112 protein-coding genes, 2 tRNA genes, 4 pseudogenes and 1 riboswitch (2 of these 119 cut by a window edge) are annotated in these 111,637 nt (G+C 69.8%); of the genes and pseudogenes, 62 read left to right on the top strand and 56 right to left on the bottom strand.

All coding sequences use genetic code 11. The features are described 5' to 3' along the window. Positions 1–249 carry the end of a hypothetical protein gene (locus tag MUY22_RS06660; protein ID WP_247058168.1) on the top strand. 381 nt of this gene lie to the left of the window's left edge, so the window shows 249 of its 630 coding nt (coding positions 382–630); its start codon lies beyond the left edge, outside the window; it ends in the stop codon at positions 247–249. Positions 250–253: 4 nt separating this feature from the next. Further along, positions 254–1,393, top strand: coding sequence for an RES domain-containing protein (locus tag MUY22_RS06655; RefSeq protein ID WP_247058166.1), 1,140 nt, complete (start codon positions 254–256; stop codon positions 1,391–1,393). 21 nt (positions 1,394–1,414) lie between these two features. Here the strand turns inward: MUY22_RS06655 and MUY22_RS06650 are convergent, their stop codons facing one another. Together MUY22_RS06650 and MUY22_RS06645 are read right to left on the bottom strand one after the other, a co-directional pair. Continuing rightward, complete coding sequence (locus MUY22_RS06650) at positions 1,415–1,621, bottom strand: hypothetical protein (protein ID WP_247058164.1); 207 nt, start codon at positions 1,619–1,621, stop codon at positions 1,415–1,417. After that, positions 1,618–2,976, bottom strand: coding sequence for a glycoside hydrolase family 3 N-terminal domain-containing protein (locus MUY22_RS06645; RefSeq protein ID WP_247058162.1), 1,359 nt, complete (start codon positions 2,974–2,976; stop codon positions 1,618–1,620). Before MUY22_RS06645 ends, MUY22_RS06650 begins: the two co-directional genes overlap by 4 nt. Before the next feature lie 92 nt (positions 2,977–3,068). On the opposite strand from MUY22_RS06645, the gene MUY22_RS06640 reads away from it, so the two are divergent. Genes MUY22_RS06640 through MUY22_RS06605 form a run of 8 tightly spaced genes read left to right on the top strand, consistent with a single transcriptional unit; the run spans position 3,069 to position 12,046 of the window. Then, complete coding sequence (locus tag MUY22_RS06640; RefSeq protein WP_371827586.1) at positions 3,069–5,996, top strand: zinc ribbon domain-containing protein; 2,928 nt, start codon at positions 3,069–3,071, stop codon at positions 5,994–5,996. Between the two features lie 8 nt (positions 5,997–6,004). Next, complete coding sequence (locus tag MUY22_RS06635; RefSeq protein WP_247058158.1) at positions 6,005–6,415, top strand: hypothetical protein; 411 nt, start codon at positions 6,005–6,007, stop codon at positions 6,413–6,415. Then, on the top strand, positions 6,412–6,885 hold the full coding sequence (locus MUY22_RS06630; RefSeq protein WP_247058156.1) for a hypothetical protein: 474 nt from the start codon (positions 6,412–6,414) through the stop codon (positions 6,883–6,885). The genes MUY22_RS06635 and MUY22_RS06630 overlap by 4 nt, the downstream gene beginning before the upstream one ends. Then, positions 6,882–8,615 carry an Hsp70 family protein gene (locus tag MUY22_RS06625; protein WP_247058154.1) on the top strand — a complete coding sequence of 578 codons (1,734 nt, stop codon included), beginning with the start codon at positions 6,882–6,884 and terminating at the stop codon, positions 8,613–8,615. The genes MUY22_RS06630 and MUY22_RS06625 overlap by 4 nt, the downstream gene beginning before the upstream one ends. A gap of 20 nt (positions 8,616–8,635) precedes the next feature. Continuing rightward, positions 8,636–9,373, top strand: coding sequence for a VWA domain-containing protein (locus tag MUY22_RS06620; RefSeq protein WP_247058151.1), 738 nt, complete (start codon positions 8,636–8,638; stop codon positions 9,371–9,373). Then, positions 9,370–10,344 carry a protein phosphatase 2C domain-containing protein gene (locus MUY22_RS06615; RefSeq protein ID WP_247058149.1) on the top strand — a complete coding sequence of 325 codons (975 nt, stop codon included), beginning with the start codon at positions 9,370–9,372 and terminating at the stop codon, positions 10,342–10,344. Before MUY22_RS06620 ends, MUY22_RS06615 begins: the two co-directional genes overlap by 4 nt. Then, on the top strand, positions 10,341–11,312 hold the full coding sequence (locus tag MUY22_RS06610) for a hypothetical protein (RefSeq protein WP_247058147.1): 972 nt from the start codon (positions 10,341–10,343) through the stop codon (positions 11,310–11,312). The genes MUY22_RS06615 and MUY22_RS06610 overlap by 4 nt, the downstream gene beginning before the upstream one ends. 35 nt (positions 11,313–11,347) lie before the next feature. Then, on the top strand, positions 11,348–12,046 hold the full coding sequence (locus MUY22_RS06605; RefSeq protein WP_247058145.1) for a protein DA1: 699 nt from the start codon (positions 11,348–11,350) through the stop codon (positions 12,044–12,046). On the opposite strand, the gene MUY22_RS06600 is transcribed toward MUY22_RS06605, so the two are convergent. Together MUY22_RS06600 and MUY22_RS49715 are read right to left on the bottom strand one after the other, a co-directional pair. Beyond that, entirely contained in the window at positions 12,035–12,604 is a 570-nt protein-coding gene (locus MUY22_RS06600) for a hypothetical protein (protein WP_247058143.1), read from the bottom strand. The two genes, MUY22_RS06605 and MUY22_RS06600, sit on opposite strands and share 12 nt — an antisense overlap. A gap of 168 nt (positions 12,605–12,772) precedes the next feature. Further along, positions 12,773–12,844: pseudogene (locus MUY22_RS49715) on the bottom strand (zinc-ribbon domain-containing protein); the annotation flags it as partial. Between the two features lie 171 nt (positions 12,845–13,015). Here MUY22_RS49715 and MUY22_RS06595 point away from each other — a divergent pair. Beyond that, a complete protein-coding gene (locus MUY22_RS06595; protein WP_247058141.1) occupies positions 13,016–13,396 on the top strand; it encodes a hypothetical protein in 381 nt (126 codons plus the stop codon). A gap of 67 nt (positions 13,397–13,463) precedes the next feature. Here MUY22_RS06595 and MUY22_RS06590 read toward each other — a convergent pair whose 3' ends face one another. Next, the gene (locus MUY22_RS06590) at positions 13,464–14,909 is read right to left on the bottom strand and encodes a toll/interleukin-1 receptor domain-containing protein (RefSeq protein ID WP_247058139.1); all 1,446 of its coding nucleotides are present in this window, start codon (positions 14,907–14,909) and stop codon (positions 13,464–13,466) included. After that, complete coding sequence (locus MUY22_RS06585) at positions 14,906–16,297, bottom strand: TIR domain-containing protein (RefSeq protein ID WP_247058137.1); 1,392 nt, start codon at positions 16,295–16,297, stop codon at positions 14,906–14,908. The genes MUY22_RS06590 and MUY22_RS06585 overlap by 4 nt, the downstream gene beginning before the upstream one ends. Positions 16,298–16,345: 48 nt before the next feature. Between MUY22_RS06585 and MUY22_RS06580 the strand changes: the two genes are divergently transcribed. Further along, entirely contained in the window at positions 16,346–16,840 is a 495-nt protein-coding gene (locus MUY22_RS06580; protein WP_247058135.1) for a nucleotide exchange factor GrpE, read from the top strand. Here the strand turns inward: MUY22_RS06580 and MUY22_RS49445 are convergent. From MUY22_RS49445 to MUY22_RS06545, 8 genes are all read right to left on the bottom strand, one after another. Further along, on the bottom strand, positions 16,837–16,971 hold the full coding sequence (locus MUY22_RS49445; protein ID WP_256475619.1) for a hypothetical protein: 135 nt from the start codon (positions 16,969–16,971) through the stop codon (positions 16,837–16,839). The genes MUY22_RS06580 and MUY22_RS49445 overlap by 4 nt on opposite strands. Further along, the gene (locus tag MUY22_RS06575) at positions 16,968–18,614 is read right to left on the bottom strand and encodes a hypothetical protein (protein WP_247058133.1); all 1,647 of its coding nucleotides are present in this window, start codon (positions 18,612–18,614) and stop codon (positions 16,968–16,970) included. Before MUY22_RS06575 ends, MUY22_RS49445 begins: the two co-directional genes overlap by 4 nt. Then, complete coding sequence (locus MUY22_RS06570; protein WP_247058131.1) at positions 18,614–20,872, bottom strand: hypothetical protein; 2,259 nt, start codon at positions 20,870–20,872, stop codon at positions 18,614–18,616. The genes MUY22_RS06575 and MUY22_RS06570 overlap by 1 nt, the downstream gene beginning before the upstream one ends. A 2-nt stretch (positions 20,873–20,874) precedes the next feature. Then, a complete protein-coding gene (locus MUY22_RS06565) occupies positions 20,875–21,984 on the bottom strand; it encodes a hypothetical protein (RefSeq protein ID WP_247058129.1) in 1,110 nt (369 codons plus the stop codon). A gap of 27 nt (positions 21,985–22,011) precedes the next feature. Beyond that, positions 22,012–24,570, bottom strand: coding sequence for a hypothetical protein (locus MUY22_RS06560; RefSeq protein WP_247058126.1), 2,559 nt, complete (start codon positions 24,568–24,570; stop codon positions 22,012–22,014). Next, a complete protein-coding gene (locus MUY22_RS06555) occupies positions 24,567–26,141 on the bottom strand; it encodes an Hsp70 family protein (protein ID WP_247058124.1) in 1,575 nt (524 codons plus the stop codon). The genes MUY22_RS06560 and MUY22_RS06555 overlap by 4 nt, the downstream gene beginning before the upstream one ends. After that, positions 26,138–27,103: a vWA domain-containing protein gene (locus MUY22_RS06550; RefSeq protein ID WP_247058122.1), complete on the bottom strand. Its 966-nt coding sequence runs from the start codon at positions 27,101–27,103 to the stop codon at positions 26,138–26,140. Before MUY22_RS06550 ends, MUY22_RS06555 begins: the two co-directional genes overlap by 4 nt. 485 nt (positions 27,104–27,588) lie before the next feature. After that, a tRNA-Arg gene (locus tag MUY22_RS06545) sits at positions 27,589–27,661 on the bottom strand. A 262-nt stretch (positions 27,662–27,923) separates the two neighbouring features. On the opposite strand from MUY22_RS06545, the gene MUY22_RS06540 reads away from it, so the two are divergent. From MUY22_RS06540 to MUY22_RS06505, 8 genes are all read left to right on the top strand, one after another. Beyond that, positions 27,924–28,577: a response regulator transcription factor gene (locus tag MUY22_RS06540; RefSeq protein ID WP_247058120.1), complete on the top strand. Its 654-nt coding sequence runs from the start codon at positions 27,924–27,926 to the stop codon at positions 28,575–28,577. After that, entirely contained in the window at positions 28,578–29,186 is a 609-nt protein-coding gene (locus tag MUY22_RS06535) for a trimeric intracellular cation channel family protein (RefSeq protein ID WP_247058118.1), read from the top strand. It begins immediately after the preceding gene. A gap of 68 nt (positions 29,187–29,254) precedes the next feature. Beyond that, positions 29,255–29,947 (top strand): response regulator transcription factor, encoded by a 693-nt coding sequence (locus MUY22_RS06530; RefSeq protein WP_247058116.1) that lies wholly within the window; start codon positions 29,255–29,257, stop codon positions 29,945–29,947. Continuing rightward, positions 29,944–31,362 (top strand): ATP-binding protein, encoded by a 1,419-nt coding sequence (locus MUY22_RS06525; RefSeq protein ID WP_371827585.1) that lies wholly within the window; start codon positions 29,944–29,946, stop codon positions 31,360–31,362. The genes MUY22_RS06530 and MUY22_RS06525 overlap by 4 nt, the downstream gene beginning before the upstream one ends. A 286-nt stretch (positions 31,363–31,648) precedes the next feature. Further along, positions 31,649–31,849, top strand: coding sequence for a hypothetical protein (locus tag MUY22_RS06520; RefSeq protein WP_247058114.1), 201 nt, complete (start codon positions 31,649–31,651; stop codon positions 31,847–31,849). Positions 31,850–31,949: 100 nt separating this feature from the next. Then, a complete protein-coding gene (locus tag MUY22_RS06515) occupies positions 31,950–32,750 on the top strand; it encodes a DeoR/GlpR family DNA-binding transcription regulator (RefSeq protein WP_247058112.1) in 801 nt (266 codons plus the stop codon). Further along, positions 32,747–33,829 carry a galactose-1-phosphate uridylyltransferase gene (gene galT / locus MUY22_RS06510; protein WP_247058110.1) on the top strand — a complete coding sequence of 361 codons (1,083 nt, stop codon included), beginning with the start codon at positions 32,747–32,749 and terminating at the stop codon, positions 33,827–33,829. The genes MUY22_RS06515 and galT overlap by 4 nt, the downstream gene beginning before the upstream one ends. 72 nt (positions 33,830–33,901) lie before the next feature. Further along, entirely contained in the window at positions 33,902–35,422 is a 1,521-nt protein-coding gene (locus MUY22_RS06505) for a S1C family serine protease (protein WP_247058108.1), read from the top strand. Between the two features lie 258 nt (positions 35,423–35,680). Here MUY22_RS06505 and MUY22_RS06500 read toward each other — a convergent pair whose 3' ends face one another. From MUY22_RS06500 to MUY22_RS06480, 5 genes are all read right to left on the bottom strand, one after another. After that, positions 35,681–36,130 carry a hypothetical protein gene (locus tag MUY22_RS06500; RefSeq protein ID WP_247058106.1) on the bottom strand — a complete coding sequence of 150 codons (450 nt, stop codon included), beginning with the start codon at positions 36,128–36,130 and terminating at the stop codon, positions 35,681–35,683. After that, the gene (locus tag MUY22_RS06495) at positions 36,127–37,251 is read right to left on the bottom strand and encodes a molybdopterin-dependent oxidoreductase (RefSeq protein ID WP_247063686.1); all 1,125 of its coding nucleotides are present in this window, start codon (positions 37,249–37,251) and stop codon (positions 36,127–36,129) included. Before MUY22_RS06495 ends, MUY22_RS06500 begins: the two co-directional genes overlap by 4 nt. Before the next feature lie 71 nt (positions 37,252–37,322). After that, complete coding sequence (locus MUY22_RS06490) at positions 37,323–37,955, bottom strand: bifunctional 2-polyprenyl-6-hydroxyphenol methylase/3-demethylubiquinol 3-O-methyltransferase UbiG (RefSeq protein ID WP_247058105.1); 633 nt, start codon at positions 37,953–37,955, stop codon at positions 37,323–37,325. Beyond that, complete coding sequence (locus MUY22_RS06485) at positions 37,955–38,635, bottom strand: DUF2064 domain-containing protein (protein ID WP_247058102.1); 681 nt, start codon at positions 38,633–38,635, stop codon at positions 37,955–37,957. Before MUY22_RS06485 ends, MUY22_RS06490 begins: the two co-directional genes overlap by 1 nt. Next, the gene (locus MUY22_RS06480; protein ID WP_247063684.1) at positions 38,632–39,276 is read right to left on the bottom strand and encodes a glycosyltransferase family 2 protein; all 645 of its coding nucleotides are present in this window, start codon (positions 39,274–39,276) and stop codon (positions 38,632–38,634) included. Before MUY22_RS06480 ends, MUY22_RS06485 begins: the two co-directional genes overlap by 4 nt. 170 nt (positions 39,277–39,446) lie before the next feature. Here MUY22_RS06480 and MUY22_RS06475 point away from each other — a divergent pair, with 170 nt between their 5' ends. From MUY22_RS06475 to MUY22_RS06465, 3 genes are read left to right on the top strand one after another with little or no spacing between them, the layout of a single operon-like run. After that, positions 39,447–40,874: a hypothetical protein gene (locus MUY22_RS06475; protein ID WP_247058100.1), complete on the top strand. Its 1,428-nt coding sequence runs from the start codon at positions 39,447–39,449 to the stop codon at positions 40,872–40,874. Positions 40,875–40,878: 4 nt separating this feature from the next. Continuing rightward, complete coding sequence (locus MUY22_RS06470; protein ID WP_247058098.1) at positions 40,879–41,583, top strand: response regulator transcription factor; 705 nt, start codon at positions 40,879–40,881, stop codon at positions 41,581–41,583. Then, positions 41,580–42,629 carry a HAMP domain-containing sensor histidine kinase gene (locus MUY22_RS06465; RefSeq protein WP_247058096.1) on the top strand — a complete coding sequence of 350 codons (1,050 nt, stop codon included), beginning with the start codon at positions 41,580–41,582 and terminating at the stop codon, positions 42,627–42,629. Before MUY22_RS06470 ends, MUY22_RS06465 begins: the two co-directional genes overlap by 4 nt. Positions 42,630–42,952: 323 nt before the next feature. Here the strand turns inward: MUY22_RS06465 and MUY22_RS06460 are convergent, their stop codons facing one another. Continuing rightward, positions 42,953–43,738, bottom strand: a complete 786-nt coding sequence (locus MUY22_RS06460; RefSeq protein WP_247058093.1) for an MBL fold metallo-hydrolase — start codon at positions 43,736–43,738, stop codon at positions 42,953–42,955. A gap of 37 nt (positions 43,739–43,775) precedes the next feature. After that, positions 43,776–44,837 carry an NAD-dependent epimerase/dehydratase family protein gene (locus tag MUY22_RS06455; RefSeq protein ID WP_247058091.1) on the bottom strand — a complete coding sequence of 354 codons (1,062 nt, stop codon included), beginning with the start codon at positions 44,835–44,837 and terminating at the stop codon, positions 43,776–43,778. A 123-nt stretch (positions 44,838–44,960) separates the two neighbouring features. Here MUY22_RS06455 and MUY22_RS06450 point away from each other — a divergent pair, with 123 nt between their 5' ends. Beyond that, on the top strand, positions 44,961–45,461 hold the full coding sequence (locus tag MUY22_RS06450) for a molybdenum cofactor biosynthesis protein B (RefSeq protein WP_247058089.1): 501 nt from the start codon (positions 44,961–44,963) through the stop codon (positions 45,459–45,461). A gap of 107 nt (positions 45,462–45,568) precedes the next feature. Then, positions 45,569–45,742: a hypothetical protein gene (locus tag MUY22_RS06445; protein WP_247058087.1), complete on the top strand. Its 174-nt coding sequence runs from the start codon at positions 45,569–45,571 to the stop codon at positions 45,740–45,742. A gap of 2 nt (positions 45,743–45,744) precedes the next feature. Here MUY22_RS06445 and mscL read toward each other — a convergent pair whose 3' ends face one another. The 4 genes from mscL to MUY22_RS06425 form a co-directional block, all read right to left on the bottom strand. Continuing rightward, positions 45,745–46,158 (bottom strand): large-conductance mechanosensitive channel protein MscL, encoded by a 414-nt coding sequence (mscL, locus tag MUY22_RS06440; RefSeq protein ID WP_247058085.1) that lies wholly within the window; start codon positions 46,156–46,158, stop codon positions 45,745–45,747. 84 nt (positions 46,159–46,242) lie between these two features. Next, positions 46,243–46,887 (bottom strand): SAF domain-containing protein, encoded by a 645-nt coding sequence (locus tag MUY22_RS06435; RefSeq protein WP_247058083.1) that lies wholly within the window; start codon positions 46,885–46,887, stop codon positions 46,243–46,245. Between the two features lie 130 nt (positions 46,888–47,017). Next, on the bottom strand, positions 47,018–47,359 hold the full coding sequence (locus MUY22_RS06430) for an FmdB family zinc ribbon protein (protein WP_247058081.1): 342 nt from the start codon (positions 47,357–47,359) through the stop codon (positions 47,018–47,020). An 86-nt stretch (positions 47,360–47,445) separates the two neighbouring features. Beyond that, positions 47,446–48,036 carry a 5-formyltetrahydrofolate cyclo-ligase gene (locus MUY22_RS06425; RefSeq protein ID WP_247058079.1) on the bottom strand — a complete coding sequence of 197 codons (591 nt, stop codon included), beginning with the start codon at positions 48,034–48,036 and terminating at the stop codon, positions 47,446–47,448. A gap of 24 nt (positions 48,037–48,060) precedes the next feature. Between MUY22_RS06425 and MUY22_RS06420 the strand changes: the two genes are divergently transcribed. The 5 genes from MUY22_RS06420 (at position 48,061) to MUY22_RS06400 (ending at position 52,079) form a co-directional block, all read left to right on the top strand. Next, on the top strand, positions 48,061–48,966 hold the full coding sequence (locus tag MUY22_RS06420; RefSeq protein WP_247058077.1) for a UTP--glucose-1-phosphate uridylyltransferase: 906 nt from the start codon (positions 48,061–48,063) through the stop codon (positions 48,964–48,966). Further along, a complete protein-coding gene (gene glp, locus MUY22_RS06415; RefSeq protein WP_247058075.1) occupies positions 48,963–50,243 on the top strand; it encodes a gephyrin-like molybdotransferase Glp in 1,281 nt (426 codons plus the stop codon). Before MUY22_RS06420 ends, glp begins: the two co-directional genes overlap by 4 nt. Further along, on the top strand, positions 50,243–50,911 hold the full coding sequence (locus MUY22_RS06410; RefSeq protein ID WP_247058073.1) for a GNAT family N-acetyltransferase: 669 nt from the start codon (positions 50,243–50,245) through the stop codon (positions 50,909–50,911). The genes glp and MUY22_RS06410 overlap by 1 nt, the downstream gene beginning before the upstream one ends. Positions 50,912–51,074: 163 nt before the next feature. Next, a complete protein-coding gene (glpR, locus tag MUY22_RS06405) occupies positions 51,075–51,953 on the top strand; it encodes a gephyrin-like molybdotransferase receptor GlpR (protein ID WP_247058071.1) in 879 nt (292 codons plus the stop codon). Positions 51,954–52,006: 53 nt separating this feature from the next. Then, positions 52,007–52,079 (top strand) — tRNA-Ala (locus tag MUY22_RS06400). Between the two features lie 689 nt (positions 52,080–52,768). Here the strand turns inward: MUY22_RS06400 and MUY22_RS49710 are convergent. Then, positions 52,769–53,104, bottom strand: a pseudogene (locus MUY22_RS49710) (recombinase family protein); the annotation flags it as partial. A gap of 296 nt (positions 53,105–53,400) precedes the next feature. On the opposite strand from MUY22_RS49710, the gene MUY22_RS06395 reads away from it, so the two are divergent. Further along, the gene (locus MUY22_RS06395; RefSeq protein WP_247058068.1) at positions 53,401–53,577 is read left to right on the top strand and encodes a hypothetical protein; all 177 of its coding nucleotides are present in this window, start codon (positions 53,401–53,403) and stop codon (positions 53,575–53,577) included. Positions 53,578–53,641: 64 nt separating this feature from the next. On the opposite strand, the gene MUY22_RS06390 is transcribed toward MUY22_RS06395, so the two are convergent. Beyond that, a complete protein-coding gene (locus MUY22_RS06390) occupies positions 53,642–54,127 on the bottom strand; it encodes a hypothetical protein (RefSeq protein WP_247058066.1) in 486 nt (161 codons plus the stop codon). 116 nt (positions 54,128–54,243) lie between these two features. Then, positions 54,244–55,008 (bottom strand): hypothetical protein, encoded by a 765-nt coding sequence (locus MUY22_RS06385; protein WP_247058064.1) that lies wholly within the window; start codon positions 55,006–55,008, stop codon positions 54,244–54,246. 356 nt (positions 55,009–55,364) lie between these two features. Here MUY22_RS06385 and MUY22_RS06380 point away from each other — a divergent pair, with 356 nt between their 5' ends. After that, a complete protein-coding gene (locus MUY22_RS06380) occupies positions 55,365–55,742 on the top strand; it encodes a hypothetical protein (RefSeq protein ID WP_247058062.1) in 378 nt (125 codons plus the stop codon). 4 nt (positions 55,743–55,746) lie between these two features. On the opposite strand, the gene MUY22_RS06375 is transcribed toward MUY22_RS06380, so the two are convergent. Continuing rightward, positions 55,747–56,586, bottom strand: a complete 840-nt coding sequence (locus MUY22_RS06375) for a hypothetical protein (RefSeq protein WP_247058060.1) — start codon at positions 56,584–56,586, stop codon at positions 55,747–55,749. A gap of 79 nt (positions 56,587–56,665) precedes the next feature. On the opposite strand from MUY22_RS06375, the gene MUY22_RS06370 reads away from it, so the two are divergent. The 6 genes from MUY22_RS06370 (at position 56,666) to MUY22_RS06345 (ending at position 59,661) form a co-directional block, all read left to right on the top strand. After that, positions 56,666–56,851, top strand: coding sequence for a hypothetical protein (locus tag MUY22_RS06370; RefSeq protein WP_247058058.1), 186 nt, complete (start codon positions 56,666–56,668; stop codon positions 56,849–56,851). Positions 56,852–57,234: 383 nt separating this feature from the next. Further along, positions 57,235–57,540, top strand: a complete 306-nt coding sequence (locus MUY22_RS06365; protein ID WP_247058056.1) for a ParB N-terminal domain-containing protein — start codon at positions 57,235–57,237, stop codon at positions 57,538–57,540. 54 nt (positions 57,541–57,594) lie between these two features. Next, on the top strand, positions 57,595–58,389 hold the full coding sequence (locus tag MUY22_RS06360; RefSeq protein WP_247058054.1) for a hypothetical protein: 795 nt from the start codon (positions 57,595–57,597) through the stop codon (positions 58,387–58,389). A 98-nt stretch (positions 58,390–58,487) separates the two neighbouring features. Beyond that, entirely contained in the window at positions 58,488–58,766 is a 279-nt protein-coding gene (locus tag MUY22_RS06355) for a hypothetical protein (RefSeq protein ID WP_247058051.1), read from the top strand. Continuing rightward, the gene (locus tag MUY22_RS06350; RefSeq protein ID WP_247058049.1) at positions 58,763–59,035 is read left to right on the top strand and encodes a DNA adenine methylase; all 273 of its coding nucleotides are present in this window, start codon (positions 58,763–58,765) and stop codon (positions 59,033–59,035) included. Before MUY22_RS06355 ends, MUY22_RS06350 begins: the two co-directional genes overlap by 4 nt. A 68-nt stretch (positions 59,036–59,103) precedes the next feature. Continuing rightward, positions 59,104–59,661: a DNA adenine methylase gene (locus MUY22_RS06345; protein ID WP_247058048.1), complete on the top strand. Its 558-nt coding sequence runs from the start codon at positions 59,104–59,106 to the stop codon at positions 59,659–59,661. A 599-nt stretch (positions 59,662–60,260) separates the two neighbouring features. On the opposite strand, the gene MUY22_RS06340 is transcribed toward MUY22_RS06345, so the two are convergent. The 5 genes from MUY22_RS06340 to MUY22_RS06320 form a co-directional block, all read right to left on the bottom strand. Continuing rightward, the gene (locus MUY22_RS06340; protein WP_247058045.1) at positions 60,261–61,649 is read right to left on the bottom strand and encodes a CBS domain-containing protein; all 1,389 of its coding nucleotides are present in this window, start codon (positions 61,647–61,649) and stop codon (positions 60,261–60,263) included. A gap of 5 nt (positions 61,650–61,654) precedes the next feature. Further along, positions 61,655–62,338 (bottom strand): hypothetical protein, encoded by a 684-nt coding sequence (locus MUY22_RS06335; protein WP_247058044.1) that lies wholly within the window; start codon positions 62,336–62,338, stop codon positions 61,655–61,657. After that, on the bottom strand, positions 62,335–63,282 hold the full coding sequence (locus MUY22_RS06330) for a ParA family protein (protein ID WP_247058042.1): 948 nt from the start codon (positions 63,280–63,282) through the stop codon (positions 62,335–62,337). Before MUY22_RS06330 ends, MUY22_RS06335 begins: the two co-directional genes overlap by 4 nt. A gap of 103 nt (positions 63,283–63,385) precedes the next feature. Then, positions 63,386–64,339: an alpha/beta fold hydrolase gene (locus MUY22_RS06325; RefSeq protein ID WP_247058040.1), complete on the bottom strand. Its 954-nt coding sequence runs from the start codon at positions 64,337–64,339 to the stop codon at positions 63,386–63,388. A gap of 55 nt (positions 64,340–64,394) precedes the next feature. Continuing rightward, positions 64,395–65,693, bottom strand: coding sequence for a cytochrome P450 (locus MUY22_RS06320; protein ID WP_247058038.1), 1,299 nt, complete (start codon positions 65,691–65,693; stop codon positions 64,395–64,397). Between the two features lie 237 nt (positions 65,694–65,930). Between MUY22_RS06320 and MUY22_RS06315 the strand changes: the two genes are divergently transcribed. Both MUY22_RS06315 and MUY22_RS06310 read left to right on the top strand, forming a co-directional pair. Next, complete coding sequence (locus tag MUY22_RS06315; RefSeq protein WP_247058035.1) at positions 65,931–66,737, top strand: SAM-dependent methyltransferase; 807 nt, start codon at positions 65,931–65,933, stop codon at positions 66,735–66,737. 4 nt (positions 66,738–66,741) lie between these two features. Next, on the top strand, positions 66,742–68,856 hold the full coding sequence (locus MUY22_RS06310; protein ID WP_247058033.1) for a bifunctional diguanylate cyclase/phosphodiesterase: 2,115 nt from the start codon (positions 66,742–66,744) through the stop codon (positions 68,854–68,856). A 355-nt stretch (positions 68,857–69,211) separates the two neighbouring features. On the opposite strand, the gene MUY22_RS06300 is transcribed toward MUY22_RS06310, so the two are convergent. The 5 genes from MUY22_RS06300 to MUY22_RS06280 form a co-directional block, all read right to left on the bottom strand. Next, positions 69,212–71,320 (bottom strand): MMPL family transporter, encoded by a 2,109-nt coding sequence (locus MUY22_RS06300; RefSeq protein ID WP_247058031.1) that lies wholly within the window; start codon positions 71,318–71,320, stop codon positions 69,212–69,214. 112 nt (positions 71,321–71,432) lie between these two features. Continuing rightward, positions 71,433–71,681, bottom strand: coding sequence for a hypothetical protein (locus tag MUY22_RS06295; protein ID WP_247058029.1), 249 nt, complete (start codon positions 71,679–71,681; stop codon positions 71,433–71,435). After that, positions 71,678–72,022, bottom strand: a complete 345-nt coding sequence (locus tag MUY22_RS06290) for an ArsR family transcriptional regulator (RefSeq protein ID WP_247058027.1) — start codon at positions 72,020–72,022, stop codon at positions 71,678–71,680. Before MUY22_RS06290 ends, MUY22_RS06295 begins: the two co-directional genes overlap by 4 nt. A gap of 70 nt (positions 72,023–72,092) precedes the next feature. Further along, positions 72,093–72,830: a Long-chain-fatty-acid--CoA ligase gene (locus MUY22_RS06285; protein ID WP_247058025.1), complete on the bottom strand. Its 738-nt coding sequence runs from the start codon at positions 72,828–72,830 to the stop codon at positions 72,093–72,095. 54 nt (positions 72,831–72,884) lie between these two features. Then, the gene (locus tag MUY22_RS06280; protein WP_247058023.1) at positions 72,885–73,610 is read right to left on the bottom strand and encodes a DUF2786 domain-containing protein; all 726 of its coding nucleotides are present in this window, start codon (positions 73,608–73,610) and stop codon (positions 72,885–72,887) included. Positions 73,611–74,028: 418 nt separating this feature from the next. Between MUY22_RS06280 and MUY22_RS06275 the strand changes: the two genes are divergently transcribed. After that, positions 74,029–74,442 carry a hypothetical protein gene (locus tag MUY22_RS06275; protein ID WP_247058021.1) on the top strand — a complete coding sequence of 138 codons (414 nt, stop codon included), beginning with the start codon at positions 74,029–74,031 and terminating at the stop codon, positions 74,440–74,442. Here the strand turns inward: MUY22_RS06275 and MUY22_RS06270 are convergent. From MUY22_RS06270 to MUY22_RS06250, 5 genes are all read right to left on the bottom strand, one after another. Continuing rightward, the gene (locus tag MUY22_RS06270) at positions 74,409–75,071 is read right to left on the bottom strand and encodes a response regulator transcription factor (RefSeq protein ID WP_247058019.1); all 663 of its coding nucleotides are present in this window, start codon (positions 75,069–75,071) and stop codon (positions 74,409–74,411) included. The genes MUY22_RS06275 and MUY22_RS06270 overlap by 34 nt on opposite strands. Then, entirely contained in the window at positions 75,068–76,213 is a 1,146-nt protein-coding gene (locus tag MUY22_RS06265; RefSeq protein ID WP_247058017.1) for a sensor histidine kinase, read from the bottom strand. Before MUY22_RS06265 ends, MUY22_RS06270 begins: the two co-directional genes overlap by 4 nt. Positions 76,214–76,372: 159 nt before the next feature. Then, complete coding sequence (locus tag MUY22_RS06260; RefSeq protein ID WP_247058014.1) at positions 76,373–76,930, bottom strand: TetR/AcrR family transcriptional regulator; 558 nt, start codon at positions 76,928–76,930, stop codon at positions 76,373–76,375. After that, a complete protein-coding gene (locus tag MUY22_RS06255) occupies positions 76,909–77,718 on the bottom strand; it encodes an SGNH/GDSL hydrolase family protein (RefSeq protein ID WP_247058012.1) in 810 nt (269 codons plus the stop codon). The genes MUY22_RS06260 and MUY22_RS06255 overlap by 22 nt, the downstream gene beginning before the upstream one ends. Before the next feature lie 117 nt (positions 77,719–77,835). After that, positions 77,836–79,320 carry a helix-turn-helix domain-containing protein gene (locus tag MUY22_RS06250; RefSeq protein ID WP_247058010.1) on the bottom strand — a complete coding sequence of 495 codons (1,485 nt, stop codon included), beginning with the start codon at positions 79,318–79,320 and terminating at the stop codon, positions 77,836–77,838. Positions 79,321–79,435: 115 nt separating this feature from the next. On the opposite strand from MUY22_RS06250, the gene adh reads away from it, so the two are divergent. Further along, positions 79,436–80,959 (top strand): aldehyde dehydrogenase, encoded by a 1,524-nt coding sequence (adh, locus tag MUY22_RS06245; protein ID WP_247058008.1) that lies wholly within the window; start codon positions 79,436–79,438, stop codon positions 80,957–80,959. Then, positions 80,959–81,327 (top strand): DUF779 domain-containing protein, encoded by a 369-nt coding sequence (locus tag MUY22_RS06240; protein ID WP_247058005.1) that lies wholly within the window; start codon positions 80,959–80,961, stop codon positions 81,325–81,327. The genes adh and MUY22_RS06240 overlap by 1 nt, the downstream gene beginning before the upstream one ends. Here MUY22_RS06240 and MUY22_RS06235 read toward each other — a convergent pair. Then, complete coding sequence (locus MUY22_RS06235; protein ID WP_247058003.1) at positions 81,296–82,654, bottom strand: M20 family metallopeptidase; 1,359 nt, start codon at positions 82,652–82,654, stop codon at positions 81,296–81,298. The two genes, MUY22_RS06240 and MUY22_RS06235, sit on opposite strands and share 32 nt — an antisense overlap. 54 nt (positions 82,655–82,708) lie before the next feature. On the opposite strand from MUY22_RS06235, the gene MUY22_RS06230 reads away from it, so the two are divergent. Continuing rightward, positions 82,709–83,392, top strand: a complete 684-nt coding sequence (locus MUY22_RS06230; RefSeq protein ID WP_247058001.1) for an MOSC domain-containing protein — start codon at positions 82,709–82,711, stop codon at positions 83,390–83,392. After that, positions 83,382–83,981, top strand: coding sequence for a TetR/AcrR family transcriptional regulator (locus MUY22_RS06225; RefSeq protein ID WP_247057998.1), 600 nt, complete (start codon positions 83,382–83,384; stop codon positions 83,979–83,981). The genes MUY22_RS06230 and MUY22_RS06225 overlap by 11 nt, the downstream gene beginning before the upstream one ends. Positions 83,982–84,033: 52 nt before the next feature. Here the strand turns inward: MUY22_RS06225 and MUY22_RS06220 are convergent, their stop codons facing one another. Further along, positions 84,034–85,602 (bottom strand): beta-N-acetylhexosaminidase, encoded by a 1,569-nt coding sequence (locus MUY22_RS06220; RefSeq protein WP_247057996.1) that lies wholly within the window; start codon positions 85,600–85,602, stop codon positions 84,034–84,036. A gap of 67 nt (positions 85,603–85,669) precedes the next feature. Further along, positions 85,670–87,547, bottom strand: coding sequence for a propionyl-CoA synthetase (locus MUY22_RS06215; protein WP_247057994.1), 1,878 nt, complete (start codon positions 87,545–87,547; stop codon positions 85,670–85,672). Positions 87,548–87,753: 206 nt separating this feature from the next. On the opposite strand from MUY22_RS06215, the gene MUY22_RS06210 reads away from it, so the two are divergent. Both MUY22_RS06210 and MUY22_RS06205 read left to right on the top strand, forming a co-directional pair. Continuing rightward, positions 87,754–89,511: a serine/threonine-protein kinase gene (locus MUY22_RS06210; RefSeq protein WP_247057992.1), complete on the top strand. Its 1,758-nt coding sequence runs from the start codon at positions 87,754–87,756 to the stop codon at positions 89,509–89,511. Further along, positions 89,508–89,852, top strand: a complete 345-nt coding sequence (locus MUY22_RS06205; RefSeq protein ID WP_247057990.1) for a hypothetical protein — start codon at positions 89,508–89,510, stop codon at positions 89,850–89,852. Before MUY22_RS06210 ends, MUY22_RS06205 begins: the two co-directional genes overlap by 4 nt. On the opposite strand, the gene MUY22_RS06200 is transcribed toward MUY22_RS06205, so the two are convergent. Further along, on the bottom strand, positions 89,849–90,418 hold the full coding sequence (locus MUY22_RS06200) for a class I SAM-dependent methyltransferase (RefSeq protein ID WP_247057988.1): 570 nt from the start codon (positions 90,416–90,418) through the stop codon (positions 89,849–89,851). The two genes, MUY22_RS06205 and MUY22_RS06200, sit on opposite strands and share 4 nt — an antisense overlap. Before the next feature lie 82 nt (positions 90,419–90,500). Between MUY22_RS06200 and MUY22_RS06195 the strand changes: the two genes are divergently transcribed. Next, positions 90,501–91,214 carry a helix-turn-helix transcriptional regulator gene (locus MUY22_RS06195; protein WP_247063682.1) on the top strand — a complete coding sequence of 238 codons (714 nt, stop codon included), beginning with the start codon at positions 90,501–90,503 and terminating at the stop codon, positions 91,212–91,214. A 1-nt stretch (position 91,215) separates the two neighbouring features. Here MUY22_RS06195 and MUY22_RS06190 read toward each other — a convergent pair whose 3' ends face one another. Continuing rightward, positions 91,216–92,784 (bottom strand): dolichyl-phosphate-mannose--protein mannosyltransferase, encoded by a 1,569-nt coding sequence (locus MUY22_RS06190; RefSeq protein WP_247057986.1) that lies wholly within the window; start codon positions 92,782–92,784, stop codon positions 91,216–91,218. Positions 92,785–92,863: 79 nt separating this feature from the next. Between MUY22_RS06190 and rsmI the strand changes: the two genes are divergently transcribed. From rsmI to MUY22_RS06175, 3 genes are read left to right on the top strand one after another with little or no spacing between them, the layout of a single operon-like run. Then, entirely contained in the window at positions 92,864–93,700 is an 837-nt protein-coding gene (gene rsmI, locus MUY22_RS06185; RefSeq protein ID WP_247063680.1) for a 16S rRNA (cytidine(1402)-2'-O)-methyltransferase, read from the top strand. Between the two features lie 4 nt (positions 93,701–93,704). After that, a complete protein-coding gene (locus tag MUY22_RS06180) occupies positions 93,705–93,932 on the top strand; it encodes a hypothetical protein (RefSeq protein WP_247057984.1) in 228 nt (75 codons plus the stop codon). Continuing rightward, positions 93,929–94,363, top strand: a complete 435-nt coding sequence (locus MUY22_RS06175; protein ID WP_247057982.1) for a hypothetical protein — start codon at positions 93,929–93,931, stop codon at positions 94,361–94,363. Before MUY22_RS06180 ends, MUY22_RS06175 begins: the two co-directional genes overlap by 4 nt. 10 nt (positions 94,364–94,373) lie before the next feature. On the opposite strand, the gene MUY22_RS06170 is transcribed toward MUY22_RS06175, so the two are convergent. Beyond that, positions 94,374–94,850, bottom strand: a complete 477-nt coding sequence (locus tag MUY22_RS06170; protein WP_326951666.1) for a QsdR family transcriptional regulator — start codon at positions 94,848–94,850, stop codon at positions 94,374–94,376. Positions 94,851–94,981: 131 nt separating this feature from the next. Here MUY22_RS06170 and MUY22_RS06165 point away from each other — a divergent pair, with 131 nt between their 5' ends. Then, entirely contained in the window at positions 94,982–95,941 is a 960-nt protein-coding gene (locus MUY22_RS06165; RefSeq protein WP_247057977.1) for an NADPH:quinone oxidoreductase family protein, read from the top strand. Positions 95,942–95,988: 47 nt separating this feature from the next. On the opposite strand, the gene MUY22_RS06160 is transcribed toward MUY22_RS06165, so the two are convergent. The 4 genes and pseudogenes from MUY22_RS06160 to MUY22_RS06150 form a co-directional block, all read right to left on the bottom strand. Then, positions 95,989–97,233 (bottom strand): aminodeoxychorismate synthase component I, encoded by a 1,245-nt coding sequence (locus tag MUY22_RS06160; protein WP_247057975.1) that lies wholly within the window; start codon positions 97,231–97,233, stop codon positions 95,989–95,991. Between the two features lie 19 nt (positions 97,234–97,252). Then, positions 97,253–97,867: a glycoside hydrolase family 25 protein gene (locus MUY22_RS06155; RefSeq protein WP_247057973.1), complete on the bottom strand. Its 615-nt coding sequence runs from the start codon at positions 97,865–97,867 to the stop codon at positions 97,253–97,255. Positions 97,868–97,959: 92 nt separating this feature from the next. Further along, positions 97,960–98,040 (bottom strand): annotated as a pseudogene (locus MUY22_RS49705) (ABC transporter permease); the annotation flags it as partial. Further along, positions 98,038–98,181, bottom strand: a pseudogene (locus tag MUY22_RS06150) (PadR family transcriptional regulator); the annotation flags it as partial. The pseudogenes MUY22_RS49705 and MUY22_RS06150, both read right to left, overlap by 3 nt. Before the next feature lie 72 nt (positions 98,182–98,253). Here MUY22_RS06150 and metG point away from each other — a divergent pair. From metG to MUY22_RS06125, 5 genes are all read left to right on the top strand, one after another. Further along, complete coding sequence (gene metG, locus MUY22_RS06145; protein ID WP_247057971.1) at positions 98,254–100,047, top strand: methionine--tRNA ligase; 1,794 nt, start codon at positions 98,254–98,256, stop codon at positions 100,045–100,047. 12 nt (positions 100,048–100,059) lie between these two features. Next, a complete protein-coding gene (locus tag MUY22_RS06140; protein ID WP_247057969.1) occupies positions 100,060–100,896 on the top strand; it encodes a TatD family hydrolase in 837 nt (278 codons plus the stop codon). Between the two features lie 286 nt (positions 100,897–101,182). Further along, positions 101,183–102,613 (top strand): resuscitation-promoting factor, encoded by a 1,431-nt coding sequence (locus MUY22_RS06135; RefSeq protein ID WP_247057967.1) that lies wholly within the window; start codon positions 101,183–101,185, stop codon positions 102,611–102,613. A 387-nt stretch (positions 102,614–103,000) separates the two neighbouring features. Then, positions 103,001–103,840 (top strand): 16S rRNA (adenine(1518)-N(6)/adenine(1519)-N(6))-dimethyltransferase RsmA, encoded by an 840-nt coding sequence (gene rsmA, locus MUY22_RS06130; protein WP_247057964.1) that lies wholly within the window; start codon positions 103,001–103,003, stop codon positions 103,838–103,840. A 161-nt stretch (positions 103,841–104,001) separates the two neighbouring features. Continuing rightward, positions 104,002–104,092: riboswitch (SAM riboswitch) on the top strand. 207 nt (positions 104,093–104,299) lie between these two features. Then, complete coding sequence (locus MUY22_RS06125; RefSeq protein ID WP_247057962.1) at positions 104,300–105,313, top strand: methionine ABC transporter ATP-binding protein; 1,014 nt, start codon at positions 104,300–104,302, stop codon at positions 105,311–105,313. Between the two features lie 64 nt (positions 105,314–105,377). On the opposite strand, the gene MUY22_RS06120 is transcribed toward MUY22_RS06125, so the two are convergent. After that, positions 105,378–105,746: a hypothetical protein gene (locus MUY22_RS06120; RefSeq protein ID WP_247057960.1), complete on the bottom strand. Its 369-nt coding sequence runs from the start codon at positions 105,744–105,746 to the stop codon at positions 105,378–105,380. Between the two features lie 199 nt (positions 105,747–105,945). Between MUY22_RS06120 and MUY22_RS06115 the strand changes: the two genes are divergently transcribed. From MUY22_RS06115 to MUY22_RS06095, 5 genes are all read left to right on the top strand, one after another. Then, a complete protein-coding gene (locus MUY22_RS06115; RefSeq protein ID WP_247057958.1) occupies positions 105,946–106,488 on the top strand; it encodes a TetR/AcrR family transcriptional regulator in 543 nt (180 codons plus the stop codon). 9 nt (positions 106,489–106,497) lie between these two features. Continuing rightward, positions 106,498–107,460, top strand: coding sequence for a 4-(cytidine 5'-diphospho)-2-C-methyl-D-erythritol kinase (locus MUY22_RS06110; RefSeq protein ID WP_247057956.1), 963 nt, complete (start codon positions 106,498–106,500; stop codon positions 107,458–107,460). Then, a complete protein-coding gene (locus tag MUY22_RS06105) occupies positions 107,457–107,864 on the top strand; it encodes an ASCH domain-containing protein (protein WP_247057954.1) in 408 nt (135 codons plus the stop codon). Before MUY22_RS06110 ends, MUY22_RS06105 begins: the two co-directional genes overlap by 4 nt. Positions 107,865–107,868: 4 nt before the next feature. Further along, the gene (locus MUY22_RS06100) at positions 107,869–109,635 is read left to right on the top strand and encodes an ABC-F family ATP-binding cassette domain-containing protein (protein ID WP_247057952.1); all 1,767 of its coding nucleotides are present in this window, start codon (positions 107,869–107,871) and stop codon (positions 109,633–109,635) included. 147 nt (positions 109,636–109,782) lie between these two features. Continuing rightward, positions 109,783–111,471, top strand: coding sequence for a fatty acyl-AMP ligase (locus MUY22_RS06095; protein ID WP_247057950.1), 1,689 nt, complete (start codon positions 109,783–109,785; stop codon positions 111,469–111,471). A 61-nt stretch (positions 111,472–111,532) separates the two neighbouring features. Here MUY22_RS06095 and MUY22_RS06090 read toward each other — a convergent pair whose 3' ends face one another. Beyond that, positions 111,533–111,637 carry the 3' portion of a DivIVA domain-containing protein gene (locus MUY22_RS06090; RefSeq protein ID WP_247057948.1) on the bottom strand. Its footprint extends 252 nt past the window's final position, so only the last 105 of its 357 coding nucleotides appear in the window; the start codon falls outside the window, past its right edge — the gene reads right to left on this strand; the stop codon is at positions 111,533–111,535.

Below are 111,637 nucleotides of genomic sequence, written 5' to 3'. Positions count from 1 at the left end.
CTGATCCGGCTGCCACGGCCCGACGGTTCGGTGTCCGTGCCGGACTTCCAGTTCGACGCCGATCTCCGGCCCCGTTCCGTGGTCCTCGAGGTCAACCGCGTGCTCGGCGCGGATGACGATCCGTGGGCGGTCGCGGACTGGTGGGTCAGCGGGAACATCTGGCTCGACGCGGTACCCGTCACGTTGCTGTCCGACAACGTCGTCGAACCCGGCCTCGTCGCGGCCGCGACCGCCGCAGTGGACGGGTGATCCCGTGCCGTCGCGCCGGCCGCCGGCCGCGCTTCCCCGAGAGCCCGCACGTCACCGCCTCGCCGCCGGGACGGTGCTCTGGCGCGTCCACTCGAATCACACCGAGGCCGTGGCGGCCGACCCGCCGGTGCGGTCGGTCTTCGGGGGCGGCCGGTTCGACGCCGTGGCACCAGCGGAACGTGGTCAGATGTACGTCTCGCCCGCCGACCGGACCGCGGTGCTGGAGCGTTTCCTGCCGGACCTGGTCTTCGACTCCGACGGTCGACGGTTCCTCCTGCGGCGGGCGGTCGAGCGGAAGCGGCTGTCGGCACTGCGGGTCACACGGGACCTGTCACTCGTTCGCCTGGTTTCCGGCGAAGACCTGGCCGCGATCGGGCAGGACCGCTGGCTGTTGACCGAAACGCAGTACGGTCCGACCCGGGAGTGGGCCCGGTGGCTGCGAGAGCAGGCGCCCTGGGCCGACGGGATCGTCTGGCAGTCCACCGTGGACCTGCCGGCGGAGACGATGGTGCTCTTCGAACGGGACGACCCTCCGGTCGAGGTCGTGGACTGGCAGTCCGGCGAACTCGGCGGGGTGGAGCGGGCGGCCTGGCTCGGCGCCGTGCTCGGTGCTCACGGTGTGCAGACGGACTCACCGAGACGGTCCCGCGTCAAGGTCTTCATCAACTACCGCAAAGGCGAGTGCGGCGAAGCGGCGTTTCTGTTGCACAACCAGCTCGCGCTCCGCTGGGGAGACCAGAAGGTCTTCCGGGACCACCGGTCGATCCCGCCCGGGCAGGTCTTCCCGGGTGAGTTGATCGACAAGGTGCGCACGTGCCGTGCGCTCCTCGTGCTGTTCGGCCTCGGCTGGGAAGACCACCGGGGAGCGAGTGGCCGCGCGCTCGATGATCCCCAGGACTGGGTCCGGCGGGAGATCGAGGAAGCGACGGCCGCGGGCGCCGAGGTCGTTCCGGTGCTCGTGGGCGCCCGTCGGCAGCTCACCGACCGGAATCTGCCCCACGCACTGGCGCACCTGGCTCAGCGGCAAGCTCTGCACCTTCCGCACGGGTTCGGGGAGGCGGAAGTGAAGTGCCTCGTGGACCGGCTGATCGAGCGGATGCCGTGGCTGGACGAGGATGACGACGAGGACGAGAAGACAGCCTGACGGGCGAGCCCGGCGTGAGGTTCAAAGCCAGCCTCGCTTGGCGACCGCGACCCCGGCGGCGAACCGGTTGTCCACGCCCAGCAACGCGTAGACCGCTTTGATGCGCCGCCGGACGGTGGTGACGCTGATTCCCAGGCGGCGTGCGATGACGTGGTCGTCGTAGCGCGCCATGAGCACCAGAACACATCGTTGCTCTTCGGGCAAGCCGTTCGCCGTCGATTCGGTCATGGTGTGCATCCGGTCTTGAGGTGGACCACCCGGCTGAGGGCTTCGCCCAACCGGCTCTGGGGCAGTTCGCCGGCGGCGACGGCGTGCTCCAGCCGGTCGAGCACCGGTGAAACGGGCTCGGGCGACGACCAGAGAACGAGGTCCGCGCCCGCGACGAGTGCGCGGGTCGCGGCCTCGGCCAGACCGAACCGGTCGGTTATCGCCCGCATCGCGCCGAGGTCGTCGGTCATGGCGACTCCGTCGAACCGGTATTTGCCACGAAGCAACTCGTACGCCGCCGCGCTGAGCGACGCCGGCAGTCCGCCGGTCAGGCCGGGGACGTCGAGGTGCCCCATCATCACGACCGGTGCGCCGGCCGGCAGGAGCATCTCGTAGGGCTTCAGGTCGCGGCTTTCCAGTACGGTTAGGGGCGGTGTGCGCGGAAGCAGACGGTGTGAGTCGCCGGATGCGTTGCCGTGTCCTGGAAAGTGCTTGAGCACGGGGGTGACGCCGGCCGCGCGCAGCCCGTCGGCGAACGCACCGGCGTAGCGGGTCACGACAGCCGGATCAACGCTGAACGAGCGGTCACCGATCACGCTCTTCGCGGGCGCGTCGCTGACGTCGGCGACAGGGGCGAGGTCCATGGTCACCCCGCGATCCAGGAGCTGACGGCCTCGGCTGTAGCCGAGTGCGCGGGCATGCTCCGGGCTGCCGGTGGCGGCCAGGGTGCGCGCGCTCGGTGTCGCGCCGTCGAGGTCGTCGATCCGCTGGACCCGGCCGCCTTCCTCGTCCACGGCGGTCAGCAGCGGGATCCCGGCCATCGCGCTGATCGCGGCGAGGCGGCCTCCGGTCAGCAGCCTCGTCGAAGTGCCCCCGATGAAGATCGCTCCGACGTGCTCATCCCGGACGAGACCGGCGGTCGCCCGCTCCTGTCCCGGGTCCGCCCCGGCCATGATCAGCTGGGCGACTCGCTCCCGTGTGGTCAGGCCCGAGAGGAGATCGGCGCAGTCGCCGGACGGCCGGCTCGGCACCGCGAGCGCACCGGCGGTGGCGGATTCCACCGGCTGCGTCGGCGATCCGGCTCCCATCAGGCAGGCGACGGCGCCGCCGGAGAAAGCCAGCAGGAGCGCGCAAGTCCGAGTGCGATACCCGGGAGTCTTCACCATGCCTCCGCCTCGGTGCCCGGTGGGCGAGTGGAACCGGAAAGAATGTTCGTGTCCACGTTCGATTCCCGGTTGCGAAACGTTACAAGATTTTCTGGAACCGCGACCGAGCCGCCCTGTCCACTTTCTGTCCAGATCCTGACCGTCTTGTTTAGAGTGGGAGCAGGCCGGACCGCTGGAGATCATGATGATGACAACGAGCCGGTAACGCATTGCCTGTCGCTCTCTCCAGTGTCGTAACGCGGAAAGCAAGCAGACCGACATCGCTGGCGTCCCGGCCACGGAAATCCGCGTCGCCGGATTTTGTGTCCTTTCTGAATGGAGTCGAGGTGCCTGTTCTCAATTCGAGGCCGCCGGTCGAGGCCCCGGCACCGGCCGATTCCGGCTGTCCGGGATGCGGAACGCGCGGGCCTGCGAGTGATCGTTTCTGCGCCGCCTGCGGGCAGCCTCTGGGGCGAACCGTGTCTGTCGCCGCAGCCCCGAGGGAGGAGACCCGGCCGGCAGCGGGGGCGCGTGGCGACGTGCTGCTGGAACTGCTCGAGCGCCGTGGTGAGCTCGGGCCGCAGCGGGTCGCCGTGGCCGTCGGCGGGGAGGCGATGTGCCTGGCGTGCGGGACCGACGCGACCAGAGGGCAAGCAGCTTGCGCGGAGTGCGGTGCGCCCATGCCGCTCGGCGTCGCCGTGGACCGGCCGGCTGTCCTCGGCAGGTTCCATAAGCACGGGCGCCGGCTCGTCCGGGCGAAGTTCGCGCTGTGCGTGGGTTTCGCAGGCGGGGGCGCAAGACTGCTCAAGGGGAACGGCGAATTCGACGTCGTCGCCCTCGACGAGCTTTCGGCCGCGGAGGTCCCGCTCAACAGCGAGGTGGACCTGCGCGGGCTGCGCGGTCCGGCGGCAGCTCTGCTCTGGTGGGCAGCTCGGCCCACTGCCCCACCCGGCGTGGCGTGGTCACCTGCGGCTCTGCCGGCTCACGTCCGTTCCGCTTACGCGGCGGATCTCGGCGCGACGAGGTTGCACGCGCTCGACCTGCTCCGCCTCGACCGCCCGGATCTGCTCGGCGAGATCGGTCTCGGCGAGCCCGAGGCGACCTGGCTGAGTGTTGTGCACGCGGCCAGGAGGTCTCGGTTCGAGGCCCTCGTCGATGCCGCGGCGAGACTGCCTGCCGGCCGCTACCGGAGGGTTGTCGCCGTTCTGTCCGCCTGCGCGGACGGAATCGTGGGTGTGCCGGGTGCGGCCCAGCGGCTCGCCGGGTGCCTGGTCGCCTTCTCCGCGGACGAACCGCTCGCCGCCGCGCTGGAAAGGAAACTGGGGATCCGGAAGGCCGCTCACGGCGACGTCATGGCCGACGAGTGGCTCCGCGCGCAGAGACACGGTTTGCCCGGCACCGTTTTCGCGATGCTCGACGGGCGACCCGACGAGGAGACGGCCGGCCTGCTGGGGCCCGCCGGAAGATTGGCTGCGGCCCACGGTGGCTCGCTCGCGGTTGTCGGAGCACCGGAGATCACGGTCGCGTCGATGACCGTTCTCGACGACATCATCGAGCGCGGCGCGGTCGACGCCGAAGCTGTGCGAAGCGCACAAAGGCCGGTTGACGAGCTCACCTACCTCGTCGGACGCACGCAGCCGGAGAAGTTGACGGAAACCGAACTGGAAACACTGGGGCACCAGGACGAACTGGACCGGCGTGCTTTTGCTCGCACCGGCGAGGTCCCCGCAGAACGGCGTGAAACCCGGCTGGGCAAGCACTTCGCCGCGGTCGAGGCATTCGAGCGCAGCCGACCGCAGGACGTCACGATCGGCGACGTCCTCGCGGAGTACCGCTCGGTCGCGGAACACCTGGTCGGCTTGCTCGAGGAGTCCGCCGAAGCTCCGGCCGGACTTCCGGAACCGATCGTGGCGGACGTGTCGGTGTGGAGCTACCTCGTCCGGACCTACGGCGCCGACCGCCTGCGGGCCGTTCCCGGGCTGGCGGCACGCCACCCGAGGTTCTTCGAGTGGGTTTCGCTGTACGCCGCGAGGGAGCACCTGTTCCTCGCCCAGTGGCAGGCCGGAGCGGACGCCGCACGGGAATGTCTTCGCGTCGCCGTCGACGAGTCCGTCCGCGACGAGGCCCAGAACCTGCTCGCCTGCGCCCTGCACAACCTGGGCGACCACGCGGGAGCGGTCCGGGAGCTGGAGAGCGCGCTCGAAGGCGAACATTCGCCGGCGTTGCTGGCCAACATCGGCGTGGTCGCCCCCCACCTGGACACCGAACTCGCCGCGCGGCACCTCGCCCGGTTGGTCCGCGAGGCGCCGACGGCTGCGATGCGGACGGCGGCGGCGGTGCGGGCACTGGCGATCTGGCGGGGCGAGGGCGAGCGTGTCTGGGAGGGTGAAGAAGCCGGTCGTGAGCTGCCGACCGTGCTGCGTGAGCCGTTGCGGTCGATCGTGGCCGAAGACATCCCGCTGGCTGACTTCCGGGAAATCAGCCTGGTCCTGTCGAGATTCGACAAAGCGTGGATCAGGCGGCCGGAGAGCCTCGCGCGGTCCCCTCACGCGAAGAGCCTGGAAGCCCGGTACGCCCGGGCACGAGCCGAAGACGACCTGTCCGCGGTCATCGACTTCTTCGCGTCGATCCGGAACTGGGACCAGGGCCCGGACTGGGTGCGGCCCGCTCGCGACCAGCTGATCGACGACGTGCGCGCCGTCATGGTCGAAGACCTCGACGGAGCGGCCGTCGCCGGGTCCACGGCGTTCGCCCTCGCCACCCGCCTGAGCGGGCTCAGCCCGTACGACCGCGTATCGCTGAGCGTGCTCTCGGCCTGCACCGTCAGCTACGTCCTGCTGCTCGACGACAAGGAGATCTCCGACGCGATCGTCGACATGCACAAGTCCGCGCTCGAGCTGCTCCCGGGACTGAGCGACGAAGACCGATCCCGCATCGAGCCGTTCGTCGAACTCGCCACCCGGCGAGTGGCCATCAACATCCAGCAGGCGCGGGTACGCGAGATCGGGAAGATCGTCGATCCGTACAACCAGGCCGTGGACATCCTGGACGTGGTCCAGCGTGGGACGACGGCCTGGTTCACCGCCCGCGGGGTGGTCGCCGAGACCGTCGAGCTCTGCCGAGCGACTCGCACGCAGCTGCTGCCCTGGTCTCGCGCCGTCGAGCACGCGGAGACCCGGACGGACATCCTCGATTTCCTCGATCAAGTCCGTGACCTCGAATTCAAGGCCCAACGCGCCCTCGGCGGCTGAGGAGAGTCATGCGCAACCCCTACCTGTTGCTCGGGATCGACTACGGAACCCCGCCCGACCTCGCGCGCCGGCACTTCGCACGCGCCGCGCGGCGTGTGCGCCGTGCCGCGGGCGGTCCGGTCGGCATCGAAGACCTGAACTGGGCCCTTCACGAGGTGCAGAACCGGGCAGGCACGGCCGAGGACGACGTCAGCGTCTACCGGGTGCCCGCCAACCCGGCTGTGTTCACCCCGCTCGCCCGCGGCCTGTTCGCGCTGCCACCGATCCGCCTCCCGAGGCGCACGGACACCTCGGACGACGACCGCGCGGTGCTCGCCGACGAGCTCGCCAAGGACGTCGGCGAGCTGGTCACCACGGTCATTCGGGCGACGGCCACCTTCGACTACGGCTACCTCACTCCTGAAGGGAACGAGTTATGACCCGACGCACCGACGCGCTTCTCGCGCGGCTGTCCGAAGTCGAGCGATCACTGGACCGGATCAGCCGCTCGATCGAACGCATCGAGGTGGCGACCATCGTCCGCGAGCCTTCGTCGGCGTTGTCCGTCGACGCGTACGACGGGCTGCGGCGCCAGATCGTCGCGGCTGCCCAGGAGCGGACGGCGCACCTGAGGCAGCTCGCGGTCTTCGCGGAGGCCGCGCACGCCCAGGCTCCGCAGCTCCGGCAGGTGGTCGAGGAATGGCTCAGCCAGGCGGGGGTGGTCCGCTGGGCCGACCCCGCCGACTCGCGGTACTACGACGACCTGGGAGGTGACGGCGACGAGCTGCGTGTCCTTCGGCACGCCTTCGTCGACGAGGCAACCGGCCGACCCGTCGTGATGGGGCAGACCGAACGCGTGCCACGCCTTCCCGCCGCTCGGCATGCAGGAGAGCGCGAGGTGCGGTCGTGAACCCCTACGGCATCGACTTCGGCACGACGAACTCGGTCCTGGCCCAGTGGAACGGCCACGAGGTCGAGGTACTCTCCATCGACTCGCCGCCGGGGGAGTGGGAGCAGCTCGGGTTCGACAAGGTGATGCCCTCGGTGGTCGGCGTGTCCCAGGACGGGCGCCGGACGACGTTCGGCTGGGCCGCGAAGCGACAGCAAGAAGGCAAGCTCGAAACCGTCAAGAGGCTGTTCGCCACGGAGGAGTTCGTCGACATCGGCGGTTCGCGGGTGTCAGTCGAGGAGGCCGCAGCGCTGCTCTTCGGTCACCTGCGCAGCGCCTCGGCCGGGGTCGAGGTCGACCGAGCGGTAGTGACCATCCCGGCCAACAGCCGCGGTTTGGCCCGCTACCGCACGAAGCTCTGTGCCGGGCTCGCCGGCATCGACGTCCAGGCGCTCGTCAACGAGCCCACGGCGGCCGCGATGGCCTATGCCGTCGACGCCCGCCGCGACCAGAACATCCTGGTGTTCGACTGGGGCGGTGGAACTCTTGACGTCACCGTTCTCGAGACGATCGAAGGTGTCTTCATCGAACGGGCGTCAAAGGGAATTCCCCGGTCGGGCGGGATCGATCTGGACGAGGCGTTCGCACTGGCGATCCGCAACCGGCTTCCGCGGCGGCCGTCGTGGTCGCCGGGGCAGGAAGCGCAGTTCCGGCTGGAGGTCGAGCGGGCGAAGATCCTGCTGTCCTCCCAGGAGGAGACGAACCTGCGGCTTCCGGACGGCGAATACGTCCAGGTCGACCGGGTGCTCTTCGAGAAATCGATCGGCAAACTCCTCGAGGAGGCGCGGCAGCCCATCCTGCAGTGCCTGCGCGACCTCCAGATCGGTCCGGGCGGAATCGACCAGCTGGTCATGGTCGGTGGCAGCAGCAAGATCCCGGCCGCGCGCAAGCTGGTGTCGGAAACGGTCGGCCGCGAACCGGCCACCGGCTGCGATCCCATGACCGCGGTGGCGGAGGGGGCAGCCATCGCGTCCGCGATCCTGCTCGGCCAGCTGGACAAGGACTTCTTCGTGTCCACCGAACACGCGCTGGGCACGATCGTGCACAACGACAACCAGCGTCCGGAGTTCAGCGTGCTGATCCCGCGGAACCGGCAGCTGCCGGCGAGGGAGAGCGACAACTACATCCCGGCCGTCCAGGGACAGCGATCCGTGCTGGTCCGGGTCATCGAAGGCGATCCGGCCAAGGAGGTCTCCGATCCGGACAACGTGGTGCTCAAGGAGTGGAGCATCGACGTCGACCCGGATCTGACCCAGCAGGAGAACGCGTTCGACATCAGCTACGAGTACAACGTGGACGGCATCCTGCACATCACCGTCACCAACACCAGGACTGGCCGGGTGATGTTGCGCGACGACGTCTCGTTCGGCGTGACCAAGGACAAGTCGCAGCTGATCAACCTCGCGACCCGGGTCCGGACGACCATCGAGTCGGGTGGCGGACCGGCCGGTTCGGCGACACCGGCGCCTGTGGCGACCGCGACTGCGCCCGCGCCCGCGCCCGCCCTGGACAGCGCGACGGTCCACCTGCTCGAGCGTGCGCGGAACAAGGTGGTGCCGTTCGTCGGCGAGGACGAGGGGCAGCGCCTCGAAGCGTTGTGCTCGGACCTCGAGCGATCGGTCGGCGCGGCTTCCGACGAGTGCCGTGAAGCGCTGGAACGCAAGCTCCGCCAGTACGCCTACCTGTTCTGATCCGATCGAGAGAAGGAACCATGCCCGACGAACTCGCCAAAATCCTGCCGTTCTACGTCGTGATCGATGTTTCGTGGTCGATGGACGGGGAGCAGCTCCAGAACGCCAATGACATCATGCCGAGGCTCTCGGACGCGCTGGCGACCGATCCGATCCTGACCGACAAGATCCGGCTCGCGCTCGTCGACTTCGCCGGTGACGCGCAGGTTCGGCTGCCGCTGTGCGACCTCCTTGACCCCGACGTCGTCCTGCCGGGGTTGTCGTGCCGGGGATCGACGTCCTACGCGGCCGCGTTCCGGTTGCTGCGCAAGGAGATCGAGGCGAACGTGACGCAGTTGAAGGCCGACGGTTTCAGCGTGCACCGGCCGGCGGTGTTCTTCCTGACCGATGGAGCACCCACCGACACCGAAGACGAGTGGACAAGCGCGTTCCGGGAGCTCACCGAGTACGACCGGCAGTCCAACGTCGGCTTCGCGATGTATCCGAACGTGATCCCGTTCGGGGTCAAGGAGGCCGATCCGCAGGTCCTGCGACGGTTGATCCACCCCGCGACGGGGACGAAGCAGAGCCGGATGTACCTGATGGACGAGGGGAACGACGCCGCGCAGGCGATCGCCGGCATGGCCGAGATCATGATTTCGAGCGTCCTCAGCTCCGGGACCAACCTGGCCGGCGGCGACTCCGGCCTGATCCACCCGGATCCCGCGGACCTGCCGAGCGGGGTCGCGGCCGCGAATGCGGACGGGGACTTCCTGTGACCCACCACCTGGACGAAAGCGCTGCGCAGCCCGCTCCGCGGTTCGATCCGGTCGAACCCGTCCGGATCGGCGACCCGGGCCGGGCCGCCGTGGCCGTGAAACCGAAGCTCGACTCCCGGTTCCCGGACGTGCCCGCCTACATCATCGACGCGGACCAGGTGCGGGACGACCGCGGTGGCGCGAGCCTGGAGCTGCGAGCCGCCAGCATTCGAGGGCTGTCGCACCGCTTCTACGGCTCGGCGCGGCAGGACGCTTACGCCCGGATGTTGAGTGAGGACGGCCGTTACCTCGTCGCTTGTGTCGCCGACGGTGTCGCCGCCGGCGAGTATTCGCACCTCGCTGCGGAGATCGTCACGCGCGACGGCTGCCGGAACCTGGTGGAACAGCTCTCGGCCGTCACTCCGGAGAAGCTCGACTGGCTGATGATGCTGGGGAAACTCGTCTCCCGGACGGTATCGGCCGCCCACGACATCGCTCGCCGGAACGGCGGCGATCCGCCGGGCACCGATCCACGCGAGGCGGGCCGCTACCTGGCCTCCACCGCGTTGTTCGCGGTGATCGACTTGGAGCCCGGCGCGAACGGCGAGCACACCGCCCACGTCGTGGCTCTGGGTGACACGTCGGCTTGGCTGCTCAACCCCGGTGAGGCCGTCCCGTGGACCCCTCTTCAGCACGTCAAGAACTCCGACAGCGAAGTCGCGTCGAGCACGACCGCTGCCATTCCCGTGGTGCCCGCGGTGGCTCCGGAGACCGTCGTCGTCCGTTTCGGGCCTGGAACCGCCTTGGTGCTGATGACCGACGGCGTCGGTGACGCGCTCGGAAGCGGCGGCGGAGAGGTCGGGGCCTTCCTCGCGCGGGCTTGGGCCACTGCGCCCACTTCACTCAACTTCGCGGCACAGGTGGACTTCGCCCGTCGCTCTTACGACGACGACCGCACCGCGTTGGCGCTCTGGCCGGTCCCCAGCCCATGAGCGACGACGAGATCGACCGTGCGGAGCTGGGTGAGCTCGGTGAGCGGCTGGGCAAGGGCGGCCAGGCGACGGTCCACCTGCTGCCCTCGCTACGGCTTCCGGATGTCGCCGGCGAGGTCGTCTACAAGCACTACCACGCCGGCCACCAGCCGCCGCACGGTCTCCGTGCGATCGTCCGCGCCCGCAGCAAGCTGGCCGCGCCGGTGCGCGCCCGGCTCGACGGGATCGCATCGTGGCCCGCTCGGGTCGTCATCGAGCAGGGGGTCGTCTGCGGTGTGGTGATGCCGCTGATCCCGAGCTCGTACTTCGACCGGCGACGCCTGCCGAGCGGGAAGGTGAGCACGCTGCCGCGGGAGGTGCAGGGCCTGTTCGTCGGGCCCGAGGTCGCGTCCCGGGCCGGGCTCGCGTACCCGGACATGACCGACCGGCTCGCGGTCTGCCGCGACCTGGCAGGCGCGCTGGCGCTGCTTCACGAAAACGGCCTCGTCTTCGGCGATGTCAACGCCAAGAACGCGTTGTTCAGGACCGGCGCCACGCCGTCGGTGATGCTGGTCGACTGCGACGCGGTCCGCATCCGGGGATCGGCGCCGGTGGTCCGGCAGCTCAACGCGCCGGACTGGGCGCCCCCGGAAGGAGCGGTCCTCACTCAGGCAACGGACCTGTACAAACTGGGGCTGTTCGTCCTGCGGACGCTCTCACCGGGCCCGCAGGCCAGCACGTCCCGCAGCCCTCAGCGTGTGCGGTCGGTGCTGGACGCCGAAGGACGCCGGTTGCTCGGCGCCGCGTTGGCCGACCTGGGCAGGTTTCGGCCCGAAGCCGCCGAGTGGGAGTCCTACTTCGCCACCAGAACCGGGCTGAGCTCGGTGCCCGATCAGGTGACAGCCGGCTCGGGACGACAGCCGGCGCCGACGACGACCTCGGGTTGGCGCCGGGACCCCGGGACCGGGCGCTGGGTCCCCGCACTGTGACGCGGGAGGCGCCGGTTCGCTGCACCGTCTGCGGTGTGCCGGTCAACGGCGCGGCGCTGCTCGCCTTGCGTGGAGATCTGAGCTGCGCCGGTCACCGCGAGAGTGCCACATGTGCCTTCTGCGAACACCGTGTGCGAGTCAGACCGGCGACCTGGCGCGACCTCGGGAGTGGCGTGCTCCGTTGTGAACTGTGCGCGCATGATGCCGTCGACCTCCAGCGTCAGGTCGCCCCGGTGCTCGGCCGCGTCCGGCAATCCCTCGCGCTCAGGGGCCTCACGCTGCGGGAGCCCGCCAAGGTCCGGCTGGTGCCACCGCACGAATTGCTCGAGTTCGGCCGCGGACAGGGCCACGCCCTCGGCGCCACCACCATCCGCTACCGGCGAGACGAACCCGGGAAGGTTACCGACATCCGTATTGTCGCGGGCCTTCCCGTCGAGTTGTTCTACGGCGTCGCCGCCCACGAGTTCGGCCACGCTTGGTTGGCACAGCGGCGGCATGGGCGCCTGCGACCGGAAATCGCGGAAGGACTGTCCGAGGCGTTGGCCTACGGCGTTCTGCGTGACCTGGAAGCGCCGCTGGCGGCGCAAATCCGGGAGCGGATGAGGATCAATCCGGATCCCGTCTACGGCGCCGGGTTCCGGCTGGTTCGTGACGCAATTCTCCGGTTCGGGTTGAGCGGTGTTCTCGATTCCTTGGTGCGGGCCGGCGAACTTCCGGGCCGGTTACTTGCGTAGCAGGGTGTTGCCGGTGTAGCCGCCCGTGTGCATCAGCCGTTTCGCGTAGCAGTCGTCCTTGTTGATCCCGTACGAATCGCACCACGTGTTGGCCGAGGCGCCGTCGCCGAACGACTGGGCCTCCACGGTGATCCAGAAGTCCGGGTACTTGAAGCTGGAGTAGTCCCCGGACCACAGCAGCAGTGCTTGCGGGTGCTGTTGCCGGTTGGTGACGAAGTCCGCCCAGATCGCGTCGTAGTCGTAAGTGACGCCGTTGGCGACCATGTCCGGCTTCTTCGCGGAAAGCTGCGGGAGCCAGGAGCCGACGAGCTGCTCGACCTGGGCCCGGTCCTGGTCGACCTGCTGCTGCAGCAGGCTTCGCGCATCCGTGGGTGCCGCGCTCGTGGTTTCTGTCGTGGGCGCGGCAATCGTCTCCGTGATCCGCGATTGTGATTGCGTTTCACCGTCTGCGAAGGAGCCACTGCCCCCGGAGCCGCCCGGGGCGGGCGAGTTGTTGCCCGCGGTTGTCGAAACCAGTACGACGGCGCCGATGACCAGCGCACAGATTCCTGCGGCCACAGCGGCTTTCGCGCCCTGGGTCAGGCCCGGTCCGGTCGTGGTGTGGTTCTGGACCGAGACCGGTGGGAGCGGAGGAGGCGGCGACGGATATCGGGGACTCGCAGGCGGTGGCGGTGGCGAGGCCGACGGCCGCTGGTCGTCCGGGGCCGCGGCCCGGCGCGGGACGGCGGCCCCGCAGCCGACGCAGAACCTGGCGTCGTCGCGCAAGTTTTCGCCGCATTGCCGGCATTCTGCTGTCATGCCCGACGCACCTCTGCCATAGATCCTGGTGGTTTCCCTGTTCAAGTCGTTCCGCGTGTCATAACGTTACGAGCTCCGAGGAGAATTCCGGTCATTTGCCTGCAACGATCCGGCGACTGCGGACGACTATGCCGCAAGAACGTCGAAGTCGTCAGCGAAAGGTGACAAAAAATGGAAGTTTTCTGGGTGCTCGTCGTCATCGCTCTGCTGTGCTGGGCGATCTTTGTCCAAGTGGACGCACGCCGGCACGTCGCGGTCGAGGTCGCGATGTCCGAACAGGCCGCGGCAGAAATCGTCGCCGCCTGTTTCAATGTCACCTGGACCAAGGTTTCCGGGAAAGGTGATCTCAACTACCGGCAGAAGCTGCGGGTCGGCGCTCCCGTCGTCTCGATCGCGTTCTCGCCGGACGGGATGAGCAGGTGCGGCGTCGAGATCTGGACGTCGGAGTTCAGCACGCGCTACGGCATGATGAACCACGCGCAGCTGGCCTGGCGGAAGAAGCGCAAGCTGGCTTCCGAGCTGGCCAAGAGCCTTGACGCCGCGGCCAGCTGACACCTGTGGACCGATCGCTGGGGAGCGCGGGGTGTGGTCCTCGGCCACACCCGCGCCCGTCGGCGCGTCAGGTTCTTCCGTTCGAGCGCAGCCGGTGTGCGGCGATGAGCCCGGGCCGGCTGAGCACGGCGAGTTGCTTCTCCAAGGACGCCAGCCGCTCCTGGATCGTCGTGGTGATCGTGGTGATCTGGCCGCGGTCTCCCCCGCGCTCGAAGGCGATCGCCCCGGCGAAGGAGCCGACGATCACGACGATCGCGCCCAGCCAGCACAGGGCGCTCAGGACGTCCGGTCCGTCCGCGACCCAGTCGAGCACCAGCGCGACGGTGGCCAGCACGACGGCCGCCGCCATGAGCGCCGCGTGGGTGAGGGTGACCCACGGGCTCCGCTTGCGCCACCATACGATCAGCCGAGCCGACTCGGGTGTGCTCATAGCGGCTACAGCCCCCCGGATGTTGGCGAGGGCCAGCTGGGCGTCCCGCTGCTGGGCGAGCGTCAGCGGCGCGGTCCACGACTTGAGCCGGGTTTCCAGCTCCACGCACGCGTGCCGCACCCAGAAGGGCGTGGCTAGGGCGGGACGCCGGGGCCAGTCCGGCGTGTGTGCCTGGTTGCGCAGCCACGCGACAGCCATGGCCACCACGGCGACCAGGCCGATGGCCACCACGAGGAGCAGCGTGCCGGCATCGAGCCCGGCGGTGGCGACCAGCATCAGCGCCACCATGCACAGGCCCAGGAAGAACACGCCCGTTCCGAACACCACGAACGCACGGCTCGATGTCCGGACGAGCCGCTCGTCCAGCCAGTCGATCGGGCGGCGGAGGGCGAACTTGCACCCGCTGACGAGTACGATGAGCACCAGGTAGAACGTCAGCAGCCCGGCGAACAGCGCCGCGTTCCACGCGGCGGAAAACTCGGGGAACGGCACGAAGCGCACCGCGATGTTCGCGCAGCCCAGGAGAATGGACAGCAGGAACACGCCGATGGCCGCGCCGATCCTGCTCCGGTCGGGCAATGGCTCGACCGCCACCACCAGTTCCGGCGCCTGGGGGGACACCACGAGCTCGGTCTCGGCGACGATGGACTGCATCCCGGCCGCCAGCGACCCGAATCGCAGTTCGACGCACTGTGCGTGCGCCAGTTCGCGGATGTCCGGAGGCAGGTCCTGAGGCAACGGCATGCCGGCTCCGGTGAGCACTACCGGCACCAGCCGGGTACTGCTCGCGAGCGCGATGGCGATCTCGTAGCGCACCCAGTCTCGCGGCCGGCCCGACCGGTCGGCCAGGTCCGAAAGCCAGGTGGAGTGGATGACCACCACCAGCACATCCGTCTCCAGCAGGCGCGCTCGCAGCGCCGCGGGGTAGGGCTCACCGATCCGCAGCGTCGTGTCGAAGTAGACCGCCTCGTGTCCGAAGTAGACGGATAGCTGCTCCGCGAGCGCCTCGACCACCAGCGCGTGGGGCAGCAGGTTGCCCGCCGCGTCCCGCTGCCGGTAGTTGACGAACACTTTCCCGCTCATCCGCGCCCCCGCCCCGGCGTTGCCCCGTGCTCGTGAACCATGGTTGCGAGCTTTTGCTGCCACTCCATGATCTCCGAGCTCCAACGCCGCGAGTTCCGCCTGTCCAGCAGGCAGTTCACGGACAGGCCCGCCATGGTGAAGATCGCGGCGATCGCGATCGTCAGGCCCGCCGCGAGGAGCGAACGCCTGGGTGCCGGCTCGCCGAACACGCTCACCCCGGTCGCCACGACCTCCAGTGCGACGATGCTGGCGAACCAGCTGAGATAGGCGACCGCCTCGCTCCGGTATCCACTCTTGACCCACGCCGGCATCGATGCACGGGCTCGGTGATCCAGTTCCTTGCGAGCACCGTCGAGCTTCGAAAGGATCAGCTCCGCGTCCTGCCGATCGGCCTTCGTGTAGTCCTTTCGCGACTTCTTGCCGTCGACCAGCCGCTGCTCCAGCCGGTGGGCCGCGCGGCGGAAGACGGCGTGCTCGGTCGTAACCGGAGGTGGCCATTCTTCGTCGCGGTCCGCTGTGCGTTGGAACCAGAAAGAAAGAACCCAGAACGCGATCAGGAGGAACGCGGCGAAGGCGGAGATCTTCCACAGGTTGAGGTTGTCGTCCTCGGTGAGGGCGTGAATGCTCATGGAGAGGCTCGCGAGAACGATGAGCGCGGGCGCTATCCAGTACAAGGCGAACATCTTCCGCACGCCTTGTATTCCCGCGCTCTTTTCCCACCGGTCGGTCAGGGGTTTGAGCGCGACCACGAGGGTGGTGGCGAGTGTTGAAGCCAGGGCCAGCATGACAGCTGAGATGGCGGCGGGACGCGCGAACAGTTCCCAGAGGGTTTCTCCGCCGGTGAAGAAGAGGATCGGTGTCAGCGCGAACAGTGAGATGGTGCTGATCAGGAGGCGCAGCCAGAGTCGCTTCCTGCGTGGCGCGGGATCCTCGGACGCCGCGGTGGCGGGAGCGACGTACTTCTCGAGCTGGCGGATGAGATTGTTCAGGTCGGTGGTGTAGGTGGCCGGGCCGACGGGTGCCGCTTGCCGGTGCGCCAGCTCGCTGATCTCGGCGGGCAGTTCGGTCCACTCCGGCATCGAAGCGTTCCCGATGGGTACGGGGATCACGTGGATCCGCCGTTCCAGCGCGGTCCTGATCTCGTGCAGCACCCAATCCTTGTGGCGGCGTTCTTTGAAAGAGTCTCCCCAGCCCTCGTGGATCACCGCGATGAGCACCGTGCACGTTTGGAGCCTGCTCTCGAGGGCATCCGGGTATTGATCGCCGGGAACTATGCCGTTGTCGATGAACACCTCCTCGGTTCCGAAATAGCGCTGCAGTCCGTCGGCTATGGCGGCGACGGCTGTCCCTTGCGGGTTTCGGCGGTAGCTCATGAATATGCTGGACATGCTTCTCTCGTCTTGATTTCCTGGTCTTTTGTCAGTATTTTTCTTCTGGTGGATAACAACACCGAAGCGGCTGTCGGCATCGACGAAGCGCTCAGCGCCATCCGAACCGAACTCGCGGGCTTGCACGCGCAGAGCAAGTTCCTGAACGAGGTTGTCGACCGGCTGCACGCCGAGAACGAGCAACTCAGGCGGGCCGGGTCCAAGGCTACCGTGCAACCCGCCCTGCGCGAGCTGATCAAGCTGGCCGATGACTGGCGGAGCAGAGCGGCCGCGATCCGGGAGGGCGCCGATTCGGCCCGGCTGTGCGCCGACGTCGTCGAAGACGTGACCCTGGTCCTGGAACGGCAGGGGGTCGAAGCGTTCTCGGCTGATGCGGGCGCCGAGTTCGACCGGCACGAACACCGTGCCGTCGGCACCCAGGTGACCGAAGACGAGACCCTCGACGGCCGGGTCGCCGAGGCGCGCAGGCCCGGGTATCGCAGCGATGAGCGCGTGGTGCGGTTCGCCGAGGTCGTGGTGTACAAGGTGGCCACCGGCGGCTAGACGGTGACCGGCTGGCTCGCCACGACACCGATCACCACGATCACCCCGAGCGCTACCAGTGCCACGGCGATCACCAGCATCACCATGGCCACGCGCCTGCCGTTCGCCACCGCTTTCGGCACACCGCTCATTGCACGGCCTTCCTGTTGATCAGCCACCGCACCGGCGCCGCGGGGTCGTCGTTGGCGACACCGCCGGCCGCCGAAGGGTGCGAGGTCACGTCGCGGGCGTCCTCGTAGCTCACGACGAAGTACGCGATCGTGGCGAACTGGTTGTCGATCGAGGCCAGCAGATCGCGCTGGCCCACGTTGTTCAGCCACTCGCGGACCGCGGCGTCCCGCTCGGCGCGGCCGGCCTGCTGCAGTCCCGCGTAGGGGTGGTCCGTGCCGGTCGATTCGATGAGCGCGTCAGCCTTCGTCAGCACGATGGCGACAGGCATCTTCAGCAGGCCGCCGGCTTTGACGCCGAGGTGCTCGCGCTGAGCCTCCACAAAGCGCTCCAGCGACGTCTTCGGCAGAGCGTTGGACGCGTGCACCCGGCCGAGGATCGCCCGGTCCGTCTCGGAACGCACCTGACGCAGCGAGAACGGGTCGATCACGAAGACGATACCGCTGGTGTGCTTGAGGAACTGCGACTCGGCGAGCTGATCGGGGCTTTCGGGGATTTCGCCGGCCGGGTCGTAGAGGTACAGCAGCCGTCGTGCCCGGCTGCCTTCCGCGCCGATGTACACGTTGTAGGCCCTCGGCCGCGTGATCGTGGTCTTGAGGGCGCGGTTCGGGTCGTCGAGCACGCCACGCTGCAGGTTGCGCTCGAACTCCTGCTTCGCCCGTTCGTCGGCGAACTCGAACCCGTCGTCCAGCAGCATCAACCGGCTGACCGCGGAGAACATGTACACGGACTTGCCGGCCGTCGGTCCGGCGATCACAGGAATGTGCACGGTCGGTGCGGTCAGCCCCCCGATCGGCAACTGCGCCCGGCACTCGGCGCACTGCGCCGGGAGTTTCGCCTTGCCGTTCGCGAGCAGGGTCGGCAGCACCGTCTCGCAGCGGCACGTGCGGTGCAGCACACCCGACATGCCGGGCAGTAACCTCTTGTGCTCGGCCTGGCAGTCCGGACAGCGGTAGATCGGACGAGTGGCGCGCACGTGGCAGGTGCCGCACTCGATCGTGATGCCGCGCACCCAGAGCGCCCCGACCTCGAGCACCTGCGACGCGCCGGCGGTCGCCGTGGCGAGGAGCACGAGAAGACCCAGCAGGACCGCGAACACCGCAGACACCACGAGGAGGAAGGCACTGGCGGCTGCGGCACCCATGACCAGCCCGACGACGACCATCGCGGCGAGTGGGTAGGTCACAGCGTGGTTCAGGGAGGAGAACCTCGCCCGGTTCCACGTCCGGCCAGCGAGCGACCGGGAAAACCTCGGATCGGGTCGTGACTTCGGGTCGTCGACGACGACCCTGGCCCACATCCGTCCCACCGCCTGGATGAGCACCTTCTGGTAGTCGAGCAGGATCGGTCCGGCGTAGTAGCTGCGATAAGCGGGATCGGAGCCGGGCTTCCTCGATGCCGGATCGATGTGCAGGTGCGCCGTCGGACCGTACGGCGTGAAGCCGGCGAACGCCGCTGTCACGAATTCGATGAGCCCGATGGTGAACGCGATCAGCCCGCTCACCGCGAAGAACAACGCGCCGATGTACAGGAAGGCGGTGAAGAGCACAGGGACCACGGCGATCACCAGGCAGAAGGCGATCGCGATCCCGATGACGTATCCCATCAGCGCTGCCTCCGCAGACCGAGCAGGTTCAGCAGCCCCCGGTTCGCCTCGTGTGCCGACCGCCACTCGCGCCACCACTTGGACCAGCTGCCCTTGGGCGCGGCGACGTCGAGCCGGGATCGCACCGCCGTCGACTTGAGCAGCTCGCCGATCCGGTCGAGGTGTTTCGGCTTGCGCCTGGCGACCGCGGCCACCAGCGTCTCGTTGACGAGCCGGCGGCGGACCCGCTGGTCGGAGACGCTCCACCAGACCACGATCACGGACGCGACGTAGTTCGGATCGGCCTTGACCAGACGCGCGCTCGCGCGCTCGCCGTACGTCTCGAGGAACCGGCCGCCCGTCTCTCGCAGAGTCGTCTCGAGCAGGTTGTGGTGCGTTCGCGTGTCGGCGCGCAGCACGTACTCGGCGAGGGCGCCGAGCAGGTTCTGCGCGGACGCCGCCGGCAGGGAGGGCAGCAGCCGCAGCCCTTCGCTCACGGGAAGTTCGGCGTCGTCCTTCGGGGAGGCGTGCTGGAGAAGGCTGAGGAACTTGGCCGTCTCGAGCATCGTGGCCTCTTCCGCGCGCATTGACCCGACCAGGTCCGGGGCGAGCAGCTCGTCGACCAGCCCGGCGTCGCCGGGTCCCAGTTGGCCCCGAGCCGCCTGGTCCAGCGTTCGTGCCACGATGCGGCTCAGCAGACCGGTGCCGACCAGTACGTCGGGGTGCAGTGAGCTGAGGGCGCGTTCAGCTTCCGCCTGCGACACCTCGGCCGGCCACAGCACGGCGCCGAGCCGTCGCCAGTCGACCTCGTGGTCGTCGAGTGCCTTGTCCAGCACCGAGACCCGGTCCTCCTTGCCTTCCCGGGCGAGGACCACGTCCGCGAGGAGCGCGACCCGGCCACGACCGCCGATCCTGCGGAGGAGCTGACCGGCATGCGGCGTCAGGGACGTGCACAGCGGGATGATCTGCCGCGGGTCGGTGAGCCGGGCCGACAGGACGCGCAGCGTCGCCGCACGGAACTCGTCCTGCCCGGCCATGCGGTCGAGAACGGTCTTCGACTTCGGATCGGTCATCGCCGGGAGGACGGCTTCGGCCACGACCTGGTCGAGCTGCGCCGGGTCCAGCCGGGGTAGCCAGAGCTGCTCAGGCGCCGTGAGGGCGGCGAGGTAGTACGTGCCGAGCAGGTCGGCGGAGACCGGTTCCCGGCGGCGGTCCGCGGCGTCGAGGTGATTCGCCCACCGGCGCAGGTCGGCCGGCCCGCCGACGGCCCGCAGCCGCCCGGCGAGCCGTTGCCAGCCGTCGGCAGGGAGCGTTCCCGGCATGCGTTCGACCGCGAGGGCGACGGCGTCGAGCAGCAGGGCTTCCGGCACGTCGCGGCCGGGCGGAATGTCCTCGGCGCACTCGATCAGCACGGCAAAGGCTTCCAGTTCGCCCGCCGACAGCGGTGAGGTCAAGCGGTCCGCCGCCATGATCGCGCTCTGGACATCACTCCTGCTCCACAGCGCGGCCATCATCGTCGCGTAACGGGTGGTTTCCTCGGCCCCGGTCTCGAGCGGATCGACGACGGTGAAGTCGCCGTAGCTCGGGAGCAGCACGTCCGGCGTGGTGCAGCTGACGAGCACGCCGGCATCTTCCGGCCGCGACGTGTAGGTCACGAACGAGATCGCGACCCCGAGCGCGCGGGGGAAGGACCGGCAGAGCGCGGCCAGCCACAGCGCCGCCGTCCGGTCGTCCGGGACGACGAGCACGACCCGGCCCCGCCCGTCGGTGAGCACCCGCTGCACCGCGCTGATCACCCGCGCCAGACCTCCGGCCCCGCCCGGCGCGGACAGGAACCGGCGGATGTCGGCCGGACTCGTTGCGCTGCCGGGCGTGAGCGCGTCGACCGGTGGAAGGTCGGTGCCGCGTTGTCGCGAGTGGACCCAGACGGAACCGCGCCACATGTCGATCGGCAGCGCACGACCGAGTTCCCGGTCGGCCTCGCCGAGCAGGAGCGCGTGAGCGAAGTAATTGCCGGTCCGGCCGGTGAAGTCCGCGCCCGTGTACCGGGTCTGGAACAGCACGGCGGATCCGCCGGTGCGGGCGTACCCGAAGGCCACGGGGAAGGCGCCGAGATCGGATTCGTCGGCGTTGGCGAGCTGCGGTCCCACTTCGTAGGCGCTGGCCCGCACCGCGAGGTCCACCAGCTGCTTGGGTGCGCCCGGAGTCAGTGCGCTGATCTGGAAGCCCTGGATGCCCTCGAGGCCGTCCTCGCACGACGTGTAGTGAAGCTGGTGCATGCTCATCGCTTGCCTTTCATCATCCTGATCGCACCGAACCGGGCCAGCAGCCACAACATGGGGTCCTCCAGGCGGTACGGGTGCACGCCTTCCGGCGCGAGGTGCTTGCCGTCGATCGGCGGTGCCCCCAGCGCGGAGAGCCCGAAGTACCGGTAGGTCTCGAACGTGTTGGCGATGCTGCGGTCGAAGGCCGGGTCGTACCACTGGTCGAGCCAGGCCCGGACCTCCTCGTGCACGTCGAGCCCGTCCGCCTCGTCGTAGACGCCGATGTGTCCCGACGGCTGCCGCAGCGGGGACTCGGGCGCCAGGGAATCCGGCAGCAGGTCCAGCTTGGTGAGCGCGACCGCCAGCGGGGTGCGCAGGCGCCGCTCGACCCGGCCGGAGCTGCGCTCCCGGAGCAGCTCGCCGAGCCGGTTCAGCACGTGAAGCTGATCGGTGTAGCGGGACTTCGAGCCGTTCACGCCGACCAGATCACGGACCTTGGGCATCTGCAGGGGATCGAGCAGCAGGATGATGCCCTCGGCGGCGTCGAGGTAGCTGATCAGCTGGTCCATTGCTTCGGCGCGGGCGACGTCCTCGCCCGCGGTGTCGTAGAACACCGTGACCACCGGCGCGATGCGCGCCGATCCGAACATGCCCTGCCGCCGGAAGCGGAGGCTGAACATCAACGGTTCCGGGCTGGTGACCCGGGCCGAAGCCGTCTGCCTGAGCGGACGGCCTTCTTCGAACAGCGGTGTGTCGAAGTCGCGCCGGTAGCGCACACGGGACTCCTCGCCGAGCAGGTCGAGCGACATCCCGGTGAACCGCTCGTTCACCTGGCCACGCTGGAACTCGTGGATCAGCACGCCGACCCAGGTGCTCTTACCGGAGTCGGACGAGCCGATCACCGCGATGTTGCGGCCGGCGCCGTCGAGGTACTCACGCAGGAGTTCCCGCCCGCAGCTCGGGCAGACGCGCCGGCTCTGGGGGAGCTTCCCGTGCGGGCAGCGGCCGTTCTTCAACTGCCTTTCTGCGAAGGTCTCACCCTTGTGGTCGCACTGCTCCCCGCACCGCATGTGCAGCTCGTTGCGCCGGGAGCTCGTCCAGCAGTACGGGCACTTCGTTTTGGTCACACCGGTTCCCAGCACGCGAAGGGATGGTCAGGTCAGTACGAGCTGGCCGGGGCTGGCGGCCACCATGTGCACGCGTTCGTCACGGGAGAACGCGCGGATGTGCAAGGGCCGCCGCAGGTCCGGCGGCACGGTGAACTCGACGCGCATCGGCGCGACACCGGCTTCGGTGGTGACCAGTTCGTGGCCGTCGCTCGCTTCGAGCGGGCGGAGTCCCGACTTGGCCACCACGACGATCGGCGGCACCCCGCTGCCTGGTTCACCGTCCACCACGAGGATCCGGCGCGTCCGCCGCAACGACCGCACCCGTTCGATCGAGTAGCGGATCGCCACCGGCGTCGACCCCTGGCCGAACAGGATCGGTCCGAAGCTGCGCGTCTCGCCGTCGACGAGGGACGTGCACACACCGAACCAGTGATCACCCGCGGGCGCGGGGACCGAGACACCACGGCTGTCGTAGGTCACCCGGGTCACGTCGAGTTTGGACGCGGCGGGATCGGCCGGACCGGTGGGCTTCGTCCCTGTGCGCCACACCACCCGCGCCGAGGTCGCGCCGGGCGGCCACTCCCACGTCAGACGGACGGTCGGGCCGAGCCGATCGACGCGCAGCGACCGGACGGTGCCATGCCGGACGTCAACCGCGCACGGGGCGCCGATCGCCGCGAGGTCGCCCAGCACGGTCACGGGCAGAAGCTTCTGACGCCTCGCCGATGCCGCGAGCTCGACCCGGAGCCAGTTCCGCCCGGCGCCGGGCGCACTGCGAACCGGCACGCCGTAGGCGCGAGCCTTCGACACCGGCACGACCTCTTGCGCCGGCGCGTCCACGTTTTGGCGCAGCTCCAGGATTTCGACGTCGCCCTGGGCCGGAGCCGTCCACCGCACCAGCAGCCCGTCGCCGTCCGCCTCAGCGGTCAGATCGGTGACGGCGTCGGGAATTTCCTGGCATCGAGCGGAAGCGTGCACGCCATCGCTCTCGGCGATCGTTCCGTCCGCTAGCCGGTAGGTCGCCGTCACGACGTAGTCGTAGGCGCGCCCGGCGCGTACGCCGGTGTCCTCGAACGTCGAGGACTGCACGTCGCGCACCGCACTTCCGTTGCGCCGCACGACGGCGCCGGAAGCGCCGGCAGGGAGGCGCCAGCGTCCGGCGATCCGGTGGGGCTCGCCCCGCAGCACCAGGTCGAGCACATCGCGCAGCACCGTCACCGCGGCCGTGCGTGCCGGTCGTGTCGACGAAGTGCCGTCGCGGGTCGTGCGGACCTCGTAGCTCAACGGGGTGCCGCCCGGCGGGTCGTCGTCGGCCACCTCGAGGTCACGCGTGTCGGCGCAGATCAGCGTGCTGCCACGGGTGACGCGGTAGCCGATGCGGCCGGCGCGCGCACGGCTCGGTCGCCACGACACGACGACCTGGCCGGCCTGCACGACCGCGGTCGCCGACGGTGGCGCTGCCGGCGCACACCGTTCGATGGCGACGTCCAGGTCGTGGTCGGAGAGCTGCTCACGGATCCGGTAGTAGCCCGTTGCGGCCGCCTCCACGTCGTGGCGTTCGAGCTGCCTGCACCGCGCGATTTCGGTGTCGAGCGTGGTCAGCTGGGCAGCGAGCTCGGAGCGCCGTTCCCGCCACTCGTCCGGCAACCCGGGCTGTCCGTCCAGCACGGCGAGCGCGGTCCGCAACCGCAGGTCGCGGACCGCGGAACGGTAGTCGTCCTGCCAGGCCGGGGCGGTACTCGCCGGGTCGGTGAAGTGGCACCAGGCCGCGTAGGCGGTGGTGCCCGTGTCCGCGGGCAGCTCCAACGCAACCAGCCGCTCCGCGACCGCCTCGGCCGCCGCGGCGACTTCCGAATAGCCGTAGGGCACCTGTGCCGCGAGGCCGGACAGCAGTTCGTGGCGCAGCACAGCGATCAAGGACGCGTCGCCGAGCCATTGCTGAATCCTCTTCAGCAGAGTCTGTTCCGCGGTGGTCTCAGCATCCCGGGACACCCGCAGTTTGCTTCGCCGCGCTTCGAGATCGCGCTCGGAAGTTCGCGTCCCGTTGAGCGTGCCGGCCAGGTAGTCCCACAGCGAGGCGTGCTGGAGCTGAACGAGCAGGTGGTGTGTGTCGGACCACTGGCGCGGCTCGGGCGTGGCCGGCAACTCGACGGGTTCGAGCTGCCGGGCGCCGATCTCCGCGAGCGCCGCCAGGACCGTGGTCCGGGTCAGCGCGCCTCCCGATTCGCGGACGAGTGACTCGACGCGTTGCCCGGACAAGCCAGGTGCGCCGCGAAGGCGCTGCTGCAGGCCGCCCCCCAGCTTGCGGGTCCGCGCGGACACCGCGGCCCGGTGCGCCGCCGACTTCGCCGGGTCCGTGAGAGTCGCCACCGCCGTCTCGTGCAGCGCTCGCAGCTGGTCGCACGCCCGCTTGAACCCGCCGTACTGCCGGTTGTTGAGCTGGCTTTTGATCTTGGCGAGCGCGGTGCGCACCACGTCGGCGCCGGTGACATCCGGCGGCAAGAGGTACACGCGGAAGAAGTCCTCGTCAGGCCGCCAGCCGTCTTGCACCGGCTTGAGCACTTCTTCGACGAAGCGGGCGCTGTCGAAATGCCACTCGCTCACCGCTGGAGCGCGGGCAGCGGGGCCCGCTTCACCTCCTCCGGCACCAGACCACTGATCTTGGCCTCGAGCCGGAGTTCCTTGCCGTTGCTCGCGACCGCGGAGACCCGCAGGATCCCGTCCGCTTGGAGGTTGAACGAGACTTCGAGCGGCTGACCGGCGGGCTGGTCCGGCGGCAGCCCGACCAGGTCACCCTTCACGAGCTCGAGGTTGTCCGGCAGCTCGATGCTCAACACGTCGGTTTTCGACTCGTAGACCACGATCTCCACCATTTCCTGGCCGTGGGCGACGGTGCGGAACGTGCCCCGCGGCGATGCGGGGATCTCGTCATTGGGCCGGATCAGCCACGAGACGATCCGTTCGCCGTCCTGGTTCCGGGGGTCGCGCACAATGGCGATCCCATAGCCCTTGGACGTGACGTCGACGATCTTCGGGATCGGCTTGCCACCCGGCAGGCTGCCCATCGAGGACGGCGAGCCGTCCGTCTCGGCCACGCTGCTCGCGGCGAAGAGGGCCGCGCCCTTCGCGACGATCTGATCCGGATCGGCGAGCTTCGGCGCCGGCAGGTCGGGGAAGTCCTCTGCGAGCCGCTGCTTGACCGCGGGAGAGTGCGACATACCACCGACGAGCAGCACCTCGTGGATCTGGTCCACGCTCTTTTCCCGGGCGTGGCCGAGCACGTCGCGCGTGAAGTCGAGCGTCCGGCCGAGCAGGTCGGCAGTGCACTCCTCGAGTTCCTTGCGGGTGATCTCGATCTTGGCGCGTTCGCCGTGCGCGACGATCGAGCTGCTGTAGGTGTCCCGTCGGGACAGTGCCTTCTTGGCGTCCTCGGCGAGCAGCGCGATGGCGCCCGCCGCGTCGAGGTCGGCTCTCGGGTCGGAGTCCGGGTGCTGCTCCTGGAACTTCTCGCTGATCAGGTCCATGAGGCGGTCGTCCCAGTCCGCGCCGCCGAGCCGGTGGTCGCCACCCGTCGCGACCACGCGGATTTCGCTCTGCGACACGTTGATGATCGTGACGTCGAACGTGCCGCCACCGAGGTCGTACACCAGCACGGTGCGGTCCTCGCCGGGGTTGATCAGCCCGTACGCGATGGCGGCCGCGGTCGGCTCGTTGATGATGTTCACGACGTTCAGGCGGGCCATCTCACCGGCGTCTCGCGTGGCTTGGCGCTCGGCCGCGCCGAAGTAGGCGGGCACCGTGATGACGACGTCCGCGAGCGGGCCGTCCGCCGGCACGTCGACACCGAGGACGCTGAGCGCATCCTCGACGACCTGCTTGAGGATCACCGCGGAGATCGACTGGGGGTAGCGTTCCTCGCCATCGATCTCGACGGTGTAGCCGTCCTCGCCCATGTGCCGCTTGATGAGGTCGACCACGCGACCCGCCTGGTTCTTCAGCTCGTTCTTGGCGAACTTGCCGACGGTGACGCTGCCTGTCTCCTCGAAGAACACGACGGACGGTGTCGTGAGTTCGCTCTCCTGGTTGGGCAACACGGTGGCTCGACCGTTCTCGTCGAGGTGCGCGACGCACGTGTAGGTGGTGCCGAGGTCGATGCCGAGTACGGGTCGGGTCATGGTTGGTCCTTGTGAAGGTTGGTGTTCTGCTCGTCGGGCCGGATGCCACGAACCCGCTTCGTGAGGTCGGAATGGTCGATGCGGCCGCCCTTGGCGCTCCCGCCGCCCCCAGTGGCCGGTGCGGGTCTGACGCTCGTACCGCGCCTCCGGTGCAGCGCGTACGCGACAAGAGCGAGGAGCACGAGCCCGCCGAGCGTGCCGAGGAGGACCTTGCCCCAGGGAAAGACCGGCGGTTCCGGCTGGGGCAGCGCGGCGATGGTCACGCCGCACGAACTCGCCACGATTCCGTAGAGCTGCCGCAGCAGCCCGGAGGTATCGGTGACGAAATAGTCCTGGCCGACATTCGGGCCCGTCACACTCGCGAGATTCCGCGCGCCGACTTGGTCCAGGTCGATGCCGACGCCGGCTACCCGGGTGTGGTCGCGTTTCAGCTGGGTGGACGCCGCAATAGCGGCTGGGATGGCTTCGTCACCTTCTTGTACCGGATTTCCGTAGACGTTCGGCAACCCGTCGGTTATGAGCACGGCAACGTTGAGCCGGAGCTCTTTCGCGGCGAGGAACGCCGCTTCCCAGTTCGTCGCGCCGTCGTTGTCCCCGTCGTGGGCCGAGAGGTCTCCGATCTGCTCTTTCAGCTGGTGGCGGGAATCGTCATCGGAGATGTCGACCGCTGACCTGACGACTCGGGCGTCCGTGCCGAAGTCGATGATCGAGACTTCGGAGTGTTTGTCGCGCAGCGCATCGACGACGTTACTCGCCGCCTCGCGGACTTCGTCGAACCTGGGTTCCATGGAACTCGACTGGTCGATGAGCAGGCCGATGCGCAAGGGGCAGTGAGCCGGCCAAGGCGGGTTCGCCTCGATCGTCTGCGCCGTGGCGAAAGGAAGTTGGCCGAACAGTGAAAAGAGGACGACCGCGCAGATGACAGCAGCACGTCGTGGTCGCGAGGCCGTTGCCGCAACCAAGCTCGTCGTGAATTTGGATGGGTGAATCGCGAACGCTCCCTCGCCGTGATCGACTCAGCAGCACGGTAGCCTAGCGGTCGCGATGTGCTTCCGTCGAGAGTTTCGAAATCTGTCAAGTAATTGTCCAGAACGGCGCTTGGCCTGAATGCGGCCCATTCGGCGCCGCCGTTCCTGTCGACGTGGTGTCGGTTAACCGCGGTGCCGTGAATGGTGGCCCGGACACGTCGCACGTGAGGGCGGTGTTCAGTGATCACCGCGTCGGCGGAACGATGGGTGGATATTGGACCGGCTCGGTGTGAAACGCGCTCTTCACGGGGCAGTGTCGACGTCGGCCAAAGGGAGAACCGCGTACTTGGGCAACGGTCCGGGTGCGACGGTTGCGTCCAGAGGCCACGTTGGACTCGGGCGATCTTCCGCCGGCTTGAAGCCGCCGCACGGGTCGCTCGAAGAGCGTCGTCGCCGACGCGCGAGTCTGGTGAGTGGAGTGCCCCCGGCAGGATTCGAACCTGCGACACCCGCTTTAGGAGAGCGGTGCTCTATCCCCTGAGCTACGAGGGCGTGTACTGCCAGCCTCAGCGTACCGGGCCCGGGACACGCGCTGGCGCAGGGGCACGGATGGAGTAACCCGACCTACGTCGTCACCCGACTGAGTGGTTCTGACCGCGGCCCTACACGCCCTGGGTGGGCTAACCGCACCTGACCTGGTCGGACCAGCAGCTCACCTGGTCGTGTCTGGTTTCGAACTGCTGAACAACAGTAGGTAACCTTCGTTAACGGGACGCGGGGAGCCGCCTCCTACTGGCTGTTGCGGAGGGCTTCGTTGATCAAGCTCATGTTCGCCGACGACGAGGAACTGGTGCGCTCGGGGTTGCGCGCGATGATGTCCGGGGCCCAGGACATCGAGATCGTGGGCGAGGCGAGCGACGGCAGATCCGCGGTGGAAGTCGCCCGCCGTTATCACCCTGACGTGGCCCTTCTCGACATCAAGATGCGCGCACCCGACGATGGCATCCGGGCGCTGCGGGCCATCCTCGCGCTGCCCGATCCGCCCACCGTCGCCATGCTGACCACCTTCGACATCGACGAATACGTGAGCCTCGCGCTGCGGCTCGGGGCCAACGGCTTCCTGCTCAAGGACATCGACCCCGCCGCGTTGCTCCGGGCCGTGCGTGACCTGGCCAAAGGCGGCGCCGTCCTCGATCCGGGGGTGGCCGCGCGGATGGTGCAGTCGCACCGGGACGAACAACGCGCTGCTCAGCCGGCTCGCAAGCTGCTCGCCTCGCTGTCCGAACGGGAACGCGAGGTCGTCGCGTTGATCGGGCAGGGTCTCAGCAACGCCGAGATCGGTGGGCGGCTCCACCTGTCCGAGGCCACCGTCAAGGGGTACGTCTCCGCCGTGCTCTCCAAGATCGGGGCGGCCAACCGCGTGCAGGCCGCGCTGCTGGCCTACCGCGGTGGCCTGCTCGACCAATAGATGCTGCTCACGGCGCTGGAGTTCCTCGGGCTCGTCGCCTTCGCGGCGTCCGGGGCGCTGGCCGCCGTGCGGGCCCGGCTCGACGTCTTCGGCGTCGTCGTGGTCGGGCTCACCACCGCGCTCGGCGGTGGGGTCATCCGGGACGTCCTGCTCGGCATCCACCCGCCGACGACGCTGCGGAACTGGCCCTACCTCGCCGTCTGCGCGGTGACGGCGCTCGTCGTGTTCGCCTTCCACCCGCAGGTCGCGCGGCTGCGGCGCGGCGTGCTGCTCGCCGACGCGCTCGGGCTCGGCGTGTTCGCCACCGCCGGGACGACCATCGCGCTCAACGCCGGCGCGACCGTCTACGCCGCGTGCTTGATCGGCATGACGACCGGGATCGGCGGTGGCGCCGTGCGCGACCTGCTGCTCCGGGAAATCCCGCTGGTCCTGCGGAAGGAGATCTACGCCGTGGCCGCGCTGGCCGGCTCGGTGCTCGTCGCCGTCGGTCACGCTCTGCGACTGCCCGAGGGGCCGGTCACCGTCGTGGCGGCCGCGGCCGTGGTGGCCGTGCGGATGGTCGCGCTCTGGCGGCACTGGAACGCGCCGGTCGCGCGTGGTCCGGAGTGAGAGAAACTCTTTGTGTGTTCTGTGTGTGTTCTTAGGCGAGTCTCAGCACGCTGAGTAAAACTGTCGCCATGCGCATCCTTGTGGTGGACGACGACCGCGCCGTCCGTGATTCGCTCCGGCGGTCCCTGGAGTTCAACGGCTACCAGGTCGAGCTGGCCAGCGACGGTGCGCAGGCGCTGGAGGCGATCATCGCCAACCGGCCGGACGCGATGGTCCTGGACGTCATGATGCCGCGGCTCGACGGCCTGGAGGTCGCCCGCCGCCTGCGCAGCACCGGCGACGACCTGCCGATCCTCGTGCTGACGGCCCGCGACACCGTCTCGGACCGGGTGTCCGGGCTGGACGCCGGCGCCGACGACTACCTGCCGAAACCGTTCGCGCTCGAGGAGCTGCTCGCCCGGCTGCGCGCGCTGCTGCGCCGCGCCGTCCCGGAGGGGCCCAACGGTCAGGCGTCCGAGACACTGTCCTTCGCGGACCTCACCCTCGACCCGGGCACGCGCGAGGTCCGCCGCGGCGGCCGCGAGATCAGCCTGACCCGGACCGAGTTCGCACTGCTGGAGCTGTTCCTTTCCTACCCGAAGCACGTCCTCACGCGGGGCCGGATACTGGAGGAAGTATGGGGTTACGACTTCCCGACGTCGGGCAACGCCCTGGAGGTCTACGTCGGCTATTTGCGCCGCAAGACGGAGGCCGAAGCGGAGCCGAGGCTGATCCACACGGTGCGGGGGGTGGGTTACGTCCTGAGGGAAACCCCGCCGTGATCGACCCTCCCGGGGAGGAGGACCCGCGCGGCACCCGCTGGGGTACGCGCCGGTTCTCCCTGCGCGGCCGGGTGACGCTGCTCGCCGCGGCTTGCGTGGCGGGCGCCGTCGCGCTGGTCTCCCTCGGCGCGTACATGGTCGTCAGCAGCAACCTCTACCAGCAGCTGGACGACGGCCTCGTCGCGCGCGCCGAGGCGGCGGTCAACTCGCCGCAGGTGCAGACCGAGCTGCGGCAGGTCCCCGGCGCCTTCCTGGCGAGCGCGGACCTGCAGATCGGGCAGCTCAACGCCGCCCCCGACGTCCAGCACGCCGTGATGACCTACCCGCTGTCGAGCTCGGCCCCGCCGTTCGACCAGCGGGAGCTCGACGTCGCCAACGGCGATTCCGCGCAGTCGCTGCGGACGGACTTCCACACGGACAGCCGGGTCGTCGCGCTGCCCTCCGGGCACGGCGAGGCCATCGTGCTGGCCCAGTCGATGGGCCCGACCAAGCGCACGCTGAACGAGCTCGCGCTGGTGCTGTTCCTGATCGGCGGCGCGGGCATCCTGGTCGCCGCCGCGGCGGGCACCGCGGTCGCGCGCGCCGGCCTGCGCCCGGTCGACCGGCTGACGTCGGCCGCCGAGCGCGTCTCCAAGACCGGCGACCTGCGGCCGATCCCGGTCAGCGGTGACGACGAGCTGGCCCGCCTCACCCAGACGTTCAACACCATGCTCGGCACGGTCGCGGACTCGCAGGAGCGGCAGCGCCAGCTGGTCGCGGACGCGGGCCACGAGCTGCGGACGCCGTTGACGTCGTTGCGCACCAACCTCGAGCTGCTGCTCGCCGCGAGCAAGCCGGGCGCGCCGCCGCTGCCGGACGCCGACCGCGTCGACATCGTCGCGGACATCAGCGGCCAGCTCGACGAGCTGACCCAGCTCATCGGCGACCTCGTCGAGCTCGCCCGCCAGGACGAGCCGCGTGAACGCTTCGAGCGCGTCGAGCTGCTGGACGTCGTCGAGCGCGCGCTGGACCGGGCGCGGCGCCGCGCGGGCGAGATCAACTTCGACGTCTCGCTGCAGCCGTGGGTGCTCACCGGGGACAACAGCTCGATCGAACGCGCCGTCCTGAACCTGCTGGACAACGCGGTGAAGTTCTCGCCGCCGGACGCGACGGTCTGGGTGCGGCTCTACCCGCTCGGCGACGGCACGGCGGTGGTCGAGGTGGCGGACGCCGGCCCGGGCATCGCCGAGGAGGACCTGCCGAAGGTGTTCGACCGCTTCTACCGCTCGTCGGAGGCGCGGACGCTGCCCGGTTCGGGGCTCGGCCTCGCGATCGTCAAGCACGCGGCCGAGCGCCACGGCGGGGCGGTGTACGCCGCGCGGGCGCCGGAGGGCGGTGCGCTGATGACGATCCGGCTGCCGGGCGCGCCCGGCTGAGGTCGCAGTCGGGTAACTCGCGGGACGGCCGCCGTGGTGTCCGGCCAGGATCGGCGCATGCTGCTGCGTCGATGCCTGGCCGCCGGGGGAGCCGGCGTGGTCGCGGCGGTGACCGTGACGCAGGTGCCGACGACCGGCTGGTGCACCGGAGGCAGCTGCGTCCTCCTCCCGTTCGTACTGGTCCCGCTCGTGGTGCTGGCCGCCGTCCTGTTCGCCTGGGCGGTCATGGGGGTGGCCCGCGTCCGCGGAGCGTGGCAGGTCGCACTCGGCGGGCCGGCTGGTCGCGTTGGCCCTGACGACGACGCTGAGCGACGTGTGGACCTGGCCGCTCGCGGTGTACGTCGCCATGGTCGCGGCCTGTTACGTGCTGGCCGCGCTGGTCACCTCCGACGCGTTGCCGCGCGGCCGGCGGGTTGCGCTCGTGTCGCCGGTGGTGGTGTTGTTCGGCTGGGGTGTTCTGCTGCCCCTTCTGGCTCCCGGCCTGTGACCTGGTGTTTCAAAGTTCACCCCGATCGCCTCAGCGGATACCGTGTTGAATCGTGTAGGATTTTGTGTGGTTGGGGAGCCGACTCGGGACGGAGTGAACGGTGCTGGCGCGTCAGCGACAGGCGGTGATCCTGGAAGAGGCACGCCGGACCGGTGCGGTCCGGGTCAGTGACCTCGTGACCAGGTTGGGCGTGTCCGACATGACGGTGCGCCGCGACCTGGACGTCCTCGCCGGGCGCGGGCTCGTCGAGAAAGTCTACGGCGGTGCCACGTCGATCGTCGGCAAGAGCACCGACGAACCCGGTTTCGAGGCCAAGTCCGTCCGCCAGCGCACGCAGAAGGAAGCGATCGCCGAGCTCGCGGCGAACCTCGTCCGGCCGGGCACCGCGATCGGCATCTCCGCCGGCACCACCACATGGACGCTCGCGCGGGCGCTCGACGCGATCTCCGGGCTCACCATCGTGACCAACTCGATCCAGGTCGCGGACGTCCTGCGCGGGTCGACGCAGCCGGATCGCACCGTCGTGCTCACCGGCGGCGTGCGGACGCCGTCGGACGCGCTGGTCGGGCCGGTCGCCGTGCACAGCCTGCGGTCGCTGCACCTCGACGTCGTCTTCCTCGGCGTGCACGGGATGTCCGACGGGCCGGGGTTCACGACGCCGAACCTGACCGAGAGCGAGACCGATCGCGCGCTGGTCGAGGCCGGGCGCAAGCTGGTCGTGCTCGCCGACCACACCAAGTGGGGCACCGTCGGCATCTCGACGATCGCCGACCTGGACGAGGCCGACGTCGTCGTCACCGACGACGGGATTTCCGCCGAAGCCAGGGAAATACTCGCCGAAAGGGCAGGGGAACTCATGATCGCCGAGACGGCGGAGACAGTCGAGGCTGAAGAAGCGTGAAGCGCACGTCACGGCACCTGGCCGATGGCCGGGAGATCATCTACTTCGACCAGCTCGGCGCGCCCGAGCGCGTCGCCGAGGACACCCGCGACCTGCCGCCGGTTTCGGCCGCGTCGGAGATCCGGCTCGACCCGCTGACCCACGAGTGGGTCGCGATGGCCGCGCACCGGCAGACGCGGACGTACAAGCCGCCGGCCGACCTCTGTCCACTGTGTCCGAGCAAGCCCGGCAAACCCAGTGAGATCCCGGAAAGCGACTACGACGTCGTCGTGTTCGAGAACCGCTTTCCGTCCTTCGCCGAGGATGTGACCGGCGAACCGACCACTGTGGACGGTCTCGGGCTGGTGCCGGTCAAGCCGGGGCGGGGTCGCTGCGAGGTCGTCTGCTTCACCAGCAACCACGACGGTTCCTTCGCCGGCCTGACCCCGAAGCAGGTGCGGGCCGTGGTGGACGCCTGGGCCGACCGGACCGCCGGACTGTCCGAAGTGCCCGGCGTGGAGCAGGTCTTCCCGTTCGAGAACCGCGGTGAGGAGATCGGCGTCACGCTGTCCCACCCGCACGGGCAGATCTACGGCTACCCGTTCGTCACGCCCCGGACCGCGCGCATGCTCGACGTCGCCCGTGCCTACCAGGCCGAACACGGCCGCCCGGTGCTCGGCGACGTCCTGGCGGCCGAACGCAAGTCCGGCGCGCGCGTCGTGGCGTCCGGCGAGCACTGGACGGCGTTCGTGCCGCCGGCGGCCCGCTGGCCGGTCCAGGTGCAGATCGTGCCGCACCGGCAGGTTCCGGACATCCCCGCGCTGACCGACGCCGAGCGCGACGAGTTCGCCGACGTCTACCTGGACGTCCTGCGCCGCTGTGACGCCCTGTACGACCGGCCGTTGCCCTACATCGCGGCGTGGCACCAGGCGCCGGTGCGCCAGGACCGCGAGCTCGGCTGGCTCCACCTGGAGCTGTTCTCCGTGTTGCGCGCGAAGGACAAGCTGAAGTACCTGGCTGGGTCCGAATCGGGCATGGCGGTCTGGGTGAACGACGCGACACCGGAGCAAATCGCGGAACGGCTCCGCGCGGCTGGGTGACCCGGCCATACTCATCTCCGATGCACAGGTTCGGCTCAGGAACCTCTCAGGACCGTCCCGCAAGGTGATGACATGACCGAGAACGACCCCACCGCGCACGACCCCGCGACCCCGCGGCCTTCCGCGGACGCCCAGCCCGGCTCCGGGCAGGATGCCGCTCAGGGCGGTTGGGCCGGGAGTCCTTACGGCGAGCAGAGCGCGCCCGCCAGTCCGTACGGCGAGCAGAGCGCGTCCGGCAGTCCCTACGGCGACCCGGGCACGGCGACTCCGTCCGGGGGCACACCGCACTACGCGGCGCCGGCCGAGCCGTCCTACCACGCAGTCACGGGGGCCGATCCGTCCTACGGGGCGCAGAACGCGAACCCCTGGTCCGCGCCGGGTGCGCAGACGCCGCCGCAGGGCCACCCCCAGCAGAGCGTCTACCCGCCGCCGAACGCGTACGGGCAGCCCGGCACGTCGATCTACAACGCGCCCGCCGCCCCGCCGCCGAAGCAGAAGCGTTCCGGCGGCAAGCTGCTCGCCGGCGTCGCGCTGGTCGCGCTGCTGGTCGGCGGCATCGCCGGCGGCGCGGTCGGGTACCTGACGGGCGGGACGTCGGGCCCGTCGAGCAACGCGCTCGACGCGCCGAAGCCGGCCCAGCAGACCGGCAACGCGCCCGCCGGCTCGGTCGAGTCCGTCGCACAGAAGCTGTCGCCGAGCGTCGTCGAGCTGCAGGTGAGCGGGCAGCAGGGGGCCGGTGAGGGCTCCGGGTTCGTCATCAGCACCGACGGCTACATCCTGACCAACAACCACGTCGTCGAGGTCGCCGCGGGCGGCGGGCAGATCCAGGCCGTGTTCCAGGACGGCCGGAAGGCCGCCGCCAAGGTCGTCGGCCGCGACCCGACCACGGACATCGCCGTGGTCAAGGTCGACGGCGTCGGCAACCTGACCCCGGTCGAGATCGGCCGGTCCGACGACCTGCGCGTCGGCCAGTCCGTCGTCGCCATCGGCTCGCCGTTCGAGCTGGCCGGCACGGTCACCTCGGGCATCGTCAGCTCGCTGCACCGGCCGGTGCGGGCGGGCGGCAGCACCGGTGACCAGACCACGGTGATGGACGCCGTCCAGACCGACGCGGCGATCAACCCGGGCAACTCGGGCGGTCCGCTGGCCAACATGTCCGGCCAGGTCATCGGCATCAACTCGGCGATCTACAGCCCGCAGTCCGCGCAGGGTGGCCAGGGGCAGGGCCAGGGCGCGTCCGAGGGCGGCAACGTCGGCATCGGCTTCGCCATCCCGATCGACCAGGCCCGCCGCACGGCGGACACGATCATCAAGACCGGCCAGGCCGTGCAGACCTACATCGGCGCGCAGGTCAAGGACGCCCCGCAGGGCGGCGCCGAGCTCGGCGCCATCACCGCGGGCAGCCCGGCGGAGAAGGCCGGCCTGAAGTCGGGCGACATCGTGACGAAGATCGACGACCGCAACATCGACTCGTCCGACACGCTCGTCGCCGCGATCCGCACCCGGGCGCCGGACGAGAAGGCGACGTTCACCCTCCAGGGTGGCCGCACGGTCGAGGTGACCCTCGGCGGGCAGCCCGTCACCCCCAACTGATCCATTCCAGACGCTCGGCCGCCCTGGCGCGGCCGAGACCAACTTGGCTCGACCCCCGTAACTTTCGGGGCCGGACCCACAAGGCCACGCGCGACCGGATTTTGATGCCGGTCGCGCGTGGCCGCATTTATGGGGGCTTGCGGACGGGCTTTTCTCGTGTCTGGCGGGGCATCACACGCGTGTCTGGAGGGACGACACGCGTGCCTGGAGGGTCGGCTCGCGTACCTGGGAGGTCGGGTTGCGTATCTGGAGGGTCGGTTAGGTGCGGCGAGTTTGGGGGCGGGTGGGGCGTTTGCGGTGGGGTGTCAGGCGGTGGCATAGGGCCGTGAGGACTACCGCCAGCCAGACTGCGGCCAAGGTGAGGGTGAGGCCTAGTGCGGGGTTGCCGTCGTGGAGGCCGGGCATGGGGGCCGTGCCGTAGGGGCGCCAGAGCAGCGGGAATGCCAGGATCAGCAGGACGCCTGTGAGGACTACGCCGGTGACTACTGGGGTTTTCCAAGGTTGCGGGAGGACGCGGGCCAGGGTGATGCCTAGCAGAGCTGTGAGCGGGGCGATGATGGCGTCGTTGAGGATCGGGCCGCCCACGAGCCAGCCGATCGTGCCGAAGACGTCCGGGCGCAACGGCAGTGCGTAGTCGGCGAACAGGACCACGCCCCACACCAGGGCCGCGAGGCCCGGTAAGGCGAGGAGCACACGGGCGGTCTTCACAGGGCCTCCAGTTTCGTGACCCACTTCGTCTGCAGCACCCCGGGCCGGTTCGGCGCGATGATCCGGCACGGGAAGCCGTGGTCGAGGTCGAGGACGTCGCCGTTGAGCTCCAGCGCGAGCAGCGTCAGGTCGTCGGCCGTGTGCTCGCCCGGGAGCACGCTGACGCCGTACAGCCCGGCACGTTCCAAAGAGGACACCCGCACCGCCGTGCCCGGTTGTGACCCGGTGGCCTTCAGCAACGTCGGCAGGGAAATCCCGCGCCAGGTGGCCGACTGGCTCCAGCCCTCGACGCACGCGATCGGGAGCTCGGCCGTCGTCTGCGGCAGGGCGCGCAGCTCGTCGAGTGAGAACTTCGTGGTGCCGCGCGGGGTCACGACCGAGAGCCGCCAGACCGCCGCCCGCGCCGTCTGCGTGACGCCCGCGGCCACGGCCGTGCGGTTCACCGGCAGGCCCTGCGTGCCCTTGCCCGTCTTCCAAGCGAGGCCGGAAACGCCGCGCAGGAAGGGAACCGTGGCCCCGGCGGTGGCGACCACCGCGACGCCGGTCGCCAGTCCCGTGGTGCGGAGGAAGCCGCGTCGCGACAGCCCGGCGGCCGGCGTTTCCTCGGGTTCGGAGTTGACCCGGCTCAGCGCGCGGCGGATGACCGGCAGCTTGACCGCGACGTGCACCAGGATCGACCCGATCGCCAGCCACGCGACCGCGTAGTGGACCTGCGGGAAGTAGAACGCCCACGGGTAGTTCTGCGCGACGTTCAGCAGCCCGGTCGTCAGCTCGAAGAACGCCGAACCCGAGAGCACCAGGATCGAGAGCCGCTCCAGGGCGTGCGGCAGTGAGCGGACCAGCGGCCGGCCGAACAGCTTCGGGTAGACGCTCCACAGTTTCGCCAGCAGCAAGGGGATCGACGCCACGCCGGAGATCACGTGCAGCCCCTGCGTGACCCGGTACAGCCCGACCGGGCGGCTCGGCCAGAAGAACCACTCCGGCGGGTGCTGGATGAAGTGGTTGATCAGGCCGGTCACGAAGCAGGTCGTGAACGTGACCGCGAGCGCCAGCCCGATCTTCGACGTCACGCGCTCGTGGTGCGCCGCCGCCTCGAACTGTTCTTCCTTGGGGATCGGCAGCTGGTCGACGCGGTCGTTCAGCCGGGCCCGGGCTTCGCGGGCGCGCACCGCGAGGGGCGTGCGTTCGGGCTTCACGGCTTCTCCAACCGGGCGAACCAGCGGTGGCCGTGCCGGACGGTGCGGTCGACGTGCAGCCCGGCGCGGTTCGCGACCTCGGCGATGGCGTCCGCGCCGACCCAGGCCCAGGTGAACCACGCGACGTCGGCGTGGCCGGGCCGGAGCCGGACGCGCTCGTGCCGCAGACCGCCGCCGGGCGGGTCCAGCTCGACCAGGACGTCGCCGTCATCGGCGATCAGTTCGGCCGCACGACGCAGCAGCACCGCGGGGTCGCCGCCGATGCCGATGTTGCCGTCGGCCAGCAGGACGTGCTGCCAACGGCCCTCGCCGGGCACGTGGTCGAAGACGTTGCGGTGCAACGCACTCCCACCGCGGCGGCGAGTCAGGCGGATGGCTGTGCGTGAGCTGTCCACGCCCAGCGCGACGACGCCGCGTTCGGCCAGCGCGGCGGTCAGCCGACCCGGGCCGCAGCCGATGTCCAGGGTCGGGCCGGTGCAGGCGTCGAGCAGCACCTCGTCGCCGTCGGACGCCTGGGCCCAGCGCTCGACCGGCAGCTCGATCTGTTCGCCGCTGGGCAGCTCGAGCCAGCATCGGTGGCCCAGCAGGCCGCGGTCGAACTCATTTCCGGTGCTCGCCGGCGCCGTCATCAGGCGGCCGCCCGATCAACGGCCGCGACGGCGCGGGCGAACCGGCTCTCCGGGCATTCGAGCGCCACCCGGCGGGCGTCGGTCATGGTGTCCACATCGGACAGTTCGGCCGCCTGCCACGGCTCCAGCCCGCACGCGACGAGGGCGCGCAACGTGCGTTCGCCGGTGTCGTCACGGGACATCGGGACGCCCGCGAGAGCCTGCGCCCGCCGCGGGTCGGTGAGGCCGAGGGCCCACCAGCCGCCGTCCGCGGCCGGGCCGAGCACGCAGTCGCGGCCGTTCCGCAGGACGGGAGCGATCGTCTCGGCCAGCGAATCCGGCGTGACCTGCGGGGTGTCCATGCCGATCTGCAGGATCGGGAGGCCGGCGTGCACCGCGGCGGCGTCGGCGTGGGCGTTCGCCAGCCGGGCGCCGAAGTCCCAGCCACGCTGCGGGATCACGGTCGCGCGGCGCAGCGCGAGCCCGATTTCGGCGCCCCGGGCGGCGGCGTCGAGGTCACCGGTCATCGCGACGACCGGCGCGGCGCCGGGTACCGCGCAGGCCGCGTCGAGGGTGTCGAGCAACGCGGACGCGGCGATCTCCGCCGCCTGGGCCGGGGTCGCGGGCGGGCAGAGCCGGGTCTTGGCGAACCCCGGCACCGGCGCCTTGGCCACGACCAGCAGCACGAACTGGGCCTTCATCGCGCCAGCACCCGCCCGAAGTCGCGGACCGCGCGCAGCGTGCCCCGCACCGAGCCGGACACCTTCGACTTCGTGCCCTTCGCCCGCTCGCCGTACCGGACGTCGAACTCGCGGACCCGCCACCCGGCGCGCTGCGCCCTGATCAGCAGCTCGAGGGGATAGCCGAACGCGCGATCCGTGACGCCGAGGCCGAGCAGCGCCCGCCGGTCCGCGGCGCGCAACGGCGCGATGTCCCGCACCGGCAGCCCTCGGGTGCGCAGCAACAGCGACAGCACGACGTTGCCCGCCCGCGCGTGCCACGGCCACACCCCGGGTCCGGTCGGCACCCGGCGTCCGACGGCCAGGTCGGCGCCGGCCACGACCGCCGCCACCAGCCGCGGCAGGTCGGCGAGGTCCAGGGAGCCGTCGGCGTCGGCGAAGCACACGATGTCCGCGGTGGCGGCTTCCAAGCCGGTGTGCACGGCCGCGCCGTACCCGCGACGCGGCTCGTGGATCACCTTCGCGCCGAGCGCGGCGGCCACTTCGGGCGAGCCGTCGGCTGAGCCGTTGTCGACCACGATCGCGCGGTAACCCGGCGGCAGCCCGCCGAGCACACCGGGCAGGGCGCCCGCCTCGTCGAGGCAGGGGAGGACCACGTCCACTTCCAAGTCAGTCACGCCGCTGACGGTAGGTCTATCGTGGACGGTGGGAAACCGTTGCGGTGCTTACTGAATCATGACGTTGACCAATCGGGTGACGAGTTCTTACCGGCTCGTTACGGCTGCCGTCGCCGGACCGCGGAACCCGGCGTACGGCCCTAAGGTGGACGGCGATGAGCGAGCCGAAGTCGGCAGCCGGGCTTGCCGAGCCGACTGCCCGCGAACCCGAAGACCTGCCACCTGATCGACCCGCGCGCCGCGCCCGCCGGGCCGATCTCCTCGCCGTCGCGGCGGCCGTGGTGCTCGTCGCCGCGGCCGCCGCGGCCGGCCTCTACTACAACCGCCCGAACTCCGGGGTGGTCATCTTCGTCAGCGCGCCGCCGCTGTTCGCCGACTGGCTGCCGCACGTCGGCCCCGGGTCGGTGTTCGCGGTGCTCATCGCCGCCGCAGTGGTGCTCTACGGCCCGGCTCTGGCCACTCGCCTGCCGTGGCGCCGCGCCCTCGTCGCCGGCTACTTCGCGTCGCTCGCCTGGATCTTTTCGCTGACCTTGGTCGACGGCTGGGCGCGCGGGTTCGCCGGGCACCTCACCATTCCCCAGGAGTACCTGCACGAGGTACCCGGGATCACCGACATCCCGCGGATGCTGCGCGAGTTTTCCTCCCGCATCCTCGACTTCCAGCCGAACTCCTGGACCACTCACGTGTCCGGGCACCCGCCGGGCGCGACGCTGGTCTTCGTCTGGCTGGACCGGCTCGGCCTGCACGGCGGCGCGTGGGCGGCGACGGCCGTCGTGCTCGTCGGCAGCCTGGTGGCGGTGGCCGTGCCCGCCACGGTCGCCTTGCTCGGCCGGCCGGAAGCGGCTCGCTCGGTGCTGCCCTTCGCCGTGCTCACCCCCGGTGCGGTGTGGATCGGCGTGTCGGCGGACGGCCTGTTCGCCGGGGTGACGGCGACCGGCCTGGCGTTGCTGGCACTGTCCGCGAACGGGTTCGCCCACGGCCGCCGGTACGCCGCCCCCGCCGGGCTGGCCGCGGGCGGAGTGCTGGGCTTCGGCATCTTCCTGTCGTACGGCCTGGTGCTGCTGGGCGTGGTCGCGCTGGCCGTGGCCGTGCTCGGACGGCAGTGGCGGGCGGCGGCACTGGCGATCGTGGCGGCGCTGGCTGTCGTCGCCCTCTTCGCCTGGGCGGGTTTCTGGTGGCTCGACGGCTACCACCTGGTCGTCGAGCGCTACTACCAGGGAGTCGCCCTGGTCCGGCCGTACTCCTACTGGGTGTGGGCGGACCTGGCCGCGGTCGCGGTGGCGCTCGGCCCCGCGGTCGTGGCTGCCCTCCGGCGTGGCCTGACCGAGGCGTTCCTGCCCCGCCCCCGCCGCTCGCTGTGGGCCGAACCGGTGCTCCTCCTCGGTATCGCCGCCCTGCTCGCGATCATCTTCGCCGACGTTTCGGGCCTGTCGAAAGCGGAGACCGAACGGATCTGGCTACCGTTCGGGGCGTGGCTGCTGCCGATGACGGCTCTGCTGCCACGGCCGGGGCGCCGGTGGTGGCTGGCCGCGCAGGCCGCGACGGCGCTGGCGGTCAACCATCTGCTGCTGACGGGCTGGTGAAGACATGACAGGCGATCTGGCCGGGCGCGTGCTCGTGGTCGACGACGACGAGACCGTGCGCGACGTCGTGCGCCGCTACCTCGAGGTGGCCGGGTTCACCGTCGACATGGCCGGCGACGGCGCCGAGGGGCTGGCGAAGTTCGCCGCCCACGAGCCCGACCTGGTCGTCCTCGACGTCATGATGCCGGGGATCAACGGCCTCGAGGTGTGCAAGCGGCTGCGCCAGGTCAGCCAGGTGCCGATCGTCATGCTCACCGCGCTCGGCGAGGAGGAGAACCGGATCGCCGGGCTCCAGCTCGGCGCCGACGACTACGTGACGAAACCCTTCAGCCCCAAGGAACTCGCCCTGCGCGTGGCGTCCGTGCTGCGCCGCGCGCGGATGCCCCGCCCGGAACCGGCGGCCGCGGAACTCGTCGACGGCGACCTGCGGCTGCAGATGACCGCCCGCACCGCGACCCTCGGCGGCCGTGAACTCCCGCTCACCACCCGGGAGTTCGACCTGCTGGCGTTTTTCCTCGGCCACGCCGGCGTCGCCTACTCGCGGGCGGACCTGCTGGAGAAGGTCTGGGGCTGGGACTTCGGCGACCAGTCGACGGTGACCGTCCACGTGCGACGGTTGCGCGAGAAGATCGAGCGCGAACCGGCCAAGCCGACCCGGGTCGCGACCGTCTGGGGCGTCGGCTACCGCTACGACCGGGAGCAACCGTGATCGAACCCGGAGAGTCCTTCGGCGAGATTCTGGCGCACCTCTGGCACATCCTGCCGCTGGCGTTGCTGTTCGCCCTTCCCGTGGCCGTGCTGGGTGGCGTGGTGCTCTATGTGCTGCGCCGCGGTTCCCTGGCCACCACGCTGACCGTGCTGGTGCTGATCCCGGTGCTCGCGACGCTCGTCGGCGTGCTGGGCGTCAGCGGGTTCATGTTCACCCCGGCGCTGACCACGATGCTGCTGGTCTGCCTGCTGGTCGCGGTGATCACCGTGCCCGCCGCGATCATCCTCGGCCGGGCCATCGCCCGCCGCAGTGTGTGGGAGCGGGAAGCGCGGAACCGGGAGCGCGCGGCCGAGGCGTCGCGGCGCGAGCTGGTCGCCTGGATCAGCCACGACCTGCGCAGCCCCCTGGCCGGCATCCAGGCGATGGCGGAGGCACTCGCCGACGGCGTCGTCTCCGAACGCGACGAGGTCGCCGACTACGCCCAGCGGATCAGCGGCGAGACCACCCGGCTGTCCGGGATGGTCGGCGACCTGTTCGAGCTCTCGCGGATCACCGCGGGCGCCCTCGAGCTCACCATGTCCGCGGTGCCCCTGCGCGACGTCGTCAGCGACGCCGTCGCCGCCCAGAGCCCGGTCGCCGAGCGGAAACGGGTGCGCGTGCTGGCCAACGCCGAAAGCTGGCCGATCGTCTCCGGCAGCGACCCGGAACTGGCCCGGATCGTGCGGAACCTGGTGTCCAACGCGATCCGCCACACCCCGCCGGACGGGACGGTCGCGGTGCAGATCGGCGTCGACGGCGACGAGGCCCTGCTCGCCGTCGACGACTCCTGCGGCGGCATCCCGGACGACGAGATCGGCCGCGTCTTCGACGTCGCCTTCCGCGGCACGCAGGCCCGCACGCCCGAGCGCAGCGGCACGACCACCGGCGGCGGCCTCGGCCTGGCCATCGCCAAGGGCCTGGTCGAGGCGCACCGCGGGAAGATCGGCGTGCACAACCACGGCCCGGGCTGCCGGTTCGAAGTCCGCCTGCCGCTGGCGATGTCGTAGAGATGGGTGACACCCCCATCGGTGGGACTGCCGGCTGATCCGAGTGCCGGCCGCCGCGGCACCTGCTTTTGCGCCGCCGGCTGCAGCGGTACCGGCTACGCGCCTCCCGGCGGCTGGGGCGCGGTGTCGAACTCGAGCTGCGGGCTGGCCGGCTCGCCCGGCTTGATGATGCTGGTGCTTGCCGCGCGTGGAGCGCAGGCGGCGCTGGGACCCGGCGCGGTGGAGACGGCCGTGCGCGACGCCACGATGACCGGCTCCGCGCAGACCGGCGGCGGCCGCGAGACAGCGAGCCGGCACGTGGAAGTCCGCCAGTACCAAGACGGTTACCGCGTCTGCGAAGTGAAGCCTTGGACGGCGACCGGGGTCCGGCCCGGGCCGAGGCGGAGGAACTCCAGGCCGGGGAAGTGGGCCGGGGCGATCACCGCCGACGTGCGCTCGGCCTCGTCCAGCCAGCGCCTGCGGGTGCGCGCCGCCTCGGTCGGGTCGTGGTCGGCGATGAAGTGGATCCGGTCGTCGCGCAGCTGCACCGGTGCGTGGATGACGTCGCCCAGCAGGATCAGCCGCTCGTCGTCCGCTTCGACGTCGAGGACGTAGTGCCCGGGGGTGTGGCCCGGCGCGTGGCGTGCGGTGACGCCGGGGGCCAGCGGGACGGCTTCGCCGTGGATCGCCTCGATGCTCCCGGCCGTGTGCACCGCCTCCAGCCCGACGCGGGCGAACGCCGGCGTGCTCTCCGGCGCCAGCCAGCCCATGTGGTCCGAGTGCAGGTGCGTGACGAACACCGTGTCGACGTCCTCGGGTGCCGTGCCCGCCTTGGCCAGCGCTGCGAGGAGGTCGCCGCCTTCGCCCATCGGTGGCGTCGGGTCGCCCGCGGCCGGTGTGACGCCGTGCGGGAAGCCGGTTTCGCGTGGGCCGAACCCGGTGTCGACCAGGATCGTGCGGCCCTGGCCGCGGACCAGGAATGCGCCGATCGGCACGTGCACGGTGCCGTCCGGGTCGAGGACCTCGGGGTGCTCGGCCGGGTCCAGTCCGGGGAAGAACGGGATCGGGATCCGGCACAGGCCGTCGGTCAGCGCTTCGACCGTGTAGTCGCCCACGGTGATCCGGTGCATGACCGGAACAAGTGCGACGGCCGCCGAGCCAGTCCCGTCAGACCGAAACCGGGTCCCGCAGTTCCGCCGTCGCGAAGCCGTCGATCCCGGTGGCGAACCCGACTTCCGCGGTGAACCCGAGCAGCTCCCGGGCCCGCGCGGGGTCGGCGACGACGTGCCGGACGTCCGCGGCCCGGGCTCCGCCGACGACCCGCGGCGCCGGACCGTCGCACGCCCGCGCCAGCTCCCCGGCCAGCTCGCCGACGGTGTGCGGGGTGCCGGAGCAGACGTTGACCGGGGTGCTGTCGCCCGCCGGGCCGGGCGTGTGGAGGGCGAGCACGTTGGCCCGCGCGACGTCGTGGACGTGCACGAAGTCGCGCTGCTGACGGCCGTCCTCCAGCACCAGCGGGGCTTCGCCGCGGACCAGCGCCGAGCGGAACAGGGACGCGACGCCGGCGTACGGGGTGTTCTGGGGCATCCGCGGGCCGTAGACGTTGTGGTAGCGCATCGCCCAGACGCTGCCGCCGGTCTGCCGGGCCCACGCGCCGGCCAGGTGTTCCTGCGCCAGCTTCGTGGCCGCGTAGGTGCTGCGGGGGTTCAGCGGCGCGTCTTCGGGCACCAGCTGCCAGGCCAGCTCGGTGCCGCAGGCCGGGCAGCGCGGCTCGAACCGCCCTGCGTCCACATCGGACACCCGGCGCGGCGACGGCGGCACGACGCCGTGGTCGGTGCACGAGTACCGGCCTTCGCCGTAGACGACCATCGACGAGGCCAGCACCAGCTTCCGCACGCCGGCCGCGTGCATCCCGGCCAGCAGCACCGCCGTGCCGTAGTCGTTGTGCAGGGCGTACGACGGCGCGTCCGACGGGTCGATCCCGTGCCCGACGACGGCCGCCTGGTGGCACACCGCGTCGACGCCGTCCAGCAGCTCCGCGACGATCTCGCTGTCGGTCACGTCGCCGCGCAGGAACCGGTGCCTGCCGGTGTACGCCGGTGGTGTGCGGGAGCCGTGGGCCGTGGCGAGCAGGTTGTCGAGCACCACGACGTCGTCGCCCGCATCGGCCAGCTGATCGGCGATGTGTGACCCGATGAACCCGGCTCCGCCGGTGACCAGTACGCGCATAACGGACACGCTAGGTGCTCGCGCCGGGCGCCGTCACGACGAGCGCGGTCACGTCACGGAATCGTCAGAACTCGCCGGGCACCTCCCGGCGGCGGGCCGCCGAAACCGACTACGGTGGGCGCCATGGAACGGAGTGCACAACGGCTGGGCCGGGCCCTCGTGGTCATCGTGGACGATCGCGTGGCGCACGGCGAGCACGAGGACGGCACGGGACCCCTGGTGACCGAGCTGCTCGAAGAAGCGGGCTTCATCGTCGACGGCGTGGTCGTCGTCGAGGCCGAGTCCGTGGGTATCCGCAATGCGCTCAACACCGCCGTGATCGGCGGTGCCGACCTGGTGATCACCGTCGGCGGCACCGGTGTGCTGCCGCGTGACAACACCCCGGACGCCACCGCCGGCGTGCTCGACCGGCCCATCCCGGGCATCAGCGAGGCGATCCGCGCGTCCGGCCTGGCCGCCGGCGCCGTCGACGCCGGGATCTCGCGAGGGCTCGCGGGCGTGTCCGGCAGCACCCTGGTGGTCAACCTCGCCGGCTCGCGCTCCGCGGTGCGAGACGGGATGGCGACCCTGACCTCGCTCGTGCCGCACGTGATCGACGAGCTTTCGGGCCTCGAAGAGGTGTGATGCCCGGTCGCGCGCTGCGGATCCACAGCGCGCGACGGGCACCGCCCGGGCGAGAGCGTTCCTTCGCTCTGGAGTTGTCAATGAACGCGTCGTGGGACACTGGGGCCATGCCGGGCCAAGAACGCGACCACCAGGCCGGCAGCGCGCAGCGCCGCCGGGTCGACGAGATCTTCGGGGACGTCCTGCCCGAGACGACCTCCGACGAGCGCGACCCGGACCGGCGCACCGGCCTCCCGGACGACTGGTACCGGGAGAACCGGCCACCGCACCACGACCGCTGACCTCAGCCGCGGCCGCCGTCGCGCTGGGCCTGAGCCCGCAGCAGGTCGCGGATCTCGATGAGCAGCTCGACGTCGGTCGGCTCCGAGGGACCCGGCTCCTGACCGCGCTTGCGGCGCTCCTGCACGTGCTTCACCGGCAGCACGATCACGAAGTAGACGACCGCCGCGACCAGCACGAAGTTGATCGCCGCGTTGATCACGCTGCCGATGTCCAGGAACGTGGCTTTGTTGTTGTCGAAGATCTGGTAGCCGAGGCCCTGCGCGGCGTCCGTGCCGCCGATCGTGCTGATCAGCGGCTTGATGAGGCCGGTGGTGAACGCCGTGACGATGGCCGTGAACGCCGAGCCGATGACCACCGCGACGGCGAGGTCGACGACGTTGCCGCGCATCAGGAAGTCCTTGAAACCCTTGAGCACTGGTTCTCCTCACGAACGGGGACGGTGCTCCACCGCCCCGAAGCCTGCCTGGGGGATGCCGTCGCCCGTCTCGGCGGACGCGGGCTAGCGGAGAGTAACCGTTACCGGACGGTCCAGTGAAATCGCCGCCACCCTCGTCGCGACTTCTTCCGGAAGCCGAAGCAGCACAAGCGGTCCCTTGGCCGGTCCGGCCGTCGGACGCGCCGAGCCGGCTTCGGGCGACGAGATCGTCACCACCGTGGCCCCACTGGCCAGCACGGAAGCGGACCCTCCCGGCGCGGCCACGACGTCGACGCGCTGTCCGGGACGCAGCAGTTCGGCCACGGCCGCGTCGGCGAGCCGGACCGGCACGGTCGCCGTCGCGGGATCACCCGAAGCGGGGATGGTGATCGCCAGCCGGACGTCGGTCAGGGGTTCACCGGCGCGGACGGCACCCGCCAGCAGCCGTCCGGCGGCGGCGTCGAGGGTGCTCAGGGCCCCGGACGGGCGTGTCTCGCCGGGGAAATCGGCCAGCCGGACGTCGGCGGCGCGGAGCGTGGCGCCGGACGGGAGATCGCGCGCCGCGACGACGGTCGGGGTCGTCGGTGCGCCCCGCGCGGAGCCTGGATGCGCGACGAGCAGAGTCCCGGTCAGGAGCAGGCCGACGGCGAGCCAGCGGCGGAGCAGCCGTGTCCGCCGGCTCGGCAGGCGGGTGAGATCGAGTGTGCGGAGCTTCGCCAAGACGTCCACAGGTGCTCCTCGGTCGGATCGGGTGCGGCCACGTGCCGCACAAGATCGACGTTAGGAGCAGCGGACGGGCCGCCGGAAGGGCCTTGCCCGCACCCTGTGGACAACCGGGGTGTTGTGGATAACTCCAGGCTCAGGAGGCCGCGGCGGCGGTTTTTGTCGTACCCGAGGAGGAGGATGCCGAGCCCGAGTCGGACTTGGGCTTCGACTCCGTCTTGGTCTCCGGCTTCGACTCGGACTTGCCTTCGCTCTTGCCCTCGCTCTTCGCCGGGGTCGAGGTGGTGCTCGACTTGCTGGCTTCACGCGAGTCGGTGCGGTAGAAACCGCTGCCCTTGAAGACGACGCCGACCGAGCTGAAGACCTTGCGGAGCGGGCCGGAGCACTGCGGGCAGACCGTCAGGCTGGGGTCCGAGAACGACTGCACGGCTTCGAACCGGTGGTCGCATTCTTTGCAGGCGTACTGGTACGTAGGCACTGAGGGCTCCTTTGCTGGCACTCATCCGACAAGAGTGCCAACTAGATTGTGCTTGAAAGCATTCCCCGAACGCAATTCCTCGTTGCTCACATCGGCAGCTCGAGCACGCCTCGACCCGGGGTCAAGACGCCGCTCATCCGCACGTCGTGAGGTTGTCCGGGCAGCCGGTCGACCAGCTCTTCGTCGCGGACGACGGCGAGCAGGCGCGCCCCGGCCGCGGCGAACACCAGCGAGCGATCGTAGTGCCCGGCGCCGCGGCCCAGGCGGACACCCTGCCGGTCCACGGCCAGCGCGGGCACCAGGACCAGCTCGGCCGCGCCCACGGCGGCGACACCCAGGCGTTTCCCGCCCGGCTCGAGGACGCCGCGCAGCCGGCCGGGCGCGAGATCGGCCTCGCCGGTGTACTCCGCCCAGTCCAGCGGACCGGGGGCCGGGGCGATCACCGGCAGCAGGACCCGCGCCCCGCCGGCGGCCAGCGCGTCGACGAGCGCCGTCGTGCCCGGTTCGGTGCCGAAGGGCAGGTACGCGCACACGGTCGTGGCTGTGACCTTCGACACCGCTCTGACCAGCGCCAATGCCTCGTGGGCGTGCGATTGGGCGGCCTGTTCCGCTCTCGCGCGCGTGAGGCGGGTACGCCACTCCGCTTTGCTCAGGTGCTCATTGCCCAGCGCATGCATGGCCTCACGTTAGGCTTTGCGCCCATGACGGGCGCCGCAACCTCCAAGACGTTCAGAACCGCCATCGTGCCTGCCGCCGGGCTCGGTACACGCTTCCTGCCGGCGACGAAGGCCGTGCCCAAGGAACTCCTGCCCGTGGTGGACACACCGGGGATCGAGCTGGTCGCGGCCGAGGCCGCGGCCGCCGGCGCGGAACGCCTGGTCATCGTGACCTCGCCGGGCAAGGAAGCCGTCGTCAAGTACTTCGAGGAGCAGCCCGAGCTGGAGGCGAACCTCGAGGCCAAGGGCAAGACCGAGCTGCTGGCGAAGGTCCGGCGCGGTCCCGCTCTGCTGGCCGTCGAGACCGCCATCCAGGAGCAGGCCCTCGGCCTCGGCCACGCCGTCGCGCAGGCCGAGCCGAACCTGACGCCCGAGGACGAGGCCGTCGCGGTGCTGCTGCCGGACGACATCGTGCTGCCGGCCGGTGTGCTCGAGCGGATGAGCGAGGTGCGGGCCAAGCACGGCGGCAGCGTGCTCTGCGCGTTCGACATCCCGAAGGCCGAGATCTCGCCGTACGGCGTCTTCGACGTCAGCGACACCGGCGAGGACGACGTCAAGCAGGTGCACGGCATGGTCGAGAAGCCGAAGCCGGAGGACGCGCCGTCGACCTTCGCCGCGGCCGGCCGCTACCTGCTCGACCGGGCGATCTTCGACGCGCTGAAGCGCATCACCCCGGGCTCCGGCGGCGAGCTCCAGCTGACCGACGCGGTCGCGCTCCTGATCACCGAAGGACACCCCGTGCACATCGTCGTGCACCGTGGCGGACGTCACGACCTGGGGAATCCGGGTGGTTTCCTGCGCGCCGCGGTCGATTTCGCGCTTGAAACGCCCGAGTACGGTCCATCTTTACGGGCGTGGCTGACGGAACGGATCGGGACAGATCGCCCATGACGGAATCCCTCGACGAGGCGCGGCCTGAAGTGGCCGAGGACGAGGAGGCCGAGTTCCGTTCGGTCGAGTCGCAGATCGCGATGACGCTGGACGCCGCCGTCCGGCCCCGGCCGGTGCGGGTGGCGATCTCCGAGGCCCAGGGGCTGCTCTGCGCCGAGGAGGTGGTCGCCGAGCACGCGCTGCCCGGGTTCGACCAGGCGGCGGTCGACGGGTATGCGGTGCGCAGCGTCGACGTGCGCACGGCCGGGCAGGAGCCGGTGCAGCTGCCGGTGGTCGGCGAGATCGCGGCGGGCTCGCGCCAGCCGCGACGGCTCCAGCCGGGGCAGGCGGTGCGCGTCGACACCGGCGCGCCGCTGCCGACGCTGGCCGACGCCGTCGTGCCGCTCGCCTACACCGACGGGCACCAGGCCAAGGTCACCGTGCACCGCTCGGTGCCGTCGGCGGGGTACGTGCGGCGGGCCGGTGAGGACGTCCAGATCGGCGACGTCGCCGTCCGCAGCGGCGACACGATCGGGTCGGCGCAGGTCGGCCTGCTCGCCGCGGTCGGCCGGGCGAAGGTGCTGGTCTACCCGCGGCCGCGGGTCTCGATCGTGTCGGTCGGCGACGAGCTGGTCGACATCGACCGGACGCCGTCGGTCGGGCAGGTCTACGACGTCAACTCCTACGCCTTGGCCGCGGCCGCGCGGGACGCGGGCGCCGAGGTCAGCCGGGTCGGCATCGTGTCGAGCGAGCCGAAGCGGCTGCGGGAGATCGTCGAAGGCCGGCTGCTGATGTCGGAGATCGTGGTCGTCGCCGGCGGTGCCGGGGGCAGCACCGGCGACGAGGTCCACTCGGCGCTGTCCGACCTCGGCCGGATCGACGCGACGCGCATCGCGATGCACCCCGGCTCGGTCCAGGGGTTCGGCAGGCTCGGTCCCGACTCGGTGCCGACGTTCCTGCTCCCGGGCAACCCGATGAGCGCGCTGGTGGTGTTCGAGGTGCTGGTGCGGCCGCTCATCCGGGCGGCCCGCGGCACGCGCAACCCGCACCGGCGGATCGTCGGCGCGCGGCTGCTGTCGCCCATCACGTCTACCGAGGGCCGGCGCGGCTTCCTGCGCGGGCAGCTCCTGCGTGACGAGGCCAACGGCGAGTACCTGGTCCAGCCGCTCGGGCAGTCCGGGGCGCACCTGCTCGCGTCGCTGGCCGAAGCGAACTGCCTCATCAACGTGCCGGAGGAGATGACCGAGGTCGCCGCGGGCGAGCAGGTCCAGGTCACCTTCCTGGCGCAACGGGCCTGATGAACTCCGTGTCGGGCGTCTCCTACCCGGTCGAGAGCCGGCACCCGGGCTGGCCGTCGCGGCTCGGCCCGCTGCGGGTGCCCGCGGGGGAGGTCGCGATCCGGCCGGTCCGGCTGCGCGACGCCAGCGAGTGGAGCCGGATCCGGCTCCGGGACCGGGCGCACCTCGAGATGTGGGAGCCGACCGGCGTCGGGCCGTGGCCCGAACGCAACGCTTTCTGGTCGTGGCCGTCGCAGTGGGCGGCGTTGCGGTCGCTCGCACGGCGTGGTCAGTGCCTGCCGTTCACGATCACCCTCGACGGTCGGCTGGCCGGTCAGATCACCGTTGGTAACGTCGTCCGGGCGTCGCTGCGGTCCGCGTGGATCGGCTACTGGGTCTCGTCCGAAATCGTCCGCGGCGGGGTCGCGACAGCCGCCGTCGCGCTGGTCACCGACCACGCCTTCGCCGCGTCCGGGCTGCACCGGCTGGAGGCCACCGTGCGCCCCGAGAACGCCGCCAGCCTGCGGGTTCTCACCAAAGCGGGGTACCGGCAGGAGGGGCTGTTCGAGCGCTACCTCGACGTCGCCGGCGCTTGGCGGGACCACTACTGCTTCGCCGTCACGCGCGAGGAGACCGGCGCCGGGCTGGTGTCGCGGCTGGTCGCGGCGGGGCGCGCCGACTACGCCTGACGGTGATTACCCATCCGGGGCTGTGAGCGCGTTACCACATGCTGTGAGATTCACCTAATCCGGTGAGGCATTTCCGTGATCGAAACCGGCGAGCCTCCGCCCGATCTGTTACTCCTGTGACTAGCGTGATTTCAGGTGAAGGATTCGGGGGAGGTGACGGGGGATGCCCAGCTCCGTGATCATCGTCGCGCTCGCCGCGGCATGGCTCGTCGTACTCGTGCCCATGGTCGCGCGCCGGCGGCAGCAGGTCGCGAGGACCGCTGACTCCGCGTTGGCGGCCAGGGTCGTGCGCAGTGGTGGTGGACGCAACGAAGACCGGGAGGAATTCGCCATGTCCGACAGTCCCGTCAAGTCCAATCCGGTGAAGTCCCGGCCCTCGGTCGAGGACGACCTCGCGGAGCTGGAGGCGGAGCTCGAACTCGACGACGACCTCGACGAGGAAGAGCCCGAGCCGCTCCCACAGCCGGGCCGTGCCGAGCGGCGGGCCGAACGCGAGCGCGAACGGGCCGGCTACCGGCCGGGCCGCGGCGGCTTCGACCCCGAGGCGGCGGAGATGGCCGCCCGCGCGAAGTACAGCTTCCGGCAGCGCGTCGTCGTCATCCTGCTCGTCGTCGCGGTGATCACCGCCGGCGTCGCGGGTTTCCTGTTCCCGCTCGTCTGGTGGGGCCACGCGGTCGCCGACGTCGTGCTGGTCGGGTACCTCGTCTACCTGCGCCGCCAGGTGCGCATCGAGGAGGAGATCCGCCAGCGCCGCCTCGCGCGCTACAACGGCACGCGCGCCCCACGACGCCCGTCGGAGCCCGGACCCCGGCCGTCGGTTTCGGCTTCCGTTGACGACGTCGAGCCGGAGGACGAGGTCGACGACGTCGCCGCCGTGGAGGTCGTCGAGCCGGCCCGCCGCGAGATCGTGGAACGCCGCCCGTCGCCGACATCCCGCATCCGCCGCAGCGCGGTCGTCGTCGACCTGGACGACGAAGACCCGGCGTTCGAGGAGCTCGACGAGCCCGGGACCGGGCCTTACCGCCGGGCCGTCGGAGAGTGACCCCCCGCGTGTCGTGCTCGTAGGGCACTGCTAAGCTCTACGAGCACGATCAAGGGGCTGTAGCGCAGTTGGTAGCGCGTCTCGTTCGCATCGAGAAGGTCAGGGGTTCGATTCCCCTCAGCTCCACTAGATAGACGTCTTTCACAACACGCCGAACGAGAAATTCTCGCTCGGCGTGTTGTTTTTGTGCCCTCCGTCACCGTGGTTGCGCCGTACATGGGCTCGGCGGTCACGTCTGCCCGGTCGGTCTCTCGGCCACCGTTTACCGTCTCTATGCCGTTCTGGGACGCCGTCTTGCCGGTCCTCGGGTGATCCGGTGCCGTCTGCATCGGTGTTGCACTGTTCAACAGCGCCGCAAACGGCTCGGTTAGCTCTGTCCGCTCGACACTGCTGTCCTCACCGATGAACAGCTTGACGAACAGCCCCTGGTTGATCTGTCGCTTGATGCTCTCCGGGGCGAGCAGGTAGGCACGCTCGCAGCTGCCCGCGACATCCAGTGCCTCGCTGAGAGTCCGCTCTACGTCCGCCGCCGAGGCTGTTGCGGCTGTAATCTCTGCCTCGGCGTCCACGAGGACACGAGTGAGTCGCTGCATCTCAGTCGCGAGCAGATCTTGCGGGATGGCTCCAGCGTAGTGCGCGGCAAGCAGCTTCTGACGTTCGTCTTGCGCCTGATCTTTGTGGGTCTGCGCGCGGCGTAGTCCGCGACTGGCCTCAGCCTGAGTTGCGGCGTGCTCGGCCTGCACGGCTGCACGCGTCTGCTCGATAAGATGTGCGCTGAACTGGAACGTGCCGTAGAAGCGGTCTATGCCCTCCTCGATGCGCTCGACCCGCACTCCCGGTCGTAGGCAGTTGTTCTCCTTGGTCTTGCGCTTCAGACAGAGAAAATAGTCGTAGGTGCCGCCACGTCGTCCACGGTGACGTGAGAAGACCAGGCGACCGCCGCAAGACGAGCAATAGATCGTGCTGCGCAAGTAGTGACGATGTACTCGGTCCTTCTCGCCGGTGTGGTTATGGGCGGCGAGTACATCCTGTACGGCGAGCCATGTTTCTGGCTCGACTAGGGGCTGGTGTTTGCCTTCGTAGTGGATGCCTTGGTAGCTGACCATGCCCATGTAGTACGGGTTAGCCAGGATATGATAGATCGTCGTCAAGCCGACAGGCTTCAAGGGCAGCGTGAACAGTTACAAATTCAAGTCGACTTGGAGCACGAGAAATGGAGACGCGAAGTACGGCGAGAAGTCTACGTGGCCTTCTTGGTTAGCGTGGAGCAACTGCGCAACCTGATCGGACCTATTTCTGAGATTATCCCGGAAAAAGGGCAGGTCGCAGCGCCTGGAGAGTTCGAAACCCTAGATTCTATTAGAGAAGATCTTCAGATCAAGTACGATGCTGCATTTCAGTGTGGTCAAGTTGTCAGGCTGGAAGGGCCAAAGAGGTCGGAGCCGCTGTGCAGAAACTACTGTTGGCGATGGCGCTCCTCTTGAACGCTGCGAATAATCGGGCCAGCGCAGCGGAGGCGGGCACGGCGCCGGAGTATCGCCTGTTGAGCGATGCGGCTCGTGAGATGCACGAAGCTCTTGAGGTATTTCTTGCCGCAGCCTCTCAGTTTATGGATCACGACTAGGCCATTCGCGCATCTCGGCATTGCGTTGAAATCTGTCTCAGTTGTATGCTCAGAGCTGTTGGCCTTACTTGTCGACCGTCGTCCCATGACTCAACTTCCCGTCCCGGTACGTCCAGTTGGTGACGGCATCGCGACTTGGGCAGCATGACGGATCATCGACTGTGTAGAATTTCTCGTACGAAGTGATGCCACCCGGTATAATATCTATACGGTTTACACCGGGACTGTTGAGTCCCGGTGTACTGCTGTGAACAGCTATGACGTTGCCGATCAACTTCGCAGTTCCGCTCGCGCCGTCCAAGATTACAAAACCTTGCGCGATGATCCCACTTCCACCCGCGCCTTCGGGGACGCGGTAGACCTTTAGGCCGATTTCGTCCTTACCGTCACCTGTCAAATCGCCATAAGTCGGCGCGGCATCGGTCAGGCCATAGGTTAGCGGACCCCATTGCGAGCTTTGGATGGACGCCATTCCATTTTGCAATTTCACTGGCGTTGAGGAGAAGCATAGGTCTGCTGGCGCGACCGCATTGATCCAGTCGACAGTCATCAAGTTCAGCGAGTCATTTTGCGGAATTGGAGAGGGGCTACTGCACGCAGTCGCCAATTCGAGTGTCAGCACTACTGCTATTGCGCTTAGAACAGAGCGACGGTCCGCGCGACGCCTTAGGCTGGCTGGCATGAGTCCTCTCCTTGCAGGTTACGTGAACCGAACTCCTTGACGGTCGGCGGCTGTTGATCGAATCCGTCGCTGCCGACGTAGAGCTTCGTGCTCTTGTCTCTGCGGCCCAGGGAAATCAGGGGCTCTTCGGGGGTCCCTAACCTGTACGTGTACTTTTGGCCAGCGACGATGTAGTCGATCTCCAATCCCCACGTGTACGAGTGTTTGCACGACTTGGCCTCTACGAGAAGTTGTGTTTGATCTCCGCCGGACACGGTGAAACCAGTACCTAAGGGCTGCTTCTTTGGCGGATTGGCACTGGGTTGCTCCTGCGACTGCTGAACGCCCCGGTCCAGGATGCGGCCTCCCTCGTCGAGTCGCGCTTCAAACAGACGGATATCTATGCCGCCACATCCACCACCGCCGGCATTTAGGATCCAAGCCACTGGCGTATCAAAAGTCCTAAATATTTTAGCGCGAAGGCCAGTGATCTGTGCCGTGGTCGTATCTCGGGTCGCGAGTGCCACGGTCAGGCTTCCGTCGAGGTATGAACCTCCGCCTGCGGTGATAACAGTGTCGCGTGGATCTTCCATTTCGTCACCGTGTTTGATATTTGCAGGTGAAGCGATGGAGCCGGCTGACATTGCAACAACGGTTGAATCGTCACATCTGTTTAGCCTGGGCCATGCGATCTTGTTGGCTGCGAGAGGTTGGTAGCCTACGGCGCTGTCCAGAGGCGGAAGCAGGGCTGGTATATAGCGCTGGAGCACGACTGTGGTGACTCCTCCGAGGACGAATACGATCAGACTTCCCAATGCGATAAAGACTCTGCGCTTCGTCGAAGTTGGCGCGCTTGGTGTAGTCACTTGAGTCATCCCTCGTGTCCTCTTCGGCTGGGCTCCCCTCTATTCGTACCTCTCTGGGCTGCTGTTACGGTGATCACCCCAATGGTCGAATGGTCGTGCGTTCTGACGGGTGGGCTATATTGCCGGAAATTTGCGCACCATATTGCTGTGCGGAGCACAGCTACCAGCGGAGTATCTGCGGCTTCTGACAGGGCCCTTCGACTAGCCGCGAAGGTATCGTGACAACCTGCTTCAGGGAAGTCGTCAACGAAGGAGACGCTATGCGCAGGTCGGGTGCGCAGTTCGGCTTGGCTGATGATCAGTGGCAGGTTGCAAAGGATGAGGTCCGCACGGCCATCCTCGAGGCTGCCTACGATCGCCGGATGACCTGGTATGGCGAGGTCGCTGGCCAGGTGACCGCGGTCAAGCTTGATCCCTACTCGGCGCTGATGAATCACCTGCTCGGCGCAGTCTTTGAGGCCGAGTGCGCGGCTCGTCGACCAGCCTTGACCTCGATCGTGACTCACAAGTACGGCGACAAGGAACCGGGCGCCGGGTTCTACGATATGGCCAGGAGCCTCGGTTACCGTTTCGAAGAGCCGTACCTCTTCTGGGCCCAGCAGGTCCAGGACGTCTTCAAGCTGCACGGTCGGCCGTGAGGGACTAATCGGAACCCTGCGCCAGCTTCAGGCCAATGGTCGTCAGCAAATGGTCACAGCAGCTGTTGAACAGGTCTGAGGTGCTGAGTACCTCGTACATCTGTGGTCGATCGGCCGGTGAACCAGTAGCGAGCATCGGCTGCTCCAGCTGGTAGCGCCCCAGGTGCATGAGGTGCTCCTGTCGGGCCTCGACGAACAACTCGTCTGGAATGGCCTCGGCTGCCAGCAGGCGGTATGCGGTCAATCGCGCTCGGATCAAGTGAACGGCCGAGTTGGCAGTCAGCGCTGCGCTCGGGTGTCCGACAGCTCGGCGGATTGGTGACCCGCCGGGTTCGAAGACCGCACGGACCGCGTGTTCCAGCTGGCTCAAATTGGTAGTACCAGTGTAGGCGACCTCAGTCAGCTGAGCTAAGAGTTCGCGTCGTGCTCTTGTGGAGGCGCCCGGGTGGTCGAGCTGCATGAGTAGGGCCTGCGCACTTGTCTTCGCCCGTTGCCTACTCGTTCGCGCGTCGCCGAGCCAAGTCATAAAGGCTCGTCGGGCCTGGTGTAGCGGGACGTGCTCGTCGCCGAAGTACATCCAGGTGAACACCGGGATCCGGGCCAAGCTGCGGATCGATCCAGCTTCGCGTCGCTTGCCCAACAGGGTCAGGAACAGGCTGCGCTGGTTCCCGCTGTAGAGCGCCGGCTTTGAGCCATGTCCCTTGCCGGCTGGTCGGTGCTGTGGGTAGTCGAGCAGGCCCCGCTCGGTCCAGTCGCGGATAAGTCGGACGCTGACCTGGTGGCCTGCCACGGCGGCGTCCGCAACGAGGTCGTCGATTGTCACTGGCTCGGTGGGCAGCCGCATCTATGGAGATTACACCAGATTGGTCGCCAACTGCGCTGGTGCTCGGCTAGGTGCTGGGGTTTCACTGTAGGAGTGCACGTTGAAACAAGGGGAACGTAAGGAGGTGATTACGATGAGTAGGTCAGCTGGCTCTTCAGGCGACTTGCGTAAGTGGCTCGCGCTGGCCACTGCCGCAGCTTCGCTGGGACTGCTGCCGCGCGGCTGGCAGAAGGCACTTGGCGTGGCGAGCGCCGTCATGCTGCTGTACGGCGCGTTGTCCGAGTAGCTGTGGTGCCGCCCCGGTCTCTCTGGGGCGGCACTCGGACCTTGCGGAAGTTTGCGCAGGTCGTCGTCATGGTGGCCCGCGGGCCGAGTCCTGGCAGGCTTCCATCGCAGATAGATGTAGCAGTCAGGTCGGACGCAGCTCGTACCGTAAGAATTGCCGCTTCCGCAGTTTGCTGCCTGACTTCGGAGCAGAGGCATGGGGCCGTCGTTCGTAGTTCGGGACTTGTAACAAACCTTGGGCTTTAGCGATATTGGTACCCGCCTGGTGGATCATCACCTGATCGGAGCAGTGGCGACGTACTGTTGCATAGGGTGAGCGCACTAAGGTGGACAAGATCGAGGGAAGTGGCAGGAACTGGCCGCGAGAGCTGACGGAGGTTGTCGATGATTGACATGTCGACACGGAAAGAGCTGAGTGTCGATGTGCTTGACGACCTCCAGCTCGATCCGCACAACGTCCGGCTTGAGCTGTCGGATGGGGTCACTGAGGGTGACATCATGCAGGACCTCTTCAGTAACGAGAAGGTCCTGGACCTGGTGGACGGGATCGCCAAGGTGGGGTATCTGACTCATGAGATCCCCATCGTTGTTCGTAGAAATAAGAAGCTTGTGGTTGCGGAAGGGAACCGACGGGTCGCGGCACTGAAGTCGATCCAGAACCCATACCTTGCTCCACAGTTCTATCAGTAGATCACAAAAATAGCTGCAGATATTCCTAACAGAGATTCGTTAAGAACGATTAATGTGAAACTTGCGCCGAGTGAAGATGATGCTAGTCAGTTAATCGGCGCTATACATACAGGGACGCAGCGGCGCTCGTGGTCTCCGAATCGTCAAGCTGCTTTCTTTCAGGCGCAGCTTGAAGCTGGCAAAACCCCGCTTGAGTTGATCGCGCAGTATCCCACGGTCGAAGTTGGCAAGTTTATCCTCCGTAGTCGTTTTCTTGAGAAATTCCGGATGATAACTTATGTCGACCTCGACCTGAAGAGCTACGTCTCTAGTCGTAAGTTCCCGGTCTCGGTACTGGAGCGGCTTTATCCGAATAATGACTTCCTGAGGATTCTGGGTCTTTCTGTCAACGGCGACTATGTGGTCGAGAGTAGTCTGCCTGAAGAAGCCTTCGGCGCCTTGGCAGAGAAAGTTGTTGGAGATATAAAGTCTCGAAAAATCGATACGCGTAGTCTCAACAAGACATCAGGCGCAAAATACCAAGAGTACCTGACCGAGCTTCGCGCGTTCTTAAACGAAGACGGCGCCAGTGGTGCTGCGGGCAGTAGTACTGCTCAGGGTTCTGGTCCACCTGGTGGCGCGGGTGGTGGATCAAATCCCTCTCCGCCCTCGCCGGGTAGTGGTGCGCGTGGTAGTGGACATCCTGTGCCACCGCCCGCGAGTTCGGGTGCTTCTGGGGGCAAGCTCCCGGTGGCGGAGCTCCTAGTTCTGCGCCTAAGTCGAGTCAGAAACCCAAGAGGCCTACAAGTCTTGATACTTCAGCCCTGTCGGTTCCTTCAGGCTTTCCAGACTCGGTCGGTCTCATCTTAGCCGAGCTGTCCCGGATCAATATTACCATTTATCCGAACGCGACAATGGACCTCCTGAGGACCTTTCTTGAGAAGTCGATCAAGTCCTACGCCGACAAGGTGGGCGAAGACATTCGGCAGAAGCAGAATGTCCAGGGGTTTGTGTTCCTCTCGCACTGCCTGAAGTGGTTAGGCGACTACTTGCCCAACGTAGGGCATAGACCTTTAGCTCAAGTGGCGAAGAAGTTGGATTCAGGCAAGGTTAGCGGCTACTACTCTGCATCGACTGACGCGCTGAACGCTATCAATCATAATCATAAGGTTCATGCTGAAGCTGAAGATGTACGAAATTGCTGGAGTACAATGCATGAACTGATGAAAGTGATTCTCGCGCCATGAGTAGTGAAACGCTAAGCAAGAAAAGTCAGCTGCGCCGTGTCACGATCTCGCCGCTGAGGTATCCGGGCGGGAAAGGCTCTCTGTTCTCGTCGCTCAAGGACTTTATTCGCTGTAATAATCTGACCCAAGGCACATATGTCGAGCCGTATGCCGGCGGTGCTGGAGCTGCGCTAGCGCTTCTGGTGACTGGGCAAGTGCAAAGGATCGTAATTAATGACCTTGATCCGGCAGTGTTTTCTTTTGGTCTGCAGTCGTTGCCGAGCCGGTGAAGTTTGGCGAACGAATTTCGCGAGCTGAACTTACGGTCAAAGAGTGGTCCCGGCAGAAGGAGCTCTACTTGGACGGCTCAGCGGATCCGTTTGACATTGGCTTTGCATCTTTTTATCTCAACAGGACAAATCGCTCCGGGGTGCTCAACGGCGGCCCAATCGGCGGCATGGACCAAACTGGAAATTATAAGATCGATGCGCGATTCAATAAGGAAGCCCTTGCTGAGCGGGTGCGCGTGATCGGTCTCCATGCTCGACGCATCAGTGTTACAAACACTGATGGCATCAAAGTCATTAGGAAGTACGCGCGAAGGTCGAGCACCTTCATATACGCCGATCCGCCATATTTTGATAAAGCGGGTTCGCTATACCTGAACTCGTTTCGCGACGACGACCATGCGAAGCTTGCTGACTGTCTTAATGGATACTGTGATGCGAAATGGGTGCTCACTTACGATAATGTTCCACAGGTGCAGGAGCTATATTCAAGTCGAAGGAGTAGTTTGTTCTCTTTGAACTACTCGGCTCATCGTGTAGTTAAGGCTCAGGAAATCATGGTCTTCTCGGATAGTGTCGAAGTGCCGCCCGGTCTTGCTGCAGGGCTAGCGAACGGGTCGCCTGAGTAGGCAGCGGACGTGCTGGGCGCGCTTACCGCTCCCGTCCGTGCGTGTCCCGCATCACGACGCCAGCCTCAAGCAACCGTCTTCGCACTGTGTCCGCTGTCGTCCCAAACTTCTCAGCGACTCGCTGCAGTGACCACCCGTCTCGGTAGAGATGCGCTGCCGCTGGCACGTCGTTCGGGTATAGGCCGGGTGGCCGGGTGTCGACGCCTCGGCTCCGCAGGTGCTTGCCGACGATCCCGCGGCTGATGCCGTACTGCTCCGCGAGCTGGTAGACGTTTGCGCCGCTGCGATAGTCGCGGACCAGTTGGTCGATCTCCGCGGCCCGCAACTGTCGAGCGGTGCGGTAGCGCCGTGTAATGGGGGATTGTAGCTCTGAGTGGTTTAGTACCTCAGATGCTGCCCGATGCATCCGGTGTATCTGTTTTGCCCGTTTCGCAAGGGCCTCAACTGCGCCCACTCCGATCGTCGGAGAGCCCTGTTCGCGGAAAGCGCGAATGGGGCTCTCTTCGTTGTGTCTTCTGGGGGTGCAACCCCCCAGACCCCGCCCGGGGGGCGGACCCCCGTGTGTGGTTGCGTTGTCGTGGTCGTTCGGCTGTGGTTTGTCAGGTCAGGTCTCGGTAGTGGTGTAGCAGGCTGTTGAAGTTTCGCAGCGTTTTGGTGGCGTCCTCGGGGATCGGGTCCGGGTGGAAGTGCATCACCTTGTTGCGGATGTTGCGGATCTCGTCCAGGCGGGCGATGAAGACCTGGCGGTCCAGTGGCCAGCCCAGCTTCTGCCAGACTTCCTTGTTCTCCAGGATGTGTTCGTAGTCGCCGAAGGCCAGGTCGTCGAAACTCTTGATCTTTCTGCTGCACAGTGGTTGGACGGTCGCCAGGTCCAGGGCGCCTTTCAGGATCCAGCGGAGCGTCTGGTCCAGCTCGCCCAGCTGGAAGAACGGTGTGGCCATCTCGCCGTAGCGCCGGGCCACGTCCGCTGTCGTGACTATGCCCTTTACCTCTTTGCCGACGTTCGTGACGAACACGAACTCGTGTCGTTGCAGTGCGGGAAGGACCTCGAAGAGATCCCGGTCGTACGCGACGGCCTCCACGTGGGTGATGGTCGCGTCGGCGACCGTCGCGTCCGGTTTCTGGTGCAGTGCCTGTGCTATCGAGCGCCACGTCAGGGCGCCGCGTGGGTTGCGGGGGCCGCTGAGGACGGCCAGCTGCGAGTAGTCGTTGATGACCATCTTCGTGATCGCTTCGTGGAGCGTGCTGTTCGGCCCGACGAACTCCACGCCCTCCAGCGGTGACAAGTTGCCCACCGTCAGGCGGACGTTCAGGTCGTCGTCGCCCTCGTCGTCCTCGGTGACCGGTAGTTCGTCGAGGACTTCGGGCTTCCCCTCCGGTTCGTCGGTCGGCGTGATCAGGGAGACCATCGTGTCGAGGGTGACGGCTCGGAAACTGGGTGAAGTCACCAATCCGTGGTTGGCCAGATCCGCTTCGATCTGGCTGACCTGGTCGCCGCGCTCCTTCGTTCCCCAGTACGACAGGAGTTCGCGGACGGAGATCTGCTCGGGGGCGTTTTCGTCGGCGCGCGTGCGTGCCCGCCTCAGGCGCTCGTGGATGCGCTGACGCTCCACGTCGTCGGTCTGCGGCTGGGTCACCCGGGAAATCGCCCGATCGAGCAGCTCTTGGCGGACGACGTCCAGCAGCCGGTCCTGGTCGACCACCCGCCACGCCCGCCAGCCGTCGACCGCCCGCATGCCGGCCGCCACCATGGCCGCTCGTGAGGGCGTGCGGAACTCCTCGCCACCGGGCTCGAGCCGGATGCGCCCCTTGTCGGTCACCGTCGCGTCGAACGTCGCGCCGATGCGGTTGCGCTTGAACCGGAGCTTCGCGCCGGGCTCCAGCAGCCCGGCCTCCAGCAGGTCCGAGACCATGACCCGGCGTTCGCCGATCAAGTGCATCGAGCGCCCGCCGGCCTGTTCGTCCGGTGTCTCCGTCCCGCCGGCCACCGGGCTCACCACTTCCGCAGGCCGGCGAACTTGCGCCGCGCACCGATCGCCTGCTTCAGCACGCGCTTCTCGAGTTCGGTCTGGCTCAGCCGGCTCACCCGCGTGAGCTGCAACTCCGCCGCCACCGCGAGCAGGCTCTCCCGGTCCAGGTGCTGAGCGTGGAGGTAGGCCGCGCCTTCTTCCTCGGTCTCGGTCTCGCGAAGGCTCGTGGCGATGGCAGCCACGTCGACGTCCGGGTTCACCGGTCCGGTCGACGGCTCGGGTTCTCGCGGGGCGACCCGTCGCTCGACCGCCGGTTCGTTGCGAACCGGAGCCCGAGGTGGTGGTGTCGGGGCCTCCGGTTCGGCTGTGGCCTGGCTCTGACCGTGGCCGGCGAGCAGGTCGACGAGCTTGGGTTTGGTGAAGGCGCTGTAGCCACGAATCCCGAGCGACTTGGCGACCTTCTTCAGGTCTTTCGCGCTGAGGTCACACTCCGTCAGGTGGCGCCGCCTGGTGTCTTCGGATGAGAGTCTCGACAGGTTTTGCGCGACTTGCAGCGGATCCTTGGACGGCGTCACGGAAACCTCGGCGCCGACAACGGCCAATTGGGCCGTTCCGGCGGCGATCGCTTCCAGGGTGGTTTCATCCTGTTCGGTCAGGAAGGCGAACAGCTGGGCCTGGAGGGCGACGAACTTCTTCAAGTCGCTCATCGGTGACCACCCGATGTCAGGCCGAGCGAACCCAGGACCTCGTCGGCCAGCTGGTCGAACTCCCGGACCACCTCGTCCCTGCCCGCGGTGCGCAGCATCGCCGGCACGCCGCTCTCACCCGCGTCTCCGAAGTGACGTGGGCTGTTGCGGATCCTGCTGTCCAGCACGGGTACGCGCGAGTTCAGGCGCACTTCTTCGATGTAGGCGTGCTGAGCGAGAGTCACCTGCTGCGAGTAGATCTGCACCATGGTGAACACCACCCCCAGGATGCCGGGATCGATCGGCCGGTACTCCTCGCTGCCGCCCTTGTGACTGACGAAGTCGTTGAACTGCCGGACCAGCTCGGCACAGTTGCCCACCAGGTAGTCCAGCCCCAAGGTGGACAGGTAGTCCGCCTTGGCCGGTACGAGGACCTGCTCGCTGGCGACGATCGCCGTCTTCGTGACGATGCCGAAGTTGGGCGCGCAGTCGATGAGTACCAGGTCGTACTGGGTGAAGTGGTTGTCCCGCAACGCGTGCCGCAGGCAGCTGTGCAGGTCCAGGAACCGCCGCTTCGAGCCTTCGATGGTGGTCGCCCCGCCCAGCAGCGCAGCGAGTTGCAGGTCGATGTCGATGAGGCCGAGGTGTGAGGAGATCAGGTCGACGCGGCCGCCGGTGCCGTCGAGAACCTTGTTGACCCGCTCCGGCGTGACGACGAGGTCGGCCAGGGGGATGTCCCTTCCGGGCAGCTCACCCTCGTACCACTGCTTGATCGTCCGGTTGCTGTCTTTGAGCTGGTGGTGCCAATCGTCGATCGAGTAGAACGAGAAAGTCAGGTTGGTCTGCGGATCGAGGTCGAGGAGCAGCACGCGCAGGCCGCGGGCGGCGGCTACCGCTCCCAGGTTTGCGGTGAGGGTCGTCTTGCCCACGCCGCCCTTGTAGTTCATGACCGCTACGACCCGCATAGGCTTCTCCCCGCTCGCCGATTCGGTCTACGACTTTCGCAGATGCCGCGGCGGCGAGCGGGGGTGTCATCGAACTGGCAATTGCTTGTCCTGTTTCTGTCTGTCAGAGCGAGGTCTTCAGCCAGTTCGTCACCTGGGCGAAGTACGTTCCCGCGTTCGGGGCGTAGTTGATCGCGTGGCCGTAGCCGTTCAGGATGTATGTCTGGAGGCGGGCAGCCGGGGCGAAGAACGGGGCCTCTGATGCTCGCAACGCCTCCGCGGACGAGCAGTCGCTCGCCAACGGGCCACAGAAGTGGGGGTCGTTGCCTACCACCAACAGGACCGGGACCGTGATCTGCAGGGATGCCGGGATGATCACCGTGGTCAACGCGATCGTGTCCACCGCCTCCGTCGCCGCGAAGACGTCCTTTGTGGACTCGTCGTAGGCGATCGCTCCCGCGTCGTTCGGGCCTGGGGTGTGGAAGGCCGTGTAGCGGGTTCCCGGGGACGTCGTCAGGTAGCCGACGTCCAGGCCGCGGCTCGACAGGCGGGGGTCGAGGGGTGCGGGGATCATGTTCGCCAGCACCGGGATCACCGTGACGTAGTTCATCCGGTGCGTCATGTCCGTCACCAGGACGCCGTCTACGTCGTGGAAGGTGCCTGCCTCGATCATCGCCATGGCCGCGCCGATCGAGTGGCCGCCGACGATCACCTTCGTGAAGCGCGCTCGGATCGACTGGATCACCTGGTGGACCGCGTTCGCTTGGACCGTTGCCGACAGGAGGGCGCTCAGGGGTTTGGAGCTTGAGCCCGTGCCCATGCGGTCGACCGCCAGGGTCGCGACGCCTGCCTGGTTCATCGCCAGGCGGAACGAACGCAGCTCCGGGGTGTAGGCGATGTCCCAATAGGACGCGTTGTACGTGCCGCCCGGGATCAGGACCACCACCGTCTTGGCCTGGGACGGGGCGCAGAGGCGGCCGTGCATCTGGCCGAGTGCTACCGGGACGTACAGGTCCTGGCAGGTGACCGTGTCCGCCTGGGCCGGGGTTGGCACGGCGAGCGCCGCCGCGGTCAGCAACAGGGCAGCACAAAGGCGGCGGAAAGCTTGGCGAAGCAAGGAGAACTACCTCCAACTAGCGACGGACTGCCGTCATCGGCAGGCTTTCGGGGTAGGCGGCCGAGGTGAACTTGACGCGCACCGGGCGGCCCGGGACCGGGACCAGCCGCCAGTGTGCGGCCACCGTGGCCACCGTGATGACGATTTCGTTCTGGGCGAAGACGTTCCCGACGCACTGCCGGGTGCCCGCCCCGAACGGGATGAACGCGCCCTTCGGCAGCTGCTTCGCCCGCTCCGGCGACCAGCGGCCGGGATCGAACGTCTCCGGGGCCTCGAAGCTGACGGGATCGTGGTGCAGCGCGTGTGGGCTGACGATCACCTCGGCGCCCTCCGGCAGCCGCTCGTCGCCGAGCCGGACTTCCGTGAGGGTGCGGCGCATCAGCATCCAGAGCGGGTACTGGCGCAGCACCTCGTCGACGACCTGCCGGACGTAGACCAGCCGGTGCAGATCGTCGCCCGTGACCGGACGGCCGGCCAGCACCTCGTCGACTTCGGCGTGCACCCGCCCTTCGACGTCCGGGTTGCGGCCCAGCTCGTGGAACATCCAGGACAGCGCGAGCGCGGTCGTCTCGATCCCGGCCGTGAGCAGGGTGAGGACCTCGTCGCGTGCCTGCTCGTCGGTCATGCCGGCCAGCAGCAGCATCGACAACAGGTCGCCGCGGTCGACGCCGTCGGCCCGCCACTCGCGGATCACCGCCAGCACGATCGCCTGCATCCGGGTGATGGCTTCGTCGAACCGGCGGTTCCCGGGGATCGGCAGCTTTTCGACGAACTTCGGCGACAGTGCGCGAATCATGCCCTGCTGGATGATCACGTAGATGGAACGGCGTGCTTCGGCGATCGCCTCTTTTCCGAGCTCGGTGGAGAACAGGGCCTCGCCGACGATCGTCACCGCCAGCCCCTGCAGGTCTTCGTCGATCTTCCGCACCTCGCCCGGCTGCCACGAGTCGCTCAGCTCGGCCGCCGCGTGGCGCATGGTCTCCACGTACGCGGTCAGGCGGTCGCGGTGGAACGCCGGCTGCATCAGCCGTCGCTGCCGCAGGTGGAAGTCACCGTTCGAAAGCACCAAGCCGTTGCCGACGAACGGCCGGAACTTGTCGAACATGGCGCCCTTGCGGAACTTCGGCCCGGCCGTGACCAGCACCTCGTGGCTCAGCCGCGGGCTGGTGACGAAGTACGTGGGCGACGGGCCGAGATAAACCTTGACGATCTCGCCGTGTTCGCGCAATGCGTCGGTGAATACGAAGCGTCGCCGCAAGAGCGCCGGGGTGTGCCCGAGAAAAGGCCACCGGCCCGGCGCGACCGGGACGGTCATGAGGACTCCTCGTTACGCCATTGTGGGGATTCCGCCAACGAGACGGCCTACGGTAGGCGCGTCCGGCCGAGCGTGACAGTGCCCGAACGGGTGGTCTGTGGTCACGCATATGGCGCAGCCAAGAGATCGCGAGAGATGGCTAAACTCGGAGGCCATTCCCGATGTGACTAGAAGGTGTTCTCTGTGACACGATCACCGGAATGGGTGCCACCGGGTGTCGATATCTCCGTGCCGAGCATGGCCCGCACCTACGACTTCATGCTGGGGGGAGGGCACAACTTCGCCGTCGATCGCGCGGTGGGCGCGCAGATCGAGCACGCGATGCCCGGCCTGCGCGAGGCCGCGCGCGTGAACCGCGCGTTCCTCGGTCGCGCGGTGCGGTTCATGGCCGACCACGGGATCCGGCAGTTCCTCGACGTGGGCTCGGGAATCCCGACGGTGGCGAACGTGCACGAGGTGGCGCAGGCCCGCGACCCGGAGTGCCGGGTGGTGTACGTGGACCGCGACCCGGTGGCGGTCGCGCACAGCGAATTGATGTTGGCGGGCAACGATCACGCCGCTATCGTGCACGCAGACATGCGGGACCCGGAGAAGATCCTCGAATCACCGCAGGTCCGTGGCCTGCTCGACCTCGACCAGCCGGTCGGGCTGCTGATGTTGCTGATGCTGCACTGGATCCCGGACGAGTCCGGCCCGCTCGAGCTCGTCGGCCGCTACCGGGCGGCGCTGGCGGAGGGCAGTTTCCTCGCCATCACCCACGTCACCGGCGACCACCAGGGCGAGAACCTCACGGAAGCGACCGATGCGATCAAGGAAAGCCGGAGCCCGGACCAGGTGACATTGCGAACGCACGAAGAAGTGACGAAGTTGTTCGCCGGATTCGAAATCGTCGAACCCGGTCTTGTGGGGTGCGGTGAATGGCGTCCGGCCGGTCCGGCGGACATCTCCGGCACTTCCGAGATGAATATGCTGGTTTACGCCGGAATCGGCCGCAAGAACGCCGCAGGTGACCGGTCCGCGCACGCGAAAACACAGCAAGGCTGAACCAATGGCGAAACCCGATCACGCGCGCGCGGACACGGCCGATCCGGAGCGGGAGCGGAATCTGCTCGCGCGCAAGTGGGCGTACCTGCTCAGCGGCGTCACCGTCGTGTCGCTGAGCCGGGAGGGGCTCGAGGCAGAACTGCGCGGCCTGCTCGACGCGTTCTGCGCGAACCTGCTGGACGGCTCGGCCGACACCGCGCCCGCGGAGCGGATCGGCGCCCGGCTGGTGTCGCTCGGTTACGTCGGTGAGCCGGGGCTGCGGTGCACGCTCGAAGTCCTCGGGAAGGGCCTGCCGTCGCTGGCGGAGCTCCGGCCGCCGGACCGGTTCGCCGAGCGGATCGTGCTCGGGCTGGGCGCGCTCTCGTGCGGGTTCCTGATCGCGCACGAACGCAGCGTCCTCGACCAGCAGGAGATCATGCACCTGTCGCTGCTCAAGGCGGTGCGGGACGCGCAGTGGAACCTCAAGGAGAGTGAGGCGCGCTTCGACGAGGTCGTCACGACTTCGGCGAGCGGCATCGCGGTCGTCGGGCTCGACGGCCGCATCGTGCGGGCCAACACCGCCCTGGCCGAGATGCTCGGGCGCCCCGCCGGCGCGCTGACCGGGACCGGGCTCTACGACCTCGTGCACCCGGACTCCGTCAAGGCCCTCCGGGAGGCCCTGCGGACGCTGGCCGAGGACGGCAGCCGGGACCGGGTCCGGCAGTCCCAGCGGCTGCTGCGCAAGGACGGCGACGTCGCGCGCATCTCGCTCACCGCCTCGCTGCTGCGGGACGCCGGTGACCGGCCCGCGTACTTCGTCGTGGTGGCCGAGGACGGCACCGAGCTGATGCTGCTGCAGAGCGAGCTGAGCCGGCAGGCCCTGCACGACGTGCTGACCGGCCTGCCGAACCGCCAGTACTTCGGCACCCACCTCGAGACCGCGCTGCGGCGCGCGGACCCGGTCCACGGCGTCACGCTGCTCCACGTCGACCTCGACGCGTTCGGCATGGTCTGCAACAGCCTCGGCCGGCGCGTCGGCGAACAGGTGCTCGTGCACTTCGCGCAGCGGCTGAAGGCCGTCGTGGCCCGCGAGCGGGCGATGATCGCCCGCTTCCACAGCGACGAGTTCGGCATCCTGATCGAGAACACCGCGCTGACGCCGGACATCAACACCATCGTGCGCGCCATCAACGACGAGCTCGCCGAGCCGTTCTTCGTCGAGGGCCACGGGCTGGCGCTGTCGGCCAGCGCCGGGGTGGTGCACCGGCCGGTGCGGGGCATCGACCCGGCCGAGCTGCTGCGCGCGGCGGACCAGACGCTGCGGCGGGCCAAAGCCCGGCGACGCGGTCAGTGGAAGATGTTCGACCCGGTGGCCGACGCCGCGGACCGGCGGGCGCAGGGCCTCGCCGTCGGCATGGCCGGGGCGTGGGAGAACGGCGAGATCGAGGTGCGGTACCGGCCGATGGTGCGGCTGGCGGACGGCGGGCTGGCCGGCGTCGAGGCCCGGCTGCAGTGGGACCGGCCCGGCCGGCCGCCGCTGGCGCACGAACGCTGCGCGGCGCTGGCCGAGGCGACCGGGCTCGTCCTGCCGCTGGGCGACTGGGCGTTGCGGACGGCGAGCCGGCAGGGCGAGTGGTGGCACCAGCGCCTGGACTTCGGGCTGCCGGTGGTCGCCGGCCTGACCGAGCACCAGGTGACGGACGAAGCGCTGGGCACCCGTGTCACGGGGCTGCTGGCGGACTCCGGCCTGCCGCCGGAGCAGCTGATGATCGGCGTACCGGTCGGCGCGGTGGCGACGTCCGGGGTCGTCGAGAACCTGACCGCGCTGGCCGGGCTCGGCGTCCGGGTGCTGCTCGACGAGTTCGGCATGGGGCCGGACGACCTGCGGGCGGTCGAGGACCTCCCGGTCGGGGTCGTGCGGGTCGCCCGCCGGCTCGCCGAATGGCAGGCGTGGACGGAATCGACGTTCCTCGGTGAGCTGGTGCCGCTGGTCCGGCAGGTCGGCGCGACGCTGGTCGTCGACGGGATCGACACGGCGGGCCAGGCGGACTGGTGGCGGGACGCCGGTGCGGAACTGGCCACCGGCGACTACTTCGGGACCGCCAGCGCGCCGGGCGCGGTCGTGGAGCTGCTCGTCTGAGCCTTCCACCGCGTCAGGGCGACGGCGGCCGGCACGATCGCCATGCCGCCGATGGTCCGCGGGGTCAGCGGCTCGCTGAGGAAGAGCGCGCCCAGTGCGATGGAGACGACCGGGAGCAGGTGGCCGACGGTCGCGGCCGCTGTCAGGGCTGTCGCGGCGCGAAGATCACCAGGACCAGGCCCAGGATCCGGGGCGGCGTGAGCCGGCGTTCGGTGCCGATCAGCACGGACCACAACGGCGTTGGCGGGTCACGACGGCCAAGGCCGGCAGCGTCAGGGCGCACAGCGGATGAGGGCGAGGTGGACGGGGTTCAGGCCGGTGAGGGTTCTCCCTTCGCCGTGCCGGAGCCGATCTGTCAGGACAAGTGAAATGTCTTGGACGGACCTTCAAGAGGTGCTACCGGGTTCCAGAGGCGGTCGCCGACCAGGGACAGGGCCGCCGGGAGCAGGACGCCGCGGACCACCGTCGCGTCCAGGAGGATCGCGAAAGCCATGCCCAGCCCCAGCATCTTGTACTCGATCGCCGCGAGGCTCAGGAAGATGCTGAACACGCCCGTCATGATCAACGCCGCGCTCGTCACCACGCCGGAGCTGCTCGCCGTGCCTTCGACGATCGCGTCGCGAGCCGGGTGGCCCGCCTGCAGGCGTTCGCGAATCCGGCTGAGGATGAAGATGTGGTAGTCCGTGCTCAGGCCGAACAACAGCACGAACAGGAACATCGGCAGCCAGCCGAGCACGCCGCCGTAGGGCGTGAAACCCAGTAGCGGCGCGAGAAAACCGTCCTGGAACACCAAGGTCAGCACGCCGTAGGCCGCGCCGACCGACAGCAGGTTGAGCAGGATCGACACCGCCGGTACCACCACCGAGCGGAACACCACGAGCAGCAGCACGAACGCGAGCAGCAGGATGAACCCGAAGACGTACGGCGCCCGCTGCAGCACTTGCGCGGTGAAGTCGTGGGCTTCCGCCGTCCGGCCCGCGACCGCGAAGCGGACGCCGTCGAGCCGGCCGATCGTCTGCGGCAGCAGGGTTTCCCGCAACGTCGTGAGCGAGCGGTCGGCCACTTCGTCGTTTCCGGTGCCGCCGAGCGGGATCCGCACGACGAGGGCGTCGCCCACCGGTACCACGACCGCCGGCTTCGGCGTCCGCGCGGTGAGCTCGTCGATCGCCCGGCGGACCGCGGGGGTGTCGACCGGGCCGCGGTCGCTCCAGAGGACGACGTGCGCCGGCATCGTCACGCCGGGAAACGCTTCCTGGACGCGCGCGGCCGCGTCGATCACCGGGACGCTGCGCGGCAGGCTTTCGGTCGGGGCCGGGTCCTGCAGCCGGATTCCGGCGGCGGGCAGGGCGAGCAGGACCAGGAGCCCGGCGGCGAGCCCGGTCCACAGCGCCGGCCGCCGCGTCACCGTCGAGGCGACGCCGGCCCAGAACCGCGAGCGGGTGCCGCGCTTGCCCAGCCAGGGGATCCGGAGGCGGTCGACGCGGGTGCCGAGCAGCGAGAGCGTCGCGGGGAGCACGGTCACCGACGCCAGCACGGCGAGGCCGACGACGAGGATCGTGCTCACGGTCAGGCCGCGGAGGTTGTCGAGCCCGGTGCACAGCAGGCCGGTGACGCACAGGGCCACGGTCAGCCCCGACACGACGATGACGTGCCCGGACGTCCGCGCGGCGATCCGCAGGGACTCGTCGACGCCGTGTGCGCGTTCTTCCCGCACCCGGCGCAGGAAGAACAGCGAATAGTCGACGCCGACGGCCATGCCGATCAGCAACGTCATCGAGGAAGTGGCGCTGTTGACCGGGATCCAGTTGTCCACTGCGGACAGCAGGCCGAAGGTCGCGAGCACCGTGGTGCCCGCGAGCAGCACCGGGACGGCGGCCGCGACCAGCGAGCCGAACACGGCCAGCAGGATCAGCAGGGTGAGCGGCAGCGAGCGCGTCTCGGACCGCTTGATGTCCTCCTTGATGCTCTGGTCGACCGCGCCGGACACGCTGAGGTCGCCCGCCTGCGCGAGCCGGACGTCCGGGTGCCGGGCGGCGACGGTGGCGACGACGGCGGTCGCCGTCGCGAGGTGCGGCTTGATTTCCGGGCCGGTGCCGAGGATCCGGAAGGTGACGAGGCCGGCCCGGCCGTCGGCGGAGACCTGGGCCGGGTCGTCGAGCGGGGAGTGGATGTCCGCGACCGCGCCGGACGTCGTCAACGTCGTCACCAGGTCGGCCGCGGCCGGCGAATCCCTGGGTACCAGGACGTTTTCCCAGAACGGTTCGCGGACGTCTTGGCGGTCGAGGACGGCTTGGCCGGTGCCGGCGTCGCCGGCGGGGCTCGAGCGCGCGTCGGTGCCGGGGGTGAACGTACCGATGACCCAGGCGAGCGCGACGAGCGCCAGCCAGCCGGAGATCGCGGCGGCGCGGTGGTGCACCGACCAGTTCGCGACGCGTTCGACCACGGGCCTGCGTGCGGGCAGCATGAACTAAAGTCCTTCCGTGAAGGAGTGATCCGATGAGAGCTCGCCCTCGGGCGAGTGGGTGCTTCTTCCTCCTGGGCCGCCGAGTTGCCGCTCGGCGGTCCAGGGCCTCAGGTCAGTCGACCTCCTTGAGCACGTGTTCGATGGATCGCAGGCGATCCTGGACGTCCCGCAGCTGCCGTTCGGTTTCTTCCTGCGTCCGGACAGCTTTCTCGGCCAGCGCGCGGTATTCGTGCTCGCGGGCCAGCGCGGCCTTGGCGCGCCAGGTCGAGGCCAGCTGCACGATCGCGACCGTGAGCACGACGGTGATCAGGACGAAGACCCCGGTCACGCCGATGATCTCCTGCCACTGGTGCCAGTTCATGTCCGTCCCTCCTCGCCGTCCGCGTGGACGGACTCCGGTGTGCTCAGCGTCGGCACGGCGGCCGCGATCGCCGCGGGCGTCAGCACGACGGAGAACGGCGTGAGCTCGTAGAACCGCAGCGTCTTGCCGTCTTCGCCGACCTCGAAGCTGGCCGTGACCAGGCCCGCGGCTTCGAGTTTGCGCAGGTGCACCTGCAGGAGCGCGCGGCTGATCCGCAGCGCGCGCGCCAGTTCGCTGACGTACGCGCGTTCGGCCAGCAGGGCCGCGACGATCCGCAGCCGGTGCGGGTTCGCCAGGGTCCCCAGCAGCCGGACGAGCTCGTCCCCGGTGGGCTCGGTCACGGCGTCCTCCACATGCAAACAAAAGCTAGCAGGTGGCGGCGCGGGGGTCCATCAGGGTGATCCCCGAGGCTTACATCGGGTGGTCCATCCAGACGTTCGGCTCCACGTAGGTCGCCGTGTCGTGGGCCGTCGACGCGTGCACCGGCGCGATGCCGCCGGGGATGAAGTTCTCGCCTTCCGCCAGCTTGACGCCGGTCCACTCGCGCCAGTCGGCCAGCGAACCCGCCAGCGTCACCGCGAACGGGCAGACCTTGACGACCCGGGCGCCCAGCCGCTCGTGCGTGCGCAGCCAGCGGTCGGCCAGCAGGCCGTCTTCCCGGCGGCGAGCCGCGTACTCCGGCATCGGGACGGCCGGCTCCTGCTCCTTGCCGATCGGGCGGACCGACACGATCAGCTTGCGCAGCCCCGTTTCCGCGGCCCGCGCCTTCAACGCCTTGAGCATCGGCGCGGACAGGCCGGAGCCACGCAGGTGCGGCGCGATCACGACTTCCAGCGCGCACAACGCGTTCGGCGCGCGGCCGTCCATGACGTCCTGCGCCGCCCACTCGATGGCCTGGTCCCAGCCGTGGTCCGGCAGCTCCGTGCGGTCGTCCGCCGGGAACGCCAGCGGGACCGAGAGAGCGCGCGCGATCGGGACGCCGTCGTCGTCCAGCGCGATCAGGAAGTAGCGCGCCCAGTGCCGCAGGAACCGCTCGCCGGTGATCATCCGGCCGCTCGCGCCCTGGTAGATGAACTGGCCGCCGACGTCACCGAGGTCCAAGGCAGGTTCGAGCAGGTCGGGACGGTCGGCAAGATCCACCACGCGCATCCGCCCAGTCAAGCGGAAACGATCAACGCCGGGATAGCGGCAACCGGGCGACACTCAGCGGACGGGCAGGGCCTTGCGACGCCGGGTGAGCGCCGACGGGTCGAGGTTCGCCTTGGTGCCGGCGTCGTGGCCGTCGAGGTAGCCGCTACCGGACAGCCGCCGGGGCGCGGCCGAGCGCAGGTCGCCGTACTCCTCGTCGAACCGGTGCTGGACCATCGCCGAGCGGTCGCGGACGACCAGCTCGGCCGAGCGCGCGCCGGGCGCGGCCGTGCGGACGGCCTCCTGCTCGGCCAGCGAAAGCCGCTCGTGGACCGCGCGGGCGAAACCGTGCAGCCACGTGCGCCGGTACGCGGCGAGGGATTCGCCGGGGAAGAACCCGCCCGGCCGGACGCGGTTCAGCTGGGTGCTCGCCTGCAGCAGGAGGCTGGTGAACAGCAGCTCCACGCGGCCGAGGTCGGACTGGTAGCCGAACACCGTGACGCTCTCGACCTTCTGGCCGACGCGGTGCAGCAGGGTCCGGCAGCGCAGCGGGTAGGCGACCGAGGTGAGCAGGCTCGCCTTGTCCCGGCTGTACGGGTCGTTCATCGGGATGGTGAGCGTGCCGATGTCGTCGACGCTCGCGCCGGCCTCGGCGAGCATCGCCTGGTCGATGCCGTACCGGGCGACGAGCTCGGCGGCCTTCGTGTTGTACGCCTCGGCTTCCGCTTCGGTGACCGCCGGGTCCTCGGCCTTGGCGAGGAGCTTGCGGATGCGCTCGAGCTGCGGGTCTGACTCGGACATGGGCGAAGCTTATTCGATCAGGTGTTCGGACGCTCGCACCGGGTGAGCGTGTCGCGGACACTGGGGGCATGGCGAGCGAACCCCCTGCCCGGGATGGGGCCGGCGGCGCACTGGGCTGCCCACCGGGGGAGCGAACTCGTCGCGTTCGCGCAGGTGAACTTCCTCGAGGCCGAGAACAGCGGGATCGGCTGACCGACGTCGTCGTGCACCCGGCCGCCCGCCGCGCGGGGATCGGCACCGCGCTGTTGCGGGCCGTGTGGCCCGAGCTGCGGGCGCGTGACCGGCAGGTCGTCGAGGGCTGGCAGCTCGTCGCCGGCACCGCGGGTGAGCGGTGGGCCGCGGCGATGGGCTTCCGCACGGTGCGCACGATCGTGCGGCAGGCCCTGGTGGTCGACGGCGCGACCGGTCGCGCTGGGACGTGCCGGTTCCGGCGGGCTACCGGCTGCGGCAGTGGACCGGCACCGCTCCGGCGGACGTCCTCGAGTCCTACGCCGTCGCACGGGGCGCGATCCACGACGCGCCGCTCGGCGGGTCGGGCTACCGGTGGCCGGAGTGGACGGCGGAGCGGGTGCGCGCCGCCGAAGCCGAAGCGCGGGTCCAAGGGCTGGTGCAGTGGATCGTCGTCGCGATCCACGAAGCGACCGGCGCCGTCGCCGGGTTCATCGAAGTGTGTTCGCACCCGCGCCGGCCGGACTGGGGTTACCAGCTGGACACCGCCGTGTCCGCCGCGCACCGTGAGCACGGGCTCGGACGCTGCGTCAAGGCGCACATGGTGCTCGCCGTGCGGCGGGATCTTGCTCAGCCGCCCGGCTGGACCAGGCCGGTTTCGTAGGCCACCACCACGGCCTGTGCGCGGCTGGAGATGCCGAGCTTGGTCATCAGCCGGTTGAGGTGGGTCTTGACCGTCGCCTCGCTGACCCGCAGCTCGGCCGCGATCCAGCCGTTCGGGACGCCCGTGCCGACGAACCGCAGCACCTCCAGCTCGCGGTCGGTCAAGGCGGCCAACGCCGGTGACGCGGCGGGTGGTTCCGGTGGGGTGCGGGTGAACGCCTCGACGAGCCGGCGGGTGATCGTCGGGCCGAACAGCATGTCGCCGCGGGCGACCGCGTGGATGCCGGCGACCAGCGTCTCCGTCGGGCTGTCCTTGAGCAGGAAGCCCGCCGCGCCCGCGCGCAACGCCGTGTAGACGTACTCGTCGAGGTCGAAGACGGTCAGTATGAGCACGCTCGGCCGCGGCGACCCGGCCGCGGCGAGGATCCGCTCGGTCGCCTTGACGCCGTCCAGGCCCGGCAGCCGGATGTCCATCAGGATGACGTCCGGCCGCAGCGCCGCCGCCTTCTCGACCGCCTCCAGGCCGTCACGCGCTTCGCCAGCGACGTCGATGCCCGGGACGGCGCCCAGCAGCGCGACGAACCCGGCGCGGACCAGGTCCTGGTCGTCGACCACCAGCACGCTCGTCACTCGGGCTCCTGCGGTTGGGGGACCGGCCGCGGGTACGGCAGCGTCAGCACGACGGCGAACCCGGCCGGGTCGCGGGGGCCGATCTCGATCACGCCACCGTACATCCGGGCGCGTTCGCGCATGCCGATCAGCCCGTGCCCACCCGGGTTCGGCGGGGCGGCCGGCGCGCCGCCGGGGTCCGTGACGCCGAGGACCAGGTGCTCGGCGCGGTAGTCGAGGGTCAGCTCGGCCGTGGCGCCGCCGTGCTTGAGGACGTTCGTCAGCGCCTCCTGCGCGACGCGGAACGCGCACAGCTGCTGACCGGGCGGCAGCGGCCGGGCCGCGCCGGTGACGCGCAGGTCGACCGCGATCCCGGCCTCGCGGACCCGGGCGGCGAGCGTCCCGAGGTCGCCGAGCCCGGGCTGCGGCCGGTACCCCTCGAGCGGGTACTGCGGCGGGCGCAGCACGCTGAGGAGGCGCCGCAGCTCGTCGAGCGCCTCGGTCGTCGTGCCGGTGATCGTGTCCAGCGCGCCGCGCGCGGTGTCCGGCGCCGACTCGAAGACGTACTTCGCGAGGTTGGCCTGCACCGAGATCACCGAAAGGTGGTGCGAGACGACGTCGTGCAGCTCGTGCGCGATCCGGACGCGTTCCTCCGCGACGGCCAGCTCCGTGTCGTGCTCGGCGTCGCGGATCCGGTGGCTGCGGACGTAGGCGGTGCGCCCGATCGCCGCGACGCCGACCGCGAGCAGCAGCGACAGCAGCGTGTCGCCGACCGGGGAGACCGGGCTGCCGAACAGCATCGACGTCTCGTAGGCGATCAGGCCGAGCACGGTGACGGCGAGCGCGTCGCGGAAGCGGCAGTGCGCCCAGACCGTGTAGGCGGCGATCATGACGCTGAGCTGGCCGAGCTGCGATCGGAAGCCGAGCGCGTAGAACACGCCCATCAGGGCGACGCAGGTGACCACCGTCGTGATCGGGAACCGGCGGCGCGCCGCGAGCGGCAGGGCGCTGAGCGCGGCCAGGGCGAGCCCCAGCGGACGCGCGTGGGTGCCGAACGCGCCGCCCAGCTCGGTGGCGCCCGCCACCTGGTAACCCGCGACGAGCACCGCGAGCACGGCGTCGGTCAGCCGTGGCCGCGCGCGAAGTCCCCGCAGTGTCGTCACCAGCAGAAAGCTACCTGTGTACCGCGAAGGTTTACCCCGGCTACGTCGTCAGTTGCTTCCGCTGCGTGGCCGTTCGCCACTACGGTCGGCCCTTGACTCGGCGGAGAGGGTGCCCCACCGGGGCCGGGGGAGGTCTCCGGAGCCCCTCTTCGCCGGGCGTCAACCGAGGTACGCGTCCAGGGTGACGGCCAGCGCCGACTCCGGTGACGGCGCGAAGCTCGCCCCGGCCAGCCCGCCCCAGAGCCACAGCTGCGCGAGGCCGTGCAACGCGGCCCACAGCGACGCGGCGACCAGCCGCAGGTCGGCGCCGGACCGCGCGATCGGCGTCGGCACCGCGGCCACCAGCACGGCGAAGGTGTCGAAGACGGCGCTCGCCGCGGCCGAGAGCGCCGGGTCGGCCGGGTCGATCAGGTCGCGGCGGAACATCAGCTCGAACATCGCCGGGTTGGTGAGCGCGAAGTCGACGTAGCTGTGGCAGGCGGCGGTCAGCCGGGCTCGCGGCGACGTCTCCGGCAGCGTTTCGCGGCGGGCGAGCAGGTCGGCGTAACCGCGCGTCGCGACGGCCGACAGCAGCTCGGCGCGGCCGGAGAAGTGCCGCAGTGGAGCGCCGTGCGAGACGCCCGCCGCCTTCGCGATCCCGCGCAGCGTGACGGCGTCGACGCCTTCGCCGGCCAGCAGCTCGGACGCCGTGTCGATCAGGCGTTGCCGGGTGCCCACGCCTCGTCCAGGGTGATCGGGAGGGTGATCGGGAGCAGGTCGGGGCGCTTGGCGAAGAAACCGTCGCCGGGCTGGCGGCCGATCAGGCGGTTGCGCGTGCGTGTGACGGCGACCGGGAGCACCTCGCGGGCCAGCCACCGCAGGTCGGCGCGCCGGCTGCCGGCGGCCGGTGTGCCGGGCAGCGGGGCGAGCCACGCGGGGTCGTGGTCGAGGCCGAGCCGGTCGAGGACGTAGGCGGCGAGCCGGTGGTGCCCGTGCGTGGACAGGTGCAGCCGATCGGCGCCGAAGTAGCGCGAGTCGGTGGCGGCCTGGTCGGGCCACAGGTCGACGAGCCGCGCGCCGTAGCTGACGGCGGCTTCGCGGATGGCTTCGTTGAGCGCGACGATCCGCGGCCGCATCCGCGCGCCCAGCGGCATCCGGGCGGAGACGTCGCTGAGGGTGAAGGTGACGACGGTGGGCGCGATCTCCGTGCAGGCCCGGATCGCGGCGTCGACGCGCCGGGCGACGGTCCGCGCGTCCCAGCCCCGGCTCATGACGTCGTTGCCGCCGCCGAAGAGCGCGACCAGGTCGGGCTCGAGCTTCGTCGCGGCGGGCACCTGCTCGGGCACGATCTGGTCGAGCCGCCGCCCGCGGACGGCGAGGTTCGCGTACCGGAAGCGCGGATTTTCCTCGGCGAGCCGCGCGGCGACGAAGTCCGCCCAGCCCCGGTACTGGTGCCGGCCGGGGTACGGGTCGTCGAGCCCTTCGGCGCAGCTGTCGCCGAGGACGACGAAACGGTGGTAGCTCAATCCGGTCTCCGTAACCAGCAGTTCATCTTGTAGACACTGTCTATCAAACTTCTGTAGACGCTGTCTACGTGCCGGACACCACGACGGAGAGTCAGGACGAACGTCCTGGGAGCTGGGTCAGCGTAAGCGGGCGCGGTGGGCCGCGACGGCCGCGCGGCGGGGGTCCGCCGGCGGGAGCGTCTTCAGCAGCGCGTCCAGGACCTCGAAGTCGTCGACGCCGCAGGGGGTTTCCCAGAACGACCACAGCACCGCCGGGTCGGTGCTGTTCAACGCCACCTGGCGGACCTGGGCCGTGAGCGTCTCGCGCTCTTCGCGGATCGCCGGGGCCTCCGACTCCGGCAGCAGCGGCCCGCGGAACACGCGCATGACGTCCGCCGGGGAACTGGACCGCAGGGCCGCGCGGGCCTGGACGAAGTCCGCGTCCACCTCGGCCGCCAGGCGGTACGGGCGGGTCTGCACCACCGTCGCGCCCAGCTGGGAGCGCAGGCGGTGGATCTCCGCGCGGACCGTCACCGGGTTGCCCGTCTCGCCGTAGAGCTGCAGCGCCAGCCGCTCGGCCGAGAGGCCGTTGGGGTGCAACGTCAGCAGCGTCAGGATCTCCGCGTGGCGCAAGGTGAACGGCACGTCGCGACCGTCCACTGTGGTCGTTCCGGCGCCGTCGGCCAGGTACTCCAGGCGCAGCCGGGCGCGGTGGCCGCCGCCGGTGGTGCTGCCCGTCGCGCGCAGCCGGAGCAGGTAGCCCTCGGCCAGCGGCTCCATCGTCGCGATCCGGCCGTCGGGGAGGGCGACCGTGCCGCCGCCGCGGCGGACGTCGACCGTGGCCGGCAGCAGGCAGGCCTGGGCCGCGAGCACCCGGCCGCCCGCCGAGAGCAGGGCGCCGGGGCGGCCGCGCAAGGCCTCCAAGTGGGGCATGTTGGCCCGCCGCAGCCGCTCGTCGCGGACCGCGAGCTGGGCGCGCAGCTGCCCTTCGGCGAGCTGCGCGGTGGCCGTGACCAGCGACAACATCGCCGGGTGCACCGTGCGCAGCGGGCCGCTGACGTCGATCGAGCCGAGCAGCACGCCCGTCTCCGGGTCACGCACGGGCGCCGCCGCGCACGTCCACGTGTGGTAGCGCCGGACCAGGTGCTCGGCCGAGTAGATCTGCACCGGCTCCCCGGTCGCCAGCGTCGTGCCCATCGCGTTCGTGCCGATCGCCGACTCGCTCCACCGGGTGCCTTCGGAGAGGCCGACGCGGTCGGCGCGCACCAGCTGGTTCGCCGCGCCCTCGCGCCACAGGATCAGGCCCTCGGCGTCGGTCACGATCATCACGTGCTCGGCGTCGTCGGCGATGCTCACCAGCATCTGCCGCAGCACCGGCAGCACCGGCGCCAGCGGGTGGGCCTCCCGCAGCGCGGTCAGCACGTCGACGTCGTGGACGAACGGGGCCTCGCCCTCGTCCGGGTCGACGTGCGCGGCCAGCGAGCGGTCCCAGGACGCCGAGACCACCGAGCGTGGCGAGCGCGGGCCCGGCAGCCCGGCCAGCACCGCCGCCCGGACGTGTTCGAGCAGCCGCGCGTACGACTCCGGATCGCGCAGCAGTTCGGGCTCGGGCGCCTCTGCCACGCCCTCCAGCGTAGAGACCCAGCTCACAGCGCTGCAACGCTCGTGCAACGTTGCCCGGCCTACGTTCGGCGGGAGCCCGAGCACCGCCGTCACTCCGAGCAATGAGGCAGGGAAGATGGTCCAGTACGCCGCACCGAACACCGAAGGCAGCGTCGTCAGCTTCGAATCGCGCTACGACCACTACATCGGCGGCGAATACGTGCCGCCGGCCGGCGGCCAGTACTTCGAGAACCCGACTCCCGTCACCGGGAAGACCTTCTGCGAGATCGCCCGGGGCACCGCGCCGGACGTCGAGAAGGCCCTCGACGCGGCCTGGGGCGCGGCCCCCGCGTGGGGCAAGACCTCCGTCGAGGAACGCGCCGGCGTCCTGCTCAAGATCGCCGACCGGATGGAGCAGAACCTCGAGAAGATCGCGGTCGCCGAGGCCTGGGAGAACGGCAAGGCCGTCCGCGAGACGCTCGCCGCCGACATCCCGCTGGCCATCGACCACTTCCGCTACTTCGCCGGCGCGCTGCGCGCCCAGGAGGGCGGCATCTCGCAGATCGACGAGAACACCGTCGCCTACCACTTCCACGAGCCGCTCGGCGTGGTCGGCCAGATCATCCCGTGGAACTTCCCGATCCTGATGGCGGTCTGGAAGCTCGCCCCGGCGCTGGCCGCGGGCAACGCGATCGTGCTCAAGCCGGCCGAGCAGACCCCGGCGTCGATCCACGTGCTGATGTCGATCATCGGCGACCTGATCCCGCCGGGCGTGCTGAACATCGTCAACGGCTTCGGCGTCGAGGCCGGCAAGCCGCTGGCCTCCAGCAACCGCGTCCGCAAGGTGGCCTTCACCGGCGAGACGACGACCGGCCGGCTGATCCTGCAGTACGCCAGCGAGAACATCATCCCGGTGACCGTCGAGCTGGGCGGCAAGAGCCCGAACATCTTCTTCGACGACGTCGCCGCGCAGAACGACGCCTTCTACAACAAGGCGCAGGAGGGCTTCACGCTCTTCGCGCTGAACCAGGGCGAGGTCTGCACCTGCCCGTCGCGGGCGCTGGTCCAGACGGGCATCTACGACAAGTTCATGGGTGACGCCGTCGAGCGCGTCCGCAAGATCAAGCAGGGGCACCCGCTCGACACCGACACGATGATCGGCGCGCAGGCGTCCAACGACCAGCTCGAGAAGATCCTGTCCTACATCGACATCGGCAAGCAGGAAGGCGCCGAGATCCTGATCGGCGGCGGCCGCAGCGACCTCGGCGGCGAGCTGTCCGGTGGTTACTACGTCGAGCCGACGGTCTTCGCGGGCGACAACAAGATGCGGATCTTCCAGGAGGAGATCTTCGGCCCGGTCGTGTCGGTGACGAAGTTCGACGACTACGACGACGCCATGAAGATCGCCAACGACACCCTCTACGGCCTCGGCGCCGGTGTCTGGTCCCGGGACGGCAACACCGCCTACCGGGCCGGCCGCGACATCCAGGCGGGTCGCGTGTGGGTGAACAACTACCACGCCTACCCGGCCCACGCGGCCTTCGGCGGTTACAAGGCGTCCGGCATCGGGCGGGAGAACCACAAGATGATGCTGGATCACTACCAGCAGACGAAGAACATGCTGGTCTCCTACTCCGACCAGGCGCTCGGGTTCTTCTGATGACCGAGCGGGTGGCGTTGACGGAGGAGGCGGCCGACCTCCTCCGGAAGCTCGCGGCGACCCACGGACCGGTGATGTTCCACCAGTCCGGCGGGTGCTGCGACGGAAGCGCCCCGATGTGCTACCCGAAGGGCGAGTTCAAGACCGGACAGACCGACGTGCGCCTCGGCGACCTGGTCGTCGAGGGCATGGAAGACGTGCCGTTTTGGATGTCCGGGCCGCAGTTCGAGTACTGGAAGCACACCCACCTGACGGTCGACGTCGTGCCGGGCCGCGGAAGCGGGTTTTCGCTGGAGGCGCCCGAAGGCGTGCGTTTCCTGATCCGCTCCCGCCTGTTCACCGACGAAGAGTCGGCGGCGCTGAACTGAAGGCACTGAACAACGCCGTGGCGAGCACCAGCCCTTCCCGGGCGACCGGGGCGAGCTGGTGCTCGTCCGGCGCGTGCTGCAGGCAACCCGGGTAGGAGTGCGGCAGCCACAGCGTCGCCAGGCCGAGGACGTCGGTGAAGACGTGGTTGGGCAGGCCGCCGCCGAAGTTCGGCAGGACGGCGACGGGTTTCTCCGCGACGGCGTCCAAAGTGGACTTCGCCCAGCTCGCCCAGGGGTTGTCGACCGGCGTGCGGCTGGCCAGGAAGCTGACGTCCGCGGTGACGTCGATCATCGGGAAACCTTGTGCGGCAAGGTGTTCCCGGATGGCGGGTGCGACACCGTCGACGTCGGTGCCGGCCACGTACCGCAGCTGCAGGACCGCCCGCGCCCGGCCGGGGATGGCGTTGACCGGGCGGTCGGCGTTCCCGGCGTCGAGCGCCAGCACCTCCAGGGTGTTCCAGCCGTAGAGCCGCTCGGCGGGTGTGAGTCGTTGATCGCCCCAGCCCTCGTCCGATGCGTCGACGACCACGTCGGCCAGCGCGGTGCGCACGGATTCGGGAAGCTCCGGCGGCAGCAGTGCGGGCACCTGGACGCGGCCGTGACCGTCGACCAGGCTCGCGATCGCCCCGGTGAGCGTCGTCGCCGGGTTGCGCAGGATCCCGCCCCAGTTGCCGGAGTGGGCGGCGTCCGGGCGCAGGTCGGCGTCCAGGGTGAGCCGGATGCCGCCGCGGGCGCCGAGGAACAGCGTCGGGGTCGCCGCGTCGAGGCGCGGGCCGTCGGAGGCGATGAGGACGTCGGCTTTCAGGAGGTCCTGTTCCTGTTCGGCGAACTCCGTGAGGCCGGGCGAGCCGATCTCCTCGCCGGTTTCGAAGAGGAACTTCAGGTTGAAGCCGAGCTTTCCGCGGTCGGCCAGCAGGAGCCGCAACGCCGTGAGGTTGATCAGGTGCTGGCCCTTGTTGTCGGCGGTGCCTCGGCCGTACCAGCGGTCGCCGTCGGCGGTGAGCGTCCACGGGTCACGGCCTTCGCCCCACTCGCCGGCTTCGCCCACGACGTCGGCGTGGCCGTAGCAGAGCAGCGTCGGCCGGTCCGGTGATTCGGTGCGGACGCCGACGAGGAACGGGCCGCCCGCCGGGTCCGGGTTGGCGTGCTGCGTGACTTCGCAGCCCAACGCCGTCAGCGCGGGGGTGAGGACTTCGTCGAGGTAGGCCTGGATGGCGACGCGGCCCTCGGGGGCGTCGCTGACCGTGGGGTACGCGACGAGCGTGGCCAGTTCGGCGAAGAGGGCGCCGGAGTCGACGTGGGCGCGGGCCTGGTCGAGCAGTTCCATGTCCGCCAGCCTAGAGGTGGAAAACAACACGAACGGTCGTGCTATCTTCGAGGTATGAACGTCGACAGCGTCTACGTGGGGGAACCGAGCGTCCTGGGGTACCGACGCGAGCTGCCGGTGCTGAGCGGGATCACCAAGGCGCTGGTCACGGCGCCGGAGCTGAAGCTCACCGAGCTGAACCTCGACGGCGACCGGCAGGCCGACCTCACCGTGCACGGCGGGCCCGACAAGGCGGTCTACGTCTACCCGGCCGAGCACTACGCGGCCTGGCGCGAGGACGGCTTCGAGGTGTCGACGGCCGACTTCGGCGAGAACATCTCCCTGTCCGGGCTCACCGAGGACGACGTGCGGATCGGCGACGTCTGGGCCTGGGGTGACGCGCTCGTGCAGGTCTCCCAGCCGCGGTCGCCGTGCTTCAAGCTCGCGATGAAGACCGGCCGCAAGGACATCACGCCGGCGATGATCGACTCGGGGCGCTCCGGGTGGTACCTGCGCGTGCTGCGGACCGGCATCGTGCCGACGTCCGGCGCGGTCGAGCTGGTCGAGCGCGCGGACGCGCCGACGGTCGCCGAGGTGTACGTCATCTCGTTCGCGAACTACGGGCAGCTGCCGCCGGAGAACGTCGAGGCGGCGCTGGACTTCGCGGACCGTGTGCTGGCGACGCCCGCGCTCGCCGGGCAGTGGAGCGTCTGGATCCAGTCCACTGTGGACCGGTGGCGGGCTCGCCGTGCCGGTTGACGGCCGGGTCGCGCGCGGCGACGTCACGCGCAAGCTGGTGCTGCGGCGGGCGGTGGACGTCGCGTCGGTGGACGGCCTCGACGGGCTGTCCCTCGGCCGGCTGGCCACCGAGCTGGAGCTGAGCAAGAGCGGCGTCTTCGCGCTGTTCGGGTCCAAGGAGGACCTGCAGCTCGCGACGGTCGAAGCGGCCCTCGAGATCTTCCGCTCGTACGTCGTGACGCCGGCTCTCTCATCGGAGCCGGGGTTGCCGCGGCTGCGGGCGATCTGCGAGAACTGGCTGGACTACTCGGAAAAGCGGATCTTCCCGGGCGGCTGTTTCTTCTTCAACGTCGGCGCGGAGTTCGACGCGCGCCCGGGCCGGGTCCACGACGCGGTGGCCGCCGCGAACGGCTCGTTCGCGGCCTTCATCCGCACGTCGGCTCTCGAAGCCGTCACCCTGGCCCACCTGGACGTAGACGCCGAAGTCCTGGCCTTCGAGCTGCACGCGCTGGGCCGCGCGGCGAACGCGGACTCCGTCCTCACCGGCACCACCACGCCCTACGCCGTGGCCCGCCGCGCCATCCACGCCCACCTGGGGCAAAAGCCGTGAAGGCCTCCTTACCGGCTCTTATGGCCGGTAAGGAGGCCTTCACGGCTTTGAACTACTTCCAGTCGACCTGGGGGCTGCGGTAGAAGTTGATGCCCTGCAGCGTCCAGCGGGGGGACTGCTTCGCCAGGCGGACACGGTAGGCGTCCCAGTTGTGCGTGGACTTCGGGGACCAGCCGATCTCCGCGATGCCCGGCAGGCGCGGGAACGCCATGTACTCGAGGTCGTCGCTCGTGCGGAGCGTCTCTGTCCACAGTGGAGCTTCGACGCCCGCGACCTGGTTCTCGCCGACGCCGGTCACCAGTGACGCCGGGTCCCAGTCGTAGCCGTCGCGCACCTCGATCAGCGCCGCCCAGTCCTGGCCCAGCGGGGTCGACTCGTCGTACTTCATGTCCAGGTACGCGTAGTTCGCCGGCGACATCAGGATCTTGTTGCCCCGGGCGGCCGCGGCCGCGACGGAGGCGTCGTCACCGCCGAAGTCCCAGTACTGCGGGATCGCCGACACCGGCGGCGTGGCCTTGGCGATCTCGTGCCAGCCGGTGATCTTCTTGCCGTACTTCGCGACGATCGGCGCCACCTTCTGCTCGAAGGTGATGTAGTCCGCCGGCGGCGTCGCGTGCGCCTCGTCGCCGCCGATGTGCAGGTATTGGCCCGGCGTGATGGCCGCCAGCTCGCGCACGACGTCGTCGACGAACCGGTACGTGATCGGCGAGGAGATGCACAGCGAGCTGTAGCCGACCTCGGTGTCCGTCCGCGGCGGGACCGCGACGCCGTCGCAGTTCAGCTCGGCGTACGTCGACTGCGCCGCGTTCGTGTGGCCCGGCATGTCGATCTCGGGGATCACCGTGATGTGCCGCGAAGCCGCGTACGCGACGATGTCCTTGTACTGCTTCTGCGTGTAGTAGCCGCCCGGGTCGCCGTACGCGGCCGTCTGGCCGCCGACGGTCGCCAGCTTCGGCCAGCTCTTGATCTCGATGCGCCAGCCCTGGTCGTCGGCCAGGTGCAGGTGCAGCGTGTTGAGCTTGTACTGGGCGATCTGGTCGATGTAGAGCTTGACCTGGTCCGGCTGGAAGAAGTGCCGCGCGACGTCGAGCATCGCGCCGCGCTCGCCGAAGCGCGGGTAGTCGAGGATCGTGCCGCCCGCGACGGTCCACGTCCGGTGCTGCACGTGCTTCGCCTCGATCGCCGACGGCAGCAGCTGCCGCAGCGACTGGACGCCTTCGAAGAGGCCGTCCGCGGTGTTGGCACTGAGCTTGACGCCGTCGCGCGCGACCTTCAGCTGGTAACCCTCGGTGCCGATCCGGGCGTCGTGGCCCAGTTCGAGCGAGATCGCCGGCAGGCCCCACGCACGCGGCACGACCGGCAGCGGGTAGCCGGTGGCCGGGCGCAGCAGGCCGCGCAGGTAGTCCGCGACCTGGCCGGCGCCGCGGTCGGCGCTGATCACGGTGAACGGCGTGAGCCGGAAGTCCGCCTTCGCGTCGGCCTTTGCCGACACCGGCGCGGGGACGACGTCGGTCACGCTCCGTTCTGGGGCCGCCGGAGTGGCTTCGGCGGTGGCGGCGGGCAGGCCGACTGCCGTCAGACTCACGACAGCCGCGGTCAAGACGGCTCGGGACAAGCGCATCAAGGCACCTCCGGTCGGGGACTCCCTCACAAAGGTACAGACCAGCCGGGGTATTTGGAACAATACTTTACGAAGTGCGCAGCGTCGCCCGGATCGCGTCCAGCACGGCGGGATCCTCGATGGTCGACGGCACCACCTCGTCGCGGCCGTCGGCGATCGCGCGCATGGTCTTGCGCAGGATCTTCCCGGACCGCGTCTTCGGCAGAGCGTCCACAATGGACACGTCACGGAACGCGGCGACCGGCCCGATGTCGCGGCGCACCGTCGCCACCAGCTCGTCGCGCAGCTGGTCCGCGGGCGTGTCGACGCCCGCCTTCAGCACGACGAACCCGCGCGGCAGCTGGCCCTTGAGCTGGTCGGCGACGCCGATCACCGCGCACTCCGCGACCGCCGGGTGCGAGGCCAGCGCGGCCTCCATCGACCCGGTCGACAGCCGGTGCCCGGCGACGTTGATGACGTCGTCGGTGCGGCCCATGACGAACAGGTAGCCGTCTTCGTCGAGGTAACCGGAGTCGCCGGTCAGGTAGTGGCCGTCGTAGCGGGAGAGGTAGGCCTCGCGGTAGCGCTCGTCGTTACCCCAGAGCGTCGGCAGCGAGCCCGGCGGCAGCGGCAGCTTGATCGTGATGGCGCCCTCGCGACCGGTCGGCAGCTCGTCGCCGGCCTGGTCGAGGATCCGCACGTCCCAGCCCGGCACGGGCTTGGTCGCCGACCCGGGCTTGACGTCCATCGGCTCCAGGCCGCGGAGGTTGGCCGCGATCGGCCAGCCCGTCTCGGTCTGCCACCAGTGGTCGATCACCGGTGTACCCAGCTTCTCGCGCGCCCAGTGGTAGGTCTCCGGGTCGAGCCGCTCACCGGCCATGAACAGCGTCCGGAACTGCTTGAGGTCGTACTTCTCGAGTTCTTTCGCGTCCGGGTCGACCTTCTTGATCGCCCGCAGCGCGGTCGGCGCGGTGAACAGCGCCTGGACGCCGTGCTCGGCGATGACGCGCCAGAACGCGCCCGCGTCCGGCGTCCCGACCGGCTTGCCCTCGTAGAGCACCGTCGTCGCCCCGGCCAGCAGCGGCGCGTAGACGATGTAGGAGTGCCCGACGACCCAGCCGACGTCGGACGCCGTCCACCAGACGTCGCCCGCGTGGACGTCGTAGATCGCGGCCATCGACCAGGCCAGCGCCACCGCGTGCCCGCCGGTGTCGCGGACGACGCCCTTCGGCTTCCCGGTGGTCCCGGACGTGTAGAGGATGTAGAGCGGGTCGGTCGCCTTGACTGGCACCGGGCCGGCCGGGGACGCGCCCGCGGCCAGCTCCCGCCAGTCGACGTCCCGCTCGCCCAGCTCGGCCGGCGCCTGCTCGCGCTGCAGCACGACGACGTGGTCCGGCTGGTGCTCGGTCAGCTCAAGCGCGGCGTCGATGATGGGCTTGTACTCGACGACGCGCGTCGGCTCGATCCCGCAGGACGCGGCCAGGACGACCTTCGGCTTCGCGTCCTCGATCCGGGCCGCGAGCTCCTTCGGTGCGAACCCGCCGAAGACCACCGAGTGCACCGCGCCGATCCGCGCGCAGGCCAGCATCGCGATCACGGCTTCGGGGACCATCGGCAGGTAGACGATCACCCGGTCACCGCGCGTCACGCCGAGCGAACCCAGCGCACCGGCGAAGCGCGCGACCTCGTCGCGGAGCTGTTCGTAGGTGAACGTGTGTTGCTGTCCGGTCACGGGGGAGTCCCAGATCAGCGCGTCCTGCCCGCCGCGGCCGGCCTCGACGTGGCGGTCCAGGGCGTTGTACGAGGTGTTCAGCTCGCCGTCGGGGAACCAGCGGTAGAAGGGCGGGTTCGTGTCGTCGAGGGCCCGTTCCGGGGCCTTCGTCCAGGTGATCGTCTTGGCCGCTGCCAGCCAGAACGCGTCCGGCTCGGCCAGGCTCCGCCGGTAGGCTTCGGAGTACGCGCCCATTGCCGCTCCTTCGCGTCGAACGTCCCGCCGGTCCCATCATGACGCCGCGACGGCGGGCCCGCCGGATTCCGCGTGGGATCCGGGCGGGATTCGGCCGCCGGAAAGACCCGGCAACCCAACGGCGGCGGCGAGCGTCCTAAGCTGGACCGCGGGGAAATGCCGCGTGACGGTAAGACGTGAACACGGACAGTGAGGGGAGCCCGGCAGTGAACGGACTCGCGAGCGCGTTGCTCTCGCTAGCCCATTCCTTGTTCGGCCCGGGCTTCTGCCCCGGCGACTGGGTCTGGGCCACGAGTGCGGCGGGCGCGCTCGTCGCGTTGCTGCCGCCGATCGGCGCGCTCGTCGTCTCGATCATCCGCAAGGGCACCGGCAACCGGTACGACCTGACGACGCTGTCGGTGTTCGGCGTGATCGGCCTGCTCAGCACGCTGGTGCTGCCGTGGCTGCTGTCGAACGGCGTCTCGGGCGTCTACCGCATGGTGTTCGCCGGCCAGAAGTCCGGGCTGTCCGCGAGCGAGGTCGCGACGCTGAAGGGGCCCGGCGGCTGCTGGGTCGACTCGCAGGTCAACTACCTCGGCGGCCGGCAGACGGTCTTCGACGTGCTTTCCTCGGGCAGCACCGGCGCCGACGACCTCCCGTTCTTCGTGTACCTGCTGGCCTTCATCGTGCTGCCGGCCGGTTCGCTGCTGTTCGTGATGCTGCAGGGGCGCACGGCGTTCCGCCGCGGTCCGAAGTGGCCGTCGCGGTTCTTCTGGATCCCGTTCGTCGCGATGGCCTTGTTCAGCGTCGGCATGGAAGCGAACACCGCGCTGCACTTCTGGCTCGGGTTCCTGCCGTTCAGCGTGCTGGGCCTGATCCCGGTCGCGATGGTCGGCCCGCCGCCGTGGTCGGTGATCAACCGGCCGGACGTGCCGCCGCGCCGCGAGCAGGAGCCCTACCGGCCGCCGCAGCAGCCGCCGTCGCAGGTCCAGCCGCGGCCCACCCCGCCGCCGCCTCCGCCGCCCCCGATCAACAAGCCGTACCCGAAGACGGCGCTGGCGTCCGCGCCCGAGCCGCCCCCGATGGCGGGCGCGCTGGCCGCGGCACCGGGCCCGATCCCGCCGCCGCCCGGCTCGCGCAACGCCGGCGGCAGCCGCTACCGGCGCGTCAAGCAGCTCGGCGCCGGCGGCTTCGGCACGGTCTGGCAGGCCGTCGACACCCAGCTCAACCGCACGGTCGCGCTGAAGATCGCGCACGCGCCGGACCGCGACACCGCCGAGCGCATGCAGCGCGAGGCCCGCGCGCTGGCCGTCGTCAGCCACCCGAACTGCGTCAAGGTGTACGACCTGGCCGAGGAGCCCGACGGCCTCGCGCTGGTCATGGAGTACCTCGAGGGCCGGCCGCTGGCCGAGCTGGTCGACGGCCAGGGCCCGCTCGACGACATCGCCGCGGGCCGGCTGTGGGCGACCATGGCGGGCGCGCTCGCGGCCGCCCACGAGAAGGGCGTCCTGCACCGCGACATCAAGCCGTCGAACGTCGTGCTCGACCCCAGCGGCCTCGCCCACCTGATCGACTTCGGCATCGCCCGCAGCCAGGGCGACTCCAAGATGACGGCGACCGGCATGATGATCGGCACGCCGGACTTCGTCGCCCCGGAACAGGCGATGGGCGCCACGGCCTCACCGGCGTCCGACGCCTGGCAGCTGGCGGCGACGATCAGCTACGCACTGACGGGCCAGCCCCCACGCGGTACCCGCGAGACGCCGATGGCGGCGCTGATGGCCGCGGCCCGTGCGGAACCGGTGTCCCGGCTGCCGCAGCGCAGCGCCCACGCGCGGCTCTTGGCGGCATCGCTGGACCCGGAACCGCGACGCCGTCCGACGCTCAACTCGGTGCGGCGCGAGGTGGAGGGCTGGTTGTCGAGGGCGGGCAAGTCCCTGGACGGCCCGGTGACCCGGGTGGTCCCGCGCCAGCCGCACCGGTGACCACGGACGACGAGCGCGAAGCCCTCGCCAGGGACCTGTCCCGGCTGAGCCTGCCGGAACTGGACGACGTGCTTCGCCGAGTGCTGTCCCGGCATGCCGAGCGCGACGGCGTCATGCCGAGCACGTTGTGTCTTGCCGAGGTCGCGCGAACGCCGGGTGACACCGAACCGCCGCACGTGGAGGTCGTCGCCTGGCCGGAGCGGGACCACTACGACAGCGGCTTCGGTCCCAACCCCGGCCACTGGGAGCAGGGCGCTTGCCCCGCGTGTGGTCTCGAGGTGGCTTCGACGGCCAAGCGGGCGTTCTGCCCGCTCTGTGGCGCGACCTGCGGCCTGACCTAGCCCGGCTTCACGGCCGAGAAGATCACCAGCTCCTTCGGCCGCACCTCGACGTCCACCTGCTCGAACCCCGCCTTCGCCAGCCGCGCGGGGAACGTGCCCGCGTCGATGACGTTCATCGTGTCGCCGATGTGCAGCAGGCGGAACCGCAGGTTGAGCTGGCCGTCGCTGCCGCAGTACGTGCCGCCCGGGCGCAGGACCCGCGCGGCCTCGGCGAAGATCGCGTCCTGCAGCCGGTCGGTCGGCACGTGGTGCAGCATCGTGAAGCAGACGACCGCGGAGAACCGGCCGGACTCGAACGGCATCTCCGCGCCGCTGCCCTCGACGACGTCCGCGCGGGCGCCGTACTTCGCGCGCAGCAGCTCGGTCGACGCGGGGTCGATCTCCAGGACCGTCAGCTTCGGCACCACGTCCAGCAGCACCTTCGTCGTGGCGCCGAAGCCGGGGCCGATCTCGAGGACGTCGTCGCCCAGTTCTCGCTCGGCAAGCCACGGCGTCAGGCGCTCCTCGACCGTGTTCGCCCACTTCTCCGAGCTGCAGATCTTGCGGTGGATCAGGTTCATCGGCATGGCTCCGACGTTAGGGAGCCGCCGCGGTGACCGGTAGCCGATAGACTGACAACCGATGTCGCGAACCGGCCAATCCCACGCGATGCTGCTCGGCGAGGTCGACCTGCCGGCCGGCACCTGGTTCCCGTGGCACGAACACCCCGTCCACCAGCTCGTCTGGGCGGCCAGCGGGGTCATCGCGGTCAAGGCGGGCGACGCCGGCTGGGTCCTGCCGCCGACGCGCGCGCTGTGGATGCCCGCCGGCGTCCAGCACCGGACCGGCGCGCTCGGCAAAGCCGCGCTGCGCGGCATCTACGCGCACCCCGACCGCAGCCCGGTGTCGTGGCCGGAGCCGCGGCTGGTCGCCGTCCGGCCGCTGCTGCACGAGCTGCTGGAGTACCTGACCGGCGACGGCGTCGCACCGGAGGCGCGGCTGCGGGCCGAAGCCGTCGCGTTCGACCTGCTGGAACCACTCGACGTCGTGCCGATCGTGGTGCCGTCACCCGCCGACCCGCGGGCCCGGGACGTCGAGGCGGCGGTGCTGGCCGACCCGGCCGACCCGCGCGGCCTCGCCGAGTTCGGCCGGGACGTCGGCGCGGCCGAGCGCACGCTGGCGCGGATCTTCGTCCGCGAGTGCCGGATGCCGTTCGGGACGTGGCGCACCCAGGTGCGGCTGCGTGCGGCGCTGCCGTTGCTGGCGCAGGGAATCCCGCTGACGACGGTCGCGCACCGCGTCGGCTACAGCTCGGCGAGCGCGTTCGTCGCCGCGTTCCGGCGCGCGGTCGGCGTCACGCCGAGGGCGTACTTCGCGGGCTGAGCTACCGCCAGGACGGCAGCCAGCGTTCGGCTTCCCACTGGCCGGTCGTGATCGCGATGCCGTTGAGGATCGGCCACAGCCAGGCGAAGTTGGCCACGACGAGCCCGACGTACAGGCTGACGACGAGCAGACCGGTCCCGCGTCTTTCGAACCCGCGTTTCGCACTGCCCAGGATCTGGCCCAGGCACAACGTCAACCCCAGCACGAGGAACGCGGCCAGCGGCGTCGCGTAGAAGAAGTACATCTGCCGGTCGATGTTGGTGTACCAGAAGACGTAGCCGCCGAGGTAGCCGACGAGGACGGCGGCGTAGCGCCAGTCCGCGCGGAAGATCGAGCGCCAGGCCGACCAGGCGAGCATCGGGATGGCCAGCCACCACATCGCCGGCGTGCCGATCAGCATCGTCGCGCTGACGCAGCGGGACTCGCCGCAGCCGGTGACCTCGCCGTCGTAGCTGTAGAGCATCGGGCGCAGCCCCATCGGCCACGTCCAGGGCTTCGACTCCCACGGGTGCGGGTTGTCCTTGGGCGTGACCAGGGTTTCGTGGAAGTGCAGGACGTTCGCCGAGTAGTCGCCGAGCGAGCGCAGCGACGCCGGGATCCAGCCCCAGACGCCCGGCGCGATGTCCTTGATCTCGGTGTAGTGCCGGTCGGTCGCCGTCTCGCTGGCGAACCACGCCCAGTACGCGCCGAGGTACATCACGAGCGGGATGAGCAGGATCGCCCACAGCGCGGGCGCGACGTCCCGGCGGATCGTGCCCAGCCACGGCCGTTCGACGCCGGCCGCGCGCCGCGCCGCGACGTCGAACCCGACGCACAGCAGCCCGAACGCGACGATGTAGTAGAGCGCCGACCACTTGACGCCGAAGGTCAGGCCGATCATCAGCCCGGTCGCGAACCGCCACCAGCGGAAGCCGAGCTTCGGCCCCCAGACCGTCTCGTTGACCCAGCCCTCGCGGACGGCCGTCGCGAGCCTCGTGCGCACCTGGTCGCGGTCGACGAGCAGGCAGGCGAACGCGGCGAGCACGAACAGCGCGATGAAGATGTCGAGCATGCCCATCCGCGACTGCAGGTGCAGGACGCCGTCGCTGATCACCAGGATGCCGGCGATGGCGCCGAGCAGCGTGGACCGGGTGAGCCGGCGGGCGATGCGGATGGTCAGGAAGATGATGAGCGTGCCGGCCAGCGCGGGCATGATCCGCCAGCCCCAGCCGTTGTAGCCGAACAGCCACTCGCCGACCGCGATCAGCTGCTTGGCCAGCGGCGGGTGGACGACCAGCTCGTAGCCGTAGTTGTCCTCGTAACCGCCGTTGCGCAGCACCTGCCACGCCTGCGGGACGTAGTGCTTCTCGTCGAAGACCGGGCTGCCCTTGTCGGTCGGGCTGCCGAGGTTCTGCAGCCGGACGATGGCGCCGATCGCGGTGAGCACGATGGTCACGAGCCAGGCGCGCAGCCGGTCGTCCGGCATGCCGCGGCCGAGCAGGGTCGTCTCGCGGTCGGTCGGCGGCCGGAGCGCCTCGACCGGGCCCGGCCGGACGCTTTCGTCGTCGGGACGGGTCAGCACGGCGGTCACGGGGCGATCCTACGGGCGGGACAGGGCGTACGTCGTCCGGATCCGCCGACCCGCCTAGGCTGGCCGGGTGAGCTCATCGGTGACAACCGGCCGCTTGGTCCTGGCCGCTACCCCACTCGGCGACGTCCGCGACGCTTCGCCCCGCCTGGCGGAAGCGCTGGCCGAAGCCGACGTCGTGGCCGCTGAGGACACCCGCCGCTTCCGGTCGCTGGCCTCGGCCCTGGACATCACCCCACGCGGCCGCGTGGTGAGTTTCTACGAGGACGTCGAGACGGCGCGCCTGCCCAGGTTGCTCGAATCGTTACAGGCGGGCGAGACGGTGGTGCTGGTGACGGACGCCGGTATGCCCAGTGTGTCCGATCCGGGGTTCCGCCTGGTGGCGGCGTGCGTCGAAGCCGACATTCCGGTGACGTGCCTGCCGGGCCCGTCCGCGGTGACGACGGCGCTCGCTTTGTCCGGTTTGCCGTGCGACCGGTTCTGTTTCGAGGGTTTCGCGCCGCGCAAGCCGGGCGAGCGGACGAAGTGGCTCACGTCGCTGGTCTCCGAGCCGCGCACGGTGGTGTTCTTCGAGTCCCCGCACCGGCTGGCATCCCTGCTGTCGGACGCGGCCGCGACGCTGGGCGCGAACCGGCGCGCGGCGGTGTGCCGCGAGCTGACGAAGACGTACGAAGAGGTGAAGCGGGGCTCGTTGGCGTCGCTGGCGGAGTGGGCCGCGGACGGCGTGCGCGGCGAGATCACGGTGGTGCTGTCGGGCGCCGAGCCGCGTTCGGTGTCGGTGGCGGACCTGGTGGCGGAGGTGGCGGACCGGGTGGCTTCGGGCGAACGGTTGAAGTCCGCGGCGGCGGAGGTCGCGGAGGCGACCGGAGTGTCCAAAAAGGAACTGTACGACGCGGTGCTGGCGGCGCGGAAGTCCTGAGCCGGTGCCCATCTCGCCTGAGTTGCGTGCCGCGTTGCGCGCGCTGGGAAGGGCGCGGGACGAGAAGCCTGACGGCGGAGACCGCGCCGCGTGGCGCGAGCGGGTCGCGGAGGCCCTGGAGACGCTGGCGCCGTTGCTGATCTTCCCGGAAGACCGGCGCCGGGCGGCCGCGGAGGCTGCCGAAGCCCGAGCCGAGGCGGCACGAATCCGCGCATCGCGGCCAAGCGAATGACGCGCTCCGGGCTGGCGAGCATCGCGCCGACCGTGGCCGGGCGTTTGGTGAGCATGTCGCCGACGGCTCGCCGTGACCTCGTCGTCGAGGTCTGCCGGCTGGCGGTCGACCGGGCCGACTTGACGGATCCGCTGATCGACGTGGCCCTGGCGGCGAAGGGCAGCTCGACGCCGGCGGCGCGTCGCGAAATCCAGGCGCTGACCGAGCGGCTCGACGAGCAGGCCTGGGACATCCAGGACCAAGTGGACGCCGGTGCGGCCGCGGCCGAGGACTACGACCGCGCCTTCCGCCGGGCGCGGGCCGCAGCCGCGGTCGGGTTCGCGGCGGGCGAATCCCTCGAGTCCGCGTACGACGCCCTTTACGAGGCCTACTACGCGATCGGCGAGCACGAGACGTTCTTGCGTGCCGCGTCGACCTCGAAGGGCGCGTAGGCGTCCCGGGTCAAGTGAGCAGGGCCGTGACCGCGGCGTGGGCCTTCGACGCGTCCGGCGCGTCGCCGGTGATCACGTCCGTGTAGACGAACGACTCGCCGATCCGCACCAGCAGGTACGCCAGGTCCGGCACCGGCAACGGCGGCACGAGCCGGCCGGCCGTGACTTCGAGGTCCAGCAGCTCCACCAGCTTCGCCGTGGTCCGCTGCTGGCAGACGCTCGCCTTGGTCGTCAACAGCCGCAACGCGCGCTCCGGTTCTCGGCGCAGGAAGTCGCGGAACGGCGGTGCGTCGTTCGCGAACCGGACGTAGCCGCTCACGAAGTCCGCCACGCCCGCGGCGCCGCGGCCCACCGACGACGGCCACAGCCGGGCGATCGACGTCGAGGACAGGGACCACAGGATCTCGCCCAGCAGCTGGTCACGGCTGCCCACCCGGCGGTGCAGGGTCGCGCGGCTGATCGACAGCGCCGCCGCCAGCTCGCCCATGTCCACGCGGCGGCCGGCCAGGAACCAGTCGCGGGCCAGGTCGAAGGCAGTCAGTTCCGTTTTGATGAGCGCCAAGCTACCACGGCGTGAGACATATGCCAGAATGTCTCAACCACGACGGAGGGACGCAGATGCGCGCAGTGCAGGTGACCGAGTTCGGTGGACCCGAGGTGCTCACGCCCGTCGACCTGCCCGATCCGGTGGCCGGGCCCGGTGAGGTGCTGATCGACGTCGAGCGCGTCGGCGTCAACTACGCCGACACCCACCAGGCCGAGAACTCCTACCTCGCCCCGGCGAAGCTGCCGCTCGTGCCCGGTGGCGAGGTCGTCGGACGCACGCCGGACGGCAAGCGCGTCGTCGCGCTGCTCAACAGCGGTGGCGGGTACGCCGAAAAGGCCACCGCGCCCGAGGTCACCACCTTCCCGGTGCCCGACGGCATCGACGACCTGACCGCGCTGTCCATGCTGGTCCAGGGCGCGACCGCCTGGGTGCTGCTGCGCAAGAACGCGCACCTGGAGCCGGGCGAGTCCGTCGTCGTGCACGCGGCCGCCGGCGGGGTCGGGACGATCGCCGTGCAGCTCGCCAAGGCGTGGGGCGCGGGCCGCGTCATCGCCACCGCGAGCAACGACGAGAAGCGCGCGCTCGCCCTCGAACTCGGCGCCGACGTCGCGGTCGACTCGCGCGCCGAGGACATGACGGCGACGTTGCTGGAGGCCAACGGCGGCCGCCGCGTCGACGTCGTGCTCGACATGGTCGGCGGCAGGACGACCGACCAGAGCATCGCCGCGCTGGCGGCGTTCGGCCGGCTGGCGTTCTACGGCATGGCCGGGCGCGAGTCGCCGAAGCCGCTGGACCTGCGCAACATCCTCGGCCACAGCACGACGGTCAGCGGCATGTGGCTGCCGCACGTCTTCCGCCTGCCGGGCAACGTCTTCGGCACGGCGCTGACCGAGCTGTTCGACCTGGTCCTGGCGGGGAACCTCCGCGCGATCCCGGGCGGCGAGTACTCGTTGTCGGACGCCCGCAGCGCGCACGAGGCCCTGCGCTCCCGCGGCACGGTCGGCAAGCTCCTCCTCGACCCGACCAAGTAAAGCCGTGAAGGCCTCCTTTCCGGCCATAAGAGCCGGGAAGGAGGCCTTCACGGCTTTGAAGCCAGCAGGGCCTCCAGGGGTGCGGCCTTGTGGAGGCACTCCTGCCACTCCGCCTCCGGGTCCGAATCCGCCGTGATGCCGCCGCCGACGCCCAGGGTTATCGAGCCGTCCGCGATCTCGAACGTCCGGATCGCGACGTTCAGCTCCAGGCCCGCCGCCGGGGAAACCAGGCCGATGGCTCCCGTGTAGACGCCGCGGCCGGACGGCTCCAGCTCGGCGATCAGGTCCTGCGCGCGGATCTTCGGCGCGCCCGTCACCGAGCCCGGTGGGAACGTCGCCGCGAGCAGTGACGCGTCGGACACCGACGGGCCCAGCACGCCCGAGACCGTCGACTCCAGGTGCCACACCCCCGGCGCCGGGCGCACCCGCAGCAGCGACGGCACCGTCACCGAGCCCACCTCGCACACCCGGCCCAGGTCGTTGCGCACCAGGTCCGTGATCATCACGTTCTCCGCGACGTCTTTCGTGGACTGACGCAGTAGCGAAGCGTTCCCGGCGTCAAAGGGTCCGCGCCGGGGGAGTGTCCCCTTGATCGGCGTCGACCGCACCGAACGGCCGTGGCGCGCCAGGAACAGCTCCGGTGAGAACGACACGACCGAACCCCACGAACCCGACAGGAACGCCGCCCGGCGCGGGTTCAGCCGGGAGACGCCGGTGGCGAACAGCGCGGCCGGCGAGCCCGCGAACGAGCCCGTGAAGCGGGTGCAGATGTTCGCCTGGAACAGCTCCCCGGCCTCGATCGCGTGCACGCACGCCTTCACCGCGTCCCGGTGTTCCGAAGGCAGCGGACGTCGCAAGGGACCGGCCGTCCACGAAGGAGCCACCGGCGAAGAGTCCAACAGAGACTCCATTGTGGACACCGACGGGCCGCCGCCGTCCAGGGACTCCAGGTGGCAGGTGCCCGACGCCGACCAGCGCAGCACGTGGTCCGTCCAGCCCCACGCCGTCGCGGGCAGGGCGCCGCGCCGGCCCGACGGGTCCGCCGAGTCGTAGGACAGGTAGCCGAACCAGCCGCCGCCGACCACGCCGTGCGGGGCGTCCACCGGTGCGGGCCAGGACACCGGGCCCGGGGACACCTCGAGCGACGGCGCGATCACCGCGCGTGAGCCGAACCAGTCGCCCGACAGCATCGCGGGCGGTGGCAGGCCGCGGGCCCGGGCGTGCGCGGCGAGGACCAGGAGCGCGCGCGACGGCGTCACGTTCGTCCGGAGTGTCCTGCTCTGCACGCGCATGGCGACATTGTCACCGGTCCTACAGCAAAAGGTCGCCCAATGTGAACGGATACACGACGGCGTTCTGCTCCACCGGCCCGCTGATCCCCGGCACCCCCGGCGCGCACGCGTGCTGGTGGATGCCGAGCCGCGCGTGGAACCAGCCCGCCCGGCCCGGGATGCCGTTGTGCCGGATCAGCCACAGCACGACCTCGGAGTCGGCCCAGCGGTCGGGGTGCAGGCGCTGCTGCCAGCAGTCGTAGTCGGCGTAGATCAGCACCCGCTCGATCCGCGCCGCCTGCCGGACGTGCTTGATCCACAGCTTGATGAACCGGTCGTCGACGCTCGGCGCCGCCACCTCCAGCGCCGGGGCCAGCGACCCGGGCGAGAACGCGCCGAGCTTGCTCGCCGTCCGGACGAAGTGGTCGGCCTGGTCGTGCACCGCGCCGGGCCGCGCGTAGTGGCGGCCGCCGACGTGCAGCCCTGCTTCCTGCGCGCCGGCCAGGCTCCGCTCCGCGGCCGAGCTGCTCCAGTTGACGTTCTCGCTGATCGTCACCGAGACGAACTTGGCCTGCGCGCCGCGGACGGCCTGCCAGTCCGCGACGCGCTCGCGGTGGGACAGCGAGATGCCGAGTTCGGCTTCCGGCTCCGTCACAGTCCGCCCCCGGCGCGTAGATGAGAGCACACCATACGTCGCCGGGAGCGGACCCGCAGTCGCACCACACCGGGTTGATCAGGCGTTTTCGGTCAGGCGCTCTCTCGCTGGAACGTCCGCGTGCCCCACCACACCGCCAGCACCGCGAGCGCCGGCACGACGACGCTCCCGGTGAGCCGGCAGGCGACCCGGTCCGGGCCGCCGTCGCCCGGCTCGACGTCGGCCCACTTGTCCGCCGACCAGCTCAGCAGCACGCGCCGCACCTGGTAGCCGTGCGCGCGGCCGTACACGCGCACGGCCCCGAGCACGAGCAGACGCGTCGCGGACGACCTGGCCTCCTGTACCTGCCGAAATCGCCTTGGGTGGCATCCGTAGGCTAATAAGGTATGAGCACCCCAGTGTTGACTGCGGTGGCCTGGCCCTACGCCAACGGCCCCCGCCACATCGGCCACGTGTCCGGATTCGGCGTCCCGTCCGACGTCTTCTCCCGCTACCAGCGAATGGCCGGCAACCGGGTGCTCATGGTGTCCGGCACCGACGAACACGGCACGCCGATCACCGTCCAGGCCGACAAGGAAGGCCTCACCTCCCAGCAGACCGCCGACAAGTACACCCGCCAGATCGGCAACGACCTGCAGGGCCTCGGCCTGTCCTACGACCTGTTCACCCGGACCACCACCGGCAACCACGCCGACGTGACGCAGCAGATCTTCCTGGCGCTGCACCGCAACGGCTACGTCGTGCCGAAGACCACGCGCGGCGCGATCAGCCCGTCCACCGGCCGCACGCTGCCCGACCGCTACGTCGAGGGCACCTGCCCGATCTGCGGGTACGACGGCGCGCGCGGTGACCAGTGCGACAACTGCGGCAACCAGCTCGACGCCGCGGAGCTGATCAACCCGAAGTCGCGGATCAACGGCGAGACGCCCAAGTTCGTCGAGACCGAGCACTACTTCCTCGACCTCCCGGCGTTCACCAAGACCCTCGGCGACTGGCTCTCGACCAAGACCGACTGGCGCCCGAACGTCCTCAACTTCACCAAGAACCTGATCGACGACATGCGGCCCCGGCCGATCACCCGCGACCTCGACTGGGGCGTCAAGATCCCGCTCGACGGCTGGAGCGACCAGCCGATGAAGCGGTTCTACGTCTGGTTCGACGCGGTGATCGGCTACTTCTCGGCCAGCGTCGAGTGGGCACGGCGCTCCGGGAACCCGGACGCGTGGCAGGAGTGGTGGACCAACCCCGACGCGCGGTCCTACTACTTCATGGGCAAGGACAACATCACCTTCCACGCCCAGATCTGGCCGGCGCTGCTGTTCGGCCACAACGGCGAAGGCGACAAGGGCGGCGAGGCCGGCAAGTACGGCAAGCTGCACCTGCCGGACGAGATCGTCTCCAGCGAGTTCCTCACCATGAGCGGCTCGAAGTTCTCGACCTCGCGCGGGCGCGTCATCTACGTCGAGGACTTCCTGCGCGACTTCGGCCCGGACACGCTGCGGTACTTCATCTCGGTCGCCGGCCCGGAGACCCAGGACACCGACTTCACCTGGGACGAGTTCGTCCGCCGGACCAACTTCGAGCTGGCCAACGAGTGGGGCAACCTGGTCAACCGGTCCATCTCGATGGCGCACAAGAACGTCGGCGCGATCCCGCGCCCGGAGGCGCCGGCCCCGGCCGACGAAGAGCTGAAGGCGTTGTCCCGCAAGGCGTTCGACACCGTCGGGGCGCACCTGGCCCGGTCGCGGTTCAAGCAGGCGGCCGGCGAGGCGATGCGCGTCGTCACGGCGGCGAACAAGTACCTGTCGGACCAGGAGCCGTGGAAGCTCAAGGACGACCCGGCGCGCCGCGACAGCGTGCTGCACACCGCGCTGCAGGTCGTCAGCGACGCCAACACGCTGCTGACGCCGTTCCTGCCGCACTCGGCCCAGAAGATCCACGAGGCCCTCGGCGGCACCGGCGTGTGGGCCGCGCAGCCGGAGCTCAAGGAGGTCGAGGACCTCGACATCGCCGGGCGGGTCAACCCGATCCTCACCGGTGACTACGCGGCGGAGCAGGCGAAGTGGGAGTCGAAGCCGATCGAGGTCGGCGTCCCGCTCGCCAAGCCGTCGCCGCTGTTCACGAAGCTCGACCCGGAACTCGGGGAGACCGGCCCCGAGTGGGCCCCGATCACGAAGTAAGAGGTACGCGAGTTGGGTGACGAGAAGCGCGAACTGCCGCCGGTCCCGGACCGGCTCCCGGTGGCGGTGGTGGACGCGCACACCCACCTCGACGCGTGCGGCGCGGTCACCGCGGCCGATGTGACGGCCATGGTCGACCGCGCCGAGCGCGCGGGCGTCGCGCGCGTGGTGACGGTGGCCGACGACCTCGCCTCCGCCCGCTGGGCGGCCGAGGCGGCGACGTGGGACCGGCGGGTCTGGGCCGCGGTCGCGGTCCACCCGACGCGGACCAAGGCCTTCGGCGACGCCGAGAAGGCCGAAGTGGAGCGCCTGGCGGGCCAGGACCGCGTGGTCGCCGTCGGCGAGACCGGCCTCGACTACTACTGGGACTACTCGCCCCACGACGCCCAGCAGGACGCCTTCCGCTGGCACATCGACCTCGCGAAGCGGCTCGGCAAGCCGCTGATGATCCACGACCGCGAGGCCCACGAGGACGTATTGCGCATTCTGGTCGAAGAGGGTGCGCCGAATGCCGTAATCTTCCATTGTTTTTCCGGCGACGCGGAAATCGCGCGGCGCTGCATCGACGCCGGTTACGTGCTTTCGTTCGCCGGCACCGTGACGTTCAAGAACGCCAAGGGGCTCCACGACGCGGCGCGGCTCTGCCCGCCCGACGGTTACCTCGTCGAGACCGACGCGCCGTTTCTGACCCCCCACCCCTTCCGTGGACGGCCGAACGAGCCGTACGGCGCCGCTTACACCGTCCGTCACCTCGCGGCGCTCAGGGGCGAAGCTGTCCACGAGGTCGCCGAAGCCGTCCGGACCACGGCCGAGCGGATCTACCGACTCCCCAGTGTCACAACGGGTTGAACGCATTGCGACAACCGGGTTCCATGATCGCCCACTCGATGGAGTGACCCAGATCACGACACTCCGGGGGGTGTTTGCGCAACCCGGCGGGACCCGTTACTGTCCCGTGATCGTGCCGGTCGGTACTGCACCATGCAGTTGCCGGCTGTTACGCCCTCAGTCACGTCAGTGCACGTCGGGGAAGCGGAACCGGGTGGTACGACCGGGACCGTGACGATGGCGCCGGCTGCGGGCCCAGACGTAAAGATGCCGCCCCGAACGGTGTCTTGGGAAAGGGAACGACCCGGTGACAGGTAGCAGACAGGCTGGAGCACGCTCCGCCGCCGTCCTCGACCGCAATTACTTCGAGGACACCGCGTACGGCCAGCTCGACTTTTCTGACGACCCGAACATCACGCAGCAGGACATCCTCGCCGCGCTCGGCCCCGACGCCGACGCGATGATGGCGTCGATCGACGTCGACGTCGACGAGCTGATCCGCCTCATCAACGCCGAGACCACGTACCTCCCGCCGATCGTCATCCCGGATGGGATCGAGGCGGACCGGACCGCGTCCCCGCAGGCCAAGAAGGCCTTGATGGACGAGAGCATCCGGCAGACGTCCAAGGTCTGGAAGCGCCGCTTCCTCAAGGGCGCCGTCCTCGGCGTCATGATCAGCATCGCCGGCGGCGGCGCGGCCGCGCTGGCGATGAACAAGAGCGTCACCGTCGACGTCGACGGCCAGCAGACCACCGTGCACTCGTTCGGCGACACCGTCGGCGAGGTGCTGGAGGACGCGGGCCTGTCCGTCGGCGCGCACGACTCGCTCTCCCCGTCCCCGCAGGCCGAGGTCGGCGACGGCGGCGTCATCAAGCTCGAGCGCGGCCGCCAGCTGAAGCTGGTCGTGGACGGCGCCGAGCGCACCTCCTGGGTCCGCGCGACCCACCTGGGCGACGCCCTGTCCCAGCTCGGCATGCAGCAGGCCGAGCAGGCCGGCACGTGGATGTCGATGCCGAAGGACGGCGAACTGCCGCTCGAGGGCGCGACCGTCCAGATCAAGACGCTCAAGCACCTCACGCTCTTCGACGGTGCGAACGAGCCGAAGCAGGTCACGACGACTGCCGTCACGACGAAGGAGTTCCTGGGCGAGTACAAGCTCACCCTGGGCCCGGAGGACGCGGCCGAAGGCGGCCTGGACGTCAAGCTGACCGACGGCGCCGAGGTCCACATCAGCCGCACCGGCGTCTCGATGGTCAACCAGAAGGAGACCATCGACCCGCCCGAGCAGAAGGTCGACGACCCGGACCTCGACAAGGGCAAGACCCAGGTCGAGGATCCGGGTACGCCCGGCGAGAAGATGGTGACCTACAAGGTCACGCAGAAGAACGGCAAAGAGGTCTCGCGGCAGTCGATGTCGGAGCAGGTGATCACTCCGGCCAAGCCGAAGATCATCCACGTCGGCACCAAGAAGGCCGCGACCCCCGACATCGGCGACGGCTCCGCGTGGGACCGCATCGCGCAGTGCGAGTCGGGCGGCAACTGGGCCATCAACACCGGCAACGGTTACTACGGCGGCCTCCAGTTCGACAAGCAGACCTGGAACGCCTACGGCGGCTCCCAGTACGCGGCGCTGCCGAACCAGGCTTCGCGTGAAGAGCAGATCGCGGTGGCGGAGAAGGTCCGCGCCGGACGCGGCGGCAGCTACAGCGCCTGGCCGGTCTGCGGCAAGAAGGCCTGACTTCCTTTCCGAAACGGCCCCCGCCTAGCGGCGGGGGCCGTTTCGCGTGTCCGGATCACGCGAGATCCGCCTCCAATCACGCGAGTCACGGGTCTGATCACGCGAGTCACGGGTCTGATCACGTCGGTTCCGCCTGTGATCACGTGTGTCGACCGCTCAATCACGCGTGTCGGCCTGCTGATCACGCGAGTTGACTCTCCGATCACGTGAGCCGACCCTCTGGGGACGCGAGCCGACCGTCCGGGTACGTGGGTCGACCCGCTGGGTACGTGGGTCGACTGGCTGGGTAGGTGGGTCGACTGGCTGGGTACGTGGGTCGACCCGCTGGGTGTGGGACTCCGGGCGGGTGTGCAGAGGGGGCCGGGTTGTCCTGGGTAGGCTCGTCCGGTGGTTGAACTGTTGGGACCTGCCGAGATCCGCGGGCTGGCGGCCGAGCTGGACGTGCGGCCGACCAAGAAGCTCGGGCAGAACTTCGTGCACGATCCCAACACCGTGCGGCGGATCGTCGACCTCGCGCACCTCGGGCCGGACGACGTCGTCCTCGAGGTCGGGCCCGGGCTCGGGTCCCTGACGCTCGGGCTGCTCGCCGCCGGGGCGCGGGTCGTGGCCGTCGAGATCGATCGCAAGCTCGCCGAACGGCTGCCGAAGACCGTCGCCGAACGCGGGCCGGACGTCGCGGGCCGGCTGGACGTCCTCGAGGCCGACGCCATGCGCGTCTCGAACGCCGACCTGCCCGCCGCGCCCACCGCGCTCGTGGCCAACCTGCCCTACAACGTCGCCGTGCCGGTCGTGCTGCACCTGCTCGCCGAGGTGCCCTCCCTCAAGTCCGGCCTCGTGATGGTCCAGACCGAGGTCGCCGACCGGATGGCCGCGGGCCCGGGCAGCCGGATCTACGGCGTCCCGAGCGTCAAGCTCGCCTGGTACGGCCCGGCGCGCAAGGTCGCCGCGGTGCCACGCTCGGTGTTCTGGCCGGTACCCAACGTCGATTCCGCGCTCGTCGCGTTCGAGCGCGGGGAGACGCCGGCGTCCGAGGACCGGGATCGGCTGTTCGGTCTCGTGGACGCCGCGTTCTCACAACGCAGGAAGACCCTCCGCGCCGCGCTCGCCGGCTGGGCGGGGTCGGCCGAGCGGGCCGGCGAGCTGCTGGTGGCCGCCGGGATCGACCCGAAGACCCGCGGTGAGCAGCTGGACGTGCACGACTTCGCCCGGCTCGCCGCCGTCCGGTGACACGTCCTCAGTGGAACTGACGGTGCCCGCCGACGCCGGAGCGTGCGCGTCGCGGCGAAATAAGTCTTCCTGAGTGCTGTTCCCGCGATTCGGACACCTCCAGTCGTGTGATCTGGCCCAACAGGCTTGCTTTCGCTCCTCGGGATCGGTTTTACTCAGTACGTCCATCCCGAGCGACTGAGAGACCTGGCTCGCCGAAGTCGCAGCAACCACCCTCCGCAGGGCAGGTGCTACCGCCAGGACCGATGGAGGCCGTCCCGATGAAGAGGGTTGCTCGCCCGCTGCTGCTGACCAAACGCCGCGTTGTCGACGAGGGTCGCCGCTCCGTGACCGCATGTCGACGCTCCAACTGAGCTTGCTCGACCCGTCACACCTCTTCTTCATGCACCGTCCATAGAGGACGGACACTCGCTTGCGGCCGGACGCGCTTCTCTGCGCGCCCCGTTTTCTGGAGCCTTCGTGATCACCGTCGAAAACCTGTCCAAGTCCTTTGCCCTCAACGGAAATCCGGTCGTCGCGCTGCGCGATGTGAGCGTCGACGTCCAGGCCGGCTCACTGTTCGGCGTGGTCGGCCCGGCCGGTTCCGGCAAGTCCGTCCTCGCCCGGTGCATCGCGCTGCAGGAGCGGCCGGACCGCGGTGTCGTCCGGCTCGACGGCCTCAACACCGGCACCCTCGACGGCCGCCGGCTCCGCGAGATCCGCCGCCAGCTCGGCGTCGTCGGCACCAAGCCGGAGCTGATCGCCGAGCGCACCATCGCCGGCAACATCGCGTCCCCGCTGGAGCAGCTGGGCGTCGACGGCCCGCAGCGCCGCAGCAAGGTCGGCTCGCTGCTCGACCTCGTCGGCCTGACCCCGCGCGCCGCGCAGCGTCCCGGCGAGCTCACCGAGGGGCAGCTCCGCCGCGTCGCCGTCGCGAAGGCGCTGGCCGCGGCCCCCGCTGTGCTGCTCGCCGACGACCCGACCGCCGGGATCGACCCGGAGGAGGCCGGCGCGGTGCTCACCGTGCTCGACCGGGCCCGCGCCGAACTGGGCGTCACCATCGTGATCACGACGCCGGACGCGAGCGTCGTCCGCCGGGTGTGCGACGACGTCGCAGTGCTCGAAGACGGCACCGTCGTCGAGCGTGGCTCCGTGCTCGACCTGATCTCGAACCCGGTCAGCCGCACCGCGCAGGCGCTGCTGCCCGCCATCGAGACCACCCGCTCGCAGTCCTCGCGCTACGACCGCTCGGTCGACGTCGTGCTGGTCGGCTTCGCTTCGGTCGGCGCGCTGCTGCCCGAGGCCGCGGGCCGCTTCGACGTCGAGTTCGCCACCATCGGCGGCGGCCTGACCCGGATCGGCGACACCCCGGTCGGCCGGTTCCGCCTCGGCGTCCGCGGCGAGCGGGCCGACGCGGCGCTGGCGTGGGTCGCCGAGCGCGGCGGCCACGTCACCCACACCGCGCGCGGCCCCCAGGGCGTCGCCGCGGCCTGACCCCGAACGTCCGTGAAGGCCTCCTTACCGGCTCTTATGGCCGGTAAGGAGGCCTTCACGGCTTTCAGCGGGTGCCGCGTGGGAGCAGCAGGAGCGCGGTGAGGGCGGCCGCGCCGACCAGGGCCGCCGCCCAGGCCGCGGCTGTTGTGTAGCCGTGGACGATCGCTGTCGACGTCGTGAGACCGGCCGCCGCCCAGGCCATCGTGTTCAGCGTCGCCGTCCCCAGTGACGCGCCGACCTGCTGCGACGTCGTCACGAACGCCGATGCCGCACCCGCGTCCCGCGCGCCGACGTCGCGGGTCGCGACGTTCAGCACCACCGGCATGCACAGCCCGGCGCCGAGGCCCAGCAGCAGCTGCATCGGCAGGATCACCGCGGCGTACGACGAATCCGGCGTCGACCGGGTGTCCAGCAGCAACCCGCCCGCCAGCACGAAGAGCCCGCCCGCCAGCAGCGGCCGCGGCCCGAAGCGGGCCGGTGTCGGACATGCCGAGCGCGCGCTGCGCCGAGGGCAGCGCGAAGTTCACGACGGTCGTGTCGAGTAGGCTTTGGATGCATTGCTTGACGGCCGACTAGCAATGCCGAAGGTAAGTCATCGCTAGTCGGCCGTCAAGCAAGTTGAGGAGTGAGGCATGGCCGGGCGGCGCACCGACACGCGCGAACGCATCCAGCGCGTCGCGCTCGAACTGTTCGCCGAGCAGGGCTACGAGGGCAGCTCGCTGCGGGAGATCGCCGAGCGGCTGGACGTCACGAAAGCCGCGCTGTACTACCACTTCCGCACGAAGGAGGACATCGTCTCGAGCCTCCTCGAAGACTGGGGGACCGCGCTCGACGACCTCCTGGCGCGCGAAACGGGCCCGGCCGAGCTGCTCACCGCGTACGCCGGGCTGGTCGAGACCCGGTTCGGCCCGGTGATGGGCCTGGTCCAGCGCAACACGTCCGCGTTGAAGGCGATCGCGGCCGGCGCGGGCCTGGCGGATCGGATGCTGCGGCTGCACGAGCGGCTCCGCGGCGGTTCGGCCGACCCCGAGTCCGATCTGCGGGCCCGGCTCGCGCTCGTGGCCGTCCAGCTCAACAGCGCCGAGGGTGGCCCGGGCACGCCGCCGGACGTCGCGCTCGCCGTCGCGCTCGACGTCCTTTCTCCTGACGGGAAGCCGGCCGGTGCGGGCACGTAGGCTGGTCGGGTGCTCGCTGTAGTCCCGCCCCCAGTCACCGTCCGGGTCCCGGCCAAGGTCAACCTGCACCTGGCGGTCGACGACCTGCGCGAGGACGGTTACCACGAGCTGGTGACCGTGTTCCAGGCCTTGTCGCTGACCGACGAGGTGACCGTCGCGGTCACCGACGACCCGGGCCTGGAGATCTACGGCGAGGGTGAGGGTTCGGTACCCACCGACGCCACGAACCTGGCCTGGCGCGCCGTCGAAGCGCTGGCCGCGCACGTCGGCCGCACCGAAGAGCCGAAGATCCGCGTGGTGCTGCGCAAGGGCATCCCGGTCGCCGGCGGCATGGCGGGCGGCAGCGCCGACGCGGCGGCGACGCTCGTCGGGCTCGCCTCCCTCTGGAACCTCGAGATCACGCGCGACGAACTGGCCGGGATCGCCGCCGGCCTGGGCAGCGACGTCCCGTTCGCGCTCTACGGCGGCACGGCGCTGGGCACCGGCCGCGGCGAGCAGCTGGTCCCGGTGCTGTCGCGGCACACGTTCCACTGGGTGCTGGCCTTCGACCAGCGCGGCCTGTCGACGCCGAAGGTGTTCGGCGAGCTGGACCGGCTGCGCGCGGAGGGCAACCCGCCGCGGATCGGCTCGCACACGCCGGTCGCCGAGGCGCTGGCCTCGGGCGACCCGCGTCAGCTGGCTCTCCTGCTGGGCAACGACCTCCAGGCGGCGGCGGTCTCGCTGCGCCCGGGCCTGCGCCGCACGCTGCGGGCCGGCGTCAACGCGGGCGCGCTCGCGGGCACGGTCTCCGGCTCCGGCCCGACGTGCGCGTTCCTCTGTGAAGACGCGCAGGCGGCGGTCGAGGTCGCGGCCGAGCTGTCGGGCGCGGGGGTGTGCCGCACGGTCCGCGTGGCCCACGGCCCGGTGCCCGGAGCGCGCGTGGTCGGCGGGGACGACGCACCGCGTCCGTCGCCGCCGCGGGTGCACGCGTGAAGCGCGCCGAGTTCGCGTTCCCGGGGCCGTTGCGGGACAAGCTCGTCGGGGCGATCCTCGACGGCACGAAGACGACGACGTCCGCGTTGTTCGCGGGCTACGAAGCCGACGGCGAGGCGCCGCCCGTGGCGGGCGAGCGCGAACTGGTCGTCGACTCCGCCGGCAAGGGCGTCGCGATCATCGAGATCCGCGAAGTGCGGATCGTCCGACTGTCCGAAGTGGACCTCGCGCACGCGGTCGGTGAAGGTGAGGGTTTCACCACCGTCGCCGAGTGGCGCGCGGACCACGCCTCCTTCTGGCACACGGCCGAAGTGCGCGCCGAGCTGGGAGATCCCGAATTCACCGTGGACGACACGACGCTGGTCGTGGCGACCCGGTTCACGATCGTGGAAAGGATCGGCTGAGCGCATGGCCAACCTGGTCAACCTGGAGGCGGTGAGCAAGTCCTACGGGGTGAAGCCACTGCTGGACGGCGTCTCGCTGGGCGTCGCGGCCGGGCAGCGCATCGGCGTCGTCGGTCTCAACGGCGGCGGCAAGACCACGCTCCTCGAAGTCCTTTCCGGACTCGCCGCGCCGGATTCCGGGCGGGTGAGCCACGTCGGCGGCCTGCGGATGGCCGTCGTCACCCAGCGCACCGAGCTGCCGGACGGCAGCAGCGTCGGCGAGGTCGTGCTCGAACGCTACGGCGCCGAGCACGAATGGGCCGCCGACGCGCGCGTCCGGTCCATTGTGGACGGATTGGGCATCACCGCGATCGGGCTCGAAACGCCCACCGCGAACCTCTCCGGCGGTGAGCGGCGCCGGGTTTCGCTGGCCGCCGCGCTGACCGGCGAGCTCGACCTCGTCGTGCTCGACGAGCCGACCAACCACCTGGACGTCGAAGGTGTCCAGTGGCTCGCCGACCACCTGCTGACCCGGCGCATCGCGGTCGTGGTCGTCACGCACGACCGGTGGTTCCTGGACACCGTCGCGAGCGTGACCTGGGAGGTGGCCAACGGCCGCGTCGAGAGCTACGAAGGCGGTTACGCGGACTGGATCTTCGCGCGCGCCGAGCGGGCGCGGCTGGCCGCGACGGCCGAGGAGAAGCGGCAGAACCTGGCGCGCAAGGAACTGGCGTGGCTGCGCCGCGGCCCGCAGGCGCGCTCGTCGAAGCCGCGCTACCGCATCGACGCCGCCGAGGCGCTGATCGCGGACGTCCCGCCGCCGCGCGACTCCGTCGAGCTGATGGCGTTCGCGAAGCGGCGGCTCGGTAAGACCGTGCTGGAGCTGGAAGACACGACGTACGCGGTGGGCGAGCGGACGCTGCTCGACCACGTCACCTGGCGGGTCGGCCCCGGCGACCGGATCGGCCTGGTCGGCATCAACGGCTCGGGCAAGACGTCGCTGCTCAAGCTGCTCGGCGGCGACGTCGAGGGCTCGACCGGGCGCCGGATCGAGGGCAAGACCGTCGCGCTCGCGCACCTGCGCCAGGAGCTCGACGACCTGCCCGCCGACCTGCGGGTGCTGCAGGCGATCGAGCAGGTCGCCGGGCGCGTGGTGTTCGGCAAGCAGGAGATGACGGCGTCGCAGCTCGGCGAGAAGCTCGGCTTCCCGCAGGCCCGCCAGTGGACGCCGGTCGGCGATCTGTCCGGCGGCGAGCGGCGCCGGCTGCAGCTGTGCCGGCTGCTGATGGCCGAGCCGAACGTCCTGCTCCTCGACGAGCCGACGAACGACCTGGACATCGACACCCTGCAGCAGCTGGAAGACCTCCTCGACGGCTGGCCGGGCACGATGATCGTGGTTTCGCACGACCGCTACCTGGTCGAACGCGTCTGCGACACGATCGTCGCCCTCTTCGGCGACGGCCGCATCACCCACCTGCCGGGCGGCATCGAGGAGTACCTGAACCGCCGGGCGCTCGCCAAGGAACCGGCGGGCGCGACGGCCCCGACGGCGGCGAAGGCCGAGGCCAAGAAGTCGGCGGCGGACCTCCGCGCGGCGCAGAAGGACCTGGGCCGCCTGGAGCGCAAGCTGGACCAGCTGCATTCGAAGGAGGGGAAGCTCCACACGGCCCTGCTCGAGGCGGCGACGGACCCGGCGAAGCTGATGGAGCTGAACGCCCAGCTGAAGGGCGTCAAGGGCGAGATCGAGGACGTCGAAGCGCGCTGGCTGGAGACGTCCGAGCTGCTGGAGTGACCGGCGCCGTACGTTGAAAGCCGTGAAGGCCTCCTTCCCGGCTCTTACGGCCGGGAAGGAGGCCTTCACGGCTTTGCGCGCAGGTGCCTCGGGCCGGTTTCCGCGTTGGTCGGCGGGTGTTGACGCCCAGACAGTAATCTGACGCGCATGAGCAGGTTCGTGGACACGCTCGTCGCCACCGCGGCGGGGCGAGGTCAGCAGCGTGGCATGGTTACCGGGGAGCCGAAGGAGCCGGTCCGGCGGACCTGGGGTGAGGTGCACGAACGGGCCCGGCGGATCGCCGGTGGCCTGGTCGCCTCGGGGTTCGAGCGGGGCGGGGCCGTCGCGGTGCTGGCCGCGGCGCCGGTGCTGATCGCGCCCACCGTGCAGGCCGTGTGGCTCGCCGGGGGCAGCGTCACCATGCTGCACCAGCCGACCCCGCGGACCGACCTCGCCGAGTGGGCCGAGGACACCGTGCGCATCCTGGGGATGATCGGGTCGGACCTGGTGCTGCTGGGCGAGCCGTTCGACCAGCTGGCGCCGGTGCTGGAGCAGAAAGGCATCGGCTTCAAGCTCATCAACGAGCTGGCCGACGCCGAGCCGCTCGCCGAGGTCGTCGTCACCGATGAGGGCGAGACCGCGCTGCTGCAGCTGACCAGCGGGTCGACCGCCGACCCGAAGGCCGTGCGGATCACCTACGGCAACCTGTACTCCAACGTCAAGGCCATGGTCGACCGCGCGGAGTTCGACTTCGACACCGACGTGATGGTGTCCTGGCTGCCGACCTTCCACGACATGGGGATGGTCGGGTTCCTGACCGTGCCGATGACGTTCGGCGTCGAGCTGGTCAAGATCACTCCGGTCGAGTTCCTGTCCGGGCCGCTGATCTGGCCCGAGCTGATCACGAAGTACCACGGCACGACGACGGCGGCGCCGAACTTCGCCTACGCGATCGTCGGGCGCCGGATGGCCCGCGTCGACGACGACGACGCCTACGACCTGTCGACGCTGCGGATCGCCCTGAACGGCGCCGAACCCGTCGACGAGACCGCCGTTCAGACCTTTGTGGACGCCGGCACGCGCTTCAAGATGCCCGCGGAGTGCGTCTTCCCGGCCTACGGCATGGCCGAGGCGACGCTCGCGGTGTCGTTCGCGCCGCTGTTCACCGGGCTCACCCTGGACGTCGTCGAGGCCGACGCGCTCGAGGCCGGCAACCGCGCGGTGCCGGTGCCCGAGGGCGACGAGCGGCGCGGCACCGACGGCGTCCGCTCGTTCGCGGTCCTCGGCCGGCCGCTCGACGGGCTCGAGGCGGAGATCGTCGACGACAAGGGCGAGCGGCTCGGCGAGCGCGAGGTCGGCGAGATCCGGCTGCGCGGTGAGGCCGTGACGCCCGGCTACCTGACGATGAACGGGCCGCTCGACACCCAGGACGCCGACGGCTGGCTCGACACCGGCGACCTCGGCTACCTGATCGACGGCCAGATCGTCATCTGCGGCCGGCGCAAGGACGTCATCATCATGGGCGGCCGCAACCTGTACCCGACGGACATCGAGCGCGCGGCCACGTCGGTCGAGGGCGTGCGCGCGGGCAACGCGGTCGCCGTGCGCATCGACGCCGGCAGCCGTCGCGAGCGCTTCGCGGTGGTCCTGGAGTCCAAGCTGGCGGGTGACGCCGAGGCCGAGAAGAACCTGGTGAAGCAGGTGTCGGCCCGGGTCCGCGACGCCGTCGACATGCGGCCGTACGCGGTGGTCGTGCTGCCGGCGGGGAGCCTGCCGAAGACGCCGTCCGGCAAGGTCAAGCGCGCGGCGACGGCCACCCAGTTCGCGGACAGGATCAAGAAGAACGCCGACGCCTGACGCGTCACTTTCACGTGAAAGTGCCCACCTGGGGGCGGCACTTTCACGTGAAGGTGCCGCTCTAGCGCTGTGGGAGGTGGTCCGCCAGCTCGGCGGGCGGGGTGGCGCGCTCCGCGGTGGCTTCCGCCGAGGTGCGCGCGCCCGGGAGGTCCGGGGCGCGGCCCGA

Source organism: Amycolatopsis sp. WQ 127309 (assembly GCF_023023025.1).
GTDB lineage: Bacteria > Actinomycetota > Actinomycetes > Mycobacteriales > Pseudonocardiaceae > Amycolatopsis.
Note: the sequence above shows the minus strand (reverse complement) of the source record. Positions and strands in the feature narration are given on the sequence as shown.

Bases quoted from the DNA above. Each gene is read 5' to 3' on its own strand.
- MUY22_RS06650 (WP_247058164.1), bottom strand. From the start codon at position 1,621: ATGACCGAATCGACGGCGAACGGCTTGCCCGAAGAGCAACGATGTGTT.
- MUY22_RS06645 (WP_247058162.1), bottom strand. From the start codon at position 2,976: ATGCGTTACCGGCTCGTTGTCATCATCATGATCTCCAGCGGTCCGGCC.
- MUY22_RS06635 (WP_247058158.1), top strand. From the start codon at position 6,005: ATGCGCAACCCCTACCTGTTGCTCGGGATCGACTACGGAACCCCGCCC.
- MUY22_RS06630 (WP_247058156.1), top strand. From the start codon at position 6,412: ATGACCCGACGCACCGACGCGCTTCTCGCGCGGCTGTCCGAAGTCGAG.
- MUY22_RS06620 (WP_247058151.1), top strand. From the start codon at position 8,636: ATGCCCGACGAACTCGCCAAAATCCTGCCGTTCTACGTCGTGATCGAT.
- MUY22_RS06610 (WP_247058147.1), top strand. From the start codon at position 10,341: ATGAGCGACGACGAGATCGACCGTGCGGAGCTGGGTGAGCTCGGTGAG.
- MUY22_RS06595 (WP_247058141.1), top strand. From the start codon at position 13,016: ATGGAAGTTTTCTGGGTGCTCGTCGTCATCGCTCTGCTGTGCTGGGCG.
- MUY22_RS06590 (WP_247058139.1), bottom strand. From the start codon at position 14,909: ATGAGCGGGAAAGTGTTCGTCAACTACCGGCAGCGGGACGCGGCGGGC.
- MUY22_RS06585 (WP_247058137.1), bottom strand. From the start codon at position 16,297: ATGTCCAGCATATTCATGAGCTACCGCCGAAACCCGCAAGGGACAGCC.
- MUY22_RS49445 (WP_256475619.1), bottom strand. From the start codon at position 16,971: ATGAGCGGTGTGCCGAAAGCGGTGGCGAACGGCAGGCGCGTGGCCATG.
- MUY22_RS06575 (WP_247058133.1), bottom strand. From the start codon at position 18,614: ATGGGATACGTCATCGGGATCGCGATCGCCTTCTGCCTGGTGATCGCC.
- MUY22_RS06570 (WP_247058131.1), bottom strand. From the start codon at position 20,872: ATGCACCAGCTTCACTACACGTCGTGCGAGGACGGCCTCGAGGGCATC.
- MUY22_RS06555 (WP_247058124.1), bottom strand. From the start codon at position 26,141: ATGACCCGACCCGTACTCGGCATCGACCTCGGCACCACCTACACGTGC.
- MUY22_RS06535 (WP_247058118.1), top strand. From the start codon at position 28,578: ATGCTGCTCACGGCGCTGGAGTTCCTCGGGCTCGTCGCCTTCGCGGCG.
- MUY22_RS06530 (WP_247058116.1), top strand. From the start codon at position 29,255: ATGCGCATCCTTGTGGTGGACGACGACCGCGCCGTCCGTGATTCGCTC.
- MUY22_RS06505 (WP_247058108.1), top strand. From the start codon at position 33,902: ATGACCGAGAACGACCCCACCGCGCACGACCCCGCGACCCCGCGGCCT.
- MUY22_RS06490 (WP_247058105.1), bottom strand. From the start codon at position 37,955: ATGACGGCGCCGGCGAGCACCGGAAATGAGTTCGACCGCGGCCTGCTG.
- MUY22_RS06485 (WP_247058102.1), bottom strand. From the start codon at position 38,635: ATGAAGGCCCAGTTCGTGCTGCTGGTCGTGGCCAAGGCGCCGGTGCCG.
- MUY22_RS06475 (WP_247058100.1), top strand. From the start codon at position 39,447: ATGAGCGAGCCGAAGTCGGCAGCCGGGCTTGCCGAGCCGACTGCCCGC.
- MUY22_RS06470 (WP_247058098.1), top strand. From the start codon at position 40,879: ATGACAGGCGATCTGGCCGGGCGCGTGCTCGTGGTCGACGACGACGAG.
- MUY22_RS06460 (WP_247058093.1), bottom strand. From the start codon at position 43,738: ATGCACCGGATCACCGTGGGCGACTACACGGTCGAAGCGCTGACCGAC.
- MUY22_RS06455 (WP_247058091.1), bottom strand. From the start codon at position 44,837: ATGCGCGTACTGGTCACCGGCGGAGCCGGGTTCATCGGGTCACACATC.
- MUY22_RS06450 (WP_247058089.1), top strand. From the start codon at position 44,961: ATGGAACGGAGTGCACAACGGCTGGGCCGGGCCCTCGTGGTCATCGTG.
- MUY22_RS06445 (WP_247058087.1), top strand. From the start codon at position 45,569: ATGCCGGGCCAAGAACGCGACCACCAGGCCGGCAGCGCGCAGCGCCGC.
- MUY22_RS06425 (WP_247058079.1), bottom strand. From the start codon at position 48,036: ATGCATGCGCTGGGCAATGAGCACCTGAGCAAAGCGGAGTGGCGTACC.
- MUY22_RS06420 (WP_247058077.1), top strand. From the start codon at position 48,061: ATGACGGGCGCCGCAACCTCCAAGACGTTCAGAACCGCCATCGTGCCT.
- glp (WP_247058075.1), top strand. From the start codon at position 48,963: ATGACGGAATCCCTCGACGAGGCGCGGCCTGAAGTGGCCGAGGACGAG.
- MUY22_RS06410 (WP_247058073.1), top strand. From the start codon at position 50,243: ATGAACTCCGTGTCGGGCGTCTCCTACCCGGTCGAGAGCCGGCACCCG.
- glpR (WP_247058071.1), top strand. From the start codon at position 51,075: ATGCCCAGCTCCGTGATCATCGTCGCGCTCGCCGCGGCATGGCTCGTC.
- MUY22_RS06390 (WP_247058066.1), bottom strand. From the start codon at position 54,127: ATGACTGTCGACTGGATCAATGCGGTCGCGCCAGCAGACCTATGCTTC.
- MUY22_RS06380 (WP_247058062.1), top strand. From the start codon at position 55,365: ATGCGCAGGTCGGGTGCGCAGTTCGGCTTGGCTGATGATCAGTGGCAG.
- MUY22_RS06375 (WP_247058060.1), bottom strand. From the start codon at position 56,586: ATGCGGCTGCCCACCGAGCCAGTGACAATCGACGACCTCGTTGCGGAC.
- MUY22_RS06365 (WP_247058056.1), top strand. From the start codon at position 57,235: ATGATTGACATGTCGACACGGAAAGAGCTGAGTGTCGATGTGCTTGAC.
- MUY22_RS06350 (WP_247058049.1), top strand. From the start codon at position 58,763: ATGAGTAGTGAAACGCTAAGCAAGAAAAGTCAGCTGCGCCGTGTCACG.
- MUY22_RS06335 (WP_247058044.1), bottom strand. From the start codon at position 62,338: ATGAGCGACTTGAAGAAGTTCGTCGCCCTCCAGGCCCAGCTGTTCGCC.
- MUY22_RS06330 (WP_247058042.1), bottom strand. From the start codon at position 63,282: ATGCGGGTCGTAGCGGTCATGAACTACAAGGGCGGCGTGGGCAAGACG.
- MUY22_RS06320 (WP_247058038.1), bottom strand. From the start codon at position 65,693: ATGACCGTCCCGGTCGCGCCGGGCCGGTGGCCTTTTCTCGGGCACACC.
- MUY22_RS06315 (WP_247058035.1), top strand. From the start codon at position 65,931: ATGGCCCGCACCTACGACTTCATGCTGGGGGGAGGGCACAACTTCGCC.
- MUY22_RS06310 (WP_247058033.1), top strand. From the start codon at position 66,742: ATGGCGAAACCCGATCACGCGCGCGCGGACACGGCCGATCCGGAGCGG.
- MUY22_RS06300 (WP_247058031.1), bottom strand. From the start codon at position 71,320: ATGCTGCCCGCACGCAGGCCCGTGGTCGAACGCGTCGCGAACTGGTCG.
- MUY22_RS06295 (WP_247058029.1), bottom strand. From the start codon at position 71,681: ATGAACTGGCACCAGTGGCAGGAGATCATCGGCGTGACCGGGGTCTTC.
- MUY22_RS06285 (WP_247058025.1), bottom strand. From the start codon at position 72,830: ATGCGCGTGGTGGATCTTGCCGACCGTCCCGACCTGCTCGAACCTGCC.
- MUY22_RS06280 (WP_247058023.1), bottom strand. From the start codon at position 73,610: ATGTCCGAGTCAGACCCGCAGCTCGAGCGCATCCGCAAGCTCCTCGCC.
- adh (WP_247058008.1), top strand. From the start codon at position 79,436: ATGGTCCAGTACGCCGCACCGAACACCGAAGGCAGCGTCGTCAGCTTC.
- MUY22_RS06240 (WP_247058005.1), top strand. From the start codon at position 80,959: ATGACCGAGCGGGTGGCGTTGACGGAGGAGGCGGCCGACCTCCTCCGG.
- MUY22_RS06235 (WP_247058003.1), bottom strand. From the start codon at position 82,654: ATGGAACTGCTCGACCAGGCCCGCGCCCACGTCGACTCCGGCGCCCTC.
- MUY22_RS06230 (WP_247058001.1), top strand. From the start codon at position 82,709: ATGAACGTCGACAGCGTCTACGTGGGGGAACCGAGCGTCCTGGGGTAC.
- MUY22_RS06220 (WP_247057996.1), bottom strand. From the start codon at position 85,602: ATGCGCTTGTCCCGAGCCGTCTTGACCGCGGCTGTCGTGAGTCTGACG.
- MUY22_RS06215 (WP_247057994.1), bottom strand. From the start codon at position 87,547: ATGGGCGCGTACTCCGAAGCCTACCGGCGGAGCCTGGCCGAGCCGGAC.
- MUY22_RS06200 (WP_247057988.1), bottom strand. From the start codon at position 90,418: ATGCCGATGAACCTGATCCACCGCAAGATCTGCAGCTCGGAGAAGTGG.
- MUY22_RS06195 (WP_247063682.1), top strand. From the start codon at position 90,501: ATGCTGCTCGGCGAGGTCGACCTGCCGGCCGGCACCTGGTTCCCGTGG.
- MUY22_RS06175 (WP_247057982.1), top strand. From the start codon at position 93,929: ATGACGCGCTCCGGGCTGGCGAGCATCGCGCCGACCGTGGCCGGGCGT.
- MUY22_RS06170 (WP_326951666.1), bottom strand. From the start codon at position 94,850: ATGGGCGAGCTGGCGGCGGCGCTGTCGATCAGCCGCGCGACCCTGCAC.
- MUY22_RS06165 (WP_247057977.1), top strand. From the start codon at position 94,982: ATGCGCGCAGTGCAGGTGACCGAGTTCGGTGGACCCGAGGTGCTCACG.
- MUY22_RS06160 (WP_247057975.1), bottom strand. From the start codon at position 97,233: ATGCGCGTGCAGAGCAGGACACTCCGGACGAACGTGACGCCGTCGCGC.
- metG (WP_247057971.1), top strand. From the start codon at position 98,254: ATGAGCACCCCAGTGTTGACTGCGGTGGCCTGGCCCTACGCCAACGGC.
- MUY22_RS06115 (WP_247057958.1), top strand. From the start codon at position 105,946: ATGGCCGGGCGGCGCACCGACACGCGCGAACGCATCCAGCGCGTCGCG.
- MUY22_RS06100 (WP_247057952.1), top strand. From the start codon at position 107,869: ATGGCCAACCTGGTCAACCTGGAGGCGGTGAGCAAGTCCTACGGGGTG.
- MUY22_RS06095 (WP_247057950.1), top strand. From the start codon at position 109,783: ATGAGCAGGTTCGTGGACACGCTCGTCGCCACCGCGGCGGGGCGAGGT.